This is a genomic window from Nocardiopsis sp. NPDC007018, from assembly GCF_040635075.1.
Classification (GTDB): Bacteria; Actinomycetota; Actinomycetes; order Streptosporangiales; family Streptosporangiaceae; genus Nocardiopsis.
In genome coordinates this window covers 1-112,264 of record NZ_JBEYHA010000011.1, presented here as the reverse complement: position 1 = coordinate 112,264, position 112,264 = coordinate 1, and the positions used below count along the sequence as shown (strand labels likewise).

Below are 112,264 nucleotides of genomic sequence, written 5' to 3'. Positions count from 1 at the left end.
CGGCCCACACGGGCGGGGCGGACAGGAGCCCGAGGGTGAGGGTGGCGGCGGCCGTGGTGGCCACGGCCGCACGCACGGGGTGGGATCTCACGAGGGGGATCGCTCCAAGAGGGGGAGGGGATGAGGAATCCCCGACCAGCCGGAACCATGGAGCGGGCACGGGAAGCCAACCAGGTGCGGGGGATGCAGCCCGCGAAGACTACGAGCCCCCACACCCGGGGCGCGATGACCCCGCAGTCACCACCCTCACGCAGGGTGAGAGGCCTTCCAGAGGGTTTAACCGGCCCCGAAGCAGAACGTAGCGGTCGCGGTGCTGTGCGCAGCAGGAACACCAGAGTGCAGAACACGGCACGGGCCACTCCGGGGGCCACGTGGGGTACTCGGTACCGGCTTCGGGGGTCGCGTCCACATGTGGCCCCTGACAACAGTTGCCACAAAGCAACTACCTGAGGTCGCCAGCGAGACACAGAGAGCGACACGCGTGGAGCATCAGCCCGCCCGATTCTTCGCCCCCACCATCGGACGCACCCCCTGCTTGCGTGCTCCGTTTGTGCTCCGCAGTTTTGGACCGGGACGTCAGCGGGCGACACGACGCGGCACAGGACGGCATCCTGATTCGGATGGTGCGGGACGCAACGGCACGAAGTGACACGGAGCGACACCCGGGCGCCGGACTTCTAATCCGACGGTCGCAGGTTCGAATCCTGCTGGGTGCACCACAAACCCCCAGGTCAGACGGGGTACACGAGGACCTCGAAAGAGGTCCTCGCGGCGTTTGGGGGGCCATGTGTGCTCCTGGTGTGCTCCCCAATACAAGGCGAGTACAGGTGGGGCGCGACCTCACAGAGCACTTTGCCGTCCCGTGACCGTGCGGGCCCGCAGTCGATGTGCCCCCGCACGCCCTTCAACACCCCGCGGCCGCCTCTGAACCCCTACCCTGCGCGGGGGCAACCGGGGGCCGGACGAGCCCTCTCAGACGCCCATCGGAGTGTCCAACACAACCGGGGAGATTCACTTCGTGTCGTGTGCATGCCGTGGTGTTGGGACCGACCAGCTCATCAACTACGCACCCGTCCGGGCCTGTCTACCCGGCCACGCACGACCCCCGTCGACGTGAGGAACGTGTTCTCAAGCTCAGGAAGCCTCTCCGCGTTCTTGTAGAGATCCTTGGCGCTGTTCGTGCCTTTCTCGGAAAGCCTCGCGCCGCTCCCGTTCGCGCCGGCTGAAGGCGGCGTTGCGCACCGACTCCTCGCTCTCGAAACCGGACCCGATCGCACCCGCCACCGTGGCCGCCGCCGTCACCAGCACAGGGATCAGCACATAGGTGCCCGCGCTCGCTTGGCCAGCGATGTACGAATCCAGAACCCCTGGCGAGAGCAATACCAGCGCCGCTGTCAAGTTGACCAGATACAGGCCCACATACAAAAAAGCTACTCCGAGGCCCAAGGTCAGTACCGTCGTCGCGTTGAACAGCACCGCCTGTTGGCGCTCGTCGCGGGGGCGCGCCCCCACCGGTTCCCACAAGTTGTGGTAAACGATGAGCCATCCAGTCATCACCGACAGCGCTCCCATTGCCGCAAGGGCCAGGCGCCAGGCTGACAAAGTGGTCGCGATCTCCCAAACTGTGGCGTTGAGCAAATAGAATGCGCTGAAGGCAAAGGCACCGACCAGCGGGCTGGTTAAGCTCCAGGTCAGGCGCCAGGGCCGGTTGGCTCGTACCATCCCCAACAACAAACGCAGATTCCCCCACTTGGAGGAGATCCGGGCATCGACTCCGGCCTGGTCGGGGGTGTGACGCCGAAAACGCGCCGCTAGTAGGGGGATGCGGTTTCGTGCGTGTGGTGCGGTCCCCTCTTGGGGAGCCCCGGGTCTGTGCATATCAGCGACGAGCTGAGCCACTACCGCACCGACCCTGCGCCGCAGCGCCATGACCCCGAAGGCCGGTAACGAGACCACGACTACGCGCCGCTGGCTATTCATGTCACCCATGATCGCTCGCTTGCCGCTGCGCATGGGCAGGTCGGTCACGCATACGACCATGTCCCAGCCGTGCTCGGCCAACTTGGTCTCGGCGAGCTCCATCATCGCCGTGTGGCGGCTATCGCTGGGCGGGAGGCGTTCCCAGTGCACCTGGGCGGCCCAGGTTTGTTCTGAGTCGACTTGTTGAGTCAACAACTGTGGAAGGTCCTGAGCGAGCTGTTCCCCGATCAAAGCTGGCATGGCGACGGGATCAGCGATCACGCCGACCGTAAGGCGGTTCTCGTTCTGGCCCTTCTGACGTTCTGCGTCCAGCAAAATTCTGCCTCTCTTATTGAGTGAGACCCAGTCAGGAAAGCTGACACACAAGCCCTGAAGAAAAACACCAGACCTTGAACCTTGCAAGCACAGACCTCATTGCCTCATAAACGGCAGCGGATCCCCTACTGAAATCTTATATGGGAAAAGTGAAAAATGTACCCGTCTCCTCAAGGGGCTACACTTCGATTTTACTGATCTTTGATTAGGCGCTTGACGGAATAGGGCACGGATCCAACCGGACCGATCGGATGAAACCGCGCAACAAACCGGGCTGTCACTGGACCGAGCACAGATGGGACCGCAGCACCCGCTCCAGCTCCTCCGAGCTCCGGAACGCCCGGTTCACCAGATGGCCCGTCGGGTGTGCCCACAGTGTCTCGCCCGGCACTCCGATTGGGTTTCCGGTTTGTCATGATTTCTGGACTGCTTTTCCGCGGTAGTGGCAGCGCCGAGCGTCTGTTTGATGGTCGAGGCAGGGCGCCCCAGTTGGCGCCCGATCACTCGCAGGCTCTGGCCTTGGTGGTGCAGATCCGCGATCCGTTCCCGGTCGGTCAGAGTCAGAAAACGCGGGTACACCTGCGCTCCGAGCGCGGCTAGGGTTGGCGGAGGGCTGGTCAGGGACTTGGTGGTCGTCTACCCGGTGGGGAGTCCACGCTACGCCCGTCGGTGTAGAGCCAGCTGTTACCGGACTTGCGTACCCTGTGGTCCCAGTCCCGTGCGGTGCGCTCATTCACCCCGACTTCTCACACGGTCTGTCGGGGCACGTGTGCGCAGGCGTTCGTACTCCTGGCGCGCTGGGTACGGCCGTTGTCGGCGTTGTGCGCTCGGCCAGGCCTGACGAGCCCACCCCAAGGCGGTGTTCCGGTTGATCTCGAGCAGCCGGGCTACCTCGGTGGCGTTGCCGATCTGGTCCATCAGTTCCAGGAACCGTGCTCGCAGACGATCCCGTTCTTCCCTCGAAAACGACACCGTGGTCGCAATGTCCTGAAAGTCAGGGTGTTGCGACCACCGTTAGAACCTGAGCTCCTCCGGGCCCGCGTGGTGTAGGTTGCGTGGCCGACTGGCCGACCAGCGGCGTAGCTCACGCCAGCGCGGGCTTGAGCACCACCTTGGTCCAGCCGTCCTCGCGGTTGTCGAAGTGCTCGTAGGCCTCCGGTGCCCGCTGCAGAGGCAGGTCATGGGACACGATGAAGGACGGCTTCGCGCGGTCCCGGTGGATCATGTCCCGCAGTTGCCGGTTGTAGGCCTTCACCGGCGCCTGGCCGGTACCGATCTTCTGGCCCTGGAACCAGAACGTCCCCATGTCGAAGGTGAGCCGACCGTTGCGGGCCATCTCGTCCGACGCTCCGGGGTCGGAGGGCAGGAAGATGCCCACGACGCCGATGCCGCCGGTGAACTTCACCGACTTGACCAGGTTGTTCATGGTCATCTCGGGGTGCTCGACACCGAGATGGTCGTGGGCCTGGTAGCCGACGCACTCGCAGCCGCAGTCCGCGCGACGGCCGTCGGTGAGGTTGAGGATCTGCTCGACCGGGTCGCCCTTGGAGTCGTCCACGGCGATCGCCCCCATCCTCTCCACGAGGCGCAGCCGGTCGGGGTGGCGGTCGACCACCATCACCTGGGACGCCCCTTGGAGCAGCGCGGAGTAGGCCGCCATCAGGCCGACCGGACCCGCGCCGTAGACGACGCAGGACTCCCCCGGCTTGAGCCCGGCCAGGCGGGTGGCGTGCCAGCCGGTAGGGAAGATGTCGGCGACCATCACGTAGTCGTCCTCCTTCTCCTGCGCGTCCTCGGGCAGCCGCAGGCAGTTGAAGTCCCCGAACGGCACGCGCAGGTACTCGGCCTGCCCGCCGGAGTAGGGGCCCATCCCGACGAAGCCGTAGGCGGCCCCGGCCATCTCCGGGTCGGGGTTGGCCGTCAGGCAGTAGGAGGGCATGCCAGTCTCGCAGTTGCGACAGAACCCGCAGCCGATGTTGAACGGCAGACACACGTGGTCGCCGACCTTGACGCGCTCGACACCCTCGCCGACCTCGACGACCACGCCGAGGTTCTCGTGCCCGAGCACCTTGCCGGGCTCCAGGTCGGTGCGTCCTTCGTACATGTGCAGGTCGGAACCGCAGATGTTGGTGGCGGTGATGCGCACGAGCACGTCGGTGGGACGCTCGATCCGGGCGTCAGGGACCTCCTTGACGGAGACATCGCGGGATCCGTTGTACACAAGGGCCTTCATGATCTTCTCCAAGAATGGGCGCGGGACGGGCCTGGTGGAGCTTTCCGCCCTTGCTCCGACCCCTGCTCTCCTAGCACCGGGACGAAACAGCCTCACGCCCACGGTTCGGACAAAACATGTCAAGGTTCCGTGACTGACCGCCACGAGAGCCGGGACGCAGGGTCCACCATCCCCGCCACTGGTAGGCCGTGGTTGGCGGCCGCTTTCGCCCGTGTGGGAGGAACCTTCCGGGGACAGGGCTTCGGCGTCGCGGCAACTGAGCAAGCGCCGCGCAGGGGCGAAGTGCTGCTGGACGTCAACGACATCCAGCTCAGCCACCAGACCGAACTGCGCTGGAACAGCAACGAGGATTGGGCGTGGTCGGGCTGTCCCGTCCGTGAGCCGCTCATCGGGCCGGAGGAGTTCGACCAGGTTCAGACGCTGTTGGGCTCGCGCGGCCGCACGCGGGCAGGGGAGCACAAAGTTCACCGCACTCGTCGGCGCTACCTGTTTTCGGGGAGCCATGGAGTGCTGTCTGCACGATCACAGGACACCGGGGCACTGGACCAACGGCGACCGTGCTGTCGGTGCCGCTGCCCGCAGGAACATGCCCTGGCCAACAGGTTGCACCACCCCCGTAACACCCCTCCACTTTCCTGGCCATAATCGGCACCGCCTGCATCCTCATTTGCTATAAGCATCTGGCCAAACGGGCCGACGACAGAATGACCAAAAGAGGAAGACACCAGGGCAAGTTCTCGATAATCGATCGGACCTTTGATCCGATGGTTCACGAGCCCCGGGCACGAGGAAACCCCAGGCCAGAACGGGTGAACCCGTCCACTCGCCTGGGGTCGGAGCGCCGTGTGGGGCTCCTGGTGTGCTCCCCGGAACCGGCTACCGCACCGGCACCACACCACCCGCCCCTGCCGGGACCGACGCCCCGCGCAGCAGCGCTGCGGTGGCCTCGGCCGCCGCCTTGGCCACGTCCGGGAACACCGTTTGGTAGGTGTCCTGGGTGAAGTGGGTAGTGGAGTGGCCCAGCTCGGCCGAAACGACCTTGACGTCGGTTCCCGCGGCCAGCGCCATCGAGGCCGCCCCGTGACGCAGCCCGTGCAACGTGATCGGCGGAAGTCCGGCTGCTCGAGCGATCCGGGCGAACCAGTCACTCACGTGCGAGGGCAACCACCCTGACCCGTCCTGGCGGGTGAACACCAACCCCGAATCCACCCACTCACGTCCCGCTTTCAGCCGGGCCTGGTTCTGGAACTTCTTCCACCCCCGCAACACCTTCACGGTGTCGGCATCCAGGGTGATGGTGCGCTGACCCGCTTCACTTTTCGGGGTGGTGGTGAGCGTAGTCCAGGACAGCTGCACCACCTGCGTGCGGATATCAGCCTCCCCATCGGTGAGCCGGGTGTTAGCCCAGGGCAAGCCCACCGCTTCACCCCGGCGCAGCCCTTTGACGGCGATCAGGTGGAACAACGGGTACAGCCATACGTACTTCTTCGAGTGTTCCAGGAAGGTGCGGGTCTGCTCGGGTGTCCACACCATCACCTCACCCGGCACCGTCCCATCCTTGGCCCAGCGCTCGACTCGCCCCGGTGTCCACACCAGCGGGCGTTTCCTCGGACAGGAGGGAAGGCGTGCGTGGGAGGCGACGTTGACGTTCACCGACTCCTCGGGGCTGCGCACCGCATCCGACAGGGCACTCCGGAGCGTGGCGCGGATGCGGTGCTTGGTCGACAAACTCACCACCCGCTGGCCTCGCACCGAGGCCCGCACTTTCGCGTCCTCGGACTCGCGGGCTTCGAGGATCCGCTCGTTGTTGGCCTCGATCCACTCGAACATCGCCTCGACCTGGCTGGACTTGAGCCGATCCAGCCGGACCTTGCCCAGATGCGGCACCAAGTACTTGCGGATGTGCCCGGCGTAAGAGGTCCGGGTTCCCTCAGCCAGGTCCGGCTTCGCCTGGATCCACGCCTCCAGGTAGGCCCCCACGGTGGGGGCTTCCTTGCGCACGTCAACCCCTGCCCCCAGACGTTTACGCACCTCGGCCACCGAAGGGAACGGGGTGCGGGCCTTGAGGGCGTTCTGGATCAGATCCGCGATCTGCACCTCCACCTCCTGCTCCCCTTCGGCGAGCTCCAGCAAAGACTTGAGGTGGTCCAGCTCCTCCCACGCCTGCTCCTGGCCCTCCAGACCAGTACGGCGGGCCTGACGGCGCCTGCCCTCGCTCGTGCGTGGAAGTTCGAGCTGGTACCCCCAGTCGCCGTGCCGGGGGTTGAACGCCCCACCCTGACGACGCAGCTTCGGACACCGCGCCCCCAAAGCACGGCCGGAGTTCTCGTCCCGACACCCGCACCGTTTGAACACCCGCCCCTGATGAGAAGCCATCTACGACTCCCCCTCCATCCCGTGGTTACTACGCGCACCACACCCTGAACACCCCTCACCGAAGGTGGAGGACACAGGCAGGCCGAGGTAGGCCAGGATTCCCGCGGTGGGGACCCGCCACGACCTGCCCACCCGCAGCACGGGGACCGGGAACGTCCCTTGGCGCAGGAGCCGGTAGGTGGTGGTGCGGCCCAACCCGAGCATCCGCCCCGCCGCCATCGGCTCCAGCACCACCGGCAGGGAGCCGACCTCGCCCAACCTGACCGGAGTATCCGACCTCACCCTGACCACCTCCCCGCCCTGTGTGAACTGCACGGATATGGTGCGCGGCCCCGCATCGTGCGGGGCACCACGCATCCACGCTCGACCTCGCCGAGGTGGTCAAGCGGATTCGCCAACAACCCCACCGGATTTTTCCTCCGCAACCCCTACGCCACCCGATATGGGTGTTATGTCGTTTTCGCTGGTCAGGGCCGCCAGAGCCCTTGTGTGGGGCCCGAACCCCCGGGTTCGCCCTGGGGCGACGGACCCCGGGTGTTCGGGCGGTGTGGGGGCGCTGGTGGCCCCACACCGCCCCACCGTCCGGGCCGAACAGGAACCGCCCGACCCGCCGCCCCATGCCAACCCCGAGCCCGGTGGCCACGGCCCCAGACACGAAGTGCCACCCACGTCCCGTGCTCCTCCTCACCCCCGTGCGCCTCCTTCTGTTTTTTGTCCCTCACCCAGTAAGAGAGCCACCGCCGCCCCGGACTTCGACACCTCGAACAGAACCTGTCGAAGAAACCAAGCCGAAAGAGCGGGAGGAGCGGCCCCGCCAGACGTTGAACGGCGAAGGTCCAGGCACCTCCTCTGCTACCGCCACTCCCTTCTCGACCAGGCCGCCCCGCCGCGCATCGGATCCGCCTCCGGTCCAGCAGCCGTGGCCCACCTTCGCTGCTGCTCGCGCACCTCACGGCGGCGCAGCAAACCACTCGGCTGCGGCGGGTGCATGCTCAGCGCACACCCGCACGATCACAGCTTTTATGAACCCACGAATATCGGAGGGCCACAGAATCCCAGAACAGTAGCATTAACAAGGCTAGCGAAGGACATTTTTATAAGTGAAAACGAAAGGAGAGGAGTGGTGGATGGCGGGCAGGCCAGAGCGGGAAAATGGGGTGGCGGGTCGGCGGCCCGCCAGCAGGCCGGGGCCGCCGCCCCTACGTGAAGTTGACTACCCACTGGGTACAAGTCTGACCCCGTGAGTCAAGCTCAAATGGGCTCTGACCTGCAAGGACGCGAGCTTTCAGCCTGATCGCGCCACTGGGGGCGCTGGCGTAGCCACAGGCATAGTCACAGGCGTAGTCACAGGAAGGGCGATGCGCGTAGTCACAGGCGTAGTCACAGGAACCCCCTGTTTTGCGCCCCTTCCCCGCCCCAGAGAGAGGACAATCGCACGAGAAAAGCTTCCTCCGACTCACGGAGCATTCTTCTATCTATCGCTCGATCCTCCACACCGCACCGGGGCCGACCAGCACGCCTGAACGCGCACGCACCGCACCCGAAGAACCCCGAGACTAGCACTCACTCCGCACTGCGATTCCTGACATCTGAGAACACATTATTGGTCACGGAATTATTTATCAGAGAACCATATGTAAACAACGGCGAGCTGAGCAATCCACCACCCGGACCGAGGACTAAGCATGCACCCTTGAACACCTAGAGGGATTAAGTGATGCATGAGCTCTGCAGGAGCAGGAAAGAGAGGAGGGCGGGCGGGCCGGAGAGGAGCCAGAAGGGGGCACATGGGGCGAGCGGCCGAGGGGTCACTGCCGGGGGCCGCCGCCCCCTACGTGAAGGTGACTACCCACTGGGTATAAGTCTGGTTTTGAGTCACACCCCTAAAACACAATCTGACCTGCAAAAACGAGTGTTCCAGGGGGGTCCACAGGCGTGGAGGGGGCGTTGGAGTACTGATTCACTAGCTCTCACCCGCCCCTCAACACGGGCCTGTGGGCACAAGCGGAGGGCGCACGGCAACCTGCGGAAACCTCCAGGAGCCAGGCGATGGGTTTGGCTTCTTCAATTGCGGCAGCGTGGTGTCGATTCGCTGAATAAGAAACCCCACAACCTTTCTTTATGGTTCTCGCCATCGTGAAAACTCAGCGCCACCCTCTCCTCGCCGTCGCAGGCCGCGCTCAGCCCGTGTGGGTGATGACCGAGTGGATCTCACTCACTGACACCGCGACCGTCGCAAACGTCGACAAGCCCTCCACAACCCCGCCACCGCCGGTGCCGACGGACCAGGGCATCGAAACAGGGCCGCCCCCTGGAAGGGAACGGCCCTACATCCTTCTGTTCGAGGTCAGGCCACCGGTTGCCGCAGTGCCTGCCACTGGCGCACCACTGCGGCCAGGTCACTCATATCCAAGGGCGGCTCACCACCGCCCGCCCCCGAGGCCACGGGAGCCAAGACCTCTTGACGGGGCGCCGGTGGCACCGTTTTCACACGACGCTGAGCATGCCGGTCCTTCTCGTGCACGGCCAGGTAAAGGCGTACCCCGCGCACCCCGTCATCGTCCTCACACCACCCACGCCGCCCCGTGTACAACTCCCGCCGGGGAGGCGAGCCAGCCGCGCGTGTGCCCGTGCAAGCTTCCCCAACAGGGGGCCGAGGAACCTTCACACCCACCTGACCCGCAGTCCCGCCCAGGCCAGGTTCATGGCCTTGGACCGGACGCCGTCCCGGCAGTGGTTGACGCACCTCGACCATCGTTCTAGTGCTCTGCCCGGTCGGGCTGCAGAACACGGCAGCGAGCACCGCCCCCAGCACCCACCGCAGATGCTCACCCCAGCCCTGTCGGCGCTTGCGATGCCGCCCGCTATGCTTTTCCACGATCTCCTCCTGCTGATACCAGGTGGGGATTAAGCCCCGGCGCGGTGTTCGTAGCACCGTGTCGGGGCGCCTCCACGTCTTTCTTCTTCGTTCTCAATCAAGGTGTGGCCTGGTCGGGTGTCAATGGCCCCGGGGGCGTACGCCACCCGGAAATGCGCTTCCCACCCACACCACACACAGAGGGCACAAAAACCCCTAAAGCCCGCAAGGAATGCGCTGTTCGTGCGGGGCTGGTCGATGTTCGCTTGGGTGAGCAAGGTTCTTCAAGTCCGTTCCGCAGAAAAGTCACGGACCTGGGCAAAGGCACACCCCCAAAGCCAGTCAGGGAATGCCCGATGGGTGTAAACACCGAGGGGCCTCGCCCGGTTTTTTTGGGTGAAGCCCCTCGTTTCTTGCTGGTGCTGCAGCGCCTACAGCGGGATTTCTGCGATCGTGAGACCCAAATCGCGGATCATGACCTCACTCAGCTGACGGAGCTGGATCTCGGTCACCTTCGCGCCCTGGAGCGAGGCCAGCCCGGACAGGTCCGACAGGTCGCTGCCGCGCAGGTCGGCGCCGGACATCTTGGTGTTCTTGATCTCTGCGGCGAAGGCGCAGTCGTCGAAGACCACGTCCCGCAGGTCGCTTCCGATGATCTCGGCTTCCTTGAAGGAGCAGCCGACGAACGCCACGTCACCGGTGACCTTGACCTGCTCCCAGCTGGCGTAGTCGAACTGGCAGCCCTCGAAGAGCACGTCAGTCATCGAAACGCGAGCCAGGGACACCCCCATCAGCCGTGAGCCCGTGAACCGGCACCGGTTCAGGGCGGTGTCCACCAGGCGGTGTGAGGTCAGGTCGAGGGAGGCGAAGTGGGTATTGGTGACCTTCTCCTCCTCCAGCGGGTTGGGGTAGGGCCAGGCGCGCACCTCAGGCTCGTCGTCGCTGGGCAGGAGCACTTGCGCGCCTCGGATCTCGGCGGTCTGCACAGGCTTCCCCTACTTCTTCCAGTTATCCCACGTCGAACGGTTGTCCCAAGGGCCTCCGCCGACGTTGTCCCAGGTGTCACGGTTGTCGAACAGCCCTACCGGGGTGGTCGGTTGGAGCCGGTCGATCAGGTCAGCGGTCAGCTCGGATGCTTCAAGTCCGGTCAGAGTCGTCATCATCGGTCACACTCCCATCTTCTCGCCCAGGGCGCGGACGAGTTCTTGTTTGGCGTTGCGGCGGTAGGTGGTTTCGGTGGTGGTGAAGCGGCCGGTTTCGAAGTACTTGTTGGAGGCTTGTCCGCCTTGGCAGAAGGTGAAGAACTCGCAGGTTCGGCGGCATTGGCGCACGCCGTCCAGGTGTTCGCGGACGTAAGCGGCGTGTGGAGCTCGGGCAAGGATGGTGGGCAATTGCTCGTTCAGGACGTTGCCCAAGACGAAGTCGTCGTAGTGGGCGTTCTTGACGCCGAGTAGTTCCGGGGAGAGCACGACCACGTCGCCGTTGGTGCCGATGGTGGGGATGGGGTCAAGCAGGGCGGTTTCCCACCGGTCTTTGCGCCCGGCTCTCACGTCGGCCAGGTAGCCCAGGATTCGGTCGGCCTCGCGGACGCGGAGGGTGCTGCCGTTGTCGATGCGGTCGAACATCGTGCGCCAGAAGCGGCGGACGTGTGCGGGGGCGATGTGCTAGCGGGTGTCGTTGGCGCCTTCGAGTTCTTCGATGTTGAAGCCGACGCTCTGGGCGCCCAGGCCTTCGAAGAAGTCGAGCAGGGTGTGGGGGTAGGTGATGGTCTGTGCGGTGACGACGCAGATGGCGGTGAAGTCGATCCCGTGGGCTTGGAGGTGGGAGATGCCGCGTTCCACGCGGGAGAAGGCGGGTCGGTTGGACCAATCCACTCGGGACAGATTCGCCGCCGAGGGGCCGTCGATGCTCACCCCGACCCGGAAGTCGTATCTGGTGAAGAAGTCACACCAGGCGTCATCGATGAGGGTGGCGTTGGTCTGCACGCAGTGGCGGATCCGGCCTTCTCGGCGCAGGGGCTCGAATGCCTCCACGAGGTCGCGGAAGTGTTCGCGGCGTGTGGTGAGGGGTTCGCCTCCGTGCCAGACCACGTCCACGGCCTCGCTCGTGCTCTGTGCCGTGATGCCGGCGGCGAGGGCTCGGGCGACCTCGATCGGCATCTCGGTGCGGGTCTTGCGCTCGTGGACCGGCAGGTAGCAGTAGGAGCAGTTGAGGTTGCACAGCGTGGTGGGTTGCAGGATCACCGAGTGGAAGTGAGTAGCTATCACGGCACCTTCTCGCGGGAGGGAGTCGAGAGCGGGCAGGCTAAGGCCGCTGAGGAGCAGGTCAACGGCTATGGGGAGGCTGGGTGACCTGCGCGGTCTGGCGGGTGTGCGTCGCGGCGTAGGTCGGGTGCGTTTGCCGATGGCCGACGTTGCGAACCTGCTGGCGCAGGCCTTCGAGCGTGGGATCGGACAAGGTCAGAGGGGCACAACCCCCTCGGGCCAAGGCCCAGAAGCGCCGCGATCCCGGTCCCCACAGGACCACCCAGTCAGCTCCGAGGTAGTGCTGGAGGCGCTCGGCATCGGAGTAGAAGCTCGTGTCATCGGAGCGTGTCCAGGGCATAAGGGGTCAGATTCGTCTTGCCCGGCGGTCGATCTCGAACCACACGGTGGTGCGCCCGCTCTCCTGGAGGGTGCCCCACCGGCTCGCCTCGGAGGCGACCAGGTGCAGGCCGAACCCTCCCTCGGTGCACGCATCCAGCGGGCGCGGGCAGGGAAAGACGTGCTCGCCTTCGCGCGGGCCCTGGTCGGTGACCTTGACCTGGAATCGGTCAGGGAGCTTGAAAAGCGCCACCGTGACCTCGCCGCCAGGTTCTCCGCTCCGGGTATGGCGCAAGGCATTCGTGAAGAGCTCATCGGCCAACAGCACCACCGCTTCTGTCATGGAACCGAGGGTGCCGGTGCGGGAGCGGATGCGGCGTCGCATCACCGCGGCCTGCTCCGGTTCTCCGGGCAGGATGACCGCTGCCGCCTGCTGCGGCTGGGCGGTGTTGGTGGCGATCGGGGTGTTAGCGCGTGGATCGCTCGTGCGCCGAGGGAGCCGTTGCACGGACTGGGCTTTGTGGGCGCGGAACCGGTTCACGTCCACCTCGATCACCTGGGCCATGCCGCCACCTCCTGCAGAGCGAACAGGGGGTGTGCGCCCGGTCGGCCGAGGCGGGGGTGAACCCCGCCCTGCTGAGGAGGGTGGAGGCCGAGGTTTCGCTGCTGTGGAGTCGAGGCGGGAAGTGGTGATCGTCCGGCGGGTTGAAAGCAGTTGGAGAGTGACATGCGGTGACCGTAAGACGCGGACAGGCCACGGTTCTGCAGCCGCAGGAGGGTAAAAGACCCGCAGGATTTTGCGGGTTGGTTCAGGCCACCCCGGCCCTACTGGCCAGGGGGCGCAGTTCTGGGGTGGAGCGCCGGTGCTCCCTGCGCAGCAGTTCGGTCAGCACCCCGGCTGTCCCGGGGTGGTAGCGGATGAGTTCGGGGGCGAGCCGTTCGGCGTCCAGCAGGGTGTGGACCGCAGCGGCGTCCTGGCGGCGCTGAGTGTAGGCACGGGCCAGGTCCAAACAGACCTGGGCCCGCCGGCCGACCAGACCCGCAGGCAGCGTGCCCACGTCCAGGTCCTCCCCCGCTTCCACTGCGGTGCGGGCGTCGCCGATCGCGACGGCGGTGCTGATGGTGTGGATGGCCACGTTCGTTGGACCGAAAGCGGTCCCGTGCAGGTTGTGGTCACCGCCCAAACGAGTGGCAGCACGGCGGGCCTGGCGTAGGAAGCGCGGTACCGCCGCACGGTCGAACTCCGCAGCGGCGGCCGTGGCGGCGGCGAGGTGGAGTCCGCCGTAGACACTCAGCTCTTCGGGGGAACCGGGGCGCATGCGGCGCTCCAGCGCTGAGGCCGCACCCATCGCCAGCTCCGCCGCTTCAACGGGCCGCCCGCGCGAGATGAACACGTAGGCGAGCCGGTAGGCGCCCACTGCGGTGAGCAGCGTTTGGTCGGCCCACTCGGCGGCGGACATGGCACGGTCGGCGGCCTGCCAGGCCAGGTCCTTCTCCCCCACCCGGCGCAGTAGGGCGGCGGCGGTGTTGTAGACCATGGCTCGGGCCGAGCACACAGCAGGCCGGTCCGATCCGGGGGTGTGCGCGGCAGCTTCGGCCTCGCGGATGAGCCGGGGCAGGCGACATCCGACCTCGTCATAGCGGGCCGCTTGGTAAGCGGCGTAGGTCTGGTGTGCCTGGGTAAAGAGCGAGGCGGGGTCGATGCGGGGTTCGGTTCCGGTCTCGGCGACGATGGTTTCTAGGGAGGAGTAGCGCATCATGGCCCGCTCGATCGCACGGGCAGCGTCGTAGCGCATGTCGGTGACCGCCTCGGTTTCGGTTCCGGTCAGCTCGGTCAGGTCCAGGCGCAGGATGCGGGCCAGGCGGGTGAGGATCTCGTGGGAGTCCACTGACAGGATGCCGCGTTCGACCTGGGAGAGCCAGGACTCGGAGCGTCCCACGAGTCCGGCGAGCACGCTCTGGGAGTAGCCGTGCCGTCGTCGGGCGCGTTTGATCGTCTGGCCTCGAGTGGCGGGGTCCACGTTGCGCCTTTCGGTCAGAGGCTGTTGACGGTGTCGATGACCTGCTGCCAGGAGGGAAGACGGTCCTCATAGGGGGCGTCGGGGTCGTACAGGACAGTGACCGGCTTCATTGCGCGCAGGGTCTGCAGGGAGCGGGTGAAGGCCGGGTGGGTGGCGAGTTGGGGTTTGCAGTGTGGCACCACCACGGTGGGTACCCCGTATCCGACCATCTCGCACAGCAGGGCGATCGCGAAGTTGTCCGCCAGCCCTTGGGCGAACTTGTTCGTGGAGTTGAAGGTCAGCGGACAAGCCAACACCACATCGGCGGGTGGCAGAGACTTGCCCTGGCCGGGCATCCGGAACGCCACCCGGACCGGTTCGCCAGTCAGCTCGGCGAGCACCTCCTGATCATGGAAGTCCATGCCCGTGGGGGTAGACAGCAGCGTCACGTGCCAGCTGTGGCCGTGGAGGGCCCGGACAAGTTCGGTCACCCCTTCCGGCGCAGGGGCTCCGGACAACACCAGGTACAGGGTTCTCGGCATGCGCCAGAGTCTAGAGGCGCACCACGCAGACGAGTCGCCACTTCTCGATCCTCAGGTGAGGGGCAGTGGCGAGTGATGGGAGGCGATCCTGGCACACACCAGAACCCCCGTCACACTCGGCTCGAAACAGTATGGCCGCATACGGCCAACCCCACGTGTAATCAGCTGCCGCCCGGTACTTGTTCTGCGATCGTGAAGGCGCCCGTAACCGGTACCACCCACCCCTAATTCAAGGAGAACATGTGGAACTACGCCTCGCCGATGCCGTCCAGACCCTGCGCGGCGAACTCAACCAGGCCGCCGAACAAGCCAAGGACCAGGACCTGACCTTCAGGGTCGGCCCGATCCAGATGGAGTTCGAGGTCCAGTTCCGCGCCGACGCCAAGGCCAGGGGCGGGTTCTCGGCCTGGATCACCACCGGCGAGGTCGAAGCCGGAGCGGGGCGCACCAGCACCCACAAGGTGGCGTTCACCCTCACCCCGCACAACGCCGAACACCCCACCGGTGACGTGTCCATCAACAGTTCCCGGGAGAACAACACCGAACCCGTCACCCCTCCTCCGTTCACCCGCTGAGACCCCGCCCCCTTTGCCTGTGACCGGAGAGCCCGTTGGACACCGCCCAGTGCATCACCCGCATCACCACCCCCAACAGCAGCGGCTCGGGGTATCTGATCGCCCCACGCCTGGTGCTGACCAGCGCCCACCTCGTCCCTGATCTCGGCGGCCGGGTGCGGGTGCACACCGCCACCGACCACCAACCGCGCACCGGACACGTGGTCTGGCGCGGCACCCCGAAGGGACACGACGACGCCGCCCTGGTCCACGTCACCGACCCGGGTTGGGCCGAGCGCGCGGTGACCACCCGGTGGGGGCGGCTGGTCACCACCACCCCCCGTACCTCGTGTGAGGTGTGGGGCTTCCCCGAGCTGGTGCAACGCACCGGTCGAGCTGCGGAGACCGCGCAGCTGGTGGGCACGGTGGCCCCGGGCAACCATTTCGTCAACCACCGGCACGTGATGGATCTGAGCGCCCACCCGCCCCGCTGGCACGCCCACGAGGTCCGACAACAGGAGCAGGACGGGCAGCGGCGTTCGCTGTGGGCGGGGCTGTCCGGAGCCGCGATGCGCTGCGGCAACGGCCAGCTGCTGGTGGGTGTGGTGGCCGCCGACCTCGAACACCGTGACCACGCCGCCCTGGAGACCGTTCCCGCCTACGTCCTGCACCACGACCCGCGGTTCCGGGCGGTGCTGGCCGAGCACGGTGTGTCCCTGGTGTTAGAGCCGGTCGAGCTCGCCCACCTGGCCCACTCCCCACGCGCACACCACCGCCCCTCCCCCGCCGCGCTGTTGGAGGCCCACCGCCAGGTGGTGGCCTTCCACGGCCGCGACCAGGTGATGGACACCCTGAACCAGTGGTGTGACGACGATGAAACGCTCTCCGCCATGGTGGTGCACGGGCCCGGCGGACAGGGCAAAACCCGGCTGGCCCACGAACTCACCACACGCCTGACCCGCCCCGATCGTCAGGGGCGGCGGTGGGCAACTGTGTGGCTCAAGGAGAACACCACCGCCGAGGAGCTGGGCCCGGTCAAGGACACCACGGCCCCTCTGCTGGTGGTGGTGGACTACGCCGAGACCCGCACCGCACAGCTGATCCGCCTGCTCCAGCTGTGCGACCGGCCCCCGGGCAGTCCCCCCGTGCGGCTGCTGCTGTTGGTGCGCACCATGGGCGAATGGTGGGAGCAGGTCAACACCGCCACCGGCCACCTGCTGGCCGACCTCGCCCGACAACTCCCGCTGCCCCCGCTGGTTCCTCGCAACACCGAGCGCGCCCGTGAGTACCACACCGCCCTGGACCACCTCGCCAGCGCGCTGCCGACCGCCCACACACCCCACCAGGCCGACTGGGGCCAGGTCGCGGCCGGCCTGGCCGATCCGGACCTGTCGGGCCCCGAATGGGGGACCGTGCTGAGTGTGCACATGCGCGCCCTGGCCGACCTGCTGGACGCCACCCAACCAGCCATGACCATCACACGCGACAGCGCAGTGGAGGGCCGGGTACTGGCCCACGAGTACCGGTACTGGGATCAGGCCGCAGCCACGCATGGTCTAGATGACGCTGACCTGACGCAACCTCTACGTGACGCGCTAGCCCTGGCCTTCACCCTCACCCCCGCCAACTTGGAGGAAGCGGACCGCCTCCTGCGGACCGCCGCGGTGCTGAAAGGACAGACCACCGCCCGCATGCACCAGATCCGCCGATGGATCAGCGGCCTGTACCCCACGGACGGGGCCGGGGTATGGGGCTGCCTACAGCCCGACCGGCTGTTGGAGTACTTTCTCGGTCAGCGCCTCCAAGCTGACCCGGATCTGTTCGATCCCCACCTGCACACCATCACTGCCTCGGACGCCGAGCGTCTGGTGACCCTATACACACGTGCGGCCACACACCCCGCCCTGCCCACCGTGAGAGAGCGCCTGACCAGACTTTGCGCACGCCACCCTCTTACCCTCGGCCCAGCCACCATCACCGTAGCTACGCAGTCCGAAGACCCATCACCGCTCGTAGAGGCCCTGGATCAGATAACCGCACATCTCAATACCGATACAAGGGCTCTTGAGCGCCTACAAGACTCCCTCCCCATTTTCAGTAATTGCCTTGCAGAATGGGCCGTTCGCTTGAATAACCAGCTAGTTAAAAAGTACCGAACAAAGGAAGAACTCAACCCTAACGAGCCCCTGCCCCACCTCGCCAGGTCTCTAAACAATCTATCAATTCGATTAATCGACCTTGGAAAAAATGAATCAGCCCTGCAGGCTGCCAGCGAAGCCGTCGAGCACTACCGATACCTTTCCCAGAAAGACTCCAATTCCCACCTCCCCAACCTCACCCTGTCCCTCAACAACCAGTCTAAAATTCTGGGCAAAATGGGAAAGCACCAACAAGCGCTAGATACCATCACCCAGGCCGTTAGCCACTACCGCACCCTTGCTGATAGACACCCCAGAACTCATCTTCCCGACTTGGCCATGTCCCTCAATAATCAGTCTGTCGCCATGAGTGACATGGGACATCACGAAGAAGCTCTTGAAGCTATCACTCAGGCTGTTGAAATCCGCCGCAAACTCGCCCACCACAACCCCGACGCCTACCTGAACGACCTAGCCACATCCCTCAATAACCAAGCCAACCGCCTCGCCGCCCTAAGACGCTTTGAGCAGGCTCTTGAAGCTATCACTCAGGCTGTTGAAATCCGCCGCAAACTCGCCCACCACAACCCCGACGCCTACCTGAACGACCTAGCCACATCCCTCAGCAACCAAGCCAACCGCCTCGCCGAAGTAGGACGACACAAAGACGCTGTCGAGACGATCGCCCAATCCGTCTACCATTACGAAGAACTTTGCACAAAGAATATCGATACTCATCTACCCAACCTTGCCACGTCCCTTAAAAATCAGGCATTTCACCTAAAGAGCCTCGGCCACTACAGAGAAGCTCTTTCTTGCATGGAGCGGGCCGCACTCATTCAACAGAGGCTGGCAGTCGATCAACAAGCCATCTACAAGCCTCACTTGAAGCAAACTTTGGAGGCGTGCGCATGGTTGCAAAAAATGATTGATCATGAATGAGGCGTGATTCAGATTGCTGGTTGATGAAGACGACCGTCGCGAGGGTGCTCACCCAAGGCTCGGACCAGGATCGTCTCGGTCGGGGATAACCCAAATCGCTCGAAGACGGCCAGTGCAGAAGAAGTGACACAGTCCTCGCCTTGGCTGCAGGAGGAGAACAACAACGTGGAGGGCATCGACCTGCCACCGAAACCTGCATCGCGCACCTACCGGCATCGGGAGCCCGGCAGTCGGCAGAGGGAGGCCCATGTTACCTCGTAACAGGCCGGTCCGAGATAGTCGAAGAGCGGCCAAGGACCTCACGAACTGCCATCGGACGCAACCGTCAGCCTGTGCGTGCTCCGTTTGTGCTCCCGAGTTTTGGACCGGGGCGTCACCGGGCGACACAACGCAGCACAGAACGGCACCCTGATTCGGATGGCGCGGGACGGAACGGCACGAAATGACACGCGACGGTACCCGACCATAGAACTTCTAATCCGACGGTCGCAGGTTCGAATCCTGCTGGGTGCGCCACAAACCCCCAGGTCATACGGGGTGTACGGGGACCTCGAATGAGGTCCTCGTGGCGTTTGGGGGCCATGTGTGCTCCTCGCGTGCTCCCCAGTCGGAGCACAGTCGCAGCAGCACCCGCGAGAACCCCATCGGACTTGGCCACCTCGCAGCCACGCCACCCCTCGGATTCTCGGCTGAGTCCTCCACACCGAACCTCCTGAGACAGCCCCACCCGCCTCATGACTGCCTACTGGAAGGCCTTCTGACAGGATCTGCGGCGCCTTGAGAGCGCCTCGTTCCCTCCAGCGCCTTCCCCTCACCCCTCCACTGACCCAACGACGAGCGCGTGTTGAGGCAGTGCTGACGGAGTAAGCGCAAGAACCTATCGGACCCTAAATCCGACGCAGCACTTCCCCTGGACGAAGCCGACATTTAGGACTTGACTACCACGACCAGCCGACCTCGTTGGCCACCCGCTCAAGAGCGCGGAACAGCATCTCGGCAGCCCATCACCAGTCGACCAGCTGTGCCTCGAGAGCGCACGGAGCCTCTCGGGCCTCGCGGAGTCAGAGCTTCGAGACAGCCACTTCCAGGAGGAGCATTCACTGCTCATCGGGGACCTCCAGGTGGCCCGACCCCCGGTTCTGCGAATCCCGAACGAGAACGGGAACCCGCGTCCCTCCGCGCTTCCACGCAGTGGCCCTGGTTGCCGCTGTAGCTCGACCTTCGCCAGGTCGCGTCCACGGTTGTTCTCCTCACAGTGCTGCGATGAAGAGCAGGCTTTCCTCAGGGGAGAGCGCGAGGCTCCTGAGGTGCCCGTACTGCTGCTGGCAGTTTCCCACGATCACCCCTGACCCGATCCGGGCGTCTCCGCGTACACGAGTGACTCCGCATGGTCCTTGTCGAGGATGACCAGGGGACCGTTCATCGCGCTGTGCGCACCACGACCGAACGGGAGTACCTGAATCTGCACAGTGGGATTCAATGCCCGCCGCAGCAACGCCTGGAACCGCCACCTGAGCCGCTGACCCCGCAAGCGCGGCACTGTCCACCGCCTGGCCCGTAAAGGGTGGGGAGTCGTCGCAGCAGTTGAGTGGGCACCGATGGCAGGTCGAGCGCACCATGGCCTGGCTGGCCGGCTGCCGCCGCCTGCACCGACACTACGAACGCAAGGCCGACCACTTCCTGACCTTCGCCAGCATTGCCTGCACACTGATTTGCTACCGCAGACTCACCAAAAGAGATGAGCTCGAACTACTATTCGCCAAGAGCACCCAAATTTCCCCGTTCTTGAATACTCACAACACGTTCACCAAGAAACCACACACGACGACAGAAGTTGAAATTGAGTGAATTGCAGCATATGAATTTCTTCCGAGTGCGAAGATAACATGACGACCCCCCTTAACGGCGCCAACCAAAACAGCCCTTGCCGACTCAACAGCCATGACGCAGGTCACGCCAACGGCAGGGGCGGAAAAAAGGAAGCACCAAGCGTAATAGTAATCTCTTTCGAAGTTTGAAACAAAAGCCACTTGAGAAAGCTGGTAAATAGCTTCCGTAGCTAGCGCCAATGGCAGCACATAGAGCGATGTAAGCACCATGTCCAGGAAGAAAATTTCCTTCGCCTCGCGAACAGAAACCCCCTCCCCCCGGGCACGTCTACGCAATCTTACTACGAGAGCCCCCAGACCTCCGAGGCCAGGGAACAGCCTCACGTAGAAAATTTCCGAAAGACGCCAGATTCCATACTCAACGAAAATCTTTCTCAATATTTCATTTCCCATATCGTCACATCAGTTCAGCACCAAGGCTACTAGTGGGTTGGCCACCGTCCGGACTCCCCACCAAACTTCCTTCTCGCTGAGTACCGCGGCACTCTCGTGCCGTTGCCAGGCGGGTGCGGCAAGGTCGCGGGCATTGGCATTGCACCACCCAAGGCAAGCATGCCGCACCCGCATTCGGACCATTGGCGCTGGTGAACTGGCGCAGTGTCCCGAAGCACGCCTCGATCAGGACGGCCCACGAGGCATAGGCAGGAGTGAGACACAACTCGACCTTGTGTCGACGCGCCCAGGAACAGAAGCGTAGGGTCTAGTCGGTGGACATCTCGTCCCTGATCACGCAGGCCAGAGCTCCCTCGGGCTGTGCGACCTGGATCAATATTGAACGCTGCCACACGCTTCCGGTCCACCCACTAGGCAGCCCAGCTCCACCCTGGATCCTCGACAGCCCTCGCGCCTGTGACAAAATCATGCGCACCTCCAATCATTCCTGCAGTGCCCTGCACCACACTGTCGTAGTACCTACTCGATGATATATCTCCCCTGAGAGAATTATATCGACTTCTCACCGCCTGGCTATTCTGCTTCCTTTTTGACGATTTACAGGAGAAGAAATCTGCAGCATTACTCCTAACGGAGGACCTGGCCAAGAATCTTGAACCCTTGCCAATTCCAAACGGCAAGGCCCCTGCTATATCCCAAATACCATCCACATTTTTTTGGCCAGAACTAAACAACTTCGAAATCCCAACACCGGCACCTAGGGCAAATCCGACCCACTGCAATCCTGGAATAAAGCTCATCGCAAACGCTGCATCACCAGCAATATTCCACCAGTTCAGACCATCGTCGGTCATGTATCTGCTTGAAACCCAACCGCCGACCGCGCTTCGAGTCTCGTTCATCCAGCTCGCGTCGTTCTTGGCCTGGGTCTGAGGGTCGACCGTCGCGCTTGCACCCGTAAAAGGATTATCGGAGCGGCGGTTTCCGCTGTACAGGAGACGCCACACCTTCTCTGACCGCGTCAAGCTCGGGTGAACTCCGGAGCAGAGGACCCGTATTTCCCCACGAAGCCCGAGGCGTCCAAAGAGGTTCATCCGTCTTTGATGAGCCAGACTTCCCCTGGAACATCTGGCCGGTGAACCACTGGGCCCCTGCATCCTGCCGGGACGGACAGCGGTGGGCGACCTGGGCGGCGGCCCGGCTTGGCCGAAGTGCACACGTGATCGTCCAGATGGGCGTAGAGTGCTGTCAGAAGGGCGTCAAGGTCTTTGGTCACACTCTGATCCTCGACGCCCTTCGTCATGCCCGCAGGCGTTCCAGGGTTTTCCCATCAACGATCCAGGAGCCATCCATCGTACTGACTTCGACGATGATCGACTCGATCCGGGGATCATTGGTGAAGGCTCGCGCCCTGACCCGCAGGTTCCGCTCCTTCAGCAGCGCGATGGAGCGGGCCACGAGCAACGAGTCACCACCGCTCTCGAAGAAGTCGTCCTCCTCCCGGAGATCGGGGTTCTCGAGCACGTCCCTCAGAACGTCGAGGGTCTCCTTGCGGATACGCTCCGAGATCACGTCGTCCATGCTTCCTCCCTTGGTCCTGCTGGAAACCGGTAGCTGATGCCCGCACGCGAGTCCACGGTGACGAAGTCCCCGTACGGCAGCAGCCAGGCCGGCTCGTAGTGGCCGCAGTCGCCCCCGACGAACACCGGCCCCTGCGCCAGTTCGGGCGATCTCCGGAGTACCGTCCCCACGTCCTCGCACCAGTCCTCGAAATCTCGCCAGGGCGCGTCGGCCACCACCAGGGCTCAGGGCGGCCCGTCCAGGGCGTCCGCGATCCGCCTGACGGCGGAGTCGAAGTAGCCGGGTTCGTCATCGCCGACGTCCAGCCAGAGCACCCGTTCCCGCGCGGTGAGGCTGCTCCCTGTCTCCAGGAGGTCCGCGACGATCCTGATCTCCCCGCCGACCAGACGGCCGCGGGCCGTCCCCGGTTTGATCCAGGCGTCCTGGGCCCGGCGTGATCTCTGGTGGGGGTCCCTGTCGTGTCGTGCGTACTGCTGCCAGGGGCGGGCTCCCGCGGTTCGGGTGGGTGAAGTGAGGAAGTCGACCGGATCGGCGCCACCCAGTACCGCCTTGGTGGAGGCCAGGGTCTCGGGAACCGGCACGGGCTCTCCGAACTGTGACAGGAAGGCCACACCGTTGTAGGAGACCAGCCCGCATTCCTGGAGCAGGAACGCGTTGATGTACGTGTTGTCGCTGCGGCCGACGAACGGTTTGGGATGGGACCGGATCAGGTCCGCGTCCAGCAGGGGGAGGAGCTCGGCGGAGGTGCTGCCGCCGATCGCGGACATCACGGCGGCGACCCGGTCGTCCCGGAAGGCGGCGTTCAGGTCGTCGGCGCGTTGCTCCGGTGTGCCCGCGGAGAGTCCGTCGTCGCTGATCTCGTCGGCGTTCCGGGCGAAGTCGCAGCGCCAGCCCAGAGCCGCGAGCACGTCCGCGGCCAGATCGACCGCCCGCGTGGCGCAGCCCATCGATGGCAGCGATGGGCTGACCACCCTGATCAGAGCGCCCTCGCCCAGCGGCGCGGGCCTGATGATGCCGTCCGTGTCCATCAGTCCCCCGATCCGTGGCCCGGGCTCTCCTGCGCTGTCTCCTCCAGGAGTCGCTGCTCGTGTTCCCACGCGTCGAACACCGGCAGTCGGCTCAGGCACATGAGCGCGACCACGACGAAGAGCGCTCCGGCGACCAGGAACGGGAAGGACAGATCCACGAGTGAGGCCAACACCCCGCCGATCAGCGCGCCGAGTGCCAGACCGGACAGTCCCAGGAGTCGGCTGACGGCGCCGACCCGGCCCATGAGCTGGTTGGGGGTGATCTTCTGGCGCATGGACGCCGCCAGCACGTTCCACACCACCGAGTGCCAGATGTAGACGGCCAGAGCCACGGCCACCGCCACCAGGTGGTCCACGAAGAAGATCGTCACGAACGACGCCGCCCCCGTGGCCAGGGCGGTCACGACGGACCGGCCGTACCCCAGCACCGCCCGCATCCGGGTGGCCGACCACGCCCCCAGCAGACCGCCGAGCGCGGAGAAGGCCAGGAGTAGGCCGTACCCCGTGGAATCCAGGCCGAGCACCTGTTCGGAGTAGAGCACCAGGTAGGAGAAGGGGATCATGTACGCGACGCTCGTGATGGCGCCGACCGACACGAGCGTGCGCACGATGCGGTTCCGCCAGAGCCACACCGCCCCCTCCCGGACCTCCTGGATCATGCTCGGGCCGGGCTCGTAGTCCTGCCGGTAGTCGCCCCGGAGTGACTGGTACCCCGCCCCCGCGGCGAAGAAGGAGATCGCGTTCGCGATGATCGGCGCGATGGGCGCCAGCCCGAAGAGGAAACCGCCCACGGGCGGGCCGGTGAACTCGTCCACCACGATCTGGGTGGCCGCGATCTGGGAGTTGGCCCGGTCCAGTCCACTGGCGGGTACGGCCTGGGGCAGCACGGCGAGGGCCGAGCTGTCCGAAACGGTCTCGATGACACCGACCAGGGCGAACACCAGGTAGAGGGCGGGCAGGGTGACCAGGTCGAACACGATCAACGCGGCGAGCAGAGTGAACACCAGGGCCAGCGAGTAGTTCGAGAGGTAGAGCAGCCGCCGGCGGTCGCCGCGGTCGATCATGACTCCGGCGAACAGGACGGCGATGATCCTGGGCACGGCGTAGGCGGCGCTGAGCCCCGAGATCAGCAGCGGGTCCCGGGTGAGGGTCGCGGCCAGCAACGGCATGGCGACGAACGTGATGCCGTCCGCCAGGTTCGAGGAGGCGTTGCCGAACCAGATGCGCCTGAACTCGGGTCCCAACTTCATGTGCGTGTCCTGTTCACGGTGGCTTGGGTCGCACCCGTCAGTCACGGGAGAGAGCTTCGGCGACAGCTCGGCCGTCCACCTTGCCGTTGGGCAGACGGGGCAGCGCGGTCACCGGAAGGACGGCGGCGGGCACGAGCTACGAGGGCTGGTCTTCGCGCAGGGCGGAACGGATCTCCGTGACCGAGGCTCCGGGCCGGAGCACCGCGGTCAGACGAAGGAGAACGGTGTCGAGGCGAGCACCGAGGCGAGGGCCTCCTCCCCGAAGATCTGCCGGGAGTCCTCGACCATCGCCAGGACGGCGCTGTGGGGTACGGCGACGCCCTTCGGGGAACCGGTCGATCCCGAGGTGTGCAGGACGTAGGCGCACGCGGACCCGGCCGTCGGTTCCGGGTACCCGGGCGCGGCCGCGGACGGTCGGGCCGGGGGCAGGGGGACCGAGGCGGGACCAGGCCTTCCACCCATGCCCGGTCCGCACACGGGCCCGCAGGCGCTGTCGCCAGCCCGTGGCGCCGGCCCGGATCGACGTACTCCCCCGCTAGCCTGCCCTGGCACCGCACCAACTCCCGTGAGGCACCCTCATGCACGTCACCGCCCCGTCGACACATCGCGACCGGCTCCTCGCCGCCTTCCCCGAACTCCACGAACACGGCACGCCCGCTCTCCTGCTCCACCCCCACCTCGCAAGCCCGGGGCCGCAGGACAGCTCCGTCGGCGGCCCGCTCCTGTGGCCCGCCGACGAGCCCTGGCCCACCTGCCCCCATGGCCACTACGTCTTCGGAGCTCCTCCCGAGGACGGCGACGTCTTCTACGACGAACCGCCGTTCCTCCAGGGCGTCGTCCAACTGTTCGCGCGTGACCTCCCTCCCGGCCACACCCTGCCGGGCGGATCGGAACTCCTCCAGGTCCTGTGGTGTCCCAACGACCACCCCCGCCCGCCGGACGCCGACGGCCACGAACTCACTCCGTGGTTCACCCTGCGCTGGCGGCACGACCTCACCGGGCTCGCACCGGTGTCCGACCAACCCCGCCCCCACACCAGCGTCAAGTCGTACGGCCTCCCACCCTGCGCCCTCGCCATCGAGGAGATCACCGACTACCCGTCCGAGGCCTTGTTGCCCGAAGCACTGGCCGAGCGCGTCGACGAGTGGGAGTCCACCGCACCCGAGTCCGGACACGTGGACCCCGGAACCGTCTACGTCGACGAACTCGCCCACCGGAGGGGGATGAAGTTCGGCGGCCACCAACCGTGGGGCCTGACCGACCCCTTCCCCGTCGAGTGCGAGTGCGGCGCCATCATGCAACTCCTGCTCCAGATCGACAGCATGGAGCCGGGCGGCCTGGAGGGCTTCGTCATCAGTCGCGGCTACTCCCTCGGCATCCACTGCTGCCCGGACTTCCCCGACCACCCCCACCACACCGTCATGCAGTAGCTCCGAGCGTGTCGAGGCGCGAGAGAGTCGCTGCGAAGGTTCCCGTCGGGCCCCCTTCCAGCTAGGCCTCCGGAGCCGTCCTGGCTCCACCTCGCGCGGCGCGGGCGCACCGCCCGCACCGGCCAAGGCCTCACCCGCGTCCATCTGCACCACCCACGGGACGGCCGAGCCACACGTTCCACGGCTCGGTTCCCGTGCGCGTGTCACCCCGCTGTGGGCGGGTGTCCCCTTCATTCTCACCAGAGTCCCTCCCCCGTTCGCGAGACGTCCGTCCCGGAGGTACGCGACCTTCGTCCCGCTGTCGGCCCCGTTGGACGTCCGGATACCGGGTCCGGCCCCGGCCCCCTCCCCGGCTGGCGGCCGCGCGGCCGCGCCGTGCTCGGCGCTCCCGCCCCCTCACGGGTTGGAGCACTCCCCGGACTGTGTACAGTATGAAAACGGTTTTCATTTTCAACACGAGGGCGACGTCCAGGAGAGGAGCACCCGATGCGCATCGCACTGGTCACCGGCCTACACGCGCAGGCGCGCACCGAGGCCGTGAACGAGCTGTTGGAGGCCGTCCCCCGGTCGATCGCGGTCCACCACGACATGAAGGACATCGGCGACGGCGTCGTGCGCCGTGTGGTGCGCGAGAGCTCGGGCACCAGCCGCAGCGAACAGGTGGACCTCGACCACGCCTGCGCCTCCTGCACGGTGCGTGAGGACCTCGTCCCCTTCCTCCTGCGAACGGCGGCCGTCGGACGACACGACCTGTGCGTCGTGGACTCATGGGAGGGCCTGGAACCCCGGTCGACCGCCGAGAGCATCGCCGCGCGGCCGGAACTGTTCCTGGCCACGGTCGCCACGGTGGTGGACACCGGGCTGTTCACCTCCGACCTGAGCAGCCCGGACGAACTGGGCGACCGCGCGATGGACATCGCCCAGGACGACGTCCGCACGGTCGCCGAGGTCCTCACCCGGCAGGTCGAGTACCCCCACGTCCTGGTCCTCCCCGCACGGGCACACCACGCCCACGCCCGGGCGCTCGCGCACCAGCTCAACCCCGCCGCCGCCGTCCTCACGTCCGGAGCCGACCTCACCGGTTTCCTGGACCAGAGGTTCGACCCCGAGGCCGCGCACCGGCGGCTCAACCCGGCCTGGGCCCAGTACATGGACCACGAGGAGTCCCAGGGGGTGAGCACCGTGACCTGGACACGGACGCGTCCCCTGCACCCGGGGCGGCTCTCCGACGCGCTGGAGCGGATCGTCGCGATGTCGCTGCGCGGCCGGGGCAGGTTCTGGCTCGCCAGCCAGCCGGACACCCTCATGGTGTGGGACTCCCACCAGGACCTGCTCCTGGTCGAGAGCGGCGGACCGTGGCTGGGCGCGCTGCCCGAGGCGGCGATGGAGCTGGTCTCCGCGCACCGGCGGTCCCGCGCGCTCCTCGACTGGGACCCGACCGTGGGCGACCGCCGTCAGCACCTGTCCTTCACCGGTGTCGGCATGGACACCGCGTCCCTCCTCTCGCTCCTGGACTCGTGCCTGGTCACCGAGACCGAAGCCGGTCAGGAGTTCCGCAACGACCCGTTCGCCGAGTTCTCAGAAGGGCGACCATGACCCCGATCAGAAGCCGTACCGAGAAGGTGCCGCGCAGGCGCTCCTTCGCCAGCCCGCTGGGCGACGCGGCCAGCGTCGACTACAAGGACACCCGTCTCCTGCGCACGTTCGTCTCGGAGCGGGGCAAGATCCGCAGCCGTCGCGTCACCCGTGTCACCGCGCGACAGCAGCGCCTGATCGCCGCGGCCGTCAAGAACGCGCGCGAGATGGCCCTGCTCCCCTACCCGTCCCCGGCCCGACGGAACTGACCGCACACGCCCGTGACCGGCGTCGTCGCCCCTCCCGAACGGGGCACCCGGCGTCGGAGCACCGAACGGGCCCCGACCACGCGGAGAACGCGACCCCACAGCGGAGAACAGGAGAAGAACGTGTCCCGTATCTGTCAGGTGACCGGAAGGTCGCCCGGCTTCGGCAATGCCGTCTCCCACTCGCACCGACGCACCAGGCGCCGGTTCGACCCCAACATCCAGAACCGGCGCTACTGGCTGCCCAGCGAGGGACGCTACGTGAGACTGCGTCTGAGCACCAAGGGCATGCGGGTGATCGACGCGCGCGGTATCGAACGCGTGGTCGCCGACCTCCGCGCCCGGGGGGTGCGGATCTGATGGCCAAGAAGAGCAAGATCGCCCGCAACGAACAGCGCAGGGCGATCGTGGCGCGCTATGCCGAACGCCGAGCCGAGCTCCGGCGCCTGGTCAAGAGCCCGCACACGAGTGAGACCGAACGGGCGGCGGCCGCCGCCGAGCTGCGCCGCCAGCCACGGGACGCCAGCGCGACCCGGGTCCGCAACCGCGACGCGATCGACGGACGCCCCCGCGCGTACCTGAGGAAGTTCGGGGTGTCGCGGATCAGGTTCCGGGAGATGGCCCACCGCGGCGAACTCCCCGGAGTCACCCCGTCCAGCTGGTAGACACCGGCGTTGACCGGGGCCGTCCGAACGCGATCCGGACGGCCCCAGGGTGCCCGGAGCGGCCCTCCCCCGTCGGCCGTTCCTCCCTCCGGGCACCCGCCACCCGCTTTCCGGTGGGGCACGCGGCGCCGCACGGGGCGCACCGCACACCACAACGTCCGTCCGCTCTCGCGGACCACGACCCTGAGAGGGAACCCATGGCACGCGACGACATCCGACCCGTCATCAAGCTCCGGTCGACGGCGGGCACCGGCACGACCTACGTGACCCGCAAGAACCGCCGCAACACCCCGGACCGCCTGGTCCTGCGCAAGTACGACCCCAAGCTCCGCCGTCACGTCGAGTTCCGCGAGGAACGCTGACCGACCCCGCGTCCAACGGAGGACCCATGCAGAAGGACATCCACCCCCGGTACGAGCCCGTCGTCTTCCGCGACAGGGCGGCCGGTTTCGCCATCCTCACCCGATCCACCCGTGGCAGCGACGCGACCGTCGCGTGGGAGGACGGCAACACCTACCCGGTCATCGACGTCGAGATCTCCAGCGCCAGCCACCCCTTCTACACGGGCACGGCCCGTGTGGTGGACACGGCGGGCCGGGTGGAACGCTTCCAACGCCGCTACCGGCGCGGATAGACGCTCCGCGGCCCGGGGCGGAGCCGCGGTCGACGCGGACCGCCCCGCCCCGACCCGGCCCTCCCAGCGACCCAGACCCCGAACCCGGACACCGAACCCAACCGAGAGGAGCCCCTCCCATGGCGGTCCCCAAGCGCAGGAAGTCGCGGTCCAACACCCGAACGCGCCGATCCCAGTGGAAGGCCGCGCCCCCCGAACTCGTGACCCTCCACCTCCGGGGCCGCGAGTACCGCGTCCCCCGAGGACTCGTCGCCGCCTACCGGCGCGGGCTCGTTCCGCCTCCCGACTGAGTCCGCCTCCATCAGGGCCACGGGTCCGCCCACCCCCGGGCCCGAGGCGGGTGGGGCTGCCCGAGGCGGAGCCCCACCCGCGCACCACATACGAGCCCCCGGCTCCCCGGTCCGGCGAAACGCGGATCTCCCGGCCCCCGCAGCGGGACGTCGCGCCGTCCGGCACCGCACGCCGATGGTCGTGACCACCGGATAGCTTGACGGGACATCGATTCCCAACGTGAGAGCCCCCCATGCACATCAACATCCCCGGACGCCCCGAGGACCTGCCCCCGTTCCCTGTCCTCTGGGCCCGTGCCGCCACCTTGGCCGCACTCGAGGCCGGTGGCTGCAAGAACCAGCACGCTTACGCCGACTCGGTCGTGCACCACGACGACGCGGGCGGCAACGAGTGGAGACTGACGCGCGTCCAGGGCGGTCGCGGTGTACTCGTGGGCATCGACCACGAGTGCGGACCACCCTTTGACGAGAGCACCAACCTCTACGACGGCCCCGACTGGTTGCCCTGGACATGGCTCGCCGAGCTCGAAGACCGACGAGAGCAGGGACTCGCGTACTGGTGGGACGGGGAGTCCTGGGACCGTGTCGACTACTCCGACGACGCCGAGAACGACGGTCTGGACCTCCTCTTGACCCATGTGTCCACGGCGCGGGAGACCGTCACCAAGGTTCTGGACTTCCTCGACCTGGACCCCTCCTTGGACGAGGGAAAGGAGGAGTTGGTCCTGATCCACCGAGTGCTGGAACTGGCGGAGAAGGGCACGGGCGGCGAGGAGGAGTGGCAGCGGGCGCTCGACGCGGTCCTGGGCGCAGCACGCCGGACTCCGCCCTACGAGGACTCTCCGGAGTCCGATTTCGACGTGGCCGCCGCTCTGGCCGTGGCACGGTCGACCGGCCTGGTCCGGGGCTCCCGCCCCGAGACCAAGGAAGCGGGGAACGGCCGCCCGAAGGACTGGGACCGACTCGCGGGCTAGTCCCGCGCCCCACGGACGAACGACCACGAAGAGCCCTGCCCCTGGGGCCACCCCGGGGGGGCAGGGCTCGATCCGTCTGGGGTGGGGCGACCGACCCGTGTGAACCGTCCCCGCCCCGGCCGCCCCCTCCCTCCCCGCACCCGCACTCCTGACCCGCGAACCCACGCCCCGAGAACTGCCGGGAACCCCGCGCCTCCCCTGGACGACTCCCCTTGCAGAAGCTCGTCGCGTCGCACGTCCAGGAGGTTCCATGCGGGGCATCCCGCCCGCGCTCTGCGCGACCGCCGCCGTCCTGCTGCTCTCACCAGCACCGGCGCTCGCCCACGACACCCTGATCGCCACGACCCCCGAAGCCGACCAGCGTCTGGGAGCAGCGCCGCGTGAGGTCGTCCTGACCTTCAGCGGAGAGGTCATGGACGTCTCCACCGCCGTGGTCGTCCTCGACTCGCGGGCCGAACCGGTGGACACCACCGCGCCCCTGGTCGAGGGAGCCGACGTCCGTGTCGAACCGCTCGACGAACTGGCGGACGGCGGGTACGCGGTGCGTTGGCGTGTCGTCTCCGGCGACGGCCACCCCGTCAGCGGAGCCTTCGACTTCCACGTGGGGGAGGGCGGCCCCCCGCCGCCGCCCCTGGACGCGGTACCGGCGCAGGCCTCCGGTGAGGAGAGCGCGCCCGGTGACGCGGGGGTTTCGACACCCGCCGGCCGGCCTCCACGCGGTGCGGTCCTCGCGCTGGTCGGAGCCCTGGCCGGACTCGCCCTGTACGCGATCGCTCTGCGAGTGCGACGCGCCGGTACCCGCCAGCGTCGATCGGCGACGCGGACCACCCCTGTCGAAACGGAGACACGATGACCATCCCGACCCGCCGCCCCCTCCCGCTCACGACCGCGATCGGAGCCGCGCTGCTCCTCGGCGCGTGTTCCTCACCCGCCCCGTCGGAGGAGTCGACCACCGCCCGGGCGGAGTCCGCGCACCAGGCCCAGGCGGTCACCGTCACCGACCCCTGGGTCAAGGCCGCGAGCACCGACGACGGCATGACCGCCGCGTTCGGCCTCCTGACCAACGACGGCGACCGGGACGCGGTCGTCGTCGCCGCCCGCGCCGATGAGGTCTCCGGATCGGTCGAGCTCCACGAGGTCATCAGCGGGGACGACGGCAACACGCTCATGCGGGAGAAGGACGGCGGCTTCTCGGTGGGCGCCGGAGCCGACCACGAGCTCTCCCCCGGCGCCGACCACATCATGATCATGGGTCTGACCGAGGACCTGGAACCCGGGACCGAGGTCACGGTCGTCCTGGAGTTCGAGGACGGCTCCACCCACGAGTTCACCGCGCCGGTGAAGGACTTCGAGGGCGCCAACGAGAACTACGACGGCGGCCACGAGGGACACGGCGACGACGACGGGGGCGAGGAGCACTGATGACCCAGCCCACCGGGGACGGTCCCCGACCCTCACGCAGACGCGTCCTGCTGGGCGGTGCGGCGGCCGCCGGTGCCGGGGCGGTGGCCCTGAGCGGCGGCGACGCACTGGTCCGCTCCCTGCGCTCCACCGGCGAGACCCCCACCGGGGCCGAACCGCACGGTGAGCGCGTCCACCCCTTCCACGGCGGGCAGCAGGCGGGGGTGGCGACCCCGCCCCAGGCCCACGCCCGGTTCGTGGGCGTCGACCTGCGCGAGGACGTCGACGCCGACGGTGTGCGTCGGCTGCTCACCCTGTTGTCCGACGACGCGTCCCGGCTCACCCAGGGCAGGCACGCGCTGGCCGACACCGAACCCGAACTCGCGGGCGCCCCCGCCGCGTTGACCGTCACCCTGGGGTTCGGCCCGGGGCTGGTCGAGCGGATCGATCCGCGGTCGGTCCCCTCGTGGCTCGGGCCGTTGCCGCCCTTCGCGACCGACCGTTTGGAGGATCGCTGGTCCCACGGCGACCTCCTGCTCCAGGTGTGCTGCGACGACCCGATCACCCTGTCCCACGCGGTGCGGATGCTCCTCAAGGACACCCGCGCGTTCGGCACGGTGCGTTGGTCGCAGGAGGGTTTCCGGCGCTCCTACGGAGCGGAGCCGGAGGGCACGACCATGCGCAACCTCATGGGTCAGGTCGACGGCACCGTCAACCCCGCGCCCTCTGACGACGACTTCGGCCCGCTGGTCTGGTGCGGGGACGAGGCTCCCGGGTGGCTCCGCGGCGGCACCGCCCTGGTTCTGCGCCGAATCTCCATGGACCTGGACGAGTGGGACCGCCTGGACCGGCCCGGACGCGAGGACTCCGTGGGCCGCCGTCTCGGTGACGGGGCGCCGCTCACCGGCGGGAACGAGCACGACGAGCCGGACCTGGACGCCGTGACACCGCTGGGGTTCCCGGTGATCGCCGAGTACGCCCACGTCCGTCGGGCCCGCTCGGAGGACCCCGACGAGAGGATCTTCCGCCGCGCCTACAACTACGAGTCGGACGCCGAAGGAGACGCCGGGCTGCTGTTCGCCTGCTACCAGCGCGATCCGGAGCGGCAGTTCGTCCCGATCCAGCGCCGTCTGGACGAGCTCGACCTGCTCAACGAGTGGATCACCCACGTCGGCTCGGCGGTGTTCGCGGTACCGCCGGGCTGCGGGGAGGGCGGGTTCGTCGGTCAGTCCCTGTTCGACGACCACTTCTAGGGCTGGGCCGTTCGCCGGTTCTCCGAGCGGAGCGCGCGGGGCACCGGGGCCGTGCGCCCGCTCGGAGGCCGCCCCGGTGCGGTCGCCGCCCAAGCTCGGTACCACGGAACTCCGGGGCACGGCCCGGGCGGCCTCGTCCGTGTGGGGGCGGGCCGACCTGGCGGCCGGAATCCGGCCGGGTACGCTGCTGGTCGGGGAGGCGAGCGGGTCGTACCGCACGGACCCCGAATCCGACACCATCTCGCGGCGTGCGCCCGCGATCCCGACGATCAGTGAGGCGAACGGCCATGGACAAGCCGCAGGGGAAGGACTCGTTCTCGTTGCTGTACAGGACGGGCTTCCGTATCAACTACGCGCTCCTCCAGGTCATGGGCCCGGCGGCCCTGAGCCCGGAGTCCGACCCCCGTCTCCGCGCGAAGAGGGAGTACGAGCGTCGGCGCGCGCTCCACCGTGAGTGGAAGGCACGGCGCCGCTCCGCCTAGGGCCTGGTTTCCGGGGCATTCCGCCCGCGCGTCGGCCGAGGACGGCCGCAAGGGGCAGAACCCCCATGGCGGCTCGGCGACGCCAGAGTTCGGTGACCGAGGGTCCACACACGGCTCACCCGGGCGCCACTGTCCAGGCGTCTCCGGCTTACATAGCGTTCTCTACAATCTCCGGAACCGCTGGGGAACCGGAGTCGAGCGAAAGGAAGCACCCCATGAGGAGAGCCGCCTACCGCATCGCCGCCAAGCTGGGCATCATCGACGGTGCCCGCCTGACCCGGCCCTACCTCTACTACTAAGGGCGTCGGTATTTCATCGCGCTTCGGGCCCGTACACCCCTGCCGGGGGTACGGGCCCCCTCCCGGAACGGACCTCACGCGGTGACGGCCACGCACCCGGCCCCGCCCGGCCCCCACGGCGGACGCGGCACCTCCAACGTGGCGGACTTCGCACTCGACCCTCTCGCCTTCCTCACCCGGGCGGCCCGCGAGTACGGCGACGTCGTCTCCCTCACCCCGACCAACGTGCTCCTGGCCCACCCCGACGACGTCCACCGGGTTCTGACGGACCGGGGCGGGAACGTCGTCAAGGTCAGCGAGGCGGTACGGCGCGGGCCCACCGGATTCCCTCTCGCCATGATGAACAGCGAGGGCGCGGACTGGGAACGCAAGCGCGCCCGACTCCGGCCGGCCTTCCGCAGCGACCGTCTGGGACACCTGGAACGCGCGGCCCGGGAGGGGGTCGCCCGTACCGTGGACGCCTGGACCGACGGGCAGGTCGTCGACGTGCACCGAGAGATGTCGCTGCTGGCCATGCGGATCGGTGCCGAGCACATCGCCGGACGCGAACTCGGAGAACGGGGGGAGGACCTGGCCGCCGCCGTGGCCGCGATCATGCGGCTGACCTCCCAGCCGCGCCTGCCGGCCTGGGTACCGACGCGCGTGAACCGGAACCTCCGCCGGTCCCTGCGGACGCTCGACGCGGCCCTGGCGGCGCTGATCCGCGAGCACCGGCCCAAGGGCGGGGATACGGCGCTTGACCGGTTGCTGTCCGACGACCCCCCGTTCGAAGAGGTCAGAGACGAGCTCGCCACCCTGCTGATGTCGGGCTACGAGACCACGGCCGATGCCCTCACTTGGCTCTTCTTCGCCCTGGGCGAACACGGCTCGGCCGACGGGCGGATGGCGGACGACGGCTACGCCCTCGCGGCGGCCAAGGAGTCCCTGCGCCTGTACCCGCCTGCCTGGGTCATCAGCCGCGAGACCGTGCGCCCCTTCGAGGCGGGCGGGTACGTACTTCCACCCAGGACGGTCCTGGGGCTCAGCCAGTGGGTCACCCACCGCGACGTGCGATGGTTCCCGGACCCGGAGGAGTTCCGTCCCGAACGTTGGTTCGGTCGTGGTCCGGCCCACCGCAACGCCTACTTCCCGTTCGGGGCGGGGCCGAGGGGGTGTGTGGGGGCGTCGATGGCCCTGCGCGAGACGGAGGTCATCGCCAGGGAGCTGCGTGCGCGCGTACGGCTGGAGCTCGTCGATCCGCGGGCCGTCCGGCCGCACCCGGCGCTGGCCCTCCAGCCCCGGGGTGTGCGAGCGATCGTGCGCAGGGAACGCCAGGTATGAGCCTCCCGGTGGAGCGCGCGCACGTCCGGGGACGGGGCCCGGTTCAGGGCCGGACGGCGCTGACCACGATGAAGGGGACAGCGGCGAAGAGTCTCCCCGTCCTGGCCCGTTCGCGCTGGTCCCCGACCCACGACGCGGCCTGCCGGTCGGTGATCGCGCCCGCCTGCTCCGCCGCCTCGGCCATGGCCGTGAGCATCGGCAGGACCTCCGCGTCCGTGAACGCGAGCACGCTCCCCTCCACCGCGACGCGGGTGAACCCCGCGTCGAGCAGTAGCGCCCGCTGCCGTCGGGGCGCGCGGGGGTCGGGCATCCGGTCCGCGTAGGACCGGAGAACGGCTCGGGTGACCTCCGGTTCGTCCGCGTCCACCATGTAGGCGTCCCAGTCCTGGCCGGTGAGGACGACGCGGCCGCCGGGCGCCAGGACCCGGCGCGCCTCCACCAGCGCGCGGGCGGGGTCGTGCAGTGAGTGGTAGACCTTCTCCGCCCGATAGCCCTGGGCACTGGCGTCCGCGAGAGGAAGGGCGTAGGCGTCGCCCGATCGGTAGTCCGCCCCGGGGTGGCGTGCCCGCGCGACGTCGAGCATCCGCTGGTCGAGGTCGACGCCCACGGCGCGCACGCCCTCAGCGGCGAGCTCGGCCACGGCCAGGCCACCGCCACAGCCGACGTCGACGACCGTGTCGCCGGGGTCGCAGCGCAACAGGGCTCGCACCCGCGCGCGGAGTCCGCGAGCGAAGGGGCCGCGGTCGAAGTGGTCCAGCCGTGCGAGGAGGTGGTCCGTGTCAGTGGTCCGGGGGGTCTGCATAGGGGATTCCTGCCCTCCGCACCGGGGGTTCAACACCGGTCGTCTTCGGCCCGCTCCCCGCTTTCGTGCACGGGCCTGGCGCGAGGCGCTTTCGCTCCGTCCCGACGGGCGCGCGGGAGACGGCTCCGGGGCCACATGCGGCCAGATCTCCGGGAGGCGGATGCGCTCCGTGGGCGCTAGGCTTCGCCAAGGAGATCCGGCCCCGTGGAGACCACCGCTCCGGGGCCCGGCGCACGCCCGTGGCGAGACTCCTCGCCGAGCGGTCTCCGGCACCCCTTCCCCCTTCGCAGAGGCAAAAATGCACCCTCCCTTCTCCCCGCCGAGTCCGATCACCGACCTGGGACGGCCGCCCGGACCGGTGCGCGGACTGGCCGTGACCCTCTGGATCGCCGTCGGTCTCTCCTCGCTCCTGGTCGCCTTCTCCATGTTCGTGGCGGCGATGGTCGGGGGCTCCCCCGCCTACGCGTTCGGCTACACCCTCCCCCGCGCTCTCCCCGGCCTGCTCCTGGCCGTGGCCGCCACCCCCATGACACGCGGGCGCCCGTGGGCGCGCATGATGGTCAAGGTGCTGCTCATCGTCCAGATCGTCTTCCAGTCGTTGATGTTCCTGGGCGGGAACAGTCTCATGGCGCTGCTCCTCATCCCGCTGGCGATCACCGGCTTGGTCCTCCTGCACCGGCCGATGTCCGTCTGGTTCTTCACGGTCCACAGGCAGATCGCCAGAGGGGAGTACGCGGGGCAGCCGTACGCCGCCCACCACCCCCAGACGGGCTACGGACACCAGGATTACCAGGGACATTACGGACATCAGGGATACCACCCTCACCAGCAGTCCCCGCAGCATCCGCCGCAGTCCCACGGGCAACAGCAGCAGGACGGTTCCTGGGGCCAGGGGCCGCACCCTCGGTAGTCGCCCGCCGCGCTCCGCGTGGTGACGCCACCCCGGGCGCAGGTCCGCCCGGGGTGCTGTGCGAGTCTGGTGCGCCGACGCGGACGAACGGGAGTGGACCATGGGTGACCTGATGAGAGCCGGTGTGTGGGGCGTGCTGGCCACGCCGTTCCGGGGCGGGGCCCTGGAGGTCGACACGGCGGGCATCAGGCGGTTGGTCGAGCACGCCGAGGGTGCCGGGGTCACCGGGTTCACCGTGCTGGGGGTGTTCGGCGAGGCCGCGCAGCTCAGCCGGCAGGAGCGCCGACTGGTCCTGGAAACCGTCCTGGCCGCCACCGACCTGCCGTTGGTCGTGGGCTGCACGGGGCTGGGCACCGCACCGACCATCGAGGAGGCGGCGCTGGCCGTCGAACTGGTCGGCGACCGGCTCGCGGGCGCCATGGTCCAGGTCAACAGCGCCGACCCGGAGGTGCTCGGAGCCCACCTGAACGCCGTGCACGAGGCCACCGGCGCCGATCTGGTGGTCCAGGACTACCCCGTCGTGAGCGGTGTCCGGATCTCCTCCGCGGTGCTCGGCGACCTCGTGGCGCGGACGCCCTTCGTCAGCGCGGTCAAGGCCGAGGCGCCGCCGACCCCCGCCGCCGTCGCGGAGCTGACGGCCCGGTGCGACGTGCCCGTCTTCGGCGGGCTCGGCGGGATCAACCTCCTCGACGAACTCGCCTGCGGGGCGGCGGGCGCGATGACGGGTTTCTCCTACCCCGAGGCCCTGGTGGCGTGTGTCGGGGCCTGGGACCCCGCCGACCCGGGCCGCAGTCGCGCCGCTCTGCTGGAGTACCTGCCTCTCATCACCTTCGAACAGCAGGTGGGGATCGCCCTGGCCATCCGTAAGGAGTGCCTGCGCCAGCGCGGCCTGATCGACGAGTCGGGCGTGCGCGCCCCGGCCCGGAGCCTGCCCGAGTCGCTGCGTCCGCTGTTGACCAGCCACATCGCCCGCGCCCAGGCGCTCTAGTCACACGCCCAGGGTGCCGTTCGCCCGCTTCACCGAGGCGTACCGCAGGGCCTCCTCCAGCTCGGCGACGGCCAGCCGGGTCCGCTCCACCACGGACGGATCGGCGTAGCGTCCCGTCGCGTCCACCCGGGACCCGGCGCGGGAGACCACGACGCAGTCCACGAGCACCGCGCCCAGCAACGTGAGCGTGGGCATCAACGGTGTGTGGGCGCGCATCCCGCCCGCCTGCCCGGGGGAGGCGCTCATCAGTAGTGTCGGCCTCCCGACGAGCCCTCCGGAGCCCACCAGCCAGTCGATGGCGTTCTTGGTGACCCCGGCGGGCCCGTGGGCGTACTCCGGGGTCGCGATCACCACTCCCTCGGCCCGCTCCGCCAGGGCCCGGAACTCCCGCACCGGCTCCGACCAGGCGTCCTCGTCGTTCTCCAGGTCGGGGTTGAACAGCGGGAGCCGCCCCGCCAGCTCCGCGCCGACCACGGTGGTCCGCTCCCCCACCCTTTCGACCAGCTCCAGCAGGGCCGCGTTGAACGAGCCCCTCCGCAAGCTGCCGCAGATACCCAGTACGACGTGGTCTGCCACGTGTCCGCCCTCCGGGACGCTCCCTCGGGGCACGTCCGGCCGGTCGTGCCCTCGGAAGGCGAGTCTGCCAGCCCCGCCGGGGCATCGGCGGGGCTACCGGTTCTGGGTCAGGTTCCGGACCGGCCCGGCGAGCTCGGACTCGAAGAACGCGAAGAAGCCCTCCGGGTCGGGTCCCGCGTTGATCAGCGCCAGGTGGTCGAAGCCCGCCTCGGCGAACCGCCGCACGACGTCGAGGTGGCGCTCGGGGTCGGGTCCGTAACCGAAGACGTCCGCCATGTCGTCCGTTCTGACCAGGGCGGTGGCGGCCTCGAAGTTGACGGGGTTGGGCAGCTCGGACTGGACCTTCCAGCCGGTGAGCCCGAACCGGAAGAGTTCCCGCGCGGACTCCAGCGCCGTGCGGTCGTCGGCGGCCCAGGCCAGGGGGACCTCCCCGTAGCAGGGGCCGTTCCCACCGCGCTCCCGGTAGGTGCCGGTGAGCGAGGGGTCCGGGTCGGTGGCGAAGAGCCCGTCACCGATCTCCGAGGCCAGCTCGGCGGCCCGCGCACCGCCCGCGGCCACCACCACCGGCGGCGGACGCTCGGGCAGGTCGAAGACGCGCGCGTCCTCCAGAACCAGGTGCTCTCCCCGGTAGGAGTGGTAGCCGCCCGACCACAGCAGCCGCATGATCTCCACGGCTTCGACCAGCATCTCGTGGCGCACCCCCACGTCGGGCCACCCCCGGCCGACCACGTGTTCGTTGAGGCGCTCCCCCGCGCCGACGCCCAGCGTGAACCGGCCGTCAGAGAGCAGGGCGGTGGTCGCGGCGGCCTGGGCGACGATGGCCGGGTGGACGCGCAGGAACGGGCAGGTCACCCCGGTGGCGATCTCGATGCGCCCGGTGCGTTCGGCGATCGCCGCCAGCATCGACCACACGAACCCCGAGTGGCCGTGGCCGAACAGCCACGGGTGGAAGTGGTCGCTGATCTCCACGAAGTCGAACCCGGCCCGTTCGGCGCGTACCGCCTGCTCCACGATCTCGCGGGGCCCGTAGCCCTCCGCGAAGAGCTTGTAGCCGATCCGCATGCGCGCCTCCCCGCTGTCGTGACCGGGTCGTACCGGCCCTGGTCTCCACTCGTGGCCCTCACCTGTCCGGCCTCCACGGAAACCCCGCCGACCGGAAATTCGCCGTGCCCTGAACGGATGCCCGAGCAAAGGATGGCGCTCGGCGACGCCGGGCACGTGTGCGCGACCGGCCCGCTGGGCAGGGCGGACGGAGAACGTCCACGGAAGGGGAGGACCCGTGAACGAGAGAACGCCGCCCGCGCAGAGTCAGCCGCACCCGGGCCGTACCGAGCCGATGGAGCCCCGGCCCAGGGACGAGATGCGCGACTACGAGGGAAGGGGCTTGCTCAGGGGACGCCGGGCCCTGGTCACCGGGGGCGACTCCGGGATCGGCCGGGCCGTGACGGTGGCCTTCGCCAAGGAGGGCGCCGACGTCGTCTTCGGTTACCTGAGCGAGGACGCCGAGGCGCAGCACACCGCCGACCTGGTCCAGGCACAGGGGCGCCGTGCGGTGGGTGTGCGGGGCGACCTCGCCGACGAGGCGCAATGCCAACACCTGGTGCGGCGGGCCGTGGAGGAGCTCGGCGGCATCGACGTCCTCGTGGAACACGCCGCCACCCAGACACCGGTGGACGACTTCACCGACCTGACCACCGAGCAGCTGCGCCGCACCTTCGACGTGAACGTGATGGGGGTGTTCTGGACCCTGCGTGAGGCGCTTCCGCACATGTCCGACGGCGGGTCCGTCATCGTCACGGGGTCGATCAACGGGCTGCGGGGCAACACCTCGCTGATCGACTACGCGTCGAGCAAGTCGGCGGTCATGAACCTGTCGCTGTCGCTGTCGCAGGCGCTCATGGACCGCGGCATCAGAGTGAACTGCGTGGCACCGGGGCCGGTCTGGACTCCGCTGATCCCGGCCACCCTCGGGGAGAGGGGCAGTGAGGGCTTCGGCCAGCAGGCCCCGATGGGGCGGGCCGCCGACCCCGACGAAATCGCGCCCTCCTACGTGTTCTTCGCCAGTGAGCGGCTCTCGTCCTACTACACCGGCGAGACCCTCACCCCGACCGGAGGAGAGATCCAGGGCAGCTGACGTTGGTCGAGGAACGGGCCCGGGGCGGCGCCCCGGGCCCGAGGGGGGTCGCATGAGCGTGTGGAGATGGCTGCGGTCGTGGCCGGTGCTGAGACAGGCCACCGGAGAGGACCGGTGGGGGCTGGGCTCGGCAGCGAGGTCCGAGCGCACGGAGGGGCTCCGTCCGCGCACGGCGCTGGCCGACCGGGTGGTCAAGTCGGTCTGCCCGTACTGCGCGGTGGGCTGCGGGCAGAACGTGTACGTGCGCGACGAGCGGGTCGTGCAGATCGAGGGGGACCCGGACTCCCCCGTGAGCCGGGGTCGTCTGTGTCCCAAGGGGTCGGCGAGCCTCCAGCTCACCACCGGGCCGTCTCGTCGGGACCGGGTGCTGTACCGGCCGCCGTACGGCGCCGACTGGGAGGAGCTGGACCTGGACACGGCCCTGCGCATGGTGGCCGACCGGGTCGTGGACACCCGGGAGGACACCTGGGAGGAGGAGTCCGAGGGGCGCAGGGTGGCGCGCACGCTCGGCATCGCGAGCCTGGGCGGGGCGACCCTCGACAACGAGGAGAACTACCTGATCAAGAAACTCCTCACCGCGCTGGGGGTGATCCAGGTGGAGAACCAGGCACGGGTGTGCCACAGCTCGACGGTGGCGGGCCTGGGAACCTCCTTCGGCCGGGGCGGGGCCACCATGTTCCTCCAGGACCTCCAGAACTCCGACTGCATCGTGATCGAGGGGTCCAACTTCGCGGAGGCGCACCCGGTGGGGTTCCAGTGGGTGATGGAGGCCAAGGCGCGCGGTGCCGTGGTGATCCACGTGGACCCCCGGTTCAGCCGGACCAGCGCCCTGGCCGACCTGCACGTGCCGATCCGGGCGGGCACCGACATCGCCTTCCTGGGCGCGGTCATCAACCACGTGCTCTCGGAGGACAAGTACTTCCACGAGTACGTGCTGGAGTACACCAACGCGGCGACCATCGTCGGTGAGGAGTTCCAGGACACCGAGGACCTGGACGGGGTGTTCTCCGGGTTCTCCGAGCGGGACCGCACCTACGACGTCTCCACCTGGACCTACGAGGGGGCGACGGTGGCGGCCGCGGCGGGTGACCGCCAGCAGCTGCCCCGGACCCGTGAAGGGGTCACCGGGGACACCACCCGGTCGGGTCGGCCGGAACAGCAGGGTTCGGGCGGCGCGGTGATCCGCGAGCGCCCGGAGGAGGACCGCACGCTCACGCACCCCCGCTGCGTGTTCCAGGTCCTCAAACGGCACTACGCCCGGTACACGCCGGAGCTGGTGGAGCAGGTGTGCGGTGTCCCGAGGGACGTGTTCCTGCGGGTGTGCGACCACCTCACCGAGAACTCGGGCCCGGACCGCACGAGCGCGTTCTGCTACGCGGTCGGCTGGACCCAGCACACCGTGGGGTCGCAGTACATCCGCACGGCGTCGATCCTCCAGCTGCTGCTGGGCAACGTCGGGCGGCCGGGCGGGGGCATCCAGGCCCTGCGGGGGCACGCCAGCATCCAGGGGTCGAGTGACGTCCCGACCCTGTTCGACCTGCTCCCGGGCTACCTGCCGATGCCGCACGCCCACGAGGAGCAGGACCTGGAGGGGTACGTGCTGGCGGCCGGGTACCCGCGCAAGGGGTTCTGGTCGGACATGCGCTCCTACACGGTCAGCCTGCTCAAGGCGTGGTTCGGCGAGCACGCCACCGCCGACAACGACTTCCGCTTCGGGCACCTGCCCCGGTTGACCGGGTCGCACAGCACCTACGACACGGTCATGGCGCAGATGGAGGGGGTGTGCAAGGGGTACTTCCTCATGGGGGAGAACCCCGCCGTGGGGTCGGCCAACAGTCGTGCGCAGCGGTTCGGCATGGCCGCCCTGGACTGGCTGGTGGTGCGCGACTTCTCGCTGATCGAGAGCGCCACCTGGTGGAAGGACGGCCCGGAGATCGAGTCCGGAGAGATGCGGACCGAGGACATCGGCACGGAGGTGTTCTTCTTCCCAGCTGCGGCGCACACGGAGAAGTCGGGCACGTTCACCAACACGAACCGCACCCTCCAGTGGCACGACCGCGCGGTGGAGCCCTCCGGCGACCAGCGCAGCGACCTGTGGTTCATGTACCACCTGGGGCGGCTGGTCCGGGAACGGCTGGCGGATTCGCGGGACCCCAAGGACCGACCGGTCCAGGAGCTCACCTGGGACTACCCGTTGGAGCCGGACGGCGAGCCCAGTGCCGAGGCGGTGCTGCGCGAGATCAACGGGCACGACGACCAGGGGCGACCGCTGTCGGGCTACACACGGCTGCGGGACGACGGTTCCACCTCGTGCGGGTGCTGGATCTACTGCGGTGTGTTCGCGGACGGGGTCAACCAGGCGGCGCGCAAGAAACCGGGCCGGGAGCAGGACTGGATCGCCGCCGAGTGGGCGTGGTCGTGGCCGGACAACCGCCGCGTGCTGTACAACCGGGCCTCGGCCGACCCCGAGGGGCGGCCGTGGAGCGAGCGCAAGGCGCTGGTGTGGTGGGACGAGGAGGAGGGTCGGTGGACCGGGTACGACGTCGCCGACTTCGAGGCCGACAAGGCCCCCGGCTACCGGCCCCCGGAAGAGGCGACCGGGGTCGCGGCCCTGAGCGGCGTGGACCCGTTCATCATGCAGGCGGACGGCAAGGGCTGGCTGTACGCTCCGGCCGGTCTGCACGACGGTCCGATGCCCACGCACTACGAGCCGCAGGACACCCCGTTCACCAACCCGCTGTACGGGCACCAGCGCAACCCGACCCGGCTGTTGTTCCAGCACGAGCTGAACCGCTACCACCCGGCGCCGGGCTCCCCCGGCTCCGAGGTGTTCCCGTACGTGGTGACGACCTACCGGCTGACGGAGCACTTCACGGCGGGCGGGATGAGCCGGTGGACGCCCTACCTGTCCGAGCTGCAACCGGAGTTCTTCTGCGAGGTCGGTCCGGAGCTGGCGGCCGAGCGCGGCCTGGAGCACGGCGGCTGGGCGACCGTGGTCACGGCGCGCAACGCCATCGAGGCCCGTGTGCTGGTCACGGACCGGATGCGGCCGCTGCGAGTCCAGGGGAGGCCGGTCCACCAGATCGGCATGCCCTATCACTGGGGGCCCAACGGGTACTCGACGGGCGACTCGGCCAACGAGCTGATGTCGCTGGCCCTGGACCCCAACGTGCACATCCAGGAGGTGAAGGCGCTGACCGCCGACATCCGGGCGGGGCGGCGTCCCCGGGGGCCCGACCGGGTGGCACTGGTGCAGGAGTACCGGCGCCGGGCCGGAGTCACCGAGCGGACCGGAACGGAGGACTGATGAACGACGACCCGCGGCCCTCTCGCAAGGGGTTCTTCACCGACACCAGTGTGTGCATCGGCTGCAAGGCCTGTGAGGTGGCGTGCAAGGAGTGGAACTCGGTACCGGAGGACGGGCTGGACTTCCTGGCCTCGTCCTTCGACAACAGCGGCCGGTTGAGCGCCGACACCTGGCGCCACGTGGCCTTCGTCGAACAGCGGCTGCCGCTCGGGCACCAGGAGCCGGGCGTGGGCCGACCGGAGGGCGCCGCCGGGGGCACGGCGGCCGCGACGGGGGCCGGGACGGGGGCCGGGACGGTCGACCTCGGCATGCCGTCGTTCGATCTGCCCGGCCAGCGCGCGGGTGACGACGACGGCACCCAGGGGCGCGGCGACTTCCGCTGGCTGATGTCGTCCGACGTGTGCAAGCACTGCACGAGCGCGGCGTGCCTGGACGTGTGCCCGACGGGCGCGCTCTTTCGCACCGAGTTCGACACGGTGGTGGTGCAGGAGGACATCTGCAACGGCTGCGGCTACTGCGTCTCGGCCTGCCCGTACGGGGTGATCGACCGCAGGGAGGTCGACGGCCGGGCCTGGAAGTGCACCCTGTGCTACGACCGGATCGGGGAAGGGCTCGAACCCGCCTGCGCCAAGGCGTGCCCCACCGACTCCATCCAGTTCGGCGACCTCGACGAGCTGCGCGAACGGGCCCAACGGAGGGTGGAGGACCTCCACGAGGCCGGGGTGTCCTCCGCACGGCTGTACGGGGAGGACCCGGACGACGGCGTAGACGGCGCGGGCGCCTTCTTCTTGTTGCTGGACGAACCCGAGGTGTACGGTCTGCCACCCGACCCGGTCGTGACCACCCGCGACCTGCCCTCGATGTGGCGCCACGCCGGTGCGGCCGCGATGGTGCTGCTCGCGGGCGGCCTGGCCGCGTTCGCGGGGAGGCGGTCATGAGCAACCCCGAACACACGGGTGAGGGCGCCCGCGATCACGGACGCGACGCGGTGACCGGCGCGGCCGGCGTGGTGTCCGACGGACAGCGCGAGGAGACGGGGAGGCGCGGCGGCGCGGGACGGTCGGGGCGCCGGGGCCGCGGGAGCGGGCGGCGCGGGGGCGAGCCCACCCGGGTGCCCGACGCCGACTTCCGCTCCTACCACGGCAGACCGGTGCTCAACCCGGTGGTGTGGGAGGCCCGTGACATCGGGGGCTACCTGTTCCTCGGCGGGCTCGCCGGGGCCTCGTCCGTGCTCGCGGCGGGGGCCGAGGCCACCGGACGCGCCGAGGCGGCGCGCCCGCTCAAGTACACGGCGTTGGCGGCGATCTCCGGTTCTCTGGTGGCGCTGGTGCACGACCTCGGGCGGCCCGAGCGCTTCCTCAACATGCTGCGGGTGTTCAAGCCGACCTCACCGATGAGTATGGGGTCCTGGCTCCTCATGGGCTACGGGCCGCTGGCGGGAACGGCCGCGGTGACCGCCGCCACGGGGTGGTTTCCGCGGCTGGGGACGGCCGCCACCCTGGGGGCGGGGCTGGTCGGCCCGCTGGTCGCCACCTACACGGCGCCGCTGATCTGCGACACCGCCGTACCCTCCTGGCACGAGGGGTACCGGGAGATGCCGTACGTGTTCGCCTCCTCCGCCGTCGCGGCCGCCGGGGGCGTGGGGCTGGCCACCGCACCCCCGGAGCGGAGCGGGCCGTTCCGCCGGGCGGCGGTGGGCGGCGCGCTGGCCGAGCTCGCGGTGTCCACCCTCATGGAGAGGCGTATGGGGCTCGCGGGGGAACCCTACGGGCGGGGCCGGGCCGGGGTGCTCACCCGGAGCGCGAAGGCCCTGACCCTGGCCGGGGCCGTTGGCGCGGCGATGGGACGGCGCTGCCGGACGGTGTCGGTGCTCAGCGGTGCCGCGCTGGTGGCGGGTTCGGCGCTGACCCGGCTGGGGGTGTTCGAGGCGGGCGTGCAGTCGGCCGAGGACCCCCGGTACACCGTCGTTCCGCAGCGCGAGCGCCTACGGGAGCGGGGGTTGGCGGACGCCGCGGAACGGGAGGGGGAGGAGGCGCGCGAGGGGGAACGCGCCTGACCCACGCGTGCGCCGGGGCCGCACGGGTGGCCCCGGCGCCCGTGTGCCGTCCTCCCCGGTGCACGGCCCGCGCGTGCACGGCCGCGCAGGTGCGGCCCGCACTCGGCGGTGGACACGACAACCGCACACGGGAGCGCGCCCGATCGTCGGGCCCCCGATGGCCGTCGATCGGGCGCGCGGCTCCCGAGTGCTCCCGGCGGGTCGGCGGCCGCCACGGGTCAACGACCGTGCGGCAGGAACTCCTGGACCTTGGTGGCCAGACCGCGTGCGGCCACGCCCGCCGCGTCGGGATCGCCGCTGAGCAGCGCCCGGAGGGTGTCGGTGACCTGACCCCACTCGACCTGGGGCGGGATCGGCGGGACGTCGGCGTCACAGTGCACGTCCAGCACGACCGGCCCCCGAGCGGCGAGCGCGCGGTCCCAGGCGGGACCGACCTCCTCGGGCCGCTCCACCGTGATCCCGGTGAGCCCCACCGACGTGGCGAAGTCCGCGTACGACATGTTCGGGAGGTCCTGCGAGTATTGGGTCCTCGGCGAGCCGCCCATCGCCCTCAGCTCCCAGGTCACCTGGTTGAGGTCGTTGTTGTGCAACACGCACACCACCAACCCGGGGTCCTCCCACAGGTGCTGGTAACGGCGGGCGGTCAGCAACTCCATGAGCCCGTTCATCTGCATCGCCCCGTCCCCCACCAGGGCGACCACCGGGCGGCCGGGGTCGGCGAACTTGGCCCCCACCGCGTACGGGACCGCGCACCCCATGGTGGCCAGGGTGCCCGAGACCGAGCCGCGGTTGTGCTTCCCCATCCGCAGGAACCGCGCGTACCAGTTGGTGGCCGAGCCCGAGTCGACGGTCACCACGGCGTCGTCGGGCAGCCTCGGAGAGAGCTCGCTGACGACCCGCATCGGGTTGACCGGGTCGGCGGCGACCTCCGCCTGCGCCTCCAGTACCTCCCACCAACGACGTACGTTCTCCTCGACGTCGGCGCGCCAGCGCTCCCTCCCCTCGCGGAGATCCTCGGGCGGGTCCAACCGTCCGAGGAGAGCGCGCAGCGTGCTCGCCGCGTCCCCCACGAGGTTGACCTCGGTGGGGTAGCGCATCCCGATGAACCGGGGGTCGACGTCGATCTCCACCGCCCTGCGGCCGAACGGCGGCAGGAACTGGGAGTAGGGCAGGTTGGAGCCCACGATGAGCAGGGTGTCGCAGTCGCGCATCAACTCCCAGGAGGGCCGGGTCCCGAGCAACCCGATGGCCCCGGTGACCTGTGGCAGGTCGTCGGGGAGCACGTCCTTGCCCAGGAGCGCCTTGGCGATCCCCGCGCCGGTCGCGTCGGCCAGTGCCAGGACCTCGTCGGCGGCGCCGCGCGCCCCCTGACCGACCAGGATCGCCACCCGCTCTCCCGCGTCGATCACCCGCGCCGCCCGGTCCAGTTCGGTCTCGGGTGGCAGTACCGTCCCGCCGCCGACCACCCGGTCGGGTGCGCTGGAGGGGACGTGCTTGAACGCGTGCTCCGGCGGCGCGTAGTCGAGTTCCTGCACGTCGGCGGGGACGATCACGGTGGCCGGGGCGCGTTCCGCGAGGGCCGAACGCACGGCGCGGTCCAGGACGTTCGGCAGCTGCTGTGGCACGTTGACCGTTTCCAGGAAGGCCGACGAGACGTCCTTGAACAGACTGTGCAGATCGATCTCCTGCTGGTAGGAGCCGCCCATGGCGGTGCGGCTGGCCTGGCCCACGATCGCGAGCACCGGGACGTGGTCCAGCTTGGCGTCGTAGAGCCCGTTGAGCAGGTGCACCGCCCCCGGCCCGCCAGTGGCCATGCACACACCGAGCCGACCGCCGAACTTGGCGTAGCCCACAGCGGCGAAGGCGGCCATCTCCTCGTGGCGGCTCTGGACGAACCTCGGCCCGTCCTCCACCTTCGCCATCTGGGCCACCAGGCCGTTGACGCTGTCCCCGGGGTAGCCGAAGATCTCGGTGACGCCCCACTGCGACAGTCGGCGCAACAGGTGGTCGGCGACGTTCTGGGCCATGTCCCCTCCTTCGTCGGGGGCGGAGCCCGGCACCGAACGAGCACCGGGCCAGGTGCCGTGCGGTTCAGCGGGAGCGGCTCCGTGAGGAGCGCCCGCTCCCCGACGTGCGGCGCTCGCTCTCCTTCTGGAGGGCGTCCACCAGCTCGCCCTTGTTCATGGAGGACCGGCCCGGCACGTCGAGCTGCTGCGCCCTCTTGTAGAGGTGCGCCTTGGTCGCCTCGGCGTCGACGCCCCCGGCGGTGGGCCGATCGGCTCCGCGACGTCGTCCGGACCTCGGGTTCCTCGCCTGTGCGTCGGAGGGGCCGCGCCCGTTGCCCTCCTTGGGCTCCCAGTGGTCGCCGACCTTCTCGAAGCTGTGCTTGACGGCGGCGAAGGCGACCCTGTGGGCGCGCTCTCCCTCCCCGTACTCCTCGACCGCGCTGTCGTGTGCCTTGATCCAGGTGCGCTGGGCCTTCCTGGGCGACCGGCGCAGGGTGTCCGGCAGTTCGCTCACTCCGGGCATCGTTCCCATCTCCTGTCGGTTCGGGTGTCCGCGCGGGCCGGTGGTCCCACCGGCCCTCTCACCTCCCCTTGCCGGTCACGGCCAGCGCAAACTCCCCGCGACCGGATCGACCGGGGCCGGGGTCGGGACGGGCGGGTCACGTGGAACGGCGCGAGGCGGCGATCTCCTCGTGGTGCTCCATCGCCCAGGCGGCCAGCGCCGACAGCGGTTCCAACAGGGTCCGGCCGAGCGGGGTGAGGCTGTACTCGACGCTCGGCGGCACGGTCGGGAACACCTTCCGGTGCACCAGCCCGTCCTCCGTCAACCCGTGCAGGGTCCGGGTCAGCATCCGCTGGCTGATGCCCTCGATCGCACGGTGGAGCTCGTTGAACCGGTACGCGCGCCGACCGAGCAGCACCACGACCAGGACCGTCCACTTGTCACCGACCCTGCGGAGCACGTCCGACACCGGGCACCGCGCGTGCTCGTCGGCGGGGACCGGCGTGGGCAGGGGCGCCGCCACGACGAGGGGCACATCCGTGTGCGTACCTGACATCAGAATGCCTTCTTTCCAGGTGGGGCGCGGTTGCCGAGAATGGGGGCACGAACCGAAGGTAGCCGGGAGGGGCATGGGTGTGAAGGACGGATTCGACGAGCGGGGCCGCCGACGCGTGGTGGTGGTGGTGAGCGGTGGGACGAACGGCATGGGACGCGCGTTCGCCCTGGCCCGGGCGCGAGCGGGGGACTCCGTCGTGGCCCTCGGCAGCGACCCCCAGAAGGGGCGGCGGCTCCTCGACGAGGCGGAGGAGGCGGGCGCGGCGGGCCGGACGGAGTTCCTGCGCGCCGACCTGTCCACCGTCTCCGGGACGCGCGAGGCGGTCGCGCGGATCGCCGCCGGCCACGACACCGTCGACGCGCTCATCCTGTGCGCCAACCGCCAGCACCCCCGGCGCACCGTGACCGAGGAGGGTCTGGAGCGCACCTTCGCCCTCTACTACCTGAGCCGCCACGTACTCGGGGAGGGGCTCGGCCCCCAGCTGCTGCGCTCCCCCTCACCCGTGATCGTCAACGTCGCCGGGGTGGGTGCCCGTGCGGGGCGGGTCCACTGGGACGACCTGCGGCTCGAACGCCGCTACAGCACGGTGCGGGCCCAGCTCCAGGCCGGTCGCGCCAACGACCTGCTGGGGGTGGCGCACGCCGCCCGCACCGGAGGGGCGGTCCCGTACGTCCTCTACCACCCCGGGTTCACCCGCAGCGGCGATCTCGGCCCCCTCTCCGCGCCGGCGCGGTTGCTGCTCCGGGTGCTGGCCCGGATCGCCGCCCGCCCGGTGGAGCGCTCCGTGGCACCGCTCCACGGTTTCGTCGACGCCCCGCCGAGGGCGCCGCTGACCGCCGTCGACCGGGGCCGGACGCTCCCTCTCGACCTGCCCACGCTGGACCCCGGGAACGCGGACCGGCTGGCCGAGGTCACGCGGGCACTCCTTCGGGAGGTCGACCTCGGGGTCCCCGGGGAGGGCTGACCGCCGTCGACCGGGGCCGGGGACCGACAGGGGCGGGGCGGGGTCAGGCGGGGAGGGCGGCGCCGGTGAACAGCACCAGCGTCGGCAGCGCCAGGTTGTTGACCGAGTGCACGGCCACGGCGGGCCAGACCGATCCGCTGCGGCGCATCACCTCGGCCGCGACCACCCCGACCACGAAGGCGGCGGGCAGGATGACGTTCACCCCGTGGAAGACCGCGAAGATCGCCGAGCTGCCCAGGACCCCGACCCAGGGGCCGAAGCGGAGCAGCGCGTTGGCGACGACACCGCGGAACAGCAGCTCCTCCCCGATGGGGGTGAGCACGGCCAGGAACAGGAAGGTGAGGGCGAGCGCGACCGCGCCGCCGCCCGCCGTCTCGTGGTACACGCCCTGGGGGTCGCTGTCGTAGCCGGTCAGCGTGGTGATGCCGAGGACCACCAGTCCCTTCACCAGTAGCGCCACCAGCCCCCATCCGGCACCGGCGAGCATCCAGCGCCAGGTGGTGCGGCGGACCCCGAAGGCCGCGAGGGAGCGCGGGCGCACGGCGTACGCGACGCCGAACCCCACGAGACCCCCGACCCCCGACCACGCGGACACGATCAGGCCGTACACCAGCGGGTCCGGGTCCAGCCCGACCGGGCCGAGGAACACGAGGACGACGACGCTGATCGCCATGCCGAGCAGGCCGAGGACGACCTCGGGCCACCCGGGGCGGAGCGGTTCCGCTTCCGGGGCCGGGGCGGTGTGCGGGGTGGTCATGACGGTCTCCTCGGCTGCGGTGTCGATGTCGTACGTGCTGGACCGGTGTCGTCCGCGACGGCTTGTCAGCGGCGCGGTTCCCAGCGGAAGATCCGGGCGGCGAGGGCGACCGCGACGACGACCCACGCCAGGCTGGGCGCCAGGAGCAGCAGGGACTCCCCGAGGGGCGTCCCGCCGTTCCACGCGCCGACCACCAGTTCGGCGGCCGACCCGCCCGGCAGCAGGCGCTTGACCAGCGTGAGTTCCTCGGTGCCGGTGAACCCCACCCAGCCGGAGACCACGAGCACGCCGAGCATGACGGGCAGTGTGGTGACCTGCGCGTGTTCGGGCGAGTGGGTCACTCCGGCCGTGGCCAGCGCCAGGCCGAGCATCATCGCGACGGTCACGAGGACCGCCGCCACCAGCAGGAGGGGGTCGGCGGGCGCCCCGGCGACCACCGACAGCACGCTCAGGACCATCGTGACCTGGACGAGGGTGATGGCGGTGACCGGCAGCAGCAGCCCGGTGAGGATGCGTACGTCGTCCACGGCCGTCGAGCGCAGCCGCTTGAGGAAGAGGTTCTGGCGGCGGGAGGCGAGCGTGGTCACGGCCGTCGTGTACAGGGCCATCACCACGACGAGGAACATGAGTACCGAGGCGACGACCCCGAGGTCGAGCAGGTCGGGTGCCCGGTCGTGCAGGTACATGTAGAGGGCGCTGCCCGCGAGGGGCACCGCGAGCATGGTGACCAGGACGAGCCTGTTCCGGAGAATCTGGATCAGCTCACTTCGAGCGATGGCGAGCATGGCGGGTTCCTTCGCGTGTGGGATGGTTCGAGTCCGGGGCGGGAGCGGGGGTGGACGCTACTTGGAGCCGATGGCGCGGAACACGTCGTCGAGCCGGGTGGGCCCGGCCTGGAGGTCGCCCAGGGCGACGCCGTGGTCCCGGGCCCAGTCCAGGAGCGCGTGCAGGTCCTTCTGGAGGGCGGTCGTCTCGACGAGCAGGGACCCGTCGCCCTGCCGTACCGCGCTGGGCGGCGGCTCCGGGGCGGAGGCCTCCAGGGTGAACCGCACCGTGGCGGGCAGGGCCCGGGTGAGTTCGGAGACGGTCCCCTCCCGGTGGAACACCCCCTGGTGCATGAGCCCGATCCGGTCGGCGCGCTGCTGCGCCTCCTCCAGGTAGTGCGTGGTGAGGACGATGGTCGACCCGTCCTCGCGCAGGCGGTCCACGGCGTCCCACAGGTCGTCGCGGGACTGGATGTCCAGGCCGGTGGTGGGCTCGTCCAGGAAGACGAGTTCCGGAGCGCCGTACACGGCGGTGGCGAAGTCCAGCCGCCGCTTCTCGCCCCCGGAGAGCTGCGAGACGCGGGTTCCGGCCTTCGCCGAGAGGCCGACCACGCCCAGGAGGCGTTCGACCCGGTCGGTACGCCCGGAGAGGACGCCGATGAGGCGCACCGACTCCCGCACGGTCAGGTCCGGGGAGAAACCGCTCTCCTGGAGCATGACGCCGGTGCGGGGGCGCACGGCCCGGCGGTCGCGCGGGTCGTGGCCGAACACCCGGACGCTGCCCGAGGTGGCGGCGCGGTGGCCCTCGACCGTCTCCAGGGTGGAGGTCTTGCCCGCGCCGTTCGTGCCGAGCAGGGCGTACAACTCTCCCCTGCCCACCTGGAAGGTCAGGTCGCGAACGGCGTGGAAGTCGCCGTACCGCACGTTCAGGCCCCGGACGTCGATGACGGGTGTCGCTGTTGTTGAGGTCATGCCCCCATTCCAGCGGCGTGGGCGGTTCGGCGGCAGTGCGGCCGCGTCACCACCTGGCCGTGACATCCGCCCGGTCCGGAGGTGACGTGGTGTCACTGGTGCGCGGCCGGGACCCGCGCCGATACTGGGACGGTCCGCGCCGTCCTCCCCGAAGGGGTCCGTATGCCGTCAGAGCCCGCCGAGGTGACGCAGGGGCAGTTGCGCGTGCTCAACCTGGGCATCGTGTTCGGTTCGATCTCGGCGGTCGGCGCGCTGCTCATCTCGATCAACGCCCAGAACCTCGCACAGACCCTGGTGTTGGGGCTGGCTCTGGCGGCGGCCCTGGTCTCGATCCGCGAGTGGACCGGTCGGGTCTTCTGGGCCGTGGCGCTCACGTGCCTGGCCGTCAGCTCGACCGCGCTGGTCGTCGGGGTCCTGGTGCTGGACAGCGCGTCGGCCTCCTTCGGAGTGTCCGTCGTGGGCACCGTCGTGGTCCTGCGGCTGCCGGACCGGTACCGGCGGCCGGTGGCCTGGTCCCTGGTCGCCCTCGTGGTCGGCGTCGTCACCCTGAAGGTGCTCACCGCGCCCGGCGGTCTGGGCGACGCCCTGAAGGAGTACGTCGTGGGCGCGGTGAGCGTGGCCGTGGTGGGCGTGGTCTTCGCGACCCTCAACCACCTGGTGGCCGGGTTCGTCTCGGAACTGGAGCGGGCGGGTGAGCGCGAGGCCGAGTTGGCCGTGGCCAGGGAGCGGGTGCGATTCGCCGGGGACCTGCACGACATCCAGGGCCACACGCTGCACGTGGTGAAGCTGAAGGTGGCGTTGGCCCGCAAGCTGGTGCACTCGGACGCCGACCAGGTGGAGCGGGAGCTCGACGAGGTGTACTCCCTGGTGGGCGAGACCATCGCCGAGACCAAGGAGCTGGCGCACGCGCAGCGGCGGCTCAACCTCTCGGCGGAGCTGGAGAACGCCCGGAACCTGTTCGAGGCGGCCGGGATCACGGTCCGCGTCGAGCACGCGGACGGGGACGAACCGGACAGTCGGGTGGCGGAGACGCTCGGCCAGGTGCTGAGGGAGACGACCACCAACATCCTGCGGCACGCCCGGGCCGAGCACGTACGGGTCACGCTCACCGGTACCGGCATCACCATCGTCAACGACGGCGCGGACGGCGAGGAGCCGCCCGCGCTGGGAGGTCTGGCCGCCCTGCGTGTCCGGGTGGAGCGCGACGGCGGCACACTGACAGTGGAACGGGGGGACGGGCGCTTCGTGACCGCCGCCGCGTTCCCCGGACGGAGGGACGACCGATGACCAGTGTGGTGCTCGCCGACGACGAGGCCCTGTTGCGCAAGGCCCTGGCGGCCCTGTTGCCCATGGAGGGGGAGGTCACCGTACTGGCCGAGGCGCACGACGGGGAGTCCGCTGTGGCGGCGACCCTGGAGCACCGCCCCGACGTGCTCGTCATCGACCTGGAGATGCCGGGTGTGGACGGTCTCGGCGCCGTGGCGCGCATCCGCGGGGAGCTGCCCGACCAGGTGATCCTGATGCTGACCCGGCACGCCCGCCCCGGTGTGCTGCGCCGGGCGCTCCGGCTGGGCGTGCAGGGCTTCGTGAGCAAGTCCGCGGAGCCCGCGCACATCACGACCGTCATCGGCGCCCTGCACGAGGGCCGCAGGTGGGTGGACCCGGACGTGTCCGCGCTGGCGGTGATCGACGACTGCCCGCTCACCGAACGGGAGGTCGACGTGCTGCGGGCCACCAGCGACGGCTACTCCGCAGTGGAGACCGCGGCCCGACTGCACCTGGCCGAGGGCACGGTGCGCAACTACCTGTCGAACGCGATGCGCAAGACCCAGACCCGGACCAGGCACGAGGCGGCGCGCTACGCCCGGGAGCACGACTGGCTGTGACCGGACGGGGCGCGGGCGCCCCGGGGTACCGGGTCCCCGTACGGCCCGATTCCGGTAAGATCCCGTGCGAATCCACCCGCCCTCGGAAACGGCCCCATGCACCCCCTGCGTCCAGAGGACCCCCGACGTCTCGGTCCGTACCGCCTGCTGCGGCGGGTCGGCGCCGGAGGTATGGGCGTGGTGTTCCTCGCGGTCGCGGCCGACGGCGACGGGGACGACCTGGCAGCGGTGAAGGCGGTCCGCGCCGAGTACGCGGAGGACGCCGAGTTCCGGGCCCGGTTCGCCGGGGAGGTGGAGCTCGCCCGCCGGGTGCGCGGCCCCTACACCGCGAGGGTGCTGGACGCCGACACCGAGGGCCCGCGCCCGTGGCTGGCCACCGAGTACGTGTCCGGTCCCTCCCTGCACCACGCGGTACGCGACGGCGGCCCCTTCCCCGAGGACTCGCTGCGGGCCCTGGCGGCAGGGCTGGCGCGTGCGCTGGACGCCATCCACTCGGTGGGGTTGATCCACCGGGATCTGAAGCCCTCGAACGTGCTGCTGTCCCCGCGCGGACCCCAGGTGATCGATTTCGGGATCGCCCGGGCCACCGACGCCACCGCGCTGACCAGGACCGGACAGACGCTGGGGACCCCCGCGTACATGTCGCCCGAGCAGGCGACCGGAGCCCACCTGGGGCCGGGCAGCGACCTGTTCGCCTTCGGTGGTGTGCTGCTCTTCGCGGGGACCGGTCGGCAGCCCTTCGGCACCGGCGACCCCGCCGCGCTGCTGTACCGGGTCGTCAACGAGGAGCCGGACCTGGACGGGCTGCCGGAGGGGCTGGCGCCGCTCGTGGACGCCTGCCTGGCCAAGGCTCCGGCCGACCGGCCCGCGTTGGCCGAGGTACTGGCCGAGCTGTCGGGCACCGCGCTGCCCGAGGCCGGTGCGGACGACCCCACCGCCTGGCTGCCCACCGCGATCGCCACCCGGGTGATGGGGACGGTGGCCTACACCCGTGCGCAGGCGGTCGCCCCGGACGTCTCGGGCACCGAGGAGTCGCTGGCGGAGGGTGGTTCCCGGGAGGCGCCCGGGGCACCGGAGGCCGCTGGAAACGAGGACGAGGACGCCGGAGCGGACGGGCCCATCGGGAGCGCTGGCGCCCTCGGGACCACCCGGGCGGGCCGGTCCACGGACGACACGGACTCCCCCGGAACCGCCGGTGCGGGAGACGCTGCGCCGACTACGGAGCCGCCCGGGACCGACGACGCGCGAGAGGTCGCGACGGGGCACGGGGCCCCCGGGGAGCGGGAGTCCCGCGGGGCCGTCGGGACCGAGGCCGCCTCCGGCGGTTCCGGGATCGCGGGTGGCGAGGACTCCGGTGGGAACGGCGAGGGCACCGGGACGGCCGGTGTCGTCGGCGCCCCCGGAGCGGACCGGGAAGACGGGGCGCCCGACGCACCGAACGGGGGCGACGCGCACGGGGACCAGGTCCTCAGCGAGCTGCCCAGTTGGGCGCGGACCGGGGGTTCCTCCTCCGCGCTCCCCTCCACCGGCGCGGCACGCGGGGTGGGGAGCACCGAACGCCCCGTGCCGGACGCGGAGCCCCCCGCCGAGGGAACTCCCGGAGCGGGCAGCACCGACACGGGAGACGCGCCCGGCACGGGACGCGCACCCGGAGCAGGAGCCACACCCGACGCGGCAGGCACACCCGGCACTCGCCGCAGGTCCGGAGCCGCGTCCGCGCCCGTGCCGTCCACCCGGGACGCCGCACGACCGGCGCCCGGGTCGCCCGCGGGTCCCGCCGCCCCGGCGGCCCGTCGCGACGTCGACGCCCCCGACCCGGCGTCCGGGAAGGTCCTCGGGGGCACCGCCGTCACGGCTCTGGTGCTGGTGGTGGGGCTCGTTCTGGCCATCGACTCGCGCGACGCCGCGGACGAGGAGCGGGCCGAGGCCACGACGCCGTCCGCACCCCGAGACGCCGCTCCGACACAGGAGGCCGCCCCTGAGGAGGAACCGGCGGAGATCGAGGACGTCACCTTCCTCGACGGGGACCGGTTCGCCATCCTCACCAACGCGGGCGTGCACCTCTACGAGACGGACGAGAGCGCCCCGATCAGACGGCTGGACGACGAGTCCGACCCCCGCAGGCTGGGCCGCTCGGAGCTGGTGTCCGACCCCACGGGTTCGTCGGTGGCGGTGCAGCGCGGGAGCCCGACCCGTTCCACCGTCTTCGTCTGGGACCTCGACGACGACGAGGAGTACGAGGTGACCCTGGCCGAGGGGTTCGGCGGCGGGGAACCCCTGGCGCTCTCCCCCGGTGGCGGGAACCTGTACGCGGGCCCGGGCCTGGTGTCCGGCCGCGAGCGCGAGGAGGTGATCGCCTACGACACGCGCAGCGGCGAGGAGGTGTACGCCGTCGACATCCCGGAGAACGGGGAGGGGCTCAAGGGAACCGTGTCGGCCCTGGGCACCACCCCGGACGGCACCCTGCTGATCGCGGCCCTGACCACCGGGATCGCGGTGTGGGACGCCGGAACCGGCGAGCCCGTGCCGGGCGTTCCCGAACTGCGTGAGTGGTCGACCAGCGTCTCGGGCCCCATGGCGGTCTCGGACGGACTCGTGGCGGCCGCGTCCTACGAGCAGCTCCTGCTGGTGGACCCCCGCTCCGACCGGGCTCCCGAGAGCTTCACGGTGCCCTTCGACGGAGACCCGGCCTCCCCGGAGTCCGAGCCCTGGATCACCTCGCTGTCCTTCGGCGAGGACGGCGACACCATCGTCGCGGCGGGCCATGTCGGCCAGCAGCAGGGCTACATCCAGGTGTGGGACCGTGACGGCACTCCCGTGAACGAGCGCTGGTCCTCCTCCGAGCAGTACAGGGCCGTCCGCGCGGCGCCCACCGGAGGGGACGTGCTGGTGGCCCCCTACCTCCTGGGGAACGAGCGGCCCCATCCGCTGCGGCTGCTGGACGGCGACCTGAGCGTCGCCATGGAGTACGAGCTCCCCACCGTGACCGACGACGCCTGAGGAGCCCCGCGTGGCCTGTGCCCTGTTCGACCTCGACGACACCCTGCTGGACCACGACTCGTTCACGCGCCTCACCCTGCGTCTGCTCGCGCGATCACCGATGCGCGCGGCCGGGGCCCTGATCGTGGCACCCCTGGTCGCGGTGGCGTTCGCCCGGCGCTCCTGGCGCGTACACGCCGGGTCGCTCCTGCTGTGGGTGGGCACGGTGGGCGTGGACGACGCCCGACTGCGCGGGATCGTCCGCGACCACGTGGCCGACCTGGACGTGCGCTCCCGGCTGAGGCCGGGCGGCGCCGCCGCGCTGTCGCACCACCTCGACGCCGGGGACGACGTCGTCGTGGTCACCGCCTGCGCGGACCTGCTCGCGACGCCCCTGTGCCGGGAGATCGACCCGCGTGTGCGGGTGGTCGCGTCCACGCTCCGGCGGCGCTGGGGCGGTCTGGTCGCGGACCGCCACTGTCACGGTCCCTCCAAGGCCGCGATGATCTCGGCGGCCGGGGTGCGCGGCGGCGTCGGCCACGCCTACGGCGACAGCGTCTCGGACGCGCCGATGCTCGACCTGGCCGACACGGCCCACTTGGTGAACATGTCGGACGCGGACACCGCGCGCACGCGCGGACTGCTCACCGGCCCGGGGCTCGTGGTGCGCGCGGAGTGGCCCGTGCGAGGGCGGACACGAAACCGGCCCGACCGGTGAGGGTCGGGCCGGTGACGCGGGCGGCGTCCGAGGGGTGGGTCCCCGGGGGCTCCGGGAGCCCGGGACCAGCCCTCGGGACGCGCCCGGGGTCGAACTAGACCAGGTCGAACCGGTCGGCGTTCATGACCTTGTTCCACGCGGCGACGAAGTCCTGGACGAACTTCTCCTTGGCGTCGTCGGAGGCGTACACCTCGGCGACGGCGCGCAGCTCCGAGTTGGAGCCGAACACGAGGTCCACGCGGCTGCCGGTCCACGTGACCGCGCCGGAGGCGTCCTTGGCGACGAAGGTCTCCGAGGTGGCGGAGTCGTCACCGGTCGCGTACCAGTTGGTGTTCAGGTCGAGCAGGTTGACGAAGAAGTCGTTCGTCAGCGCGCCCGGCCTGTCGGTGAACACGCCGACCTCGGAGTTGTCGAAGTTGGCGCCCAGCACGCGCAGGCCGCCCACCAGGACGGTGGTCTCCGGGGCGCTGAGGCCGATGAGGTTGGCGCGGTCCAGCAGCAGGTACTCGGCGGGGAGGCGGTTGCCCTTGCCGTAGTAGTTGCGGAAACCGTCGGCGACCGGCTCCAGGTAGGAGAACGACTCGGCGTCGGTGTGCTCGTCGGTGGCGTCCACGCGGCCCGGGGTGAACGGGACGGTGACGTCCTGGCCCGCGGCCTTGGCCGCCTGCTCGACGCCCACGCCGCCCGCGAGGACGATCACGTCGGCGACGGAGACCTTCTTCGCGGAGGAGGCGTTGAACTCGTCGACGATGCCCTGGAGCTTGGCGAGCACCGTGCGCAGCTCGGCCGGGTTGTTGACCTCCCAGTCGACCTGCGGCTCCAGGCGGATGCGGGCACCGTTGGCACCGCCGCGCTTGTCGCTGTCGCGGTAGGTCGAGGCGGAGGCCCACGCGGTGGACACGAGCTCGGCCACGGACAGGCCGGACTCGGCGATCTTCGCCTTCAGGGCGGCGATCTCGGCGTCACCGATGACCTCGCCCTCCTGGGCGGGGAGCGGGTCCTGCCAGACGAGGTCCTCGGCGGGGACCTCGGAGCCGAGGTAGCGGGCCTTCGGGCCCATGTCGCGGTGGGTCAGCTTGAACCAGGCGCGGGCGAAGGCGTCCTTGAAGGCCTGGTGGTCCTCGTAGAAGCGGCGCGAGATCTGCTCGTAGACCGGGTCGACGCGCAGCGACAGGTCGGTGGTGAGCATGGTCGGCTTGTGCTTCTTGCCGGGGATGTGGGCGTCGGGGATGATCTCCTCGGCGTCCTTGGCGACCCACTGGTGGGCGCCGGCCGGGCTCTGGGTGAGCTCGTACTCGAACTCGAACAGGTTCTTGAAGAAGCCCTCGCTCCACTGCGCGGGGGTGGTGGTCCAGGTGACCTCCAGGCCCGAGGTGATGGCGTCGGAGCCCTTGCCGGTGCCGTGGTTGTTCTTCCAGCCCAGGCCCTGCATCTCCAGGCCGGCGCGCTCGGGCTCGGCCTCCAGGTTGCTGTCCGGGGCGGCACCGTGCGTCTTGCCGAAGGTGTGGCCGCCGGCGATGAGGGCGACGGTCTCCTCGTCGTTCATGCCCATGCGGCCGAAGGTCTCACGGATGTCGCGGGCGGCGGCCAGCGGGTCCGGGTTGCCGTTGGGGCCCTCGGGGTTGACGTAGATGAGGCCCATCTGCACGGCGGCGAGGGGCTTCTCCAGGTCGCGGTCGCCGCTGTAGCGCTTGTCGTCGAGCCAGGTGGTCTCGGGGCCCCAGTAGACGTCGGCCTCCGGCTCCCACACGTCCTCGCGACCGCCGGCGAAGCCGAAGGTCTCGAAGCCCATGGACTCGAGGGCGACGTTGCCGGTGAGGATGAACAGGTCGGCCCAGGAGATGTTCTGGCCGTACTTCTTCTTCACGGGCCAGAGGAGACGGCGGGCCTTGTCCAGGTTGCCGTTGTCGGGCCAGCTGTTGAGGGGGGCGAAGCGCTGCTGTCCGGCGCTGCCGCCGCCGCGGCCGTCGTGCGAGCGGTAGGTGCCCGCGCTGTGCCAGGCCATGCGGATCATGAGGGGGCCGTAGTGGCCGAAGTCGGCGGGCCACCAGTCCTGCGAGTCCGTGAGCAGGGCCGCGATGTCGGCCTTCACGGCGTCCAGGTCGAGGGCCTCGAAGGCCTTCGCGTAGTCGAAGCCCTCACCGAGGGGGTTCGACACGGGGGTGTTCTTGGCGAGGATGCGCAGGTTGAGCTGGTTGGGCCACCACTCGCGGTTGCCGTCGCCCTGCGTGGGGTGGGTCAGCGCGTCACCGTGCGCGACGGGGCAGCCACCGGTGTTGTTTTCAGACATCGACTTCCTTACGGGAAGAGGTGAACGTGTGGTTCAGGAGCTGTGCGCGCCGTAGCACTCGGCGCACTCGCCCCAGTAGACGACCTCGGCCTCGTCGATCGAGAACCCGTGGTCAGCGGAGGCGGTCAGGCACGGCGCGTGACCGACCGCGCAGTCCACGTCGGCGATGGCGCCGCAGGACCTGCACACGACGTGGTGGTGGTTGTCCCCCACCCGCGTCTCGTAGCGGGCCACGGAGCCCTGGGGCTGGATGCGTCGCACCAGACCGGCCCCGGTCAGCGCCTTGAGGACGTCGTAGACGGCCTGGGCGGACACCGCGCCGAGTTCCGCACGCACGTGGTCGATGATCGACTCCGTGTCCGCGTGTGGGTGCTCGTGCACGACGGAGAGGACAGCTAACCGCGGGCTCGTCACCCTCAGAGCGGACTCGCGCAGCATGTGCTCGAAATCCGAGGAGGTGGGCATGGGAAGGAGTCTGCCGCCTTTTCTGGAATTAGTCAAATATTGGAGCCAGTCAGGTATCACCGGGGCTCGTCACAAGCGGGCACCTCGTGCTCGAAACCCGGAACCCCGGCCACCGGGGAACATACGAAGCAGGGGCCGTTGCGGGTGCGTTCGGTGGGGGCGGCGATGTCCATGGGGCGCCGTTCCACGCGGGCGCCCCTTCCTTCGGGGCGGGCGGACACAGGGTGGTCCGCCACCGCGCTCACGCCCTCGCGCCGAACCCGCCCGGACGCACGACCGCCCCGCCCGGAGATCCGGGCGGGGCGGGGTGGCGCGGAGGCGGCCGGGGTCGGGGGCCGGTCCGCGACTAGTCGGTCCCGGCCTCCATGGCCGCGTAGTCGAGCAGGTCGTCGTCGGAAACCTCACCACGCGAGGCGATGGTCTCGGCTCCGCCCTCGGGCATCGCGCCGATCAGGCCCGTGGACGCCGCCTGGGCCGCGCCGATCGAGGTCGACGGGGTGCTGTCGCCGACCATGCCCAGCGCCGCGTACTCCTCCAGCTTGGCGCGGGAGTCGGCGATGTCCAGGTTGCGCATGGTGAGCTGGCCGATGCGGTCGCTGGGACCGAACGCGGAGTCCTCGGTGCGCTCCATGGACAGCTTGTCCGGGTGGTAGCTGAACGCCGCGCCGGTGGTGTCCATGATCGAGTAGTCGTCGCCGCGACGCAGCCGCAAAGTCACCTCGCCGGTGACGGCGGTGCCCACCCAGCGCTGGAGGGCCTCGCGCTGCATGAGGGCCTGGGGCTCCAGCCAGCGGCCCTCGTACATGAGGCGGCCCAGGCGACGGCCCTCGTTGTGGTAGGTCGCGAGGGTGTCCTCGTTGTGGATGGCGTTGACCAGCCGCTCGTAGGCGGCGAACAGCAGCGCCATGCCCGGGGCCTCGTAGATGCCGCGGCTCTTGGCCTCGATCACCCGGTTCTCGATCTGGTCGGACATGCCCATGCCGTGGCGGCCGCCGATGGCGTTGGCCTCCAGGACCAGCTCGACGGAGGTGGCGAAGGTCCGGCCGTTGATGGTGACGGGGCGGCCCTTCTCGAAGCCGATCGTCACGTCCTCGGTGGCGACCTCGACCTCGGGGTCCCAGAAGCGCACGCCCATGATCGGGTCGACGATCTCGATGCCGGTGTCGAGGTGCTCCAGGGCCTTGGCCTCGTGGGTGGCGCCCCAGATGTTGGCGTCGGTGGAGTAGGCCTTCTCGGTGCTGTCGCGGTAGGGCAGGTCACGCTCCTGCAACCACTCCGACATCTCCTTGCGGCCGCCGAGCTCGGTGACGAAGTCGGCGTCGAGCCACGGCTTGTAGATGCGCAGGGAGGGGTTGGCGAGCAGACCGTAGCGGTAGAACCGCTCGATGTCGTTGCCCTTGTAGGTGGAGCCGTCGCCCCAGATCTGGACGCCGTCCTCCAGCATGGCGCGGACCAGCAGGGTGCCGGTGACGGCGCGGCCGATGGGGGTCGTGTTGAAGTAGACGCGGCCGGCGGAGCGGATGTGGAAGGCACCGCAGGCGAGGGCGGCGAGCCCCTCCTCCACGAGGGCCTCGCGACAGTCGACCAGGCGCCCGATCTCCGCGCCGTAGTCGGTGGCACGGCCCGGCACCGAGGCGATGTCGGGTTCGTCGTACTGGCCGATGTCGGCGGTGTAGGCGCAGGGCACGGCGCCCTTCTCGCGCATCCACGCGACCGCTACGGACGTGTCGAGGCCTCCGGAGAAGGCGATTCCGACACGTTCACCGACAGGCAGGGAAGTGAGCACCTTGGACATGCAAAAAGTATGCGCCTAAATGTATGAACATGCAAACTGGGGGCGTGACCACGCTCGGGAGACTCCCCGCACCCGGACCGCGACCGTTCGGGGACGGGTGACGGCACGGGCCCCTCGGGGTACCTTCCACGCACGGGCACCCGCCCGCCCCGCCCCCTGCCTCAGGAGCCGCATGATCGTCATCGGAGTGTCCTCCGGGACCTCGGCGGACGGTATCGACGTCGCCGCCGCCCGCATCGACCTGGAGGACGGCGGCGCCGTGGTCCGGCTGACCCCCCTGGGGTTCGGCACCACCCCCTACTCCGCGTCCCTGCGCGAAGCCGTCCGCGCGGCCCTGCCGCCCGCCGCCACCACGATGGAGGCCGTCTGCCGACTGGACACCCGGATCGGCCAGGAGTTCGCGGCGGCGGCCCTCCGGGGGATCGAGGAGTTCGCCGGAGGCCGCGCCGACCTGGTCGCCTCCCACGGCCAGACCCTCTACCACTGGGCGGACGGCGCCACCGTGCACGGCACCCTCCAGCTCGGCCAGCCCGCCTGGATCGCCGAGGCCACCGGGCTCCCCGTGGTGTCCGACCTGCGGGCCGCGGACGTGGCCGCCGGGGGCCAGGGCGCGCCGCTGGCCAGCACCCTCGACCTGCTGATGCTCGGCGGCCGCGCGGAACCGACCGCCGCGCTCAACCTCGGCGGCATCGCCAACGTCACCGTCGTCCGCGAGGGCCTGCCGCCCCGCGCCTTCGACACCGGCCCCGCCAACGCGCTGATCGACGCCGCCGCGCGTCTGGTCACCGGGGGCCGGGCCGACCTCGACGCGGACGGTGCGATCGCGCGTACCGGCCGCCCCGACCCCGTCCTCCTGGAACACCTGCTGGCCGAGCCCTACTACCGGTTCCCCGTGCCCAGGACCACCGGCCTGGAACTGTTCGGGCCCGGTTACCTGGAGGCGGCCCTGCGAGACACGTCCCGGGCCCGGGACGGCGGCCGCCCCTCCGACGGCGATCTGCTCGCGACCCTCGTGGAACTCACCGCCGTCACCGTCGCCGACGCCCTGGAACCCTTCGGGGTGACCGAGGTGCTCGCCTCCGGCGGCGGGACCCGCAACCCGGTGCTGATGGAGCGGCTGGCTGCCCGGCTCGCCCCCGCCCGGCTGGACTCCTCCGAACGGATCGGTCTGGACGGCGACGCCAAGGAGGCCTACCTCTTCGCGCTGATCGGGTTCCTGAGCTGGCACGGGCTGGCCGGCTCCGTGCCGGACTGCACCGGCGCCCGCCGGGCCCCGGTGGCCGGGCGGCTGACCCCGGGCACCGCCCCGTTGCGCCTGCCCGCCCCCTCCCCCGTGCCGCCGCGTCGCCTGTACGTGGAGGCACCGGGCGGCTGAGGCGACGGCCTCGCCCGTACCGCTCCGGACACCCCCAGGAGGACGCAGTGCAGACCATCGACCTCGCCGTCATCGCGGTGTACCTGCTGGCCTCGGCCTGGCTGGGCCTGCGGCTGTCCGGGCGCCAGCGCGACGTCAAGGACTACTTCATCGGCAACCGCCAGCTGCCCTGGTGGGCGGTGTGCCTGTCGGTGGTGGCCACCGAGACCAGCGCCCTGACCGTGATCAGCGTCCCCGGGGTGGCCTACCTCGGCAACGTCACCTTCCTCCAGGTGGCGGTCGGCTACCTGATCGGGCGGGTGGTCGTGGCCTTCCTGCTGCTCCCCCGGTACTACCGGGGCGAGATGACCACCGCCTACGCCTACCTGGGGCTCCGGTTCGGACGCGGCATGCAGGCCACCGCCTCGGTGGCGTTCCTGTTCACCCGGCTGCTCGCGGACGGCGTGCGGCTGTTCGCGGCGGCCATCCCCATGAAGATCATCCTGGACGCGCTCGGGCTGGAGGCCTCCTACTTCGCGATCGTCGCGGCCCTGGGCGCGGTCACGGTCCTGTACACGCTGGTGGGCGGGATCAGGGCGGTGGTCTGGGTCGACGTGCTCCAGATGGGCGTGTACGTGGCGGGCGGCGTGGTCACCCTGGCGGTGATCGCCACCAGCCTGGACGTGAACTTCCTGGCGGTGGCGGCCGACGCCGGGAAGACACAGTTCCTCGACTTCGCCTCCAACCCGGTCTCCGCCCCCTACGCCACGGTCACGGCCCTGGTGGGCGGCGCGCTGCTGTCCACGGCCTCGCACGGCGCCGACCAGATCGTGGTGCAGCGCCTGTTGGGCTGCCGGAGCCTGCGCGACGCCCAGCGGGCCGTGATCGTCAGCGGCGTGGTGGTGTTCCTCCAGTTCGCGCTGTTCCTGACCGTGGGCCTGGCGCTGTACTCGTACTTCGAGGCGGCGTCGGTGGAACGGCTCGGGCTCGCCAGCTCCGACGAGCTCTTCCCGGTGTTCATCGTCGAGGGCCTGCCCGCGGGGGTGTCGGGGCTGCTGCTGGCCGGGATCATGGCGGCGGCGATGAGCACGCTGTCCTCGTCCCTGTCGGCGCTGTCCTCCTCGACCATGGCCGACCTGTACGAGCGGTTCGCCCGCCATCGGCTGTCCGACGCGCGGGCGCTGCGGCTGAGCCGCCTGTTCACGCTCGGCTGGGGCCTGGTTTTCGTCGGGGTGGCCGCGTTCTTCACCGGCACCGACAACCCGGTCGTCGAGCTGGGACTGTCCGTGGCCAGCCTGACCTACGGCGGTCTGCTCGGCGCGTTCCTGCTGGGGTTGTGGGTGCGCCGGGCCCGGCAGACGGACGCGATTCTCGCCTTCGCCGCGGCGGTGGCCGCCATGTCCTGGCTGTTCCTCTTCCAGCCGGGGCTGGGCGGGTTCACCTGGTACACGGCGATCGGGACCGGGATCGTACTGGGCGCGGGGTACCTGCTCTCGCGGCGCCACCCGGACGCGTCCCCCACGGCGGACGCCGGCGGGCCCGGCGCCCCGGAGGGGGCCGACCCCTCCGAAGCGCCCGGACCCGCGCACCGGGGCGGGCGCGCCGAACACACGCCTCCCGCCTGAGCCGCCCGACCCGCCGCGCGGGCGGCGGACCCCGGTCCGGCTACTCGAACTCGGTACCGCCCCTGCGGGTCAGGTAGGCGTCGGAGACGAACTTGACGATCGTCCGGCCGAGCAGGACCCCCGAGAACCGCTCCCGCGCGGGCCGGACGACCACGCCCTCACGCAGGTGGAGGCCGGAACCGCTCCAGGTCTCCGTACCGGAGGCGAGGGCCAGGAGCGCGGCCTCGTCATAGGGCCCCTCGTACAGGACCGGCGCCGACGGGAGGCCGACCTCCGCGAGCAGGGCGGGCAGCTCGGCGGCGTCGATCCACCGGGTGGCGCCGCCCGCGTCCAGCCGGACGTCGAAGACCGCGTAACCGGGCCGCTCTCCGCGACCGGTCTCGCCGTACCCGAGGTCCTGCACGCCCGTGCCGAACACCTCGCCGAACACGCCCACCCGGTCGGCTCCGAAGCGCTCCGCGAGGACGCGGGCCGCCTTGCCGACCCCGTGGGCGGTCACGGCCCTCCAGTAGAGGTTCTCCTCGGAGGGCACCAGCGCGAGGTTCTTCGCGCCCTGCCCCTTGGAGGAGACGAACTCCTCCCCGGTCCCGGCCACGAACGTGTACAGACAGGCAGAGCCGTGGATCTTCTCGGTGGCCACGACCGGCTCCCCCGGGGTGAGGGCGTCCGGGTGGCGCTTGACGTTCTCGACCTCGATCCACCGCAGCAGGTCGGGGGCGGGCAGCATCTCACCGCTCATGTGGAGCGGGATCTCCGGCACCCACTTGGTCACGCCCAGCTCGGCGGCGAAGTCGGTCCCGGCCCCGTGCTCGGCGGCCAGGTCGCGGTCGGCGAGCACCGCTGGGCGGCAGACGATGCCCTGGGAGACCTCTCCGCGCAGGCGGACCGGCCTGACCCTGTTCTTCTTGGAGCCGCCGAGCTTGCCGGTGAGCCCGAGCTCGTCGACCAGCGGTTCGGGAAGGACCGCGTTCTCCGGGATGTAGACCGCCCAGTCCCCGGTGCGGTAGGCGCCTTTGGCGACGACCGCGTGGAAGAGCCCGACCTTGGCCAGTTCCAGCGCGTCGGCGTTGGGGTGGGGCAGGATCGTGAGGCGCTCGGCGGTGACCCGGAGGGTGGACATGTCTCTCCCTGGTTGCGGGGGCACGCGGTCTCGTGCCCGGAGTGTCCGAGTCAGTGTGGACGAGGCCCGCCCGGGCCACAACGCCTTTTTCCCCGGGGTTGCGGCCCCGGTGCCGCCCGCCTCGGGTGTGACATCCGGACACGGCGCCCGCGGCCACCGGGTGGCGCTCAGGGGAAGCGCCGAGGCCCCGGGCCCTCCAGGCCCAGGACGTCCTCCGGGTTGGAGTAGGGACAGGCCACCAGGGACAGGCATCCGCAGCCGATGCAGTTGGAGAACCGGTCCCGCAGGGCGGTCAGCTCCTCGATCCGCCGGGTCAGGTCGTCATGCCACCGACGTGAGATCCGGGCCCAGTCGCGCTTGGTGGGCAGACCGTCCTCCGGAAGCTGGTCGATGGCCTCCTTGATCCGATCCAGGGACAGGCCGAGGCGCTGGGCCGTGCGGATGAACGCGATGGTACGGAGGGTGTCCCTGCGGTACTCGCGCCGGTTGCCCGCGGTCCGGCGACTGCTGATCAGGCCGAGGCTCTCGTAGTAGTGCAGGGCGGACACCGCCACCCCGGCCCGGTGTGCGATCTGTCCAGGCTTGAGCCAGGTCGCCTTGGGGTCCGGATTCGGCATCGGGCTCCTCCACCAGGCGGGTTGACATCAAGTGAACTTGATGAAGTGGACTCTACGCGAACGACTCGGGCGAGGAAATCGGAGCGTGCACATGTCCGTCATCACGATGTGGGGCGACATCAGGTGCCCCTGGTGCTGGATCGGGCGGCGACGGCTGACCGCCGCGCTGGAACGGGTGGGAGGTGAGGTGACCGTGGTGCACCGGAGTTTCCTGCTGGAGCCGGAGGGACCCCGGTCCCGGGACCGAACGGTGCGCGGGGCGGCGCTGAACTCCTGGGGCCTGAGTCCGCAGCGGTGGGAGGCCACCCGGCTCCGGGTGGCCGAGGCGGGCCGCGCCGACGGGCTGTCCATCGACATGGACGGGGTCTTGAGCATCGACTCCCGGCCCGCCCACCGGCTGGTCAAGCTCGCGGTCGCACGGGGGGTCGCCCCGGACCGCGCGTGGGACCGCGCCTTCTCGGGGCACCTGGAACGCCGTGAGGACCTGGCGGACCCCGTGACGCTGCGCGGGATCGGGACCGAACTCGGGCTCGACGGCTCGGAGGTGGACTCCCTGCTGGGCTCCGACCGGTACGCGGACGAGGTCGAGGACGACCACCGGGCCGCCGTGGCGAGGGGAATCGGCACGATCCCCTCCCTGGTGCACGGGGACCGCGTACTGAGCGGGGCACGGAGCGTCGACGAACTGGTGGACTTCCTGACCGGCGTGGAGGCCGTGCGATGAACACCGCCGACGCGGGCGAGGGCGGTCGGCGCGATCGGAGCACCGGGCACCCCTCGTGCGGGAGTTCCCGCCCCGTGGCCGGGGTGAGGTGGTGATCCGGGCGGGGGAGTCGGGCGTCCGGCGGTGACGACGGCCGCCTCCGGCCGTGCGCGCCGGGAGAGAACTCCGGTGCCACCGACCGTGGTTCGGTGGCACCGGGTCGGACCCGGGGTCAGAAGGGGCGGTCTCCGACGATCGCGACGCGCTCGGCCACGCGAGGGTGCGGGTGGTAGTCGTTCACCGCGTAGTGCTGGGTGGCCCGGTTGTCCCAGAACGCGACCGAGTTCGGTTCCCAACGGAACCGCACCTGGTACTCGGGGGTGTGCGCCTGCTGGAAAAGGTGGCGCAGCAGTGCGTCGCTCTCCTCCTTCTCCATCCCGACGATCCTGGTGGTGAAGGAGACGTTGACGAAGAGCGTGCGGCGGCCGGTCTCCGGGTGGACGCGCACCACGGGGTGCTCGACCGGCGGGAAGCGGTCCTGCCACTCCAGGAGCCGGTCGCGGTCGAGGAACCGGACGAACCCGGGGATCACGTCGTGGACGGCGGTGCGCCCCTCGATCCGTCGCTTGACCTCCTCGGGGAGGTTGTCGTAGGCGGCGGCCATGTCGGCCCACAGGGTGTCGCCGCCGACCGGCGGGACCTCCACCAGACGCAGGATGGCGCCGAGGGCGGGCGCCTCACGCCAGGTGACGTCGGTGTGCCAGACGTTCTCGTAGCTGGGCGGGGCCTCGCCCTTGGCGAACCGTGCCACGTGCGCGTCGTCGCCCTGGTCGATGAACGGGTTGGTCTCCAGCTCGCCCCACAAGCGGGCGATCTCCTGCTGGCGGACCGCGTCGATGGGCTGGTCGCGGAAGAAGATCACCTTGAACTCCAGGAGTGCGCGGTTGAGCTCGTCGCGCAGCTCCTCGTCGATCGTGTCGCGGAGGTCGATCCCGTGGATCTCGGCCCCGATGAGGGCACCGAGCGGGCGGACCTCGAACCGCTCGTAGGGGCGGGAGACGACGCCCTCGGGGAGGCGGCGCAGTGTGCGCGGCCCCTCGACCAGCGCGGTGTCCACGGCGGAGGCCTCCCGGAGGGTGCGGGTTGCCGCGGAGTCGGCGGTCAGGGTCATTTTTCCTGCCTTTCTGGTCGGAAATAACGACAAACTGGGGCGTCGGGCACGGGGCCAACGGCGGGTGCTCTGGCGGGGTGTCGGTCGTCGCCTGCCCCCGGCAGGGCGCCATCGTCGCGTCGGACGTCACGGGCCCGGCGGGCCCGGAGGGTCAACGGCGCGGAGGGGAACCCAGACGGCCACGGCGCTGGATCAGGCCCGGCGTTCCGCGACGGGCCCGCGCGGACCGGCGGGCGGTCGGGCGGCTCGGCAAGGGGGTTCCCATAGGAGCGAGGGTGCGGCACCGGAGGCGCCCTGTCAACCACCCGAAACCACGGGAAAGCCACCGATCCGGCTAAGGTAGGCATGCCTTACCTCAGCCGAACGGAGTCCCATGTCCCCCGGTCCCACCCCGCGCGTCCTCGCGTGCGCCCTAGCCCTCCTCCTGCCCCTCACCGCCTGCGGGACCTCCGACGACTCCGCCGGTGACGGCGCCGCGTCCGCCTCCGCCGACGGGGCCTTCCCCGTGACCGTCGAGCACGCGTTCGGCAGCACCACCATCGAGGAGGAGCCCGTCAACGTGGTCACCCTCGGTGTCACCGACGCCGACGCGGTGCTGGCGCTGGGCCTGGTCCCGGTCGGCAACACCGGCTACACGTTCTACGAGTCCGGTCTGGGCCCCTGGACCGACGACCTGGTCGGGGACGCGGAGCTGACCCGGATCGACTCCGACTCCGAGCCCAACGTCGAACAGATCGCCAACCTCGCCCCCGACCTGATCATCGGCGTCTCCGCCGGGTTCGACGAAGGCACCTACGCGACCCTCTCCCAGATCGCCCCCGTGGTCGCCCGCCCCGAGGGCGTGGCCTCCTACACGGTGCCCCGCGACCAGGCGACGGAGATCATCGCCACCGCACTGGGGCGCCCGGAGGAGGGCGCGGCGTTGAACGCGGCCACGGACGAGCTCCTCCAGCGCGCCCGCGACGAGAACCCCGGGTTCGAGGGTCTCACCGGCGCCGCCGTCCTGCCCTACGACGGGAAGTACGGCGCCTACCTGCCCGGTGACGCCCGGGGCCGGTTCCTGATGTCGCTCGGCTTCACCGTCCCGGAGGCCATCACCGAGCGGGACGGCGGCGGCGACTTCTTCGTGGAGCTGTCCACGGAGCGGGTGGACCTGCTCGACGGCGACCTGCTGCTGGTGATGAGTGACGACGCCGACTACGACATCACCGAGGGAGCCGCCGTCTTCGAGTCGTTGGACGTGGTGCGCGACGACGCCGTGGTCACCACGTCGTTGGACGAGCGGGGCGCGGTCACCTACAACTCCGTGCTCTCGGTGCCCTACGCCCTGGAGCACCTGCTCCCGCGTATCGGCGAGGCCGTCTCCTGAGGGGCGCGGCCCCGACGCCCTCGGAGGCGGGCGCCCCGGGTCGGCCCTGGTGGGCGCGGGGCCGACCAGGCTCCCGCCCCTCATAGGCTGGAATCTCCGGGGCGCTCCGCGCCCGTCCACCCCGCCCGCCCCGTCGGCACGTCCCAGATCGGAACCCCTTGTACCTGTCCCGCATCAGCCTCGACCCCAAGCGCAGCGCCGGAATGGAACAGTGGGCGGTGATGGGCCGGGCGATCCGCAGGGCCCTGGACCCCGATCCCGAGGCCGAGGCCCGCCTGCTCTGGGTACGCCTGTCTCCCACGATGCTCGTGGTCAGCTCCGACACCGCTCCCGCCTGGGGCAAGATCCCCGGTGCCGTGTCGGCCTCGATCCAGCCGTCGGTCCGGCACACGGAGGGTGAGACGGTCCGCTGGGAGCTGGTCACCGCACCGACCGCCCAGCGCGAGACGGCCCCGGCCGAGGAGGGCGGGAAGCCGCGCAGCAAGAAGGTGGCCCTGCCCGAGGAGGAGTTCCGGTCGTGGCTGGACGCCAAGCTGGGTGAGGCCCTCCAGGTGACGTCGGCGCAGTGGAAGAGGTTGGGCGGTCGGCCCGCGCGCCACCACTTCACCGGTGAGGCCGTGGTGCGGGACGGCGAGGCCCTCCAGGAGCTGGCCCTGAACGGGATCGGCGGGGGGACCGCGACCGGGGCGGGGCTACTCCTCACCTCGCCGCTGGAGAGCCGCTGACCGTGTCGAGGAGGCGTGGGTCGGTGACACGGCCACAGAAAGCCCCATTGCGGGATTTCTACGAAAAAGCTCTCATTCCGCCCATCTGTCGCAACCTCGTGTAGGAGTGTTGCATTCGGCGGGCAAATCATGAAGGTTTTCTCCTAAGCCCGAGCTGACCGCCGCACACGGACACCCGCAGGAGCGCCCCGACCGGGGGCGCCTCCCGTGTCCCCGGCCGTGCGGCGCAAGCCTGAAGGAGCAACCTTGGCGTACCCGAACCGGAACCGGCCCTCCACCGACCACGAGACCTCGGCTCCGATCCCCCGCACCGCCGCACCGCGCACCCGGCCCCGGACCGCGCTCCTGGCCGGAGCCCTGGCCACGGCGCTCACCGCGGCTCTGGTCCACGCGCCGCAGGCCGTCGCCGCGCCCGCGCCCCTGAACCCGCCGACCTGCGAGACCGACCCGGAGGCCCCGCCCAAGCACCAGATGCGGGCCGAGTGGATCGCCGGAGTGCTGAACATCGACTGGCCCTCCCGGCAGGGCCTCACCCCCGCGGAACAGCAGGCCGAGCTCACCGACCTGTACGACGGGGCCGTCGACAACGGACTCAACGCGGTGTTCGTCCAGGTCAGGCCAACCGCCGACGCGTTCTGGCCGTCGCCGTACGAGCCCTGGTCCGAGTGGCTCACCGGCGAGCAAGGCGGCGACCCGGGGTACGACCCGCTGGAGTTCGCCGTGGAGCAGGCGCACGAACGCAATCTGGAGTTCCACGCCTGGTACAACCCGTACCGCGTGGCCATGCACGAGGACGTCGACGCCCTGGTCGAGGACCACCCCGCGCGCCAGAACCCCGACTGGGTGTTCGAGTACGGCGGGAAGCTGTACTACGACCCCGGCGTCCCCGAGGCACGCGAGTTCGTCATCGAGGCGATGATGCACTCCGTCGAGAACTACGACATCGACGGCGTGCACTTCGACGACTACTTCTACCCGTATCCGGTCTCGGGGGCGACCATCCCCGACCAGGACACCTTCGCCGAGCACGGGACCGGGTTCGACGACGTCGAGGACTGGCGGCGGAACAACGTCGACCTCATGGTCGAGGGCATGAGCGACGCGATCAACGCCGTCAAGCCGCAGGTGAAGTTCGGGATCAGCCCGTTCGGGATCTGGCGCAACTCCAGCACCGACCCGAACGGCTCCGACACCAACGGCTCGCAGTCCTACGACAACCAGTTCGCCGACAGCCGCAAGTGGGTGCTGGAGGGCTGGCTCGACTACATCAACCCGCAGGTGTACTGGGAGATCGGTCTGCCCGTCGCGGACTACTCCGTGCTCGTCCCCTGGTGGGAGGAGGTGGCGGCGGGCACCGACACCCACCTGTACATCGGGCAGGCGGCCTACAAGGCGGGCAACGCCGGAGCCTGGGAGGACCCGAACGAGCTCTCCTCGCACCTGGATTTCAACCGCGACCACCCGGGTGTCCAGGGTGACGTGTACTTCAGCGCCACCTCTTTGCGCACCAACGCGAAGGAGGCCATGGACATCGTCGTCGAGAACCACTACTCCAGCCCGGCCCTGGTACCGGTGAAGGAGGACCTGGGCGGCACCGTCCCGGCCCCTCCGAGGGTGGGGGTGAACGGCGCGGGCGCCCTGGAGATCACGCCGGGGCCGGGTGAGGCACCGGCCTACTACGCGGTGTACGGCTTCGACGGCCGGCCCGCCCGGGGCCAGGCCCCCTGCGGGATCGAGGACCCGCGCACCATGCTCGGCACCGTGCGCGCGGGCGACGACGGGTCCGCGACGTTCGCGGTCCCCGAGTCCGGCGACACCACGTACTACGTGACCGCCGTGCACCGGCTGCACCACGAGAGCCGCGCCAGCAAGCCGCAGTACCTCCCGTAGGAGCTCTCCGACGGGGCCCGGCACGCGCACGTGCCGGGCCCCTACCCGTTCGACCTCGGGTGATCGCCCGGGCACCCCGCGTTCGTACCCCATCGGGGTAGGGGTATGCTGGCGCGCATGTCGCCGTGGGAACCGAGCAGCCGCACGGGACCCGCCTGGGCGCGGGCCCTGCTCATCGCCGTACTGTTGTTCGGCTTCGCCGCCATGTACACGCTGGGCCACCTCCAGCACGACGGGCACGCCCCGTCGGGCTCCCCCGCGATCCAGCTCGGCCAACCCGTCCCGGCACCGCACGCGGTGCCGCTGTACGCCGAGACGGACGACGACCGCCCCTCGGCCCTCCCCCACGTCGCCGAGGTCGCCGGCACCCCGTGGGACCACGGTGACAGCGCTCCCTCCGGTTCGGCCCACGCGGCGATGGCCGCCTCCGCGAGCGCACCGGACCTGCCCGAGCTCGACCCGACTTCGGTGTGCCTCACCCTCGGTTCCTTCGCCGTGGTGCTGCTCGGAGTGGCCGCCATCGCCTTCGCGCGCTGGCCCGGCCCCCCGGCCGACCCCTCCACCCCGTTGCGGCGGGCGCCCCTGCCGCCCGTCCCCACCCCCGACCAGCCCTCCCTGGCCCGTCTCCAGGTGCTGCGCGTCTAGATGCCCGCGCGGGACCGGCACCCATCGTGCCGACCGCGCGCCCCCGCGCCACCCCACGGCCGCGCCGGACCCGGTTCCCGCGCGGCGAGGAGACATCACAGAGGAAGGGTCGACATGACCTCGTACCAGCGTGCCCTGAAGAAGCGAGCCCTCACCGCGGCCGCCGCCGCGCTCGCCACCGCCCTGTTCGCCACCGCCTGCGGGGACGGGGGCGACGGCACCGCCGACACGACTCCCGAGAGCGAGGAGCGGGTGGCGGAGTCCAACGACGCGGACGTGATGTTCGCGCAAATGATGATCCCCCACCACGAGCAGGCGGTCACGATGGCCGATCTGGCCCAGACCCGGGCCGGCGAGGAGGTGCGAGAACTCGCCGTGGAGATCCGTGACGCCCAGGGCCCGGAGATCGAGCAGATGGAGGCGCTCCTCGACTCCTGGGGCGCCGACCGGGAGCCGGAGACCGACCACTCCGACATGGACGGCATGCTCTCCGAGGACCAGATGGCCGAGCTGGAGGCCGCCGAAGGCGAACGGTTCGACACCCTGTTCCTGGAGTTCATGGTGCTGCACCACGAAGGAGCCGTGGACATGGCCCGGGCCGAACTCGACGACGGTGTCAACCCCGAGGCGCGCGAGCTGGCCCAGGAGATCATCGACGCCCAGGAGGGCGAGATCCGGCAGATGAACGAGATGCTGGGCGTCGACGGCTCCGGCGACCAGGGCTCCGAGGACGCGGGCCCGAGCGAGGACGGCGGCGACGGCGACCACTCCGGTCACTGAGGTCCGCGCGGGGGCGGTGCGCCGCGCCGCCCCCGCGCCCCGGACCGGATCGGACGGATCGGAACCGCGGGCCTGGAGACGAGAACATGCGACACGGAACACACGGCCGTGCCCGCCCCCTGTCCGCGCTGGCGGCCGCGGTGCTGGTGGCCGTCGCCTCGGCGTGCGGGGCGGCGGAGGGCGACGGCGGAGCGCCACCACGGACCGCGGACGGGGCGACGAACACCCTGGGCGTGGCCCTGCCGGAGGAGGCCCAGCACGTGCACGGCGCCGGGGTGGACCCGGAGTCGGGCGAGGTCCTGGTGGCCTCGCACGCGGGCCTGTACACACTGCCCGCCCCGGACCGGCCCACCCGGGAGGCGACCGTCCCGGCGCACGTCGGACCCGCCGTCGACCTCATGGGGTTCACCGTCCGGGGCCCGGGCCACTACCTGGCCAGCGGACACCCGGAGGGCGACACCGACATGCCCGACCCCGTCGGGCTGATCGAGACCCGTGACGGCGGCCGGAGCTGGGAGGCGCTCTCCCTGGCCGGTGAGTCCGACTTCCACGCACTGGCCTCCGCTGGTGAGCTGGTGGTCGGGTTCGACGGCACGCTGCGCGCCACCGGGGACGGGGTGACCTGGACGGACCTGGACCCGGGTGTGGAGGCGGCCGACCTGGCCGTCTCCGACGACGGTGCGACCGTCGTGGCCGCCACCCCGCGTGGACCCGCGCGCTCGACCGACGGCGGGGCGGGGTTCTCGGCGGTGCCGGACGCCCCGCCGCTGGCCCTGGTCGACTGGGTTCCCGGCGGGTCGACGGTGTTCGGTGTGGCCGTGGACGGCGGGGTGTACCGCAGCGACGACACCGGGCAGACCTGGGAGCGCACCGGAGAGCTGCCCGGCTCGCCGGAGGCGCTGCACGCGGACGACGACCAGGTCATCGTGGTGGCCGACCTGCGGGTGGCGCGTTCCACGGACGGTGGCGCCACCTTCGGCGCCTGGTAACGCGCACCGGGGCTCGCCTCCCCCGGGAGGCGAGCCCCGACCCGCCCTTCGGGGCACCGGACTCCGTTGGCCCCCGAAGGGCGGACCGCGCCGCGACCCGGTGACGGCGGGGCTGTCAGACTCGGGGGATGGGAGAATTCGTCACCGTCCGGGACCGCCCCGAGGTCACCCTGTTCCTGTCGTCCCTGGGACCCGATACCGGGACGCCCCTCCTGGTGGTCCACGGCGGCCCCGACTGGGACCACAGCTACCTGCGCCAGCCGCTGGACCGCCTGGGCCGACGCGTGCTCATGCCCGACCTGCGGGGCTGTGGGCGCTCGACACGGGGGCTGGGGCCGGGCGGCTACTCCTTCGAGGCCGCGGCCGAGGACCTGGTCGTCCTCGCCGACCGTCTGGAGCTGGACCGCTTCGACCTGCTGGGGTTCTCGGCGGGAGGGCAGATCGCCCAGCGGGTCCTGCTGGCCGTCCCTGACCGGGTGCGGCGGACCGTGATCGCGTCGAGCACCCTGTGGCCGGTCACCGACGACGACTTCGGGCCCTGGCCCGAGCGCACCGCCCTGCGTGCCGCCGAGGCCCGGGTGTGGGCGGAGTCGGACCTGTGCGGCCCCGCCCTGGTACACGAGGCGGCCGTGGCGGGGGCCGAGGCCAACGTCCGCGACCCGGAGCGGCTGCCGTCCTACCTGTCCCTGTTGGAGCGGGTCACGTGGTCGGCGGAGTGGTTGAACCGCTTCGTGGCGGGCGCGCTGGACTCGCCACGGCCCCCCGAGGGCCCCGAACGGCTGCGCGCCCTGGCCGCCCCCCTGTTGTTCCTGCACGGGCGGGAGGACATGACCTTTTCCGCCTCGTCCGCGGAGCGCGCCGCCGAGTACCTGCCCAACGCGCGGGCGGTGGTACTGGAGGGGGCGGGGCACATGACCCACGTGGACCGGCCCGAGGCCTGGCTCGACGCGCTGGAAGCGTTCCTGTCGGAGCCCTGACCCCGGGCCGTCGGCGGTGTCCCCGCGCCCGGTTACGCGACGGCGGGGATGACGCTGCCCTGGTACTCATCCTCGATGAAGCGGACCGTCTCCGGGGAGGTCAGCAGCTCGACGAGGGTGGCGACGCGCGGGTCGTCGGCGTTGTCGGAGCGGGCCGCGAGCACGTTCACGTAGGCGTTGCCCTCGACCTCCTCCAGCAGGATGGAGTCCTCCTCGAAGTCGAGTCCGGCCTCCTGCGCGTAGTTGTTGTTGACGATGGCCGCGTCGACGTCGTCCAGGGAGCGGGGCAGCTGCGCCGCCTCCACCTCACGGAACCGCAGGTCGAGCGGGTTGTCCTCGATGTCGGACAGGCTGAAGGTGGCCTCGTCCACATCGTCGGCGAGCGTGATCAGCCCGCCCTCCTGGAGGAGCAGCAGCGCACGGAACTCGTTGGTGGGGTCGTTGGGGAGCGCGACCTCGGCGCCCTTCTCCAACTCGTCGACGGCGTCGACCCGGTTGGAGTACAGGCCGAGCGGCGGCAGGTAGATCTTCTCGACGGCGACCAGGTCCGTGCCGTTGCCCTCGTTGTACTCCAGCAGGAACGGCTCGTGCTGGTAGAGGTTGACGTCCAGCTGCCCCTCCGCGAGCGCCGCGTTGGGCGCGATGTAGTCGGAGAACTCCCGGACGTCCAGGTCGAGGCCGGCGTCGGCGGCCAGCTCCTCCTGGACGAACGCGAGGATGTCGCCGGCCGGAACGGCGGTGGCCCCGACGACGAGGGTGCTGAGCTCCTGGGAACCGGCCGCGTCCTCGGTCGGACGCGAGGCGTTCTCGGAGGGGGCGCCGCAGGCGGTCACCGCGAACAGGGCCAGGGCGGCGGGGACGGCGAGGGTGGCGCGACGCATGAGGGTCCTTTGCATACTGCGGACGGGTGAACTCGGGGAACACGAGAGGACGTTCCCCGCATTTCCTATTAACCCGATCTTAAATCAGAGATAACCGGTAATCCCAGCGCTCGTGACCAACCGCACAGGCCCTGACCAGCCCGAAGACGGGTCGCGTCTCCGGAAGGATCGCACACGCCGGGCCGCGCGCCCACACCGGGGCCGGTTCCCTCCTGACAGGGCGGGGCGTCTAGCTGGCCGGTCCTCCGCCCGGGCGCTGGAGTTCGAGGTGGCGCTCCTCGACCCGGAACCCCAGTCGCAGGTTGATGGCGCGCATGTGCTCGTTGCCCACCGCGTTCCAGGTGCGCGCCGCGGGGTAGTCCGGGAAGTCGCGGGCCAGCCGCTCCAGGTTGTGGACCTTCAGCGCCAGACCCAGGCGGTGGCCCCGGTGCGCGGACGTCACCAGGGTGTCCTCCTGCCCGGCGACGGCTTCACCCCGCACCAGGGAGGTCACCGTGAAGCCAGCGAGCTCGCCCGAGGGCGCCTCGGCGACGGTGACCAGGCAGACCGTGCCCGCCCGCTCCCTGCGCTCCTCCAGGGCGCGGACCCGCGCCGTGTCCCACACCTCGGGCCGGTACGTCATGTCGCCGGTGGGCATGTCCCGCTGCATGACCGTGTACAGGTCGGCGAGGGAGCCGACGAGGTCGTCGGGGCAGGCCCCCGTCCACGAGCGCAACCGGTAGCCGCCGGTGTCGGGGCGCAACCGTGCGAGGAGCACCGGGTCCACGGGCAGGTCGAGGAGGAGCGAGTCCTCCTCCAACCCGACCGCGAACCCGTGCCGGAGGGCGAAGCGCGCCCCCGGCCAGGTGTCCCTCGACCGCCCCCGGGGCAACGGGACCTCGGCGACCGCGACCCCGCGCCCGTGCGACTCCATCACCCGTTCGGCCTCGGCGAGCAGCCGGGAACCCAGGCCCCGGCCGCGACGGTCGGGGAGCACGGTGACGACGATCTCGGCGTTCTCGGTGTTCTGGGCGGACAGCTCCAGCATGAGCGTGCCGACGACGCGGTCGCCCTCCCAAGCGGCGTGGAGCAGGTAGGCGACATCGTCGCGGTCGGCCGTCACCGCGCCGCGCAGGGCCTCGCGCGGGATCACCGCCGCGTTCTCCCGGTCCGCCAGCCAGGCCCTCCGGTACGCCGAGTACCAGGAGTCGAAGACACGGGCGTCGTGGGGGTCGATCCGACCGATCATGTGCGGGTACCTCCTGGCTGTCACGGCACCGTCATCATGCACGGCCCGCTCACCCCGCGCCACGGGTTTTCCCGCCCGGCCGGACACCACGCGGAACGCGCGTCCCGGCGACCACCCGAGGCGCTGGAATCCCTTACGGGGTACTTACTCCGGCCGGGTAGAAGGGTTCCTACGACTCCCAACCGGGCCTCGGCCCACGGAAGAAACGAAGAGCGATGATCAGTGACGTGATCGACTGGTTCAAGGGTCTGTTCGGCGACACGGCGGAACAGGTCACCGACGGGGTGAGCCAGACCCTGGACCAGGTCGGCGGCGGGGCCGAGGAGGCCGTGGGCACCTTCCAGGAGGTCGGCCAGGACTACGGGCAGGGCGTCGCGGAGGAGGCCCTGGGCGGGGTGACCGACAGCGTGGCCGAGGGCGTCCAGGGGTTCCAGGAGCAGGCGGACACGATCGGCGGCATCGTGGAGGACCCGATGGGCGCCGCTGCCGACGAGGCCCGGAGCCGCCTGACCGGCGAGGGCTGAGCCGTCACCTGAGGTGCCCCGGGCGGCCGGGACACCGCGAAAACCCGGTGACACCGCCCTACCGAGCCGAATAGCGTCCCCTGGAACGACCGCGATCAGGGGACGGTGACGGATGGGCTGGCGTGCCTGGCTGCTGGTCGGCGGACTGTTCTCGGCGACGATGGGTCAGCGGTTCGCCGACATCGCCTTCGCCCTGCACGCCGTCCAACTGGGCTCCAGCGCCTTCCTCGCCGCCGTCCTGCTCGCCTCCGCGATCCCGGGTCTGCTGTTCGGCCTGGTCGGCGGAGTGGTCGCCGACCGCTCCCCGCGCTGGTGGTGGTGGCCGCTCGGCCTGACCCTCCAGGCCGGGGTGTTCCTGACCCTGGCCCGGCTCGACGCCCCCTGGCACCTGGTGGCGGGCGTGGCCGTCTCCAGCACGATCGGAGCGGTCCTGGGGCCGGTGGGCAGCAAGCTGCTGGGATCGCTGGCACGGGGCCACGAGAACCGCGCCGCGCGGGCCAACACGGCCGCGACCGGTACGGCGGCCGTCCTGGGCACCGCGTTGGGCGGAGTGTCGTTCGCCCTCGGCAGCCGGGGGACGCTGCTGGCCGTGACCGGCTGTGCCCTGCTCGTCCTCGCCCTGTGCGGGGCGGTCGCGCACCACCGGGGCTCGGTCACCACCGAGCGGGCCGCGTCCGACGCGGGGGCCTGGGTCGGCTTCCGGCGGCTGGCCTCCCCGGCCGTGTTCGGCACCGCCGGAACGCTGTGCGTGGTGGGCGTGGTCCTGGGTACCTCGGTGGAGGCGGTGTCGGGGGTGTTCGTGCTGACCGGCTTCGTGGGTGTGGGCGAGGCGGGCTACGGCTTCGCGGTCGCCTCCTGGGCGGCTGGGATCGTCGCGGGCGGGGCGCTGTTCGGCGGCTTGGCCCCGCACCGGCTGTCGATGCCGCTGAGCGCCGTGGGCATGGGAGCGATGATCGCGCTGCCCGCCGTGGTGGCCGTCCCCTGGGCGGCCGTGGCGTCTTTCGGAGTGGGCGGCGTGTGCAACGGGGTGTTCAACACGGCGCTGGCCACGGCGATCTGGACCCGGGTGGCGCCCTCGGAACACGGCCGGGCCTGGGCGGCGTTCCGGTGGACGGTCACCTACTGCCTGTTGGCGGGGTACGTGGCGGGAGCCCTGGCCGGGACCGGGGGCGCACGGCTTCTGGTGTTGACGTCGGGCGGTGCGGCGGCGCTCGCGGGCGCGGCCTTCCTCGCGGTGCGCGTCCGCGACGGGCGCGGGCACCCGCCCGCGCCGTCGACGGACTCCGTGTCCGGTACGACCGCACCCGGCCTGAGGCGCCACGGGTAGGGCGCTTCCGGCCAGGACCCCTGTCAGTCCAGGAACCTCTCCCCGACCACCTGGTCGGCCACCACCTCGCCGGTCGGGGTGAAGCCCGCGCCCCGGTAGAAGCCCTCCGGACCGCCCTCCCCGGGAACCCAGAGGACGGTGAGCCGGGTGTTCCCCCGGCGCCGGGCCTCCCGAGCCACCGCCTCGACCGCGAACCGTCCGTAGCCGCGGCCCTGGTGCGCCGCGGACACGTTCAGACGCCAGATCCCGCAGCGGAAGGCGTCGACCTCCGATCCGGGGTCGAAGCCGCCCATGACGAACCCGACGGTCTCCTCTCCCACCAGGACGAGTCGCGGCCAGGCGATGTCCGGTCCGGCTGCCCAGGCCTCGGCCAGCGAACGCTCCACCAGGGCGACGAACCGTTCCTGGTGCGGGTGGACACGCAGGTCGCAGGCGGCTCCGACGTTCTCCGGAGTGATGTCGACGAGACGGGGGCGGGGGGTGTGGTGTGCATGGGCACGACCCTAGAACGGCTCCGCGAGCGTACAAGCCGCTGTGGACGGACGGGGGTCGGCGGTTCAGCGGCCGGGCAGGGCGCCGCCGTTCACGCCGAGGACCTGGCCGGTGGTCCAGGAGGCGTCGGGCGAGGCCAGGAACTCGACGACCGCCGCCACATCGTCCGGGGTACCCGCGCGGCCCACCATGGTCTCGGCGGAGAGGGCGTCGTGCCGTGAGGAGCGACCGTCCCGCGCGCAACGTCTTTTTCCGTGTTCGGAGGAGGCGATCCCCCGACACCCGCGCGCGGGGACCGGAACACGGCGACCACCACGCGTAGCATTCCCCCTACTCAACGTCGTCGACGATTCTCCGCGGAGCCCACGTGATGCGTCACCCGAAGCCCCACCAGCTGGTCCTGCGCGCCGCCACCGGCGCCTCCATCCTCAACTCCGGGCTGGACAAGCGCGGAGCCGACGAGGACACCGCCATGGGACTGCACGGGACGGCCGTCGGAACCTACCCGTTCCTCGACAGGGTCGACCCGGTCACCTTCGCCCGTCTCCTGTCCGCCGGGGAGATCGCCCTGGGGACCGCACTCCTGCTCCCCCTCGTACCGAACCGGCTCGCGGGCGCCGGACTGACCGCGTTCGCCGCCGGTCTGCTCGGCATGTACCTGCGCACGCCCGGCATGCACCGGCCGCGCAGCCTGGCGCCCACACCCGACGGTGTCCCGCTGTCCAAGGACCTGTGGCTGCTCGGCGCGGGCCTCTCCCTGGTGCTGGAGGACTGCCGGAAGGACTGAGCGCGGCCGCCCGGACGGGTACGGCTACTGTGGTGCGCGCCCCGTCCCCGAACCGAAGGGCCGCCCCCATGTCCTCCTCCGCCCGCCGCACCGCCCTGGTCACCGGCGCCTCGTCCGGGATCGGCGCCGCCGTGGCCGCCGTCCTGGTCGGGCGCGGTTACCGCGTGTTCGGAACCAGCCGTGACCCGGAGACCGTCCCCACCCCGGTTCCCGGCGTCGAGTACCTGGCCCTGGATCTGACGGACTACGCGTCGGTCGAGGCCTGCGCCCGGGCGGCGGGCCCCGTGGACGTGCTGGTCAACAACGCGGGCGAGAGCCAGAACGGCCCGATCGAGGAACTGCCGATGGAGGCCGTGGAGCGGGTGTTCCGGCTCAACGTGTTCGGCGCGGTCCGCCTCACCCAACTGGTGCTGCCGGGGATGCGGGAGCGCGGGTACGGGCGCGTGGTGATGGTGGGGTCGATGCTGGCCAGCTTCCCCCTGGCCTACCGGTCGTCGTACGTGGCGACCAAGGCGGCGTTGAAGGGCTTCGCCGACGCCGCGCGGCGTGAGGTCTCCCCGTACGGGGTGGCGGTGACCACCGTGGAACCGGGGTCGATCAACACCGGGATCAGTGAACGGCGCACCCAGTACGTGGGCGACGAATCCCCCTTCCTGGACGAGTACCGGACCATGGTGGGCACGCTCAACGCCAACGAGGCCCGGGGGATCTCGGCGGAGCGGGTCGCCGGGACGGTGCTGTGCGCCGTCGAGGCCCGGCGGCCGCGCCCCCTGTACGCGGTGGGCAGCAACGCCCCGTTGGTGTTCGCCCTGCGGCGGCTGCTGCCCCGGGCGGCGATGCTGGGGATCGTGGCGCGCAAGCACGGTCTGCGCTGACCGCGCCCCGACGCGCTGGGCGGACACGGGGTACGGGGTGCCCGCCGCCATCGGGCGTTCGGGGTCCCTTAGGTTGGCCCTGACAGGCAACGATCCGTCCGGAGGTACACGCGTGACCAGTGTCGTGAAGTTCAACGTCCTGACCGTTCCCGAGGGTGGGGGCTCCACCCTGGAAGAGAGGTTCGCCAAGCGGGCCGGGCTCGTGGAGAACCAGGAGGGGTTCGAGGAGTTCCAGCTCCTGCGTCCGGTCGAGGGCACCGACAAGTACCTGGTCTACACCCGGTGGCGGTCCGAGGAGGACTTCCAGAACTGGGTGAACGGCCAGGCCTTCCGCACGGGCCACGCACAGGCGGCGGCCGACGCCCGGCGGGATGGTCAGGCTCCCGGCGGCCACGGCGGGCCGGCGGCGAGCAACAGCGAGATCTGGGGCTTCGAGGTCGTCCAGCACGTCAAGGCCGGCTGACTCCCGGGCCGCCCGGGTGGGAAGACCCTCGTGGGGCCCGGCGGGGTCACGGGCGTGGACACCGCTCGGGGTCACCGGCGGGCCCCGCCCTCACTCCTCGGGCCGCTCCGGTCTGCGCGCCTCGACGAGGTGGCGGGCCGAGTGAGCCACGAACGGCCCCCGCTCCCGAATCCGCTCGTGCAACTCCCGGAGCCGGTCCAGGTGGCCCTCCACCGTGAAGCCCGGGACCATCCACACGACCTTGCGCAGGAAGTACACGACCGCGCCGACGTCGTGGAACTCCATCCGGAGCCGTTCCGACCTCAGGTCGACGACCTCCAGCCCGGCCGCCTCCGCCCCGGCCCGGTCGTGGTCCGGGTGGCGGGCCTCGCGTGTGTCCCGGGGCTGCGGGCCGAGGAAGTACTCGACGAGCTCGAAGACGCTCGACGGTCCCACGTGCTGGGCCAGGTAGGTGCCACCGGGCGTCAGGACCCGGCTGATCTCGTCCCACCAGACCGTGACGGGGTGGCGGCACACCACCAGGTCGAAGGAGGCGTCCGCGAAGGGCAGCGGGGGCTCGTCGGGGTCGGCGACCACCGCCACGCCCCGGGGGTGCAGCAGGCGGGCGGCCCGGGAGACGTTGGGCGGCCAGCCCTCGGTGGCGACGGTGAGCGGCGGGTGGGTGGGGACTCCGGCGAGCACCTCACCTCCGCCGGTCTGGATGTCGAGGGCGGCGGTGGCCCGGGCCATCCGTTCACCCATCAGTCGCTGGTACCCCCAGGTGGGCCGCTCTTCGGTGGCGCGGCCTCCGAACCACGAGAAGTCCCAGCCCTCGGTGGGTTCGGCGGCGGCCTCGGTGACGAGGTCCTCGAATGCTCGGCTCATACGGGCATGGTGACCCACCGGATCGGTACGGGTCCACCCGGTTTCGTCCCGCCTGTGGACAACCCGACGCGCACACGCACCCGAACACACCTCGTCCAAAAGGGACTTGTGGGCGAGCGAAAGCCACCGGTATACATGCCAGGGCCGCGCCGACCCCCGACGCGGCGACGAGAAGCAAGGTGCGCGCGGCGTCCCCCCGCGAACACCGCGACCGCCCCCTCCGGGGTCTGCGCCCGCCACTGACCCTACCGGCGCAGGCACACACCGAAAGCGCAGATGTGACTGTTCTTCCGAACACCCTGACCATCCGCCCCATCACCGGCCCCGAGGAACTCGACCTCTTCAACCGGTTGCCGTACACGCTCAACGGCGAGCTCGCCAACGACCTCGCCGAGGGGCGTCGGCGCCCCTCCTGGATGTGGGTGGCCCTCGACGGCGACCGCCTCCTGGCCCGCATGTCCTGGTGGTGCCGCGCTCAGGACGACACCCCCTTCCTCCTCGACCTGTTCGACGTGGACGACGACGCGCGCGACGTCGACCTCACCGCCGTCGGCGAGGAGCTGCTGCGCACCGCGAACACCGACCTCTTCCCCGGTGGCGAGCCCGTCGCCCTGGGCGACACGCCCCCGCCGGAGTTCCTGCGCTTCGACGTGGCGGACTGGCGCGGGGACGAGACCTCCCGGCGCCGGGTGGAGACCCGCCTGAGAGTGATCGAGGGGTCGGGAGCCGTGCCCCTCGTCGAGCGCCTGCGCTACGAGTGGAGGGCCGACAACCCGCTCCCCCGCGACAGCGGCCGTCTGTCCTTCCGCGGCATCGAGGGCGAGGAGGACATCCTCGGCCTCATGACGCGGGCCCTGGAGGGCACACTGGACGCGCACGACCGACTGGACCTCCATAAGAGCTCCGCCGCGGAGGTGGCGGCGGCCAACTTCGCCGACGAGTTCGCGAACTACACGACGCCCCGCGAGTGGTGGCGCGTCGCGACGCTCCCCGACGGAGCCCCGGTGGGCTTCGTGATCCCGGCGCGGAACGCGTATCACCCCATCATCAGCTACGTCGCGGTGCTCCCCGAGCACCGGGGCAAGGGCTACATCGACGACCTGCTCGCCGAGGGCACCCGTGTGCTCAGGGACGCGGGCGCGACCTACGCGCGGGCCGCCACGGACCTCGGGAACGTCCCGATGGCCGAGGCCTTCACCCGGAGCGGGTACGACGCCATCAGCGGCGTGGTCAGCTACACCTGGTCCAGGTAGGCCCCGAGCAGCGGGGCGGGGGCGGGGCGCCGCCCTGCCCCGGCCCCGTGTCATCCGTCCGCCGCGTCGCGGGGCAGGACGCGCAACGAGCTGACGAGATCGGCGGCGAACCGGTCCAGCGGTGGGAGGCCCTCGGCACCGCCGCCGAAGGCCTCCAGGAAGCCGCGCTGGAAACAGGCGCCGACGAGCAGTGCCGCCGTCGCGTCCGGGTCGGTGTCCGGCGCCAGCCGACCGAGGTCGCGCTCCGCACCCAGATACCCGGCGACGGCGCGATTGACGTTGTGCGGACCCGCACCGTGGGCGTCCAGGCCCTCGCGGTGGCGCCGAAGCAGGGCCGGTTCGGCGAAGAGGGAGCCGAGCATGGGCGCGCCGTGCCGGAAGAACGGCACGGCGCCGACGACGACGTCGCACAGGGTCGCCCGGACGTCACCGCGTCCCACGCGCTCGGGGAGCGCGGCGAGTTCGGCGACGAACGGCGGAAACCGGTGCCGCAGGACCTCCAGGAAGAGCTCCGACTTGTCGGCGAAGTGCTTGTACAGCGTCGCTTCGGAGTAGCCGCTGGAGCGGGCGATCTCCTTGGTGGTGGCGTTGGCCAGGCCCAGGCGTTCCATCACCTCGGCCGCCGCGTCCAGGATGCGCTGCCGGGTCTGGGCCGTGGTGGGCCTGGGCCCGCGCTTCCTGGTGTGGTCCTGCACTGCGCGGCTCCTAGGGAGTGGTCGTCGGCCGTGGTGTCGGGTCGGTCGTGCGCCCCGTGAGCGCCCGGCGCAGGCGCACCAGTTCTCCGGCGACGTACGGTCCTGCGAGGAAGACCCCCGTCACGGTACCGAAGGCGACCCAGGCCAGGAGGGCCGCCCCGGGGTCCGCGATGGTCGCGGCGCGTTCGTACACCCAGTACAGGGAGGCCGCGTAGGCGGCGGCGCCCGCGAGGAGGACCGCGCCCCGTGGTGCCCCTTGGAGCGCGGCGGTGAAGAGGGCGAACATCGGCGCGAGGAACAGGCCCGGTTCGTGGCCCAGGAGGAGGAAGGCGGCGTAGGCGCCCGTGGCGGCGAACAGCACGGTGAGCGGGCGGGTACGGGACCAGTACAGGGCGGCGCAGCCGACGCCGACCAGTACGAACGTGAGGGTGTCGGCCGGACGGGTGGCGCCCCACCCGGCGACCGGTGCGAAGGCGTCGCCGCCCACGGAGGCCAGGGTGGCGGCGAGTTCGAGCAGGAGGACGAGGCTGGCGGCGACGGGGACGAGTGCTCGTGCGCGTGGGTTCCGGGTGGGAGCGGGAACGCCGGGGGTCGCGAGGGGGCTCACGGGACCCCTTATGGTTAGTGGGTACTTACTAACCATAGGGTCTCGGCGGAGGAGGATCAAGGCCGGGACGGGCGCGCGGTGCGGGGTCAGCGGGTCCCGGCGATGATCCGTCCGGTCTCCGCGACCGCCGCCAGCAGGTCCTGGGGGTCGGCGGTCATCCCCGCGACCACGAAGTCCACCTCCTCCAGACCGGCCGCGGACAGCAGCTCCTTGTCGTTGGTCACCCACTGCCCCCTCGCCGCGAGCACGGCGTGCGCCGCGTGGGAGGCGGCCTGGGCCACCAGCCCCGCGCACTGGGTCACCCGCCCGTGCGGCGCGTGGGCGCGCTCGGCGTAGTCGAGGGTGGCCGACGCCATCCCGCGCCAGCGCGGCGGCGCGCTCCGCCTGAGCGCCTCGGGGTAGGCGGGTCGCGGCAGGTCGCCGACCAGCACCCGGCCCAGGGCCAGTTCGGCCACGACCAGATAGGTGGGGATACCCACCAGGTGGAACAGGAGCGGCTCGACGCGAAACCGCCCCTGTTCGGCCTCGGCCAGCTCGTGCTCCAGCACGTCGAGGTCGCGGTAGTGCACGTCCACCCGACGGCCGTCGATCCTCAGCCAGGCCCCTCCGTCGAACACGCCCCCGCCCCAGCCGCCGAGCTCCGAGACCTCCCCCTCCCAGCCCGTGTCACGCAGGGACCGGGGAGTGAACTCACCCCGGGAGCCCCGGTAGTGGACGGCGAGGTCCCAGTCACTGTCGGGTCGGTGCGTGCCCCGGGCCCGCGAGCCGCCGAGGCTGACCGCCGCCACCCCCGGAAGGGCGGCGAGCCGGTCGGCGGTGGAGGCGAGGAAGTGTTCGTCGGTAAGGGTCATGGTTCCCATCATGACCGCGCCGGGAGGGTCCGCCCACCGGTTGCGGCCGCCTGTGGACCACCGTTGGCGCGACGGTTCCGGCCGCGCCTAGGCTGCGGGCATGAGGCTGCCGCTCTCCGACGACCCGGCCCTGAACGCGCTGCGCCCGGAGGAGGTCCACGTGGGCCTGTCGGGCGCCCGCGTCTTCCGTCTGCGCGACGACGCTTGCCGGGCGGCAGCCGTCCTCAAACGGGTGCCGGACGATCGCCCCGACCTCGCCGACGCGCTCGGCGACGAGGTCTCCCGGGCCACGTGGCTGCGGAGGTCCGGGTTGACCGTCCCCCGTGTCCTGGAGCGGGAGAGGAGCGCGGCGGGCCCGCCCCGGTGGGTGGTCTTCAGTCACCTGCCGGGCACCCCGGCGCACGAGCCGGGGGTGGCGCTCGAACACCCCCGGCTGGTGGAACTGCTGGCCGAGGCGGCGCGCACCGTGCACGACTCCCCCGTCTCCCCCGTCGGCGGCGTCGTGTCCCACGAGGGGTTGGGGGAGGAACTGGAGCGGGCCTGGGAGCGGGTGGACTCGGGCCTGGTCCGACGCTCCTGGAAGGGGAGCAGGTACGAGGGGACCGACCCCGCCCGAGCGCTCGCCGAGGTGGAGCGCAGGGTGGAGCGGGCCGGTCCCCTGCGTGAGGTGGTCACCCACGGCGACTTCTGCCTGCCCAACGTCCTGGTCACGGCGGACCGGCGCTGGGGGCTGGTGGATCTGGGCCGGGCCGGGGTGGCCGACCCCCACCGTGACCTGTCGGCCATGGTGGGGAGCCTGCTGAGTCGGCTGAACCCGCACTTCGGTCGGACCGACGCGGACCGCTTCCTGGACGCCTACGGGCGGGACCGCGTCGACCCCGAACTGATCTCCCTGCATTTCGGGGTCGACGACTTCTTCTGGCCCGTGCCGACGCGTTGACGGTGGCCGGTTCAGTCCTCCAGCGCGTCGTCACCCCGCCTGCTCGGCCTGACGTTGCCGTTGCCGTTGCCGTTGCCGTTGCCGTTCGCGGAACCGTTGCGGCGCTGTTGGCGCCGGAGCCTGCGTGAGCGGGCGGAGAGCGGCGCCCGGCGCCCCCGCTGGGCGCCCGAACCCTCCGCCGTCTCCGCCTGGAGCGCCCGCACCAGCGCGAACATCATGAAGAAGCCGATCACGAAGAACGGCAACCCGAACACGATGATGGTCTGTTGCAGGGCGTCCAGGCCGCCCACCCCCGAGGCGGTGAGGACCGTCGCGGCCACCACCCCCTCGGTGACACCCCAGAACACGCGCTGCCGGGTCGGTGACTCCTCCGTGCCCGAGCACAGCATGTCTACCACCAGGGACGCGGAGTCCGACGAGGTGGTGAAGAAGATGATCACGATGACGATGCACATGGCGGAGACGAAGGTGGTCCACGGGTAGTGCGTGAGGAAGGCGAACAGGGCGCCGGGGATGTCCCCGTCGACCACGACCTCCTCGACCAGGCCACCGCCCTGGTTCATCTCGATGTCGAAGGCGGAGAGGCCGAACACGCTGAACCACACGATGCTGAAGGCGGTGGGCAGGCCCAGCACGCCCAGCACGAACTCGCGGATGGTGCGCCCCCGCGAGATACGGGCGATGAAGATGCCGACGAACGGGGACCACGTGATGGTCCACGCCCAGTAGAAGACCGTCCAGGTGCCCTGCCATCCGGTGTTGCCGAAGGTGTCGTTCCAGAACGAGAGGGGGATGAGCCACTGCGCGTAGACACCGGTGGTCTCGATGACGCCCTTGGCCAGGTAGAGGGTGGACCCGGCCAGGAACACGAAGACCAGCAGCGCCACCGCGATGACGATGTTGATCTGGGAGAGCCACTTGATGCCCACGTCCAGCCCCGTCGCCACCGAGATGACGGCGACGCAGGTGACGATGGCGATGAGGATGACCTGGTTGACCCGGCTCTCCTCGATACCGAACAGGGTGTTGAGTCCACTGTTGATCTGCATGGTGCCCAGGCCGATGGTCACGGCCACGCCGAACAGCGTGCCCAGCACCGCGAAGACGTCGATCGCCCGGCCGAAGGGACCGTTGATCCGGTCGCCCAGGAACGGGTGGAAGATCGAGCTCACCCGGAACGGCAGCCCCCTGCGGTACACGAAATAGGCGAAGGCCAGCGCGGGCAGGCAGAAGATGGTCCAGGTGTGCAGCCCGAAGTGGTACAGCGTGAAACCCATGGCCTGTTGCGCGGCCTCGACGGTCTCGGGTTCGACGTTGCCCTGCGGAGGATTGGCGTAGTGGCTGATGGGTTCGGCGACACCCCAGAACATGAGGATGCTTCCGATTCCGGCCGCGAACAGCATGCAGAACCATGAGGTGTTGCTGTAGTCGGGTTTACTGTCGGGCGGCCCCAGGCGAATACGGCCGAAACGGCTGGAGGCGATCCAGATGAGGAAGACGAGAAAGGTGGTCACGCCGAGGATGTAGAGCCATCCCAGGTGGGACAGAATCCACGTGGACGTGGCACCGAAGACCAGGTCCACCGTGTCCGTGAAGGTGATCGCGCACACCACGAAGAACACGGTCAACGACGCCGAGGCGAAGAAGATCGCCGGGTTCGTCTCCAGACCCATCTTCCGTGCCAGTTTTTCGAACATACCGGCTGCTTTCTGGTGGTTCGGGCTGGTTCGTCCGGTGGGGCCCCGCTCCTTTCCCCACGAATCGACTCGGGGCAGGGACACACAAAGGGAAGACGACTTCCCTTCCGTCACATGCCCACATTCTGGCAGCGAAACCAGCCCTCACAGGACAAAGAACCACCACTACGAGAAACCCCGCAAAAAACGGCCGACAAAGCCTGACAAAACTTCACTGGCACATTTATCACCAAAAATACTGACAAACTACGCCTCGTAGAACACCGTTCACAGCGGCCACAGCGCGTCGGCCCCGCGCCCGACTCACAGCAGAGCGGGGTTCGTCCCGGAGCGCTCGGGGAAGGAGGGCCTGCGAACCGGAGCCCGAACCGACCCTGGGAGTGCCTCGTGGACGCAGTGCTGTTCGACATGTTCGGAGTGGTCGCGATGGACCAGTCCCCGACGGTCCGCGCCATGATGGTGGAGTGCTCCGGCCACGGCCACGACGCCTTCTGGACGGCCTACTGGTCGCCGCGCCAGGACTACGACCGGGGCGACCTGGACGGCCCGGCCTACTGGCGGGCGGTGGGCGAGCTGCTCGGCACCGGCTTCTCCCCGGAACGGGTGGAGCGCCTGATCTCCCTGGACCTGGACAGCTGGTCGCGGGTGAACGACGCGTCCGTGGCCCTGGTGCGGGAGCTCTCCGACGCGGGCGTGCCGCTGGGGCTGCTCTCCAACATCCCCCCGGAGCTGGCGGCGCGCTTCGAGGAACGGCACCCCGACGTCCTGGAGCTATTCCCGACGCTGGGGCTCTCCTGCCGCATCGGGCACGCCAAACCCGAGGCCGGGGCCTACCGGTGGTGCCTGGAGCGCATGGGCGCCCGGGCCGGGGACGTCCTGTTCGTCGACGACAACCGCGCCAACGTGGAGGCCGCCGGAGAGCTGGGCCTGCGGGGCCACGTGTTCACCTCGGCGCCCGACCTCCGCCGGGCGCTGGGGCGGGACTGAGCCCGTCCTCGGCGGCGGTCGCGTGAGCGCCCCCGAGTCCGGGTGCGACGGGAGGGCCCGTCAGGCGTCGAACTCGCGCAGGAGCTCGGCGACCCTCTCGGGCTGCTCGTAGAGGGACAGGTGACCCGCCCCCTCGATGGTCCGCACGTCGGTGTCGAGGAACCGGCGGGCCGGGCCGTGCAAGCGCGCGGGCGAGAAGAACGGGTCGTGGGACCCGGTGGCCACCCGGACCGGGGTACCGGACCACGCCAGGAAGGCCTCCGCGTGCAGCGGGGTGGGCGTGGAGTGGGTACGGCAGTGGCGGGCCACCAGTGTCAGCCACTCGGCCTCGGTGCGGTGCTCCTCGCACCCGGTGTCCGTGGACGGTCCGCTGAGGAACTCGATGAGCCGGGTGCTGGTCTGCTCGTTGGGGTGGATCATCCACGGCAGGGTGGCGCGCATCGACTCCGAGCTCAGCCCCGCCGCGGTCAACCCGGCCGGGTTGAGCAGGAGCATTCCCGCGACGAGGGGGTTCGGGGTCGAGGACAGCGCGATCGCGGCGCCCCGGGAGTGTCCCAGCACGATGACCGGCCCGTCGGCGATCTGGGGCAGGAGTTCGTCGAGCCAGGCACCGTAGGTCTCGATCCGGGCACCCGCGGTCCGCTGGTTGCAGCTCAGACCGGGCTGCCCCGGAGGGTCGACCAGCAGGACCGGCCGGTCCGCGGCGAGCGCGCGGGCGGCGGGAACCGTGGTGGCGGCGTTGAAGTTGGTGCCCGACAGGACCAGGACCGGGGTACCGGTCCCACCCGAGGCACGGAAGGCCTGCGTGGGGCCCAGCCGTGTCTCCACGGGCGGAAGGGGCCCGAGGTCGGGCCACTGGCTCAGGGCCTTGTGACACCAGGCGTGGACTGACCGCTCGGCGGTTTCGGAGCGGTACACGCGCGCTGTGCGCAGGGGGACGACGGTCATGGATCTGGTTTCGCGTAGAGAGAGATGTGGTGTCCGCCGCGTGAACTTCCCGGCGCACCAGAGAGGACTGTACGCCTCTGTTCGGCCCCCCGCCACTCCGGAGCGGGGGTCCTCGGTGTGGTGTCGCCGACCCGGCGTCCGCAGCCACCGTTCACCCCTCCCGATCTGTCACCGATTGTGGGTGTTTGCCCTGGTGTGGACCATGATGATCCCGGCCGAAACCGGCCGTCGGCGGGGTGCGGACCGATGCGGAATCGTCGCCGTCCCCGGCGTTCGCGGTCCGGTGTCGGCCCCCGCCGTCGGCACCATCTCCGAGGGCCGGGCACGGAGGGCGACCGAACGCCTCGGGTCCGCCGGGCGGCGCTCGGCGGACCCGAGGCGGGGCGACCGTGACGAGGAACACGGCCGATGGCGCCGCCCCGGAGCCTGTCGGGTGGATCGTTCCCCGTCCTCCCGTCGCCCCCCGATGTCCCCCCGGCGCCCCTCCAGCATGTCCTCCTGGCGGGACGGGCTGCGCGCCCTCCCCTCGGCCTCCGACGACACCGTTCGAGTGCTGGCGGGCGATGTCAACGCCACGCTCGACCACGCGGAGACGCGCCGGGTCCTCGATCGGGGGTACACCGACGCGGCCGCGCGCCTCGGGCGGGGCCTGACCGGGACCTGGCCGGTGGGCGGCCCGCTCCCCATGGCCGCCATCGACCACGTCCTGGTGGACGAGAGGGTCTCCGTGGACGGGCTGGAGGTCCTGGACGTGCCGGGTACGACGCACCGGGCGCTCGCGGTCCGGTTGACCCTTCCCGGCGGGGCGGTGTGAGCCCGCGACAGGACACGCGGATCTGCCACGCTCCGGAACGGTTGCCTCACTCTTAGGTATCCCACAGGTCGGGGTGGGTACGGTCGCCGCATGAGCGAGCCGACCGCACCCCGCCTCCAGGTGGTCCTGCCCAACGAGTCTCCCGACACCCCACCGGAGGCCCTCGTGGACCTGGGCGTCCGGGCCGAGGACCTGGGCGTCCACTCCGTGTGGCTGCCGGACCACCTGCTGCCTCCCTCTCCCTACGGCTCCGTGTTCGGGGGCGTGTACGAGCCCCTGGTGACACTCGCGTACCTGGCGGCCCGCACGGAACGCATCCGGTTGGGCACGTCCGTCCTGGTACTGCCGATGCGCGACCCCTTCGTGCTGGCCAAGCAGGTGGCCACCCTGGACCGCGTCTCGGGCGGCCGGTTCACGCTCGGCGTGGGCGTGGGCTGGTCACGCGAGGAGTTCGCGTCGGTGGGGGCGGACTTCTCCGCCCGGGGAGCCCGGGCGGACGACGCGCTGGCGCTGCTGCGGCACCTCTTCGAGGGCGAGGGCCCCTTCCACGGAAGGTTCCACTCCTTCGAGCACGGTGTGTTCGAGCCCCGCCCTCGGCAGCGGGTGCGGGTGATGGTCGGCGGAGGCTCGGAGCCCGCCCTGCGCCGCGCGGCCCGGTGGGCCGACGAGTGGCAGGGGGTGGACCCCGACCCCCTGGTGTTCGCGGCGGCGCGGGACCGGCTGCGGGATCTGACCCGGCGCCCCGTGGACACCGGGGCTCGGATCGCGTGGACCGGCGGAGAGGAGGGGTTCGCGCACGCCGTGGCACGGTTCCGCGGGCTCGCGGAGGCGGGCGCGGACGCCGTGGCGGTGTGGTTCGGCGAGGCGGAGGGGTTCGAGGCGCGTATGGTGCGGTTCGTGGCCGCGCTGCGCTGAGCGGGACCGCCGGGGTCTACTCCTGTCGGCCCAGCAGACGGCGCCCGCCGTACTTCTTGTGGATGGCCTGCTTGGACACTCCGAGGACCTCGGCGATCCGCGCCCAGGTGGCCCCCTGGTTGCGGGCGCGGCGCACCAGGACGGCCTCGGACCGTTCCGCCTCCGCCCGGAGCCGCACCACGGCCTCCAGACCGGTGAGGGGGTCGTCGCCGTCCAGGGCACGGGCCAGCGCGGTCAGGTGTTCGGCGTCCATGGGTCAACAGTAGGTGACCGCACCCGGGATCGGGAGAGTTCACGACCAACCGGGGGGAACCGGTTCAAGCCTCCGGGGCCTTCGGAAACGGGTCGCTAGGTTGGGCCCATGCTCACCATCGAACGCGCGCTGAAGACCGACGTGGAGGCCATCGTCTCCCTGCTGGCGGACGACCCCCTGGGCGCCCGCCGGGAGACACCCGACGACCTGACCCGCTACGTCGAGGCCTTCGAGGTCATCGACGCCGATCCCCACCAGTACCTGGCGGTGGCCCGCCGCGCCGGACGGGTGGTCGGCACCCTCCAGCTCACCGTCGTCCCGGGCCTGTCACGACAGGGGGCCACCCGCGCCCAGATCGAGGCGGTGCGGGTGCACTCCGACGAACGCGGCGGCGGACTGGGGGCCACGCTCCTGGAATGGGCCGAACGCGAGGCCCGGGGCCGGGGATGCGTGATGCTGCAACTGACCTCGGACGTCAAACGACAGGACGCCCACCGCTTCTACCAGCGGCTGGGCTACGAACCCAGCCACATCGGCTTCAAGAAGAGACTGGTCTGAACCAAGGTGACGACGGGCGGCGGTGCACCACCCACCACTCCCTCCAGGAGGGACTGGCCCACCGCCGTCCCCGATCCCGGCCCCGAGCCGTCTCCCGGGGGCGGGTCAGCTCCTGCGCAGCAGCACCGCGAGGCCGAGGGCGAGGGCGAACAGCAGTCCCGCCCCGACCCTGCCGGTGGCCGCCATCCCGGACACGAACGCCTCACGTGCCGTCTCGGCGAGGTCCCGAGCGGCGTGGGGCAGCCTCTCGGCGACGGCCAGGGCCGCGCCCAGGCTGGAACCGATCACCTCCACCCCCTCGGCGGGAACGTCGTGCGGCAGGCCCGCCTCGACCCTGGAGCGGTACACCGCGGCACTGACGGTGCCCAGGACCGCGATCCCCAGCGCGGCCCCGAACTCGTTGGCGGTCTCCGACACCGCCGAGGCGGCCCCCGCCCGGTCCGGGCTGACCGCCGCGACCACCACGTCCACCGCGAGAGCGACCACCGGCCCCACGCCCATGCCGACCGTCGCGGACCCGACCAGGACCCACCAGGTGGGCGGGTCGGCGGGGGTGAGTCCGAGCGCGAGCATTCCCGAGGCCGAGAGCAGGGCCCCGGTCACGAACACCGCCCGGTGCCCGTACCTCCTCGCCGCACCGGCGGCGAGCGCGGAGGTCACCGCCACCGCGGCCAGGACGGGGAGCAGCAGGAGCGCGGCGCGCAGGGGTGAGAACTCCCGGACCAGCTGGAGGAACTGGGCGGTGTGCAGCATCATGCCCACCAGCGTGAACATCATGAGCGCACCGGCGAGCACGGCCCCGGTGAAGCGCCGCTCGGCGAACAGGGAGACGTCGACCAGCGGGACGGGCAGCCGTCGCTGGCGCCGCACGAACACCGCCCCGCAGCACAGCCCGACCAGCAGCGCCGCGGTGTTGGCCGGGGTCACCGCGAGCCCCTCAGCAGCGTCCTTGACCGCCCACACCACGGGCAGCACGAACGCGAAGGAGAGGACCACGCTCGGAGCGTCGAGCGGGGCGGGGTCCTCGGCCCGGTACTCGGGCAGGACGAGGGCCCCCACCACCACGAGGGCGATGACGACGGGAACGTTGACCAGGAACACCGAGCCCCAGTCGAAGAACTCCATCAGTCCGCCGCCGACCACGGGCCCGAGCGCCGCTCCCCCGGCGAAGGCCGCCGTCCAGAGCCCGATGGCGCGGGTGCGTTCGGCGGGGTCGGTGAAGACGTTGCGGATCAGCGCGAGCGTGGACGGCATGAGCGCGGCCCCGCCGACGCCCATGAGGGCGCGGGCGGTGATCAGCGCCTCGGGGGTGGTGGAGAGCGCGGCCGCGAGGGACGCGGCGCCGAAGAGCGCGGAGCCCGCCAGGAGCAGGCGCCGCCGCCCGATCCGGTCGCCGAGGCTGCCCGCGGTGATCAGCAGTCCGGCCAGGAGGAAGCCGTAGGCGTCGAGAATCCAGAGGGTCTGGCCGGTGGTGGGAGCCAGGTCCGCCGTGATGGAGGGGACGGCCATGTACAGGATGGAGATGTCCATCGAGGTGAGGAGCACGGGGACGACGAGGACGACGAGGGAGAGCCATCGCCGTGTGTGGTCGCGTCTGGTCTGCGCGGTCATGACGGTCTCGGTTCACTAGGGGGTGGGTACGCTGTACGCACCTGACGGGTACACCGTACGCAAGTGTTAGCGTGACCGCAACGGCCGAGCAGGGGTGAACGTGGCGGCACACACGCTGAGCAGGGAACGGATCGTCGAGGTCGCGATCGGCCTCGCCGACGCCGAGGGTCTGGACGCGGTCTCCATGCGCCGCGTCGCGAAGCACCTCGGCGCGGGGACCATGTCGCTCTACCGACACGTCTCCGACAAGGAGGAACTCCTCCGGGAGATGCTCGACTCCCTGCACTCCCGTCACGCCTACCCCGACCCGGGCGACCTGGACTGGCGCGCGCGCATGCGCCTGCTGGCCCGACACGACTGGGAGATGTACACGGCCCACCCCTGGATGCTCACCGCCGCCGCGACCCTCGCTCCGCCCGTGGGCCCGCACATGCTCGCGTCGATGGAGTGGGCGCTGACCGCCCTGGAGCCCCTCGGACTCAGCCCGGGGCAGGCGGGGCGCGCGATCATGGCGGTCACACACCACCTCCAGGGCAGTGCGCGGATGGCCCTGGCCCCCTCGGAGACCCATCCGCGGAACCCCGACGGCGGAAACGCGGCCACGGGCCCGGCCCCCGGGGACGCCTGGCGCGGCAGGCTCGGCGGCGACGACCTCTCCGCCTTCCCCCGAGTGGCCGCACTGGTCGGGTCCGCCCCGGAGGACGACGAGACCGGAGGCGAGGACTGGGTCATGACCGGCCTGGAGATGGTCCTGGACGGGATCGCCGCCCAGTCGGGCACGAACACGGCGGCTCCGGCCGGGACCACCCGGTCCGCCCCCGGCCCCGGTCCGACCGGGCGGGCCCGGGCGTGAGACGACCCGCCGGGCCGTGAACGCCCCGGCCCCGGGGGCCCGCCGTCAGGGCGTCACGATGTCGAACGAGGGGTCCGGCCGGTCCAGCACTCCGAGCAGCCGGTCCAGCAGCTCCGCGTCCCCGGCGAACGCCATACCCTCGGTCCCCTTGCCCGCGAGCAGACGCAACAGGCGGAACTTGTTGAGCGTGACCGTCAGCCCGGGCTCTCCCCGACGCGGCTTCTCCCTTGTGGTGAGCGCACCGTTGGAGAGCGTGGTCCGGTACGTGGTGTCCAGGTCGGTGAACACCCAGTCGACGGCGAACCGCTCGTCCCAGGCGCGCGGCCCGTTGACCCGGATCGCCAGCGACTCGAAGAGCTGGTCCACCGACAGCGCCGCGGCCATCCCGGTACCCAGGTTGGACGGCAGGTCCGGTCTGCCCTGCCGCAGCTCGGCCGCTCCCTGTAGGTAGAAATTGCGCCACGTGCCGTTCTCCGAGCCGAACCCCAACCGCTCGTACACCCCGGCCAGGGCCTCCCGCGCCCGCTCGTCGCCCGGCTCGGCGAACACCGCGTGGTTGAGCAGCGTCGCGGCGAACCTCAGGTCGCCCCGGTCACGGAACTCCGCCGCGCGCGACAGCACCTCGTCCACGCCGCCCATGCACTCCACGTACCGCAGCGCGGCCTCCTCGGGAGGGTGCTCCCACAGATGGGCCGGGTTGCCGTCGAACCAGCCCATGTAGCGCTGGTAGATCGCCTTCACGTTGTGGTTGACCGAACCGTAGTAGCCCCGGGTGTGCCACTCCCGCTCCAGTCCCGGGGGCATCCGCAACTGTTCGGCGATCTCCGCGCCCACCCACCCACGGTTCATCAGCCGCAGCGTCTGGTCGTGCAGGTAGGCGTACATGTCGCGCTGCTGGCACAGGAGTTCCACCAGCTTCTCCGTGCCCCAGGTGGGCCAGTGGTGGGACGCGAAGAGCACGTCCGACTCGTACCCGAACAGCTCCACCGACTCGTCCAGGTAGCGCGACCACACGCGGGCGTCGCGCACCTGGGCGCCGCGCAGGGTGAGGATGTTGTGCAGGTTGTGGGTGACGTTCTCCGCCATGCACAGGGCACGGTGGTCGGGGAAGTAGAAGTTCATCTCCGTGGGGGCCTCGGTCCCCGGGGTCATCTGGAACACGATCCGCACCCCGTCCACCACCTCCTCCTGCCCGGTGCGGGTGATCTCCCGGTTGGGCGCGATCAGGGTGACGGTGCCCATCGACCTGGTCTGGCCGAGCCCCACACCGATCTGCCCGCGCGGCCCGACCTCCAGGCGGGACCCCGTGTGGAAGAGGTTGCGGCGGGCCATGGCGGGACCCGCGTGCACGTTCTCCGCCACGGCGTTCTCCAGGAACCCGGCCGGGGCGAGGATCGGGACCGTGCCGTCGGTGACACCGCCGACCCCGCCGAAGTGGTCGACGTGCGAGTGCGAGTAGACGACCCCGCTGACGGCCCGGTTCCCCCGGTGCTCGCGGTACAGGTCGAGCCCGGCGCGCGCCGGCTCGGCGGAGATCAGGGGGTCGATGACCAGGACGCCCTGGTCGCCCTCCACGAGGGTCATGTTCGACAGGTCCAGGCCCCGGACCTGGTAGATCCCCTCGGTGACCTCGAACAGCCCCTGTTTGGCGCACAGCTGGGACTGGCGCCACAGGCTCGGGTTGGCGGTGTCGGGGCACTCCCCCTGGAGGAAGGCGTACGCGTCGGCGTCCCACACCACACGCCCGTCCGCGTCCCGGACCTGGCCGGGAGAGAGCCGCGCGACCAGGCCGCGCTCGGCGTTGGCGAAGTCGGTGTCGTCGGAGTGGTCGGGCCCGTGACCGGTCATCACTGCTCCTCGTCGTACGGACGCGGCTCGTCCGGCCGGGGGCGAACCGCGTGCCCGGCCCGGTGGAGACGCCGGTGCTCGGCGTCGGCGGCGTGGGAGCGGCCGGTTCCCCCAGGGGGTCGGCCTCGGCGGCGCCTACTCGGAGCGCAGGGCCTCGACGAGCTCCCGCTCGTTGTCCTTGGACAGGTTGGTCTGGATGACCGTGGGGTCGAGCGGACGGAACGCGTCGACGACCCGGTCGATGGTGGCGTCGGCCGCGAGCAGGAAGACGGCGGCCCGGTCCCGCTGGAGCTCGGAGCCGATCTCACGGATCATGTCGTCGTCGATACCCACGTCGCTGAGGCGTCCCGCGATGGCGCCCGCGCCCGCGCCGACGGCCAGACCGAGGAGCGGGTTCAGGAAGAGCAGGCCGATGAGCGTCCCCCACAGGGCGCCGCCCGCCGCCCCGTACCCGGTGAGGTTCACGGTCTGGTGGATGCGGGGACGGCCCTTGTCGTCCTTGTAGGCGTAGGCGGCGTCCTCCAGTTGGAGGAGCTCCTGCTTGTTGAGCTCCGAGGCGATGTCGAGCGCCTTCTCGGCGGTGTCGCGGTCGGCCACCCCGAGTACGATCAGCTGCGCCATGGGTGCTGGTTCCCCCCGTCGTCGTCCGGCCCGCCGTGAGCGGGCCCGATCTGCGGGAGCGTTCCCCGGGCCGTCTCAGGCCAAGGCCAGTGGGAGGGAGCGATCCCGCAAAGCCCCGAACGGGCCGACCGGGACCTGTGCCGGCGGCCCGGACGGGCGCCCGGACTCCGACCCGGCCCGCGCGGCCGTCAGGCGGTCACACGCGGCGGGCCACCACCAACTGGGTGGTGTAGGGCATCAGGACCCGGCCGTCGGGGAAGTGGCGGTCGGCGACGGCCCTGATCTCGGCGCGGGTGCGCTCCTCGCCGAGTTCGCGGACCACGGCCGCCGTCCGGCTGGAGGAGAGCGCCGCCCCCAGGTACTCGTCGGTGGTGAGCTCCCGGGTCCAGGGGTGGGTGTGCTCGACCACCCCGGTCAGGCCAGGGGTCCCCGCGAGTTCCCCGACCAGGTCGTACCGGCGGTGGTGGCGGTCGTAGCCGGGGCTGTACCGCTCCAGGAGCCCCTCGTGGTCGTCGACGAACGCGCTGCCCGAGAGGTCCCGGTTGTTGTTGAGCACGGCGAGGGTGCCGCCGGAGGCCAGCAGGCGGACGGACTCGGCGTAGAAGGCGGGGCGGTCGAACCAGTGCAGGGCCTGCGCGGTGAGGACGAGCACGGCGGAGCCGTCCGCGAAGGGGACCTCCTCCGCGCGGGCGGCGACGTAGTCGACCCCGCCGCCCTCCGCCTGGGCGGCGCGGAGCATGTCGTGACCGGGTTCGACGCCGACCACCCTGGGACCGGGACCGAAAAGCGCGCGCAGGGCCCGGGTGGAGATGCCCGTGCCCGAACCCGCGTCGAGCAGCAGCCAGGGGTCGGGCCAGGCGTCCGTGGCCCCGGCGCGTACGTGTTCGCGCAGGGTGTCGAGGACCCCTTCGGGGTAGCCGGGACGGAAGGCGCGGTAGTGGTCGGTGAGACCGGCGAAGGCCTGGGTGCGGTCTGCGGCGCGCCCGCACCCGGTGTGGTCGTCGCTCATCTGTGACCCTCTCGTCGGGGTGGGGGGACCCTCCGAACGTAGCCGAGGGTGCGCCGGAGGGCGGCCCCGTGACGGTGCGACAACCGGTGTGGACGGGATCGGAAGGGGCCGTGCGCGCCCTGGTCCCGAGCGACGGTGGGGGTGCTGTGGGGTCGGAGCCCACGCGGTGCCCGAACCGAGGCGGGAACGGCGGGTTGTCCACAGATGCACGGCCGGGGCTGGCGCGGGCTCCCCCGGCCTGGTGTCCTGGGAGGGTCCTCGCCGTTCCGCCGCGCGCAGGAGGCCTCCGATGCGCCACCGGCCACCGCCACCCGCCACCCGTCACGCCCAGGCGATCGACCTCCGCACACCCGCGCGGTCGCCGTGTCCGCACCAGCCCGGGACGGCCGGGCCTCCCCGGGATGTGGCCCTCGGCCCGGCCGCCGCCCGGTGCCCCAGCCGTGGCAGACGGCGCCCCTGGGCGAGGAGTGCCGGTCGGCCCGGCCGGTCAGGCTCGTCGGGCGGGCCGGGCGGAGCGGGCAAGGCCCGGCCGGTCGGGCTCGTGGGCTCGTCGGGCGGGTCAGGCTCGTGGGCGGGCCGAACTGATCGGGTTCGGGGAGTCACCGGTGTCGGTGTATCGACGAGCGGAGGACGTCATGTGTCTTGTGCCACAAATTAACCAAGTGGTAAATTCTCCGCGCCCCCCGTACGACGCGGCGCCGCGTACCGGGGCGACGGCGGCACCCGACCGTAGTCTCGGAGCGAACCAGGACTTCGCCGCCCCGGTGGAATCCGTGGCGCGACCGACCGCGAGGAGACCGACCAGTGGCGGACGCACACCGCACCCGGCCGAGCAAGGGTGAGCGCACCCGGCAGCGCATCATCGACTCCGCCACCGAACTGTTCTCGCGGTCCGGATACCGGGCGGTGTCCCTGCGCGACATCGCCGCCCACGCCGGGATCACCCACGCCGGGGCACTGCACCACTTCCCCAACAAGGAGGCCATGCTCCTGCACGTCCTGAGCAGGCGTGACGAGGCCGACGCGCCGCTGGTCCTCAGCCCCGACCTGAGCCACCGCGAACTCGTCGACAACATCGTGCGGATCGTGGAACGCAACACCGCGACCCCCGGGCTGGTCTCCCTCTACGTGAACCTGTCGGCCGAGGCCACCGACCCCGCCCACCCCGCCCACGCGTACTTCGTCCGCAGGTACCGCGTCCTGCGCGAGCACCTCACCACCGCGTTCGCCGGGCTTCTCGGCGCACGTGCGCACCCCGCTCCGGAGGTCGCGGCCCGGCAGTTCGTCGCCCTCCAGGACGGACTCCAGGTGCAGTGGCTCCTCGACCCCGACTCCGTGGACATGCGGACCGTGGTCACCTCCTTCCTCCGGGGCCTCGGAATCACCGTCCCGGCCCCCGACGACAGCAGCACCGACCCCTCGGAAGACAGGACCGTATGAGCACCGCACCACGACCCGACCTCGCCGCGAAGGCCTCGGCCACCTCCGGTTCCGACACCTGGCACAGCACCGGGGTGGAGGGCGTGCTGCGCCCCCTCCACCTGGCGGACGGCCCGCACGGGCTGCGGCACCAGCCCGAGGAGGGCGACCACCTGGGCATCGGCGGGAGCGTCCCGGCCACCTGCTTCCCGCCCGCGGTGGCCCTCGGCTCGACCTGGAACCCCGACCTCGTCCGCCGGGTCGGCGCGGCCCTGGGCGGCGAGGCCAGCGCCCAGGGCGTGGACGTGGTGCTGGGCCCGGGCATGAACATCAAGCGCTCACCGCTGTGCGGGCGCAACTTCGAGTACGTCTCCGAGGACCCGCACGTCACCGCGCGCATCGCCGCCGCCCTGGTGAGCGGCGTCCAGTCGCGGGGGGTGGGCGCCTGCGTGAAGCACTTCGCCGCCAACAACCAGGAGACCGACCGGCACCGGGTCAGCGCCGAGGTGGACGGGCGCGCCCTGCGCGAGATCTACCTGTCCGCCTTCGAGGAGGTCGTCCGTACGACGTCGCCCGCCATGGTGATGAGCTCCTACAACCGGCTCAACGGGGTGTACACGAGCCAGGACCCGTGGTTGCTGACCGAGCTCCTGCGCGACGAGTGGGGGTTCGAGGGCGTGGTGGTCTCCGACTGGGGCGCCGTGGTGGACCGGGTGGCCGCGGTACGCGCCGGACTCGACCTGGAGATGCCGCCGAGCGGTACCGACCGGCTCGTCGTGGAGGCGGTGGAGCGGGGCGACCTGGACGAGTCCGTACTGGACACCGTGGTGGACCGGCTGCGGCGCCTCCAGGAGCGGGTGTCCACCGACCCCACCCTCCCCCTGGAGCACGAGGCGCACGACGCGCTGGCCCGGGAGGCGGCCCGCGAGGCGCTGGTCCTGTTGAAGAACGAGGGGGGAGTCCTCCCGTTGGCCCCCACGCGTTCGGTCGCGGTGATCGGTGAGTTCGCCCGGAGCCCCCGTTACCAGGGCGGCGGCTCCTCCCGGGTGGTACCGACCCGGGTACACAGCGCGTGGGAGGCGTTCGAGAGCGCCCTGGCGGACGTGCGGTTCGCGCCCGGCTTCACCGTGGACGGGACGACCGACCCGTCCCTGGCCGAGGAGGCGGTGACGGCCGCCCGCGAGGCGGACACGGCGGTGCTGTTCCTGGGGCTTCCGGACGAGGCCGAGTCCGAGGGCTACGACCGGACCACCCTGGACCTGCCCCGGAACCAGCTGGAACTGCTGGCCCGGGTACGCGAGGTCAGCGAACGGGTGGTGGTCGTGCTCTCCAACGGCGGCGTGGTGTCCGTGGCGGGATGGCGGGGCCTGGCCGACGCCGTGGTGGAGGGCTGGCTCCTCGGCCAGGCGGGCGGGGCCGCCACGGTGGACGTCCTGACCGGGGCGGCCTCCCCCTCGGGCCGGCTCACCGAGACCGTCCCCCTCAGGTTGAGCGACCACGCCACCTACCTGAACTTCCCGGGTGAGAACGGCGTGGTCCGGCACGGGGAGGGGGTGTTCGTCGGCTACCGCCACTTCGACACCCTGGACGTGCCGGTCGCCTACCCCTTCGGGCACGGGCTGACCTACACGACCTTCGCGTACTCGGAACTGGAGGTCGCCCCGGCCGGGGACGGGGCGTGGACGGTGACGTTCACCGTGACCAACACCGGTGACCGATCCGGGCAGGAGGTGGCCCAGCTGTACACGGGGATCGAACAGGACTACCCGACCCGGCCCCGGCACGAACTGCGCGGGTTCGCGAAGGTGGACCTGGAACCGGGCGGCAGCACCCGGGTGGAACTGCCGCTGACCGGTCGCGACCTGTCGGTGTGGGACACCCGGGACCAGCGCTGGTCCCTGGCGGCGGGCACCTACACCGTCTCCGTCGGGGCCTCGTCCCGGGACCTGCGCCTGCGCGGGGAGATCACCACCGACGGAGACCGTTACGTGCGTCCGCTGACCAAGTACTGCACCGTGGGCGAATGGCGCTCGCACCCGATCGGCGGGCCGGTGATGGAGGAGGTCATCGCCGCGTTCCCGGGGATGGACGACCTCGCGCCCGAGATGCTGGAGATGGCGCGGTCGTTGCCGGTCGTCACGCTGCGCACCTTCGGGTTGGGCGTCACGGAGGAGATGGTGGACCTGTTGGTGGACGATGTGGAGACACGCAGAAGGGCGGCCGTGGCACGCGGCGAGTTCACCGGCTAGGCATCACGGGCGGTCCGGTTCCTGGCGCACCGGGTCCAGGGCCCCGGCCACCACCGGGGCGCGCCCCGGTGGTGGCCGGAGACGGGTGCGCGCGGGTGCGCCCGAGTGAAAACGGGTACGGGCAAGCGGGGCCCCGCGCCCCTCTCCCCTCCTACCTCCTCACCCCCCAGGAGCCCCCCGTGAAGCTCTACGCCGACACTCCCGTGCGCGCCGTACTCCAACTCGTTTCCGACCTATTCGCCCTGGTCTGGGTCTGCGCGTGGGTCTACGCGGCCCTGACCCTGCGCGAGGCCGTCCTGACCCTGAACCGCCCCGGCGAGCTGATGGCGAGCACCGGGGCGGGGTTCACGGAACACATGGGGACGGCCGCGGAGAACGTCCGCCAGGTGCCCTTCGCCGGTGACGCCCTGGCCACGCCCTTCGACAACCTCAGTGACACCGGTGCCACGATGAGCCAGGCGGGCGAGTCCTTCCAGGAGACCGTGGGTACGCTCGCCGTCACCCTGCCGCTGCTCGTGGTGGCGATCCCGCTGTACCTGGTCGCGGCGACCTGGCTGCCCATGCGGGTGCGGTGGATTCGCCGGGCCACCGGAACGCGCCGCCTGGACCGGCTGGCCCCGGACGCCCAGGCCCGGCTCCTCGCGCTGCGGGCGCTGTCCTCGGCCTCCACCAGCCGGTTGCTGGAGGTGCACGCCGACCCCGCCGGAGCCTGGCGCGCCAACGACCCCGCCACGGTGGCGGGCCTCGCCGACCTGGAACTACGTCGCCTGGGTCTGCGTCCCCGGCCCGCCCGCTCCGCCACCTAGACGCACGGCCGGTCGGACGGCTCAGTCGACTCGGACGAGCCCGCGCCTGAGGGCCGTGGTGATGGCGGCGGTCCTGTTGTCGACGCCGAGCTTGTCGAACACGTGCACCAGATGGGTCTTGACGGTCGCCTCGCTGATGAACAGCTCGCGTGAGATGGCCCTGTTGGACAGCCCCCGGGTGAGCAGGCCGAGGATCTCCAGCTCACGACCGCTCAACACGGGGCTCGGCGACCGGAGCCGGTCCATCAGCCGGTTGGCGACACCTGGGGCGAGCGCGGTCTGACCGCGTGCCGCCGCGTGCACGGCCTCGCACAGCTGGTCCGGGGGCGCGTCCTTGAGCATGTACCCGGTGGCGCCCGCCTCGACGGCGGCGAGGATGTCGCCGTCGGTGTCGTAGGTGGTGAGCACGAGGACGGGCGGCGGTGGGTCGAGCTCGGTGACGCGCCGGATGGCGGCCACGCCGTCCATCCCGTCCCCCAGTCTCAGATCCATGAGCACGACGTCCACCCCCGCCGTTCCCCCGCGCCGGGTGAGGGCTTCGAGGGCGGCGCGGCCGTCCTCGGCCTCGGCCACCACCTCCAGGTCGGCGCGTTCGGCGAACATGGCCTTGAGCCCGTGCCGGACCACCGGGTGGTCGTCCACCAGGAGGATGCGCAAGGGGCGCTCCCCCGGCACCGGTCCTCGGGTCAGACGTCCGTCGCGGTCACCCATCGTCCTGTCCTCCACCGTGTGCTCGGGGTCCGTCATCGGTGTCGCCGGGTCGGCGGTCGTCGGCGCCGTTCGCCCGTTGTTCCCGTGCCAGGGGGAGGCGCACGGCCACGGCGGTGCCCTGCCCGGGCGCGGACTCGACCTCCAGGTGGCCGCCGAGGTCGGTGACACGTTCGCGGAGGGCGACGAGCCCGTAGCCGGTGCCGTCGTCCCTCGGACCGGTCCTCCCCGGGACGAACCCCCGCCCGTCGTCGTACACGTCCAGGGTGACCTCCCCCTCCAGGTAGCCGAGGGTGACGACGGCTCTGTCGGCCCGGGCGTGCGCGCCGACGTTGGCCAGACTGGACTGGGCCGCGCGCAGGAGCGCCACCTCGTAGCCGGACGGGAGTTCCGTGGGGGCTCCGTCCGTGCGGAACCGGCAGTCGATCCCCTCCGTGCGGCCCACCCGTTCGCAGAGCCTCCCCAACGCCTCCGGCAGGTTGGCGCCGGTCAGTGAGGGCGGTGCGAGGTCGCGAACGAACCGGCGGGCCTCGGCGAGGTTGGCGGACGCGCTCTCCCGGGCTTCCGCCACCCGGGTGGCGGCCAGCTCAGGGTCCCCGGGCAGCGCGTTCTCCGCCGAGCGCAACAGCAGGATGACACTGGACAGACCCTGGGCGAGCGTGTCGTGGATCTCCCGGGACAGTCGCTCCCGCTCGTCGAGGACCCCGGTGCGGCGCTGGGAGGCGGCGAGCTCCCCTCGTGTGCGGGTCAGGGTGTCGATGAGCGCGCGGTGCCGCTCGCCCTCCCGTCGCAGGGCCGAGTAACCGACGGCGATCGCCACCGCGAAGACCGCCCCCAGGACGGGGCCGAGCACCATCCCGGCGGTCAGGTGCGCGGTGTGCAGCGCCTGGCCGAGGACCACGGCGGCGGTGATGACGACGACCGCCAGGACCGAGTGGAGCCCGCGCAGCAGGTGCAGGTGCAGGAAGTACAGGGGGAACGCGAGCCACACGAAGTCGGGCCCGGCCCAGGCGAGGGCTCCCCAGAGGCAGGTGACCGCCGCCAGCCACACGAGGGAGCGGGTCCGGTGGAGGTCGTGCCGGGCGGCCAGCGCCCCGGCGCAGTAGACGGCGCCGAGCAGCACGGCGCCGCAGAGAACCGTCCAGTACGCGCCGTGGGCTTGGCCGGTGTGGGTGAGCGCGTACCGGGCGGCGCCCACGGCGAGCAGGAACAGGAAGCAGGCGTGCAGGAGCAGGCGCAGCGTCCAGAGCACCCCGGTCACTCCGGGCGGTTCGTGTCCGCGCACCTCTGCGTTCCGCATCAGTGCAGCGTACGCGGCTGTCGGGGCCGACGGTATCCATCGTTCGACGGATGTCGGGGTCCGCCCTCCGTGCTCCGAACGGGCTCCGTTCACCCGATGTGCGCGGCGGCGCGGGGGCGCGAGTGTGGAGGCACACCACATCCGAGTCACCAGAGAGAGGGGGCCGCCGTGTTCGTCGCGCTTCGGGACATCCGATTCGCCCGGGGGCGGTTCGTGCTGATGGGCGCCGTCGTCGCCCTGATCACGCTGTTGATCGTCCTGTTGTCGGGGCTGACCGCCGGGTTGGCCGACCAGTCCACGTCGGCGGTCGCGCGTCTGCCCGCGGACCGCGTGGCCTTCGGGACCACCGGTGACGGCGTACCGGAGGAGTCCTTCGGAGACAGCGCCGTCACCCGCGACCAGGTGGACGCCTGGTCCCGCGCCGAGGGGGTCGAGTGGTCCGAGCCCCTGGGGGTCACGCAGACCCGGGCCGAGCTGGGCGGCGGTGACGGCGCGGCGGTCGCGCTGTTCGGCGCGGTCCCGGGCGGCGCATTGGCCCCCGACGGTCTGGAACCCGGCCCAGGGCTGGTCATGAGCCAGGACGTCGCCGGGGAGTTCGGGGTGGGCGTGGGGGACGAGGTGTCCGTCTCCGGTACCGGGTTGACGGTGACCGCCGTCGCGTCCACCGGCCACCACAGCCACCTGCCCGTGGTGTGGACCGACCTCGACGTCTGGGAGGGGATCGACCCCCGGGCGCGGCACGCGGAGGGGGACGACGCCCCGGTCGCCACGGTGGTGGCGGCCCGGGGTGTGGACACGACCGCCGCCGTGCGGGCGGACGAGGAGGCCGCAACGGTGTCCACGACCCTGTCCGGCAGCCTTCGGGCGATCGGTTCCTTCTCCTCCGAGAACGGTTCCCTGGTCACCATGCAGGCGTTCCTGTACGTGATCTCCGCGCTGGTGGTCGGCGCGTTCCTCACGGTGTGGACCGTCCAACGCGGCGGTGACATCGCGATCCTGAAGGCGTTGGGTGGCTCCACCCGCTACCTGCTCAGGGACGCCCTCGCCCAGGCCCTCGTCGTGCTGCTCGCGGGGTCCGCCGTGGGCGGGGCGCTGGGGGTGGGTCTGGGCGCGCTGGCCGGCGCGGTGCTGCCGTTCTCGCTGACCGCCGCGACCACGCTCGGACCGGTGGCCGCCATGGTCGTGCTGGGAATGCTCGGCGCGGTCCTGGCCGTCCGCCGGATCACCTCCGTCGACCCTCTGACCGCCCTGGGAGGCGTGCGATGAGCCTGGAACTGCACGACGTGACGTTGACCCACCCCGACGGCGACGGGGTGGTGACCGCCCTGGACCGTGTGTCGGTCGAGGTGGCCGCCGGAACGATGACGGCGGTCGTGGGCCCCTCCGGTTCGGGCAAGTCGAGCCTGTTGGCCGTGGCCGCCACACTGGTGGGTCCGGACTCGGGCCTGGTGACGGTGGGCGGGGTCCGTACACGGGGCCTGTCCCCGGGTGACCTGAGCCGGTTGAGGCTGGAGCGGGTCGGGATCGTCTTCCAGCAACCCAACCTGCTCGGTTCCCTCACCGCGGTGGAGCAGCTGATGGTGGCCGGGCACATGCGTTCGCGGCCGCCGCGCGAGACACGCGGGCCCTCGATGGAGACCCTGGCCGCGGTGGGACTCACCGGCAAGGAGCACCGGCGTCCGCACCAGTTGTCGGGGGGCGAGCGCCAGCGCGTGAACATCGCCCGGGCCCTGGTGGGGCGACCGAGCGTCCTGTTGGTGGACGAGCCCACCGCGGCGCTCGACCACGAGCGCGGCGGCCGCGTCATGGATCTGTTGGCGGAGGCGACCGGAACCTTCGACGTGGCGACCCTGCTGGTCACGCACGACACCGAGTACCTGGGCACGGCCGACCGGGTGCTGGAGATGCGCGACGGACGTCTGGGCCCCTTCGCGGTCGGCCCGGGGGCGGGCTGATCCGGGTCAGGGCACCTGGTAGACGGTGTCGCGGACGTCGGTGACGGCCATGTGGCCGGGGGCGTGGCCGATCGCGAACTCCGGCGCGGACGCCGCCACCGCCGCCTGCGGGGTGACGCCGCAGGCCCAGAACACCGGTACCTCGCCGTCCCGCACCTCCACGGGGTCACCGTAGTCGGGCCGGTCCAGACGGGTGATCCCCAGGGCCGAGGGGTCTCCCACGTGGACGGGCGCCCCGTGCACGGCCGGGTAGCGGGAGGTGATCCGGACGGCGTCCGCGACCTGCCCAGCCGGGATCGGGCGCATGGACACCACGAGCGGCCCCGAGAGGCGTCCCGCCGGCCGGCACTCCCGGTTGGTGCGGTACATCGCGACGTTGCCGCCGGTCTCGATGTGGCGGACCGGCACCCCGGCCTCCAGCAGCGGGGTCTCGAAGGTGAAGCTGCATCCGATGAGGAAGGACACCAGGTCGTCGCGCCACAGGTCGGTGACGTCGGTGCGCTCCTCGGTGAACGCGCCGTCGCGGTACACGCGGTAGGCGGGCAGATCGGTGCGCAGGTCCCCGTCGAAGATCGACGCGGACACCTCGCCCGGCTCGGTGACGTCCAGGACCGGGCACGCCTTGGGGTTGCGCTGGGCGAACAGCAGGAAGTCGAACGCGAGGTCGCGCGGGAGCGAGATCAGGTTGGCCTGGGCGTACCCGGAGCTGTAGCCCGAGGTGGGCACGCGCAGCCCCGCGCGGAACAGGGCGCGTGCCCGGGCCGGCGGGAGGTCGGCGGGGGAGGCCTGCTCGGGGCGGGCCTGGTCGGTGTCGTCGGTCATCGGTTCGTTGCCTCTCTCTTCTCCGTATGGTCACTCTCGGGCGCGCGACCTCACGGGACGAATCGGACGCGGGTGCCGGGGCGTGCCTGGGCCGCTCGGGGCAGGTCGGTCGAGCGCACCACCGCGATGACGGGGTACCCGCCGGTGACGGGGTGGTCGGCGAGGAACAGAACGGGTTCGCCGCCGGGCGGTACCTGGAGTGATCCGGGGACCATGCCCTCGCTGGGGAGTTCGCCCTCGCGGGAGCGCTCCAGCACCGGCCCGGAGAGCCGGGCGCCGACCCGGTCGCTGCGGGAGGTCACCTCGTACTCCCCGGAGAACAGGGTCGTGAGGGCGTGTTCGGTGAACCAGTCGTCGCGCGGGCCGAGCACGACCCGCAGGTCGACCGTGTCACCGCCGACCGCCGCCACGGGGGCGTGGTCCACACAGGGCAGGGCCGTCGGTGCGGGTCCGACGGGCAGCAGGTCCCCGACGGCGGGGACGTCGGGCCCCAGGCCGGCGAGCACGTCGGTGCTGCGGGAGCCCAGGACCGGCGGCACCGCCACTCCCCCGCGCACGGCCAGGTAGGAACGCAGGCCCCGGGCGGGGACGCCGAGGGAGAGCTCGGCGCCGTCCGGCAGGTGGAGGACCTCGTTGAAGGCGGCACCGCGCCCGTTGACCCGGACCGGCGCCTCGGCCCCGGTCAGCGTCACCGTGACCGCCCCGCGCGCGCGGACCCGCAGTCCGCCGAGGGTGACCTCCAGCGCGGCGGCGCCCCCGGGGTTGGCGAGCAGCCGGTTGCCGAGGGCGTAGGAGTCGGCGTCGGCGGCGCCGGAGCGGCCCACGCCGAGGGAGGCGTGCCCGAAGCGCCCGGTGTCCTGGACGGTGGTCATCGGTCCGGTGGCCAGGACCTCCAGGGCTGCGGCGGAGCCGCCGGTCACCGCGCTCACGCGACCTCCTCGAAGCGCACGCGGACACCGGGGCGCAGGAGGCCCGGGGGGTCGCGGTCCAGGTCCCAGACCGCGGCGTCGGTGCGGCCGAGCAGCTGCCAGCCGCCGGGGGAGCTGCGCGGGTACACGCCGGTGAACTCCCCGGCCAACGCCACCGATCCCTTGGGGACGCGGGTGCGGGCCTCCCCCCTGCGGGGCACGTTCAGGCGCGGGTCGTCGCCGACCATGTAGCCGAAACCGGGGGCGAACCCGCAGAACGCGACCGTCCAGGTGGCGGCGGTGTGGGCCCGCACCACCTCGAGCGGGCTGAGGCCGGTGAGGGCGGCGATGTCGTCGAGGTCCTCCCCGTCGTAGTGCACGGGGACCGTGACGGTCTCCCCCGTGCCCAGGTCGGCGGCGGCGCCGAGCCGCAGGCCGGTGACGGCCTCGGCCACCCGGGCCGGGTCGGCCCCGGGCTCCAGCCGCAGCAGGACGGTGCGGGCGGCGGGGACGACGTCGGCGACGCCGGGTAGCGGCTCCGCCTCCAGGGCGGCACCCAGGGCGATCACCTGGGAGAGGTCGGCGACCTCCACCAGCACCCCGGTGTCGGCGCAGTTCAGGACGCGCACGGACGGCTCCAAGTCGGGACGGGCTCGGTCAGGCGGACGGGGCGGTGAAGGGGGTGATGGTCACGCCCTCGGCGCGCAGCAGTTCGGCGACCGCGCGGGCGATGTCCACCGCGCCGGGGCTGTCGCCGTGCACGCACAGGGAGTCGGCCCGCACCAGGATCTCGGTGCCGTCCACGGCCTCGATGGGCTCGCCTCGGGCGATGCGCAGACAGCGGGCGGCGATGGCCTCGGGGTCGTGCAGGACGGCTCCGGGTTCGCGGCGCGAGACGAGCGTGCCGCGCGGTGTGTAGGCGCGGTCGGCGAAGGCCTCGCGGTAGGTGCGCAGGCCCGCGCGTTCGGCCTGTTCGAGGAAGCTCGACCCGGGCAGGCCGAGGACGGGCAGGTCGGGGTCGAAGGCGCGGACGGCCTCGACGACCGCCGCCGCCTGCTCCTCGTGGTGGACGATCGCGTTGTACAGGGCGCCGTGCGGCTTGACGTAGCGGACGCGGTCGCCGGTCAGCGCGGTGAAGGCGGACAGCGCGCCGAGCTGGTAGAGCACCTCGTCGGTGAGTTCTGAGGGCGGGACGTCCACGAAGCGGCGGCCGAACCCGGCCAGGTCGCGGTAGGCCACGTGTCCGCCGACGGCGACGCCGCGCGCGGCGGCCTCGGCGGTGGTGCGCCGCAGGACCGAGGGGTCACCGGCGTGGAATCCGCAGGCGACGTTGGCGCTGGTGACGATGGACAGCAGTGCCCGGTCGTCGCCGAGCTCCCAGCGGCCGAAGCTCTCGCCGAGGTCGGAGTTGAGGTCGATGCGCACGTGTTTCCTCCAGTTTCTCGTACCCGCGAGTGGTGGGGGGGGCGGCGGGGGGCGCGGCGGCCCCCCGGCGGGGGGGCGGGGCAGGCGCGGGGGAGGCGCCGGGGGGGGGCGCCGCCCCGCCAGCTGGGGT

At 71.0% G+C, this 112,264-nt stretch carries 112 protein-coding genes and 2 pseudogenes (1 of these 114 cut by a window edge); 56 read left to right on the top strand and 58 right to left on the bottom strand.

Features of this window, described 5'->3' with window-relative positions; genetic code table 11:
* From ABZ635_RS08835 to ABZ635_RS08775, 13 genes are all read right to left on the bottom strand, one after another.
* A protein-coding gene (locus tag ABZ635_RS08835) for a hypothetical protein (RefSeq protein WP_357761131.1) crosses the window boundary here: on the bottom strand, positions 1-91 show its 5' portion. 1,457 nt of this gene lie to the left of the window's left edge; only the first 91 of its 1,548 coding nucleotides appear in the window; it begins with the start codon at positions 89-91; its stop codon lies beyond the left edge, outside the window.
* A gap of 1,043 nt (positions 92-1,134) precedes the next feature.
* Entirely contained in the window at positions 1,135-2,295 is a 1,161-nt protein-coding gene (locus tag ABZ635_RS08830; RefSeq protein ID WP_026129679.1) for a hypothetical protein, read from the bottom strand.
* Positions 2,296-2,640: 345 nt separating this feature from the next.
* Positions 2,641-2,874 (bottom strand): helix-turn-helix domain-containing protein, encoded by a 234-nt coding sequence (locus ABZ635_RS08825; RefSeq protein WP_160167885.1) that lies wholly within the window; start codon positions 2,872-2,874, stop codon positions 2,641-2,643.
* A 505-nt stretch (positions 2,875-3,379) separates the two neighbouring features.
* Entirely contained in the window at positions 3,380-4,528 is a 1,149-nt protein-coding gene (locus tag ABZ635_RS08820) for a glutathione-independent formaldehyde dehydrogenase (protein WP_026129680.1), read from the bottom strand.
* 876 nt (positions 4,529-5,404) lie between these two features.
* The gene (locus ABZ635_RS08815) at positions 5,405-6,904 is read right to left on the bottom strand and encodes a tyrosine-type recombinase/integrase (RefSeq protein WP_357761126.1); all 1,500 of its coding nucleotides are present in this window, start codon (positions 6,902-6,904) and stop codon (positions 5,405-5,407) included.
* Positions 6,905-7,186, bottom strand: a complete 282-nt coding sequence (locus ABZ635_RS08810; protein WP_357761124.1) for a helix-turn-helix domain-containing protein — start codon at positions 7,184-7,186, stop codon at positions 6,905-6,907.
* 3,006 nt (positions 7,187-10,192) lie between these two features.
* Positions 10,193-10,747 (bottom strand): pentapeptide repeat-containing protein, encoded by a 555-nt coding sequence (locus ABZ635_RS08805; RefSeq protein ID WP_357761121.1) that lies wholly within the window; start codon positions 10,745-10,747, stop codon positions 10,193-10,195.
* A gap of 9 nt (positions 10,748-10,756) precedes the next feature.
* Positions 10,757-10,924, bottom strand: coding sequence for a multiple cyclophane-containing RiPP AmcA (gene amcA / locus ABZ635_RS08800; protein WP_357761118.1), 168 nt, complete (start codon positions 10,922-10,924; stop codon positions 10,757-10,759).
* A gap of 3 nt (positions 10,925-10,927) precedes the next feature.
* A complete protein-coding gene (locus ABZ635_RS08795; protein ID WP_357761115.1) occupies positions 10,928-11,386 on the bottom strand; it encodes a hypothetical protein in 459 nt (152 codons plus the stop codon).
* A gap of 39 nt (positions 11,387-11,425) precedes the next feature.
* The gene (locus tag ABZ635_RS08790) at positions 11,426-12,028 is read right to left on the bottom strand and encodes a radical SAM protein (protein ID WP_357761112.1); all 603 of its coding nucleotides are present in this window, start codon (positions 12,026-12,028) and stop codon (positions 11,426-11,428) included.
* A gap of 343 nt (positions 12,029-12,371) precedes the next feature.
* On the bottom strand, positions 12,372-12,908 hold the full coding sequence (locus ABZ635_RS08785; protein ID WP_357761109.1) for an ATP-binding protein: 537 nt from the start codon (positions 12,906-12,908) through the stop codon (positions 12,372-12,374).
* Between the two features lie 244 nt (positions 12,909-13,152).
* Positions 13,153-14,364, bottom strand: coding sequence for a helix-turn-helix transcriptional regulator (locus tag ABZ635_RS08780; protein WP_357761106.1), 1,212 nt, complete (start codon positions 14,362-14,364; stop codon positions 13,153-13,155).
* Between the two features lie 14 nt (positions 14,365-14,378).
* On the bottom strand, positions 14,379-14,885 hold the full coding sequence (locus ABZ635_RS08775) for a flavoprotein (RefSeq protein ID WP_357761104.1): 507 nt from the start codon (positions 14,883-14,885) through the stop codon (positions 14,379-14,381).
* 242 nt (positions 14,886-15,127) lie between these two features.
* Here ABZ635_RS08775 and ABZ635_RS08770 point away from each other — a divergent pair, with 242 nt between their 5' ends.
* Positions 15,128-15,460: a trypco2 family protein gene (locus ABZ635_RS08770; RefSeq protein WP_357761101.1), complete on the top strand. Its 333-nt coding sequence runs from the start codon at positions 15,128-15,130 to the stop codon at positions 15,458-15,460.
* 35 nt (positions 15,461-15,495) lie between these two features.
* Positions 15,496-18,519 carry a tetratricopeptide repeat protein gene (locus tag ABZ635_RS08765; RefSeq protein ID WP_357761098.1) on the top strand — a complete coding sequence of 1,008 codons (3,024 nt, stop codon included), beginning with the start codon at positions 15,496-15,498 and terminating at the stop codon, positions 18,517-18,519.
* Positions 18,520-19,623: 1,104 nt separating this feature from the next.
* On the opposite strand, the gene ABZ635_RS08760 is transcribed toward ABZ635_RS08765, so the two are convergent.
* Together ABZ635_RS08760 and ABZ635_RS08755 are read right to left on the bottom strand one after the other, a co-directional pair.
* Complete coding sequence (locus ABZ635_RS08760) at positions 19,624-19,758, bottom strand: DUF397 domain-containing protein (protein WP_160167886.1); 135 nt, start codon at positions 19,756-19,758, stop codon at positions 19,624-19,626.
* A gap of 100 nt (positions 19,759-19,858) precedes the next feature.
* Positions 19,859-19,987 (bottom strand): Scr1 family TA system antitoxin-like transcriptional regulator, encoded by a 129-nt coding sequence (locus ABZ635_RS08755; RefSeq protein WP_357761095.1) that lies wholly within the window; start codon positions 19,985-19,987, stop codon positions 19,859-19,861.
* A gap of 40 nt (positions 19,988-20,027) precedes the next feature.
* On the opposite strand from ABZ635_RS08755, the pseudogene ABZ635_RS08750 reads away from it, so the two are divergent.
* Positions 20,028-20,253 (top strand): annotated as a pseudogene (locus tag ABZ635_RS08750) (transposase); the annotation flags it as partial.
* A 958-nt stretch (positions 20,254-21,211) separates the two neighbouring features.
* Here ABZ635_RS08750 and ABZ635_RS08745 read toward each other — a convergent pair.
* From ABZ635_RS08745 to ABZ635_RS08720, 6 genes are all read right to left on the bottom strand, one after another.
* Positions 21,212-21,655, bottom strand: a complete 444-nt coding sequence (locus ABZ635_RS08745) for a hypothetical protein (RefSeq protein WP_357761093.1) — start codon at positions 21,653-21,655, stop codon at positions 21,212-21,214.
* A 445-nt stretch (positions 21,656-22,100) separates the two neighbouring features.
* A complete protein-coding gene (locus ABZ635_RS08740) occupies positions 22,101-22,382 on the bottom strand; it encodes a phosphopantetheine-binding protein (RefSeq protein ID WP_357761090.1) in 282 nt (93 codons plus the stop codon).
* Positions 22,370-22,597, bottom strand: coding sequence for a hypothetical protein (locus ABZ635_RS08735; protein WP_357761087.1), 228 nt, complete (start codon positions 22,595-22,597; stop codon positions 22,370-22,372). Before ABZ635_RS08735 ends, ABZ635_RS08740 begins: the two co-directional genes overlap by 13 nt.
* A 9-nt stretch (positions 22,598-22,606) precedes the next feature.
* A complete protein-coding gene (locus tag ABZ635_RS08730) occupies positions 22,607-23,410 on the bottom strand; it encodes an LD-carboxypeptidase (protein WP_357761084.1) in 804 nt (267 codons plus the stop codon).
* Positions 23,410-24,660, bottom strand: coding sequence for an MFS transporter (locus tag ABZ635_RS08725; protein ID WP_357761081.1), 1,251 nt, complete (start codon positions 24,658-24,660; stop codon positions 23,410-23,412). The genes ABZ635_RS08730 and ABZ635_RS08725 overlap by 1 nt, the downstream gene beginning before the upstream one ends.
* A 207-nt stretch (positions 24,661-24,867) precedes the next feature.
* Positions 24,868-25,122, bottom strand: a complete 255-nt coding sequence (locus tag ABZ635_RS08720) for an AMP-binding protein (protein ID WP_357761078.1) — start codon at positions 25,120-25,122, stop codon at positions 24,868-24,870.
* A 116-nt stretch (positions 25,123-25,238) separates the two neighbouring features.
* Between ABZ635_RS08720 and ABZ635_RS08715 the strand changes: the two genes are divergently transcribed.
* The 15 genes from ABZ635_RS08715 (at position 25,239) to ABZ635_RS08645 (ending at position 35,249) form a co-directional block, all read left to right on the top strand.
* On the top strand, positions 25,239-26,090 hold the full coding sequence (locus ABZ635_RS08715) for a hypothetical protein (protein ID WP_357761075.1): 852 nt from the start codon (positions 25,239-25,241) through the stop codon (positions 26,088-26,090).
* Positions 26,091-26,576: 486 nt separating this feature from the next.
* Positions 26,577-27,686 carry a GTP-binding protein gene (locus ABZ635_RS08710; RefSeq protein WP_357761072.1) on the top strand — a complete coding sequence of 370 codons (1,110 nt, stop codon included), beginning with the start codon at positions 26,577-26,579 and terminating at the stop codon, positions 27,684-27,686.
* Positions 27,683-27,934 carry a 30S ribosomal protein S18 gene (rpsR, locus tag ABZ635_RS08705; RefSeq protein ID WP_357761069.1) on the top strand — a complete coding sequence of 84 codons (252 nt, stop codon included), beginning with the start codon at positions 27,683-27,685 and terminating at the stop codon, positions 27,932-27,934. Before ABZ635_RS08710 ends, rpsR begins: the two co-directional genes overlap by 4 nt.
* A gap of 120 nt (positions 27,935-28,054) precedes the next feature.
* The gene (gene rpmB / locus ABZ635_RS08700) at positions 28,055-28,291 is read left to right on the top strand and encodes a 50S ribosomal protein L28 (protein ID WP_357761066.1); all 237 of its coding nucleotides are present in this window, start codon (positions 28,055-28,057) and stop codon (positions 28,289-28,291) included.
* Positions 28,291-28,596, top strand: a complete 306-nt coding sequence (rpsN, locus tag ABZ635_RS08695) for a 30S ribosomal protein S14 (RefSeq protein ID WP_357761064.1) — start codon at positions 28,291-28,293, stop codon at positions 28,594-28,596. The genes rpmB and rpsN overlap by 1 nt, the downstream gene beginning before the upstream one ends.
* A 197-nt stretch (positions 28,597-28,793) precedes the next feature.
* Positions 28,794-28,958, top strand: coding sequence for a 50S ribosomal protein L33 (gene rpmG / locus ABZ635_RS08690; protein WP_357761061.1), 165 nt, complete (start codon positions 28,794-28,796; stop codon positions 28,956-28,958).
* Positions 28,959-28,984: 26 nt separating this feature from the next.
* Positions 28,985-29,230, top strand: a complete 246-nt coding sequence (locus tag ABZ635_RS08685; protein ID WP_357761058.1) for a type B 50S ribosomal protein L31 — start codon at positions 28,985-28,987, stop codon at positions 29,228-29,230.
* A gap of 119 nt (positions 29,231-29,349) precedes the next feature.
* Positions 29,350-29,520 carry a 50S ribosomal protein L32 gene (gene rpmF, locus ABZ635_RS08680; protein ID WP_357761055.1) on the top strand — a complete coding sequence of 57 codons (171 nt, stop codon included), beginning with the start codon at positions 29,350-29,352 and terminating at the stop codon, positions 29,518-29,520.
* A 233-nt stretch (positions 29,521-29,753) separates the two neighbouring features.
* On the top strand, positions 29,754-30,494 hold the full coding sequence (locus ABZ635_RS08675; RefSeq protein WP_357761052.1) for a hypothetical protein: 741 nt from the start codon (positions 29,754-29,756) through the stop codon (positions 30,492-30,494).
* A 250-nt stretch (positions 30,495-30,744) separates the two neighbouring features.
* On the top strand, positions 30,745-31,347 hold the full coding sequence (locus ABZ635_RS08670; RefSeq protein WP_357761050.1) for a copper resistance CopC family protein: 603 nt from the start codon (positions 30,745-30,747) through the stop codon (positions 31,345-31,347).
* The gene (locus ABZ635_RS08665) at positions 31,344-31,916 is read left to right on the top strand and encodes a copper chaperone PCu(A)C (RefSeq protein WP_357761047.1); all 573 of its coding nucleotides are present in this window, start codon (positions 31,344-31,346) and stop codon (positions 31,914-31,916) included. The genes ABZ635_RS08670 and ABZ635_RS08665 overlap by 4 nt, the downstream gene beginning before the upstream one ends.
* A complete protein-coding gene (locus ABZ635_RS08660; protein ID WP_357761044.1) occupies positions 31,916-33,148 on the top strand; it encodes a Dyp-type peroxidase in 1,233 nt (410 codons plus the stop codon). The genes ABZ635_RS08665 and ABZ635_RS08660 overlap by 1 nt, the downstream gene beginning before the upstream one ends.
* A gap of 287 nt (positions 33,149-33,435) precedes the next feature.
* On the top strand, positions 33,436-33,630 hold the full coding sequence (locus ABZ635_RS08655) for a hypothetical protein (RefSeq protein WP_357761041.1): 195 nt from the start codon (positions 33,436-33,438) through the stop codon (positions 33,628-33,630).
* Positions 33,631-33,695: 65 nt separating this feature from the next.
* Positions 33,696-33,929 (top strand): cittilin family RiPP precursor, encoded by a 234-nt coding sequence (locus ABZ635_RS08650; protein ID WP_357761038.1) that lies wholly within the window; start codon positions 33,696-33,698, stop codon positions 33,927-33,929.
* An 81-nt stretch (positions 33,930-34,010) separates the two neighbouring features.
* Positions 34,011-35,249: a cytochrome P450 gene (locus ABZ635_RS08645; RefSeq protein WP_357761035.1), complete on the top strand. Its 1,239-nt coding sequence runs from the start codon at positions 34,011-34,013 to the stop codon at positions 35,247-35,249.
* Between the two features lie 43 nt (positions 35,250-35,292).
* On the opposite strand, the gene ABZ635_RS08640 is transcribed toward ABZ635_RS08645, so the two are convergent.
* A complete protein-coding gene (locus ABZ635_RS08640) occupies positions 35,293-36,051 on the bottom strand; it encodes a methyltransferase domain-containing protein (RefSeq protein WP_357761032.1) in 759 nt (252 codons plus the stop codon).
* A gap of 298 nt (positions 36,052-36,349) precedes the next feature.
* Here ABZ635_RS08640 and ABZ635_RS08635 point away from each other — a divergent pair, with 298 nt between their 5' ends.
* Both ABZ635_RS08635 and ABZ635_RS08630 read left to right on the top strand, forming a co-directional pair.
* A complete protein-coding gene (locus ABZ635_RS08635; RefSeq protein ID WP_357761030.1) occupies positions 36,350-36,961 on the top strand; it encodes a hypothetical protein in 612 nt (203 codons plus the stop codon).
* Positions 36,962-37,061: 100 nt separating this feature from the next.
* Positions 37,062-37,949: a dihydrodipicolinate synthase family protein gene (locus ABZ635_RS08630; RefSeq protein WP_357761027.1), complete on the top strand. Its 888-nt coding sequence runs from the start codon at positions 37,062-37,064 to the stop codon at positions 37,947-37,949.
* Here ABZ635_RS08630 and ABZ635_RS08625 read toward each other — a convergent pair whose 3' ends face one another.
* Both ABZ635_RS08625 and ABZ635_RS08620 read right to left on the bottom strand, forming a co-directional pair.
* Complete coding sequence (locus ABZ635_RS08625; RefSeq protein WP_357761025.1) at positions 37,950-38,525, bottom strand: NADPH-dependent FMN reductase; 576 nt, start codon at positions 38,523-38,525, stop codon at positions 37,950-37,952.
* A gap of 93 nt (positions 38,526-38,618) precedes the next feature.
* Complete coding sequence (locus tag ABZ635_RS08620) at positions 38,619-39,587, bottom strand: TIGR03557 family F420-dependent LLM class oxidoreductase (RefSeq protein ID WP_357761022.1); 969 nt, start codon at positions 39,585-39,587, stop codon at positions 38,619-38,621.
* Positions 39,588-39,804: 217 nt separating this feature from the next.
* Between ABZ635_RS08620 and ABZ635_RS08615 the strand changes: the two genes are divergently transcribed.
* The 4 genes from ABZ635_RS08615 to nrfD are packed head-to-tail and all read left to right on the top strand — an operon-like array spanning position 39,805 to position 46,022.
* A complete protein-coding gene (locus tag ABZ635_RS08615; protein WP_357761019.1) occupies positions 39,805-40,659 on the top strand; it encodes an SDR family oxidoreductase in 855 nt (284 codons plus the stop codon).
* A gap of 52 nt (positions 40,660-40,711) precedes the next feature.
* Positions 40,712-43,966: a formate dehydrogenase gene (gene fdh / locus ABZ635_RS08610; RefSeq protein WP_357761016.1), complete on the top strand. Its 3,255-nt coding sequence runs from the start codon at positions 40,712-40,714 to the stop codon at positions 43,964-43,966.
* Complete coding sequence (locus tag ABZ635_RS08605; RefSeq protein WP_357761013.1) at positions 43,966-44,904, top strand: 4Fe-4S dicluster domain-containing protein; 939 nt, start codon at positions 43,966-43,968, stop codon at positions 44,902-44,904. Before fdh ends, ABZ635_RS08605 begins: the two co-directional genes overlap by 1 nt.
* Positions 44,901-46,022 (top strand): NrfD/PsrC family molybdoenzyme membrane anchor subunit, encoded by a 1,122-nt coding sequence (nrfD, locus tag ABZ635_RS08600; protein WP_357761010.1) that lies wholly within the window; start codon positions 44,901-44,903, stop codon positions 46,020-46,022. Before ABZ635_RS08605 ends, nrfD begins: the two co-directional genes overlap by 4 nt.
* 218 nt (positions 46,023-46,240) lie before the next feature.
* On the opposite strand, the gene ABZ635_RS08595 is transcribed toward nrfD, so the two are convergent.
* The 3 genes from ABZ635_RS08595 to ABZ635_RS08585 form a co-directional block, all read right to left on the bottom strand.
* On the bottom strand, positions 46,241-48,049 hold the full coding sequence (locus ABZ635_RS08595) for a thiamine pyrophosphate-requiring protein (RefSeq protein ID WP_357761007.1): 1,809 nt from the start codon (positions 48,047-48,049) through the stop codon (positions 46,241-46,243).
* 64 nt (positions 48,050-48,113) lie between these two features.
* Positions 48,114-48,551 carry a ChaB family protein gene (locus ABZ635_RS08590; RefSeq protein WP_357761004.1) on the bottom strand — a complete coding sequence of 146 codons (438 nt, stop codon included), beginning with the start codon at positions 48,549-48,551 and terminating at the stop codon, positions 48,114-48,116.
* A gap of 136 nt (positions 48,552-48,687) precedes the next feature.
* A complete protein-coding gene (locus tag ABZ635_RS08585) occupies positions 48,688-49,086 on the bottom strand; it encodes a helix-turn-helix domain-containing protein (RefSeq protein WP_357761002.1) in 399 nt (132 codons plus the stop codon).
* A gap of 73 nt (positions 49,087-49,159) precedes the next feature.
* On the opposite strand from ABZ635_RS08585, the gene ABZ635_RS08580 reads away from it, so the two are divergent.
* Positions 49,160-50,050 (top strand): SDR family NAD(P)-dependent oxidoreductase, encoded by an 891-nt coding sequence (locus ABZ635_RS08580; protein ID WP_357760999.1) that lies wholly within the window; start codon positions 49,160-49,162, stop codon positions 50,048-50,050.
* Positions 50,051-50,093: 43 nt separating this feature from the next.
* Here ABZ635_RS08580 and ABZ635_RS08575 read toward each other — a convergent pair whose 3' ends face one another.
* From ABZ635_RS08575 to ABZ635_RS08565, 3 genes are all read right to left on the bottom strand, one after another.
* Complete coding sequence (locus ABZ635_RS08575) at positions 50,094-50,807, bottom strand: type II CAAX endopeptidase family protein (RefSeq protein WP_357760996.1); 714 nt, start codon at positions 50,805-50,807, stop codon at positions 50,094-50,096.
* 65 nt (positions 50,808-50,872) lie between these two features.
* The gene (locus ABZ635_RS08570) at positions 50,873-51,592 is read right to left on the bottom strand and encodes an ABC transporter permease (protein WP_357760993.1); all 720 of its coding nucleotides are present in this window, start codon (positions 51,590-51,592) and stop codon (positions 50,873-50,875) included.
* A gap of 57 nt (positions 51,593-51,649) precedes the next feature.
* Complete coding sequence (locus tag ABZ635_RS08565; RefSeq protein ID WP_357760990.1) at positions 51,650-52,543, bottom strand: ABC transporter ATP-binding protein; 894 nt, start codon at positions 52,541-52,543, stop codon at positions 51,650-51,652.
* A 162-nt stretch (positions 52,544-52,705) separates the two neighbouring features.
* Between ABZ635_RS08565 and ABZ635_RS08560 the strand changes: the two genes are divergently transcribed.
* The 4 genes from ABZ635_RS08560 to ABZ635_RS08545 all read left to right on the top strand — a co-directional run bounded on the left by ABZ635_RS08560 (position 52,706) and on the right by ABZ635_RS08545 (position 58,126).
* On the top strand, positions 52,706-53,830 hold the full coding sequence (locus ABZ635_RS08560) for a histidine kinase (RefSeq protein WP_357760988.1): 1,125 nt from the start codon (positions 52,706-52,708) through the stop codon (positions 53,828-53,830).
* Positions 53,827-54,429 (top strand): response regulator transcription factor, encoded by a 603-nt coding sequence (locus ABZ635_RS08555; RefSeq protein ID WP_357760985.1) that lies wholly within the window; start codon positions 53,827-53,829, stop codon positions 54,427-54,429. Before ABZ635_RS08560 ends, ABZ635_RS08555 begins: the two co-directional genes overlap by 4 nt.
* Before the next feature lie 96 nt (positions 54,430-54,525).
* Complete coding sequence (locus tag ABZ635_RS08550; RefSeq protein ID WP_357760983.1) at positions 54,526-57,429, top strand: protein kinase; 2,904 nt, start codon at positions 54,526-54,528, stop codon at positions 57,427-57,429.
* A gap of 10 nt (positions 57,430-57,439) precedes the next feature.
* Positions 57,440-58,126 carry a haloacid dehalogenase-like hydrolase gene (locus ABZ635_RS08545; RefSeq protein ID WP_357760980.1) on the top strand — a complete coding sequence of 229 codons (687 nt, stop codon included), beginning with the start codon at positions 57,440-57,442 and terminating at the stop codon, positions 58,124-58,126.
* A gap of 94 nt (positions 58,127-58,220) precedes the next feature.
* Here ABZ635_RS08545 and katG read toward each other — a convergent pair whose 3' ends face one another.
* The 4 genes from katG to argG form a co-directional block, all read right to left on the bottom strand.
* A complete protein-coding gene (gene katG / locus ABZ635_RS08540) occupies positions 58,221-60,416 on the bottom strand; it encodes a catalase/peroxidase HPI (RefSeq protein WP_357760977.1) in 2,196 nt (731 codons plus the stop codon).
* A gap of 33 nt (positions 60,417-60,449) precedes the next feature.
* On the bottom strand, positions 60,450-60,881 hold the full coding sequence (locus ABZ635_RS08535; RefSeq protein ID WP_357760974.1) for a Fur family transcriptional regulator: 432 nt from the start codon (positions 60,879-60,881) through the stop codon (positions 60,450-60,452).
* Positions 60,882-60,937: 56 nt separating this feature from the next.
* On the bottom strand, positions 60,938-61,069 hold the full coding sequence (locus tag ABZ635_RS08530) for a hypothetical protein (protein WP_357760971.1): 132 nt from the start codon (positions 61,067-61,069) through the stop codon (positions 60,938-60,940).
* Between the two features lie 158 nt (positions 61,070-61,227).
* The gene (argG, locus tag ABZ635_RS08525) at positions 61,228-62,676 is read right to left on the bottom strand and encodes an argininosuccinate synthase (RefSeq protein WP_357760969.1); all 1,449 of its coding nucleotides are present in this window, start codon (positions 62,674-62,676) and stop codon (positions 61,228-61,230) included.
* 172 nt (positions 62,677-62,848) lie between these two features.
* Here argG and ABZ635_RS08520 point away from each other — a divergent pair, with 172 nt between their 5' ends.
* Together ABZ635_RS08520 and ABZ635_RS08515 are read left to right on the top strand one after the other, a co-directional pair.
* Positions 62,849-64,051, top strand: a complete 1,203-nt coding sequence (locus ABZ635_RS08520) for an anhydro-N-acetylmuramic acid kinase (protein WP_357760966.1) — start codon at positions 62,849-62,851, stop codon at positions 64,049-64,051.
* A 47-nt stretch (positions 64,052-64,098) separates the two neighbouring features.
* Positions 64,099-65,655 carry a sodium:solute symporter gene (locus ABZ635_RS08515; RefSeq protein WP_357760963.1) on the top strand — a complete coding sequence of 519 codons (1,557 nt, stop codon included), beginning with the start codon at positions 64,099-64,101 and terminating at the stop codon, positions 65,653-65,655.
* Positions 65,656-65,695: 40 nt separating this feature from the next.
* Here the strand turns inward: ABZ635_RS08515 and ABZ635_RS08510 are convergent, their stop codons facing one another.
* On the bottom strand, positions 65,696-66,775 hold the full coding sequence (locus ABZ635_RS08510; protein WP_357760960.1) for an RNA ligase (ATP): 1,080 nt from the start codon (positions 66,773-66,775) through the stop codon (positions 65,696-65,698).
* A 167-nt stretch (positions 66,776-66,942) separates the two neighbouring features.
* Positions 66,943-67,392 carry a redox-sensitive transcriptional activator SoxR gene (gene soxR / locus ABZ635_RS08505; RefSeq protein WP_357760958.1) on the bottom strand — a complete coding sequence of 150 codons (450 nt, stop codon included), beginning with the start codon at positions 67,390-67,392 and terminating at the stop codon, positions 66,943-66,945.
* Positions 67,393-67,483: 91 nt separating this feature from the next.
* Between soxR and ABZ635_RS08500 the strand changes: the two genes are divergently transcribed.
* Positions 67,484-68,116: a DsbA family oxidoreductase gene (locus tag ABZ635_RS08500; RefSeq protein ID WP_357760955.1), complete on the top strand. Its 633-nt coding sequence runs from the start codon at positions 67,484-67,486 to the stop codon at positions 68,114-68,116.
* A 211-nt stretch (positions 68,117-68,327) separates the two neighbouring features.
* On the opposite strand, the gene ABZ635_RS08495 is transcribed toward ABZ635_RS08500, so the two are convergent.
* Positions 68,328-69,266: a TauD/TfdA family dioxygenase gene (locus tag ABZ635_RS08495; protein ID WP_357760952.1), complete on the bottom strand. Its 939-nt coding sequence runs from the start codon at positions 69,264-69,266 to the stop codon at positions 68,328-68,330.
* A gap of 373 nt (positions 69,267-69,639) precedes the next feature.
* On the opposite strand from ABZ635_RS08495, the gene ABZ635_RS08490 reads away from it, so the two are divergent.
* From ABZ635_RS08490 to ABZ635_RS08460, 7 genes are all read left to right on the top strand, one after another.
* Positions 69,640-70,635, top strand: a complete 996-nt coding sequence (locus ABZ635_RS08490) for an ABC transporter substrate-binding protein (RefSeq protein WP_357760949.1) — start codon at positions 69,640-69,642, stop codon at positions 70,633-70,635.
* Positions 70,636-70,793: 158 nt separating this feature from the next.
* Positions 70,794-71,360, top strand: a complete 567-nt coding sequence (locus tag ABZ635_RS08485; RefSeq protein ID WP_357760946.1) for a type I-E CRISPR-associated protein Cas6/Cse3/CasE — start codon at positions 70,794-70,796, stop codon at positions 71,358-71,360.
* A gap of 246 nt (positions 71,361-71,606) precedes the next feature.
* Complete coding sequence (locus ABZ635_RS08480; protein WP_357760943.1) at positions 71,607-73,250, top strand: family 10 glycosylhydrolase; 1,644 nt, start codon at positions 71,607-71,609, stop codon at positions 73,248-73,250.
* Positions 73,251-73,367: 117 nt separating this feature from the next.
* A complete protein-coding gene (locus ABZ635_RS08475) occupies positions 73,368-73,895 on the top strand; it encodes a hypothetical protein (protein WP_357760941.1) in 528 nt (175 codons plus the stop codon).
* A 114-nt stretch (positions 73,896-74,009) separates the two neighbouring features.
* Complete coding sequence (locus ABZ635_RS08470) at positions 74,010-74,675, top strand: DUF305 domain-containing protein (RefSeq protein WP_357760938.1); 666 nt, start codon at positions 74,010-74,012, stop codon at positions 74,673-74,675.
* A gap of 86 nt (positions 74,676-74,761) precedes the next feature.
* Positions 74,762-75,664 (top strand): F510_1955 family glycosylhydrolase, encoded by a 903-nt coding sequence (locus ABZ635_RS08465; protein WP_357760935.1) that lies wholly within the window; start codon positions 74,762-74,764, stop codon positions 75,662-75,664.
* A 128-nt stretch (positions 75,665-75,792) separates the two neighbouring features.
* On the top strand, positions 75,793-76,641 hold the full coding sequence (locus ABZ635_RS08460) for an alpha/beta hydrolase (protein WP_357760932.1): 849 nt from the start codon (positions 75,793-75,795) through the stop codon (positions 76,639-76,641).
* A gap of 32 nt (positions 76,642-76,673) precedes the next feature.
* Here the strand turns inward: ABZ635_RS08460 and ABZ635_RS08455 are convergent, their stop codons facing one another.
* Both ABZ635_RS08455 and ABZ635_RS08450 read right to left on the bottom strand, forming a co-directional pair.
* Positions 76,674-77,522, bottom strand: a complete 849-nt coding sequence (locus tag ABZ635_RS08455; protein WP_357760929.1) for a MetQ/NlpA family ABC transporter substrate-binding protein — start codon at positions 77,520-77,522, stop codon at positions 76,674-76,676.
* A 229-nt stretch (positions 77,523-77,751) separates the two neighbouring features.
* A complete protein-coding gene (locus ABZ635_RS08450; RefSeq protein WP_357760926.1) occupies positions 77,752-78,774 on the bottom strand; it encodes a GNAT family N-acetyltransferase in 1,023 nt (340 codons plus the stop codon).
* A 191-nt stretch (positions 78,775-78,965) separates the two neighbouring features.
* On the opposite strand from ABZ635_RS08450, the gene ABZ635_RS08445 reads away from it, so the two are divergent.
* Positions 78,966-79,274, top strand: a complete 309-nt coding sequence (locus tag ABZ635_RS08445; RefSeq protein WP_357760923.1) for a hypothetical protein — start codon at positions 78,966-78,968, stop codon at positions 79,272-79,274.
* Between the two features lie 112 nt (positions 79,275-79,386).
* The gene (locus ABZ635_RS08440) at positions 79,387-80,601 is read left to right on the top strand and encodes a hypothetical protein (RefSeq protein WP_357760920.1); all 1,215 of its coding nucleotides are present in this window, start codon (positions 79,387-79,389) and stop codon (positions 80,599-80,601) included.
* A gap of 23 nt (positions 80,602-80,624) precedes the next feature.
* Here the strand turns inward: ABZ635_RS08440 and ABZ635_RS08435 are convergent, their stop codons facing one another.
* On the bottom strand, positions 80,625-80,987 hold the full coding sequence (locus tag ABZ635_RS08435; protein WP_357760917.1) for a GNAT family N-acetyltransferase: 363 nt from the start codon (positions 80,985-80,987) through the stop codon (positions 80,625-80,627).
* Positions 80,988-81,158: 171 nt separating this feature from the next.
* Positions 81,159-81,326 (bottom strand): annotated as a pseudogene (locus ABZ635_RS08430) (SDR family oxidoreductase); the annotation flags it as partial.
* 137 nt (positions 81,327-81,463) lie between these two features.
* Here ABZ635_RS08430 and ABZ635_RS08425 point away from each other — a divergent pair.
* The 3 genes from ABZ635_RS08425 to ABZ635_RS08415 all read left to right on the top strand — a co-directional run bounded on the left by ABZ635_RS08425 (position 81,464) and on the right by ABZ635_RS08415 (position 83,218).
* The gene (locus ABZ635_RS08425) at positions 81,464-81,880 is read left to right on the top strand and encodes a hypothetical protein (RefSeq protein WP_357760915.1); all 417 of its coding nucleotides are present in this window, start codon (positions 81,464-81,466) and stop codon (positions 81,878-81,880) included.
* A 68-nt stretch (positions 81,881-81,948) separates the two neighbouring features.
* Positions 81,949-82,755: an SDR family oxidoreductase gene (locus ABZ635_RS08420; RefSeq protein ID WP_357760912.1), complete on the top strand. Its 807-nt coding sequence runs from the start codon at positions 81,949-81,951 to the stop codon at positions 82,753-82,755.
* A gap of 112 nt (positions 82,756-82,867) precedes the next feature.
* A complete protein-coding gene (locus ABZ635_RS08415) occupies positions 82,868-83,218 on the top strand; it encodes an antibiotic biosynthesis monooxygenase (protein WP_357760909.1) in 351 nt (116 codons plus the stop codon).
* A gap of 90 nt (positions 83,219-83,308) precedes the next feature.
* Here ABZ635_RS08415 and ABZ635_RS08410 read toward each other — a convergent pair whose 3' ends face one another.
* On the bottom strand, positions 83,309-84,082 hold the full coding sequence (locus ABZ635_RS08410) for a class I SAM-dependent methyltransferase (protein ID WP_357760906.1): 774 nt from the start codon (positions 84,080-84,082) through the stop codon (positions 83,309-83,311).
* A gap of 278 nt (positions 84,083-84,360) precedes the next feature.
* Between ABZ635_RS08410 and ABZ635_RS08405 the strand changes: the two genes are divergently transcribed.
* Complete coding sequence (locus tag ABZ635_RS08405) at positions 84,361-85,335, top strand: GNAT family N-acetyltransferase (protein WP_357760903.1); 975 nt, start codon at positions 84,361-84,363, stop codon at positions 85,333-85,335.
* A 50-nt stretch (positions 85,336-85,385) separates the two neighbouring features.
* Here the strand turns inward: ABZ635_RS08405 and ABZ635_RS08400 are convergent, their stop codons facing one another.
* The 3 genes from ABZ635_RS08400 to ABZ635_RS08390 form a co-directional block, all read right to left on the bottom strand.
* Positions 85,386-86,030, bottom strand: coding sequence for a TetR/AcrR family transcriptional regulator (locus ABZ635_RS08400; protein ID WP_357760900.1), 645 nt, complete (start codon positions 86,028-86,030; stop codon positions 85,386-85,388).
* Between the two features lie 10 nt (positions 86,031-86,040).
* A complete protein-coding gene (locus ABZ635_RS08395) occupies positions 86,041-86,637 on the bottom strand; it encodes a hypothetical protein (RefSeq protein ID WP_357760897.1) in 597 nt (198 codons plus the stop codon).
* A gap of 86 nt (positions 86,638-86,723) precedes the next feature.
* Complete coding sequence (locus ABZ635_RS08390; protein ID WP_357760893.1) at positions 86,724-87,488, bottom strand: nucleotidyltransferase domain-containing protein; 765 nt, start codon at positions 87,486-87,488, stop codon at positions 86,724-86,726.
* Positions 87,489-87,588: 100 nt separating this feature from the next.
* Between ABZ635_RS08390 and ABZ635_RS08385 the strand changes: the two genes are divergently transcribed.
* Positions 87,589-88,428 (top strand): phosphotransferase, encoded by an 840-nt coding sequence (locus tag ABZ635_RS08385; protein WP_357760890.1) that lies wholly within the window; start codon positions 87,589-87,591, stop codon positions 88,426-88,428.
* An 11-nt stretch (positions 88,429-88,439) separates the two neighbouring features.
* Here the strand turns inward: ABZ635_RS08385 and ABZ635_RS08380 are convergent, their stop codons facing one another.
* A complete protein-coding gene (locus ABZ635_RS08380; protein WP_357760887.1) occupies positions 88,440-90,125 on the bottom strand; it encodes a BCCT family transporter in 1,686 nt (561 codons plus the stop codon).
* Between the two features lie 387 nt (positions 90,126-90,512).
* Here ABZ635_RS08380 and ABZ635_RS08375 point away from each other — a divergent pair, with 387 nt between their 5' ends.
* The gene (locus ABZ635_RS08375) at positions 90,513-91,112 is read left to right on the top strand and encodes an HAD family phosphatase (RefSeq protein WP_357760884.1); all 600 of its coding nucleotides are present in this window, start codon (positions 90,513-90,515) and stop codon (positions 91,110-91,112) included.
* 60 nt (positions 91,113-91,172) lie between these two features.
* Here ABZ635_RS08375 and ABZ635_RS08370 read toward each other — a convergent pair whose 3' ends face one another.
* Entirely contained in the window at positions 91,173-92,060 is an 888-nt protein-coding gene (locus ABZ635_RS08370; protein WP_357760881.1) for an alpha/beta hydrolase, read from the bottom strand.
* Between ABZ635_RS08370 and ABZ635_RS08365 the strand changes: the two genes are divergently transcribed.
* A complete protein-coding gene (locus ABZ635_RS08365) occupies positions 92,059-92,874 on the top strand; it encodes an endonuclease/exonuclease/phosphatase family protein (RefSeq protein WP_357760878.1) in 816 nt (271 codons plus the stop codon). The genes ABZ635_RS08370 and ABZ635_RS08365 overlap by 2 nt on opposite strands.
* Before the next feature lie 90 nt (positions 92,875-92,964).
* Complete coding sequence (locus tag ABZ635_RS08360; RefSeq protein WP_357760876.1) at positions 92,965-93,789, top strand: TIGR03619 family F420-dependent LLM class oxidoreductase; 825 nt, start codon at positions 92,965-92,967, stop codon at positions 93,787-93,789.
* A 16-nt stretch (positions 93,790-93,805) separates the two neighbouring features.
* On the opposite strand, the gene ABZ635_RS08355 is transcribed toward ABZ635_RS08360, so the two are convergent.
* Positions 93,806-94,042 carry a hypothetical protein gene (locus tag ABZ635_RS08355; RefSeq protein ID WP_357760873.1) on the bottom strand — a complete coding sequence of 79 codons (237 nt, stop codon included), beginning with the start codon at positions 94,040-94,042 and terminating at the stop codon, positions 93,806-93,808.
* A gap of 108 nt (positions 94,043-94,150) precedes the next feature.
* Here ABZ635_RS08355 and ABZ635_RS08350 point away from each other — a divergent pair, with 108 nt between their 5' ends.
* Entirely contained in the window at positions 94,151-94,600 is a 450-nt protein-coding gene (locus ABZ635_RS08350) for a GNAT family N-acetyltransferase (RefSeq protein WP_357760870.1), read from the top strand.
* Positions 94,601-94,705: 105 nt separating this feature from the next.
* Here ABZ635_RS08350 and ABZ635_RS08345 read toward each other — a convergent pair whose 3' ends face one another.
* Positions 94,706-96,211 (bottom strand): MFS transporter, encoded by a 1,506-nt coding sequence (locus ABZ635_RS08345; RefSeq protein WP_357760868.1) that lies wholly within the window; start codon positions 96,209-96,211, stop codon positions 94,706-94,708.
* Positions 96,212-96,311: 100 nt separating this feature from the next.
* Between ABZ635_RS08345 and ABZ635_RS08340 the strand changes: the two genes are divergently transcribed.
* Positions 96,312-97,064, top strand: a complete 753-nt coding sequence (locus ABZ635_RS08340) for a TetR/AcrR family transcriptional regulator (RefSeq protein ID WP_357760865.1) — start codon at positions 96,312-96,314, stop codon at positions 97,062-97,064.
* Between the two features lie 45 nt (positions 97,065-97,109).
* On the opposite strand, the gene ABZ635_RS08335 is transcribed toward ABZ635_RS08340, so the two are convergent.
* The 3 genes from ABZ635_RS08335 to ABZ635_RS08325 all read right to left on the bottom strand — a co-directional run bounded on the left by ABZ635_RS08335 (position 97,110) and on the right by ABZ635_RS08325 (position 100,542).
* A complete protein-coding gene (locus ABZ635_RS08335) occupies positions 97,110-98,912 on the bottom strand; it encodes an alkyl sulfatase dimerization domain-containing protein (RefSeq protein ID WP_357760862.1) in 1,803 nt (600 codons plus the stop codon).
* A gap of 135 nt (positions 98,913-99,047) precedes the next feature.
* Positions 99,048-99,533: a DUF1269 domain-containing protein gene (locus tag ABZ635_RS08330; RefSeq protein ID WP_357760859.1), complete on the bottom strand. Its 486-nt coding sequence runs from the start codon at positions 99,531-99,533 to the stop codon at positions 99,048-99,050.
* A 196-nt stretch (positions 99,534-99,729) separates the two neighbouring features.
* A complete protein-coding gene (locus ABZ635_RS08325; RefSeq protein ID WP_357760856.1) occupies positions 99,730-100,542 on the bottom strand; it encodes a class I SAM-dependent methyltransferase in 813 nt (270 codons plus the stop codon).
* An 804-nt stretch (positions 100,543-101,346) separates the two neighbouring features.
* Here ABZ635_RS08325 and ABZ635_RS08320 point away from each other — a divergent pair.
* From ABZ635_RS08320 to ABZ635_RS08310, 3 genes are all read left to right on the top strand, one after another.
* Positions 101,347-101,982, top strand: coding sequence for a TetR/AcrR family transcriptional regulator (locus tag ABZ635_RS08320; RefSeq protein WP_357760854.1), 636 nt, complete (start codon positions 101,347-101,349; stop codon positions 101,980-101,982).
* On the top strand, positions 101,979-104,210 hold the full coding sequence (locus ABZ635_RS08315; protein ID WP_357760851.1) for a glycoside hydrolase family 3 C-terminal domain-containing protein: 2,232 nt from the start codon (positions 101,979-101,981) through the stop codon (positions 104,208-104,210). Before ABZ635_RS08320 ends, ABZ635_RS08315 begins: the two co-directional genes overlap by 4 nt.
* A 179-nt stretch (positions 104,211-104,389) precedes the next feature.
* Positions 104,390-105,016: a hypothetical protein gene (locus ABZ635_RS08310; protein WP_357760849.1), complete on the top strand. Its 627-nt coding sequence runs from the start codon at positions 104,390-104,392 to the stop codon at positions 105,014-105,016.
* 21 nt (positions 105,017-105,037) lie between these two features.
* Here the strand turns inward: ABZ635_RS08310 and ABZ635_RS08305 are convergent, their stop codons facing one another.
* Both ABZ635_RS08305 and ABZ635_RS08300 read right to left on the bottom strand, forming a co-directional pair.
* Positions 105,038-105,727, bottom strand: coding sequence for a response regulator transcription factor (locus ABZ635_RS08305; RefSeq protein WP_357760846.1), 690 nt, complete (start codon positions 105,725-105,727; stop codon positions 105,038-105,040).
* Positions 105,720-107,024, bottom strand: coding sequence for a sensor histidine kinase (locus tag ABZ635_RS08300; protein ID WP_357760843.1), 1,305 nt, complete (start codon positions 107,022-107,024; stop codon positions 105,720-105,722). Before ABZ635_RS08300 ends, ABZ635_RS08305 begins: the two co-directional genes overlap by 8 nt.
* Positions 107,025-107,192: 168 nt before the next feature.
* On the opposite strand from ABZ635_RS08300, the gene ABZ635_RS08295 reads away from it, so the two are divergent.
* Both ABZ635_RS08295 and ABZ635_RS08290 read left to right on the top strand, forming a co-directional pair.
* Positions 107,193-108,290 (top strand): ABC transporter permease, encoded by a 1,098-nt coding sequence (locus tag ABZ635_RS08295; RefSeq protein ID WP_357760840.1) that lies wholly within the window; start codon positions 107,193-107,195, stop codon positions 108,288-108,290.
* The gene (locus ABZ635_RS08290; RefSeq protein WP_357760836.1) at positions 108,287-108,979 is read left to right on the top strand and encodes an ABC transporter ATP-binding protein; all 693 of its coding nucleotides are present in this window, start codon (positions 108,287-108,289) and stop codon (positions 108,977-108,979) included. Before ABZ635_RS08295 ends, ABZ635_RS08290 begins: the two co-directional genes overlap by 4 nt.
* Before the next feature lie 6 nt (positions 108,980-108,985).
* Here ABZ635_RS08290 and ABZ635_RS08285 read toward each other — a convergent pair whose 3' ends face one another.
* The 4 genes from ABZ635_RS08285 to ABZ635_RS08270 are packed head-to-tail and all read right to left on the bottom strand — an operon-like array spanning position 108,986 to position 112,134.
* Positions 108,986-109,801 carry a putative hydro-lyase gene (locus tag ABZ635_RS08285; protein WP_357760834.1) on the bottom strand — a complete coding sequence of 272 codons (816 nt, stop codon included), beginning with the start codon at positions 109,799-109,801 and terminating at the stop codon, positions 108,986-108,988.
* A 50-nt stretch (positions 109,802-109,851) separates the two neighbouring features.
* Positions 109,852-110,730, bottom strand: coding sequence for a biotin-dependent carboxyltransferase family protein (locus ABZ635_RS08280; protein WP_357760831.1), 879 nt, complete (start codon positions 110,728-110,730; stop codon positions 109,852-109,854).
* On the bottom strand, positions 110,727-111,338 hold the full coding sequence (locus tag ABZ635_RS08275; protein WP_357760828.1) for an allophanate hydrolase subunit 1: 612 nt from the start codon (positions 111,336-111,338) through the stop codon (positions 110,727-110,729). Before ABZ635_RS08275 ends, ABZ635_RS08280 begins: the two co-directional genes overlap by 4 nt.
* Positions 111,339-111,366: 28 nt before the next feature.
* Positions 111,367-112,134: a 5-oxoprolinase subunit PxpA gene (locus ABZ635_RS08270; RefSeq protein ID WP_357760825.1), complete on the bottom strand. Its 768-nt coding sequence runs from the start codon at positions 112,132-112,134 to the stop codon at positions 111,367-111,369.
* Positions 112,135-112,264 lie beyond the last annotated feature (130 nt).

Coding starts and splice junctions, on each gene's coding strand:
- ABZ635_RS08555 (WP_357760985.1), top strand. CDS start 53,827: ATGACCAGTGTGGTGCTCGCCGACGACGAGGCCCTGTTGCGCAAGGCC.
- ABZ635_RS08590 (WP_357761004.1), bottom strand. CDS start 48,551: ATGCCCGGAGTGAGCGAACTGCCGGACACCCTGCGCCGGTCGCCCAGG.
- ABZ635_RS08775 (WP_357761104.1), bottom strand. CDS start 14,885: ATGCCGAGAACCCTGTACCTGGTGTTGTCCGGAGCCCCTGCGCCGGAA.
- ABZ635_RS08795 (WP_357761115.1), bottom strand. CDS start 11,386: ATGTTCGACCGCATCGACAACGGCAGCACCCTCCGCGTCCGCGAGGCC.
- ABZ635_RS08550 (WP_357760983.1), top strand. CDS start 54,526: ATGCACCCCCTGCGTCCAGAGGACCCCCGACGTCTCGGTCCGTACCGC.
- fdh (WP_357761016.1), top strand. CDS start 40,712: ATGAGCGTGTGGAGATGGCTGCGGTCGTGGCCGGTGCTGAGACAGGCC.
- ABZ635_RS08335 (WP_357760862.1), bottom strand. CDS start 98,912: ATGACCGGTCACGGGCCCGACCACTCCGACGACACCGACTTCGCCAAC.
- ABZ635_RS08420 (WP_357760912.1), top strand. CDS start 81,949: ATGTCCTCCTCCGCCCGCCGCACCGCCCTGGTCACCGGCGCCTCGTCC.
- ABZ635_RS08290 (WP_357760836.1), top strand. CDS start 108,287: ATGAGCCTGGAACTGCACGACGTGACGTTGACCCACCCCGACGGCGAC.
- ABZ635_RS08285 (WP_357760834.1), bottom strand. CDS start 109,801: ATGACCGACGACACCGACCAGGCCCGCCCCGAGCAGGCCTCCCCCGCC.
- ABZ635_RS08465 (WP_357760935.1), top strand. CDS start 74,762: ATGCGACACGGAACACACGGCCGTGCCCGCCCCCTGTCCGCGCTGGCG.
- ABZ635_RS08350 (WP_357760870.1), top strand. CDS start 94,151: ATGCTCACCATCGAACGCGCGCTGAAGACCGACGTGGAGGCCATCGTC.
- ABZ635_RS08385 (WP_357760890.1), top strand. CDS start 87,589: ATGAGGCTGCCGCTCTCCGACGACCCGGCCCTGAACGCGCTGCGCCCG.
- ABZ635_RS08535 (WP_357760974.1), bottom strand. CDS start 60,881: ATGCCCACCTCCTCGGATTTCGAGCACATGCTGCGCGAGTCCGCTCTG.
- ABZ635_RS08710 (WP_357761072.1), top strand. CDS start 26,577: ATGCGCATCGCACTGGTCACCGGCCTACACGCGCAGGCGCGCACCGAG.
- ABZ635_RS08815 (WP_357761126.1), bottom strand. CDS start 6,904: ATGGCTTCTCATCAGGGGCGGGTGTTCAAACGGTGCGGGTGTCGGGAC.
- ABZ635_RS08570 (WP_357760993.1), bottom strand. CDS start 51,592: ATGCTCGCCATCGCTCGAAGTGAGCTGATCCAGATTCTCCGGAACAGG.
- ABZ635_RS08745 (WP_357761093.1), bottom strand. CDS start 21,655: ATGACCGACGATGGTCTGAACTGGTGGAATATTGCTGGTGATGCAGCG.
- ABZ635_RS08655 (WP_357761041.1), top strand. CDS start 33,436: ATGGACAAGCCGCAGGGGAAGGACTCGTTCTCGTTGCTGTACAGGACG.
- ABZ635_RS08315 (WP_357760851.1), top strand. CDS start 101,979: ATGAGCACCGCACCACGACCCGACCTCGCCGCGAAGGCCTCGGCCACC.
- ABZ635_RS08510 (WP_357760960.1), bottom strand. CDS start 66,775: ATGTCCACCCTCCGGGTCACCGCCGAGCGCCTCACGATCCTGCCCCAC.
- ABZ635_RS08685 (WP_357761058.1), top strand. CDS start 28,985: ATGCAGAAGGACATCCACCCCCGGTACGAGCCCGTCGTCTTCCGCGAC.
- ABZ635_RS08605 (WP_357761013.1), top strand. CDS start 43,966: ATGAACGACGACCCGCGGCCCTCTCGCAAGGGGTTCTTCACCGACACC.
- ABZ635_RS08475 (WP_357760941.1), top strand. CDS start 73,368: ATGTCGCCGTGGGAACCGAGCAGCCGCACGGGACCCGCCTGGGCGCGG.
- rpsN (WP_357761064.1), top strand. CDS start 28,291: ATGGCCAAGAAGAGCAAGATCGCCCGCAACGAACAGCGCAGGGCGATC.
- ABZ635_RS08630 (WP_357761027.1), top strand. CDS start 37,062: ATGGGTGACCTGATGAGAGCCGGTGTGTGGGGCGTGCTGGCCACGCCG.
- ABZ635_RS08660 (WP_357761044.1), top strand. CDS start 31,916: ATGACCCAGCCCACCGGGGACGGTCCCCGACCCTCACGCAGACGCGTC.
- argG (WP_357760969.1), bottom strand. CDS start 62,676: ATGTCCAAGGTGCTCACTTCCCTGCCTGTCGGTGAACGTGTCGGAATC.
- ABZ635_RS08720 (WP_357761078.1), bottom strand. CDS start 25,122: ATGGGTGGAAGGCCTGGTCCCGCCTCGGTCCCCCTGCCCCCGGCCCGA.
- ABZ635_RS08560 (WP_357760988.1), top strand. CDS start 52,706: ATGCCGTCAGAGCCCGCCGAGGTGACGCAGGGGCAGTTGCGCGTGCTC.
- ABZ635_RS08410 (WP_357760906.1), bottom strand. CDS start 84,082: ATGAGCCGAGCATTCGAGGACCTCGTCACCGAGGCCGCCGCCGAACCC.
- katG (WP_357760977.1), bottom strand. CDS start 60,416: ATGTCTGAAAACAACACCGGTGGCTGCCCCGTCGCGCACGGTGACGCG.
- ABZ635_RS08730 (WP_357761084.1), bottom strand. CDS start 23,410: ATGGACACGGACGGCATCATCAGGCCCGCGCCGCTGGGCGAGGGCGCT.
- ABZ635_RS08715 (WP_357761075.1), top strand. CDS start 25,239: ATGCACGTCACCGCCCCGTCGACACATCGCGACCGGCTCCTCGCCGCC.
- ABZ635_RS08670 (WP_357761050.1), top strand. CDS start 30,745: ATGCGGGGCATCCCGCCCGCGCTCTGCGCGACCGCCGCCGTCCTGCTG.
- ABZ635_RS08580 (WP_357760999.1), top strand. CDS start 49,160: ATGGGTGTGAAGGACGGATTCGACGAGCGGGGCCGCCGACGCGTGGTG.
- ABZ635_RS08370 (WP_357760881.1), bottom strand. CDS start 92,060: ATGACCGTCGTCCCCCTGCGCACAGCGCGCGTGTACCGCTCCGAAACC.
- ABZ635_RS08330 (WP_357760859.1), bottom strand. CDS start 99,533: ATGGCGCAGCTGATCGTACTCGGGGTGGCCGACCGCGACACCGCCGAG.
- ABZ635_RS08460 (WP_357760932.1), top strand. CDS start 75,793: ATGGGAGAATTCGTCACCGTCCGGGACCGCCCCGAGGTCACCCTGTTC.
- ABZ635_RS08635 (WP_357761030.1), top strand. CDS start 36,350: ATGCACCCTCCCTTCTCCCCGCCGAGTCCGATCACCGACCTGGGACGG.
- ABZ635_RS08740 (WP_357761090.1), bottom strand. CDS start 22,382: ATGGACGACGTGATCTCGGAGCGTATCCGCAAGGAGACCCTCGACGTT.
- ABZ635_RS08355 (WP_357760873.1), bottom strand. CDS start 94,042: ATGGACGCCGAACACCTGACCGCGCTGGCCCGTGCCCTGGACGGCGAC.
- ABZ635_RS08365 (WP_357760878.1), top strand. CDS start 92,059: ATGGATCTGGTTTCGCGTAGAGAGAGATGTGGTGTCCGCCGCGTGAAC.
- ABZ635_RS08300 (WP_357760843.1), bottom strand. CDS start 107,024: ATGCGGAACGCAGAGGTGCGCGGACACGAACCGCCCGGAGTGACCGGG.
- ABZ635_RS08440 (WP_357760920.1), top strand. CDS start 79,387: ATGGGCTGGCGTGCCTGGCTGCTGGTCGGCGGACTGTTCTCGGCGACG.
- ABZ635_RS08305 (WP_357760846.1), bottom strand. CDS start 105,727: ATGGGTGACCGCGACGGACGTCTGACCCGAGGACCGGTGCCGGGGGAG.
- amcA (WP_357761118.1), bottom strand. CDS start 10,924: ATGATGACGACTCTGACCGGACTTGAAGCATCCGAGCTGACCGCTGAC.
- ABZ635_RS08360 (WP_357760876.1), top strand. CDS start 92,965: ATGAGCGAGCCGACCGCACCCCGCCTCCAGGTGGTCCTGCCCAACGAG.
- ABZ635_RS08585 (WP_357761002.1), bottom strand. CDS start 49,086: ATGTCAGGTACGCACACGGATGTGCCCCTCGTCGTGGCGGCGCCCCTG.
- ABZ635_RS08640 (WP_357761032.1), bottom strand. CDS start 36,051: ATGCAGACCCCCCGGACCACTGACACGGACCACCTCCTCGCACGGCTG.
- nrfD (WP_357761010.1), top strand. CDS start 44,901: ATGAGCAACCCCGAACACACGGGTGAGGGCGCCCGCGATCACGGACGC.
- ABZ635_RS08675 (WP_357761052.1), top strand. CDS start 29,754: ATGCACATCAACATCCCCGGACGCCCCGAGGACCTGCCCCCGTTCCCT.
- ABZ635_RS08565 (WP_357760990.1), bottom strand. CDS start 52,543: ATGACCTCAACAACAGCGACACCCGTCATCGACGTCCGGGGCCTGAAC.
- rpmG (WP_357761061.1), top strand. CDS start 28,794: ATGGCACGCGACGACATCCGACCCGTCATCAAGCTCCGGTCGACGGCG.
- ABZ635_RS08455 (WP_357760929.1), bottom strand. CDS start 77,522: ATGCGTCGCGCCACCCTCGCCGTCCCCGCCGCCCTGGCCCTGTTCGCG.
- ABZ635_RS08470 (WP_357760938.1), top strand. CDS start 74,010: ATGACCTCGTACCAGCGTGCCCTGAAGAAGCGAGCCCTCACCGCGGCC.
- ABZ635_RS08345 (WP_357760868.1), bottom strand. CDS start 96,211: ATGACCGCGCAGACCAGACGCGACCACACACGGCGATGGCTCTCCCTC.
- ABZ635_RS08520 (WP_357760966.1), top strand. CDS start 62,849: ATGATCGTCATCGGAGTGTCCTCCGGGACCTCGGCGGACGGTATCGAC.
- ABZ635_RS08495 (WP_357760952.1), bottom strand. CDS start 69,266: ATGACCCTGACCGCCGACTCCGCGGCAACCCGCACCCTCCGGGAGGCC.
- ABZ635_RS08445 (WP_357760923.1), top strand. CDS start 78,966: ATGATCAGTGACGTGATCGACTGGTTCAAGGGTCTGTTCGGCGACACG.
- ABZ635_RS08820 (WP_026129680.1), bottom strand. CDS start 4,528: ATGAAGGCCCTTGTGTACAACGGATCCCGCGATGTCTCCGTCAAGGAG.
- ABZ635_RS08500 (WP_357760955.1), top strand. CDS start 67,484: ATGTCCGTCATCACGATGTGGGGCGACATCAGGTGCCCCTGGTGCTGG.
- ABZ635_RS08380 (WP_357760887.1), bottom strand. CDS start 90,125: ATGTTCGAAAAACTGGCACGGAAGATGGGTCTGGAGACGAACCCGGCG.
- ABZ635_RS08325 (WP_357760856.1), bottom strand. CDS start 100,542: ATGAGCGACGACCACACCGGGTGCGGGCGCGCCGCAGACCGCACCCAG.
- ABZ635_RS08620 (WP_357761022.1), bottom strand. CDS start 39,587: ATGCGGATCGGCTACAAGCTCTTCGCGGAGGGCTACGGGCCCCGCGAG.
- rpsR (WP_357761069.1), top strand. CDS start 27,683: ATGACCCCGATCAGAAGCCGTACCGAGAAGGTGCCGCGCAGGCGCTCC.
- soxR (WP_357760958.1), bottom strand. CDS start 67,392: ATGCCGAATCCGGACCCCAAGGCGACCTGGCTCAAGCCTGGACAGATC.
- ABZ635_RS08650 (WP_357761038.1), top strand. CDS start 33,696: ATGGCGGCTCGGCGACGCCAGAGTTCGGTGACCGAGGGTCCACACACG.
- ABZ635_RS08785 (WP_357761109.1), bottom strand. CDS start 12,908: ATGGCCCAGGTGATCGAGGTGGACGTGAACCGGTTCCGCGCCCACAAA.
- ABZ635_RS08490 (WP_357760949.1), top strand. CDS start 69,640: ATGTCCCCCGGTCCCACCCCGCGCGTCCTCGCGTGCGCCCTAGCCCTC.
- ABZ635_RS08725 (WP_357761081.1), bottom strand. CDS start 24,660: ATGAAGTTGGGACCCGAGTTCAGGCGCATCTGGTTCGGCAACGCCTCC.
- rpmF (WP_357761055.1), top strand. CDS start 29,350: ATGGCGGTCCCCAAGCGCAGGAAGTCGCGGTCCAACACCCGAACGCGC.
- ABZ635_RS08595 (WP_357761007.1), bottom strand. CDS start 48,049: ATGGCCCAGAACGTCGCCGACCACCTGTTGCGCCGACTGTCGCAGTGG.
- ABZ635_RS08390 (WP_357760893.1), bottom strand. CDS start 87,488: ATGACCCTTACCGACGAACACTTCCTCGCCTCCACCGCCGACCGGCTC.
- ABZ635_RS08575 (WP_357760996.1), bottom strand. CDS start 50,807: ATGACCACCCCGCACACCGCCCCGGCCCCGGAAGCGGAACCGCTCCGC.
- ABZ635_RS08665 (WP_357761047.1), top strand. CDS start 31,344: ATGACCATCCCGACCCGCCGCCCCCTCCCGCTCACGACCGCGATCGGA.
- ABZ635_RS08425 (WP_357760915.1), top strand. CDS start 81,464: ATGCGTCACCCGAAGCCCCACCAGCTGGTCCTGCGCGCCGCCACCGGC.